Here is a 112503-nt window from a genome sequence, read left to right as displayed (position 1 = left end):
TTTCCCAACCATCGTACGGCCTGCTGTGCGATTTCAGGACGGGAGTCCTGATCATGCGCAGCAAAGAACGCACCGATATATACACGCGCGTCACCAACGAGATCGTTGCCGCCATCGAGGCAGGGGCGGGTTCGTGGACAATGCCGTGGCATCACGATGGATCAGCGACCTCGCGCCCCGTCAACGCCGGTACCGGCAAGGCTTACCGGGGATCCAATATTCTCAGCTTGTGGATCGCGGCGCAGGCTGCAGGCTACAGTTCCGGACGCTGGGCCAGCTATCGTCAGTGGCAAGCGCTGGGAGCCCAGGTTCGCAAGGGCGAGCAGGCCACCACGATTGTCTTCTGGAAGGTCAACGATCGCGGCGAGGATGCCGATGATCGCGATTCCGAGCAAGAGGGACGGGGCCGCGCTCGCATGTTTGCGCGGGGGTACAGCGTTTTCAACGAGGCGCAGGTCGAGGGCTATGCTCCACCAACCATCGATCTCCTGTCCGACGATGCGCGGATGCGGAACGCCGATATCTTTTGGGGCAACCTTGGCATTGAGTGCCGGCATGGCGGCAACGAGGCGTACTATATTCCTTCGGAAGATCGCGTGCAGATGCCACCCTTCGCACAGTTCAGGGAGCCTGCCGCTTATTATGGCACGCTTTTCCATGAAGGCCTGCATGCCACAGGAGCGGCGTCCCGCTGCGACCGTGATCTGTTCGGCAGGTTCGGATCGGACAGATATGCAGCGGAGGAGGCCATCGCAGATCTGGGAGCCGCCTTGGTCATGGCCGATCTCGGTATCGCACACCATCCGCGACCGGACCATGCGGCGTACATCGCGTCCTGGCTACGTGTGCTCAAGGCCGATGCTCGCGCGATTTTCACGCTGGCGAGCAAAGCCCAGGCGGCAGCTGACTGGATGCATATGCAGCAGCCGGAACAACTCAGCGTGGCTGCATGATGGCACCTGCGGTGGGTGCCTCAGGCATTCGCCGCAGGAGCGCCGTGAGCCGATCCTCTGCGCTTCGGGCTCGGTGCAACAGCGTCAGGTTCTCGCTGGCGAGTTCGCGCCGCTCCTCGGCGTGACGCCGGGCATCGGCCCTGAGGTGCGTCAGCTCGGTCTCGAGCGTGGCGATGCGCGCTGCCAGGTCGCGTGCGGGCGTGCCTGGTCCTGCGGCAGCTTCGATCTCGTCGAGGATGTCCCGATGGCTCGTATAGAGCGGATTGCGACTGCGTCCCGCTTCGCGCGCGACCGAAGTCGGCGTGATCTTCACCACGCGTCCCGCATGGTCGGCGTGGCGCCCTTCGCCGCGCACCAGCCTCGCCAGCGCCGCCCGGTAGCTCCTTGCCGCGGATTGCCAGCGCTGCCCCTGATCATCCTTGCCCATCGTCATCTCCGATTTGCGTGAGCACCCGCTCGCATTGTCCGATCGCCTCATTGAGCACGGCCGCCGTCATCGGATTGGCCTCCGGCAACAGCGCAGCATTGCGTCTCCGGCGATCCCGCCAGTAGGCTCCGTGCTTCGCTTCGATCACCATGTTGGCGCATGAGAGGCAGACCGCCGGCGCTCGTCCGGCCTCATTCGGTTGCAGTTCGCCGCCGCAGCGGGAGGTCTCCTGCTGGAACACGCACCAGCCATAGTCGCAGGCATGGATGCGAAGATCCGTCTCCTTGAGGATGAACGCAACATAGTCTCGGCGTACCTGTTCGCCCGCGCGGCCGCGGAACCGGGCGTTTCCGGCGACGATACGTTCGCCCATCTTGCCGCCGAGCCGTTTCGCGGCGAGCAGGCGATCGAGTGCGGCTGCGGTTTCGGCGCGGGCTTCGTGGTCGATGAGGCCATGCAGGTCGAAGTCGTTGCCGACGTAGCCCCGCGCGGTCATGGCAACGGAAGCATGCTTGAAGTGCTCGGCCAGGCCCAGAAGCTGGGTACGGTCGCGCCTGGCAATAAACCGGGCAAAGGTCTTGCGGAACTGGTGCGTGCTGAACCTCCAGGGTTTCCCATCATGATCGGGGATGCCGACATGCCGCGCAAAGTCATTGATGCGCCAGGCGATATGCATGTGCGTCACCGGCACGATTTGGCCATACTGCGTGTTCTTCACCAGGAACAGATCGTCGCGGCCCGAGGCTTCGCGCAGCGGCGCGCTCAGCTGCTCGAGCAGCTCCACCGCGCGCACGACCGGTGCCGGGGCAACCCAGCGCTCCCTACGGCCATCGAGATCGTCGACAGTCTTGAACAGCCGGGACACGACATATGCCTGATTAACGCCGGTTCCGCCGATCGGGTGATGCTCGATTGCCCCTGTTTTCATTGACAGGATTTCGCTCGACCGCATCCCGACGAAGCCCGCGATCAAGATATAGCACGCCTCGACGAGGTGGACGGCGGCGTGCCGAACTGCATAGGCGCCATCGAGCCGTTCGCCCGATGGTCCGGCCAGCGATGCGAGCCTCAGCGCCGCTCTAACATGGTCAGATGCCTGGCGCTTGCCGCGCCGCAGACCCTGCGCTCGCGCTTCGCGGCGGATCGTTTCGGCTGCGACGATCGTATCGCCATGCTCCTCGACCCACCGCAGGGCTTCGCTCAGGATTGCAACGGCCACGTCTTCGGGGATGAACGGTATGACGCCCTTGGTCGCCCTGGTGTGGCCGGCGGCCTCATAGGTCGTTTCCAGCGGCAGCGGATCGACCAGTGGCGCATCGTTCAGCTTTTCTCGCTGACGATAAAGGTCTTTGATCACGAGCAGATAGTTCGTGATTGTGGCAGTTGAGATATTGCCTTTGTCTCCGCCGGCGCGTGCAGGACGACAGCGCAACCATTTGCAGAGTTGTTCGACCGAAGCTGGATCGATCCCGGCAAAGCGCGAGTGTCCTTCGCATGCCATCCATTCCAGCAGCGCGCGCAGCAACATTGCTTTGTGATGGATCGACGCCGGAGACGACCGTTTGCGCCCTGATGGAGGATGATAGTGCATCGACCAGAGGAAGTGCTTGGCGGCGCGGACAAGCTGAACATGATCACTGTTCCCGATGCGCGTGTGCTCCGGCATGGCCAACGCCCAACTGAACCGCTTCTGATCCGCGCGGCGACCCGCAGTGCGGATATCGAGCCGCCATTCATCGTCGCCGAACCGGCTCCACGGAGAAAGCCGCGCATCCTCCCAGGATGGCGACGACTGCGTGAGTGGGTGGGGGTGCTGGTTCATTCGACTGGCGGCAGCTGCGGCAGTGACATCCTCGAAACTGCTTCGAGCATCGCCTCGCAGAACCGGGGCAGGATATCGCGCTCGAGGATTTCCAGCTTGGGTGCATAAAGCAGCCGCCAGCGTTCGGGAGCCATGGCGGCACGCGCGTCGGTGAGCGCTGCCCGCGTCGCCAGCAGGCGAACCAGCACGTCCTCGTTGAGCGGGATCACGGCATTGGGGCAGGTGAAGCATCCGAGCCAGGCCGTACACAGCTCGCCCTTGCGCTGTCCCTCGGCAACGCCGGCAAGGGGATCGCTACAGATAAATCCGGCTGCGGTCGCGTGGCGCAGATCGGGAAGCACCTCCATCCCGGGCGGGGATTCGGCATCGCCCCGGACCATTTCCACAAACCGGGCTTGCAACCTGCCGATTGCCAGCGCTTGCGCCTTTCGGACGCGGGGCCGGTCCACATAGCGCTGTGTCGTGTCTGGAGTAGCATGGTTGGCCAGCACTTGCGTCTTCAGGATGTCATGCCCGAGCCGCTCGTGCGCTAGTGTGAGCCCCGATGCGCGCAGCGCCGCCAGCGTCAGTTTGAGCGGCTTGCTATCGTCGCCCAGCAGGCCATGGCGCTCCACAAACCGCCGGGTAAGTTTCGTGGCCAGATAGCCCGGGATCACACCGACTCTGCGAGACCCGTGTATCATCCCGGTGAGGAAGAGATAATTCTGGTCGCGGCGTGGCGTATGCGGCACCAGCCTTTCGGTCATAGCCAGAACCTGATCGATCAGCACGGGCACCGAGGAGCTTTTGTCGCGCAGGAAGCTGCGGCGCTGTTCACGTCCCGCGCGCCCCTTGCGCCAACTGACCAGAACCCTGCCTTCGAGCAGCAGATGCTCGCTCAGGCAGTCGCGCTGCATCAGCCTGAGCGCCTCGGCATTTGCAAAGGTTTGCGCGCCGATGGCGACCATATAGGCAACGATCGTATCCGGCAGCGCAAACAGCCGCCCCGCGATTTCGCCCATGCCACCGTGGCGGATCATGGCGAAGTGGAGATGCCAGAGGCCCGCGCCCTTTCTCAACATGTCGCCGACTTTGGGTGGCACGCCGCCGAACCGACCGTCGATCACCGCGAGCATGACCCCGATATCGTCGAGATCGAGCTTGGCGAGGTCGGGTTCGGAGACAATGGCCTTGCGATCGACCCGAGCCAGCGCAGCGCGGCCTTCCTCGAACAGTGCCCAGGCTGTTTCGATGTCCCGATGGGCCGCCGTGAGTACGCGTTCCATTTCATCACGGCTCAGTGCCTCACGCTGGCGCGCTTCCGCATTCTTGCGGGGGAACGGATTGAACGGGATTTCGAGTTCGGGGTGAACCAGGTCGGGCCGGTTGCGCTTGAGCCAGGCCATGTGCTGCTTGATGATCGACCAGACAGTATACCGTGACCCCTTGCTCCAGGGCCTCGTGCCGAGCCAAACGATAAACGCATTGAGAATGCCGCTATCGACGTCGCGCGTGGCTAAGATGGCGGAATCGTATTCGGCAAGGAACGCAAACCAGAACTTCAAAGTACGGAACGCTGAGCCTCTGTTGGCCGGTTGTTTGGCAGCATAGTGATGCCGGAACGCGAGCGCCCACTCGGCAGCCATCGTCGGCCGATCGAAGATCGAGAAGTCGAACGCGCATTCGAGCTGGCCGTCGGCATCTACGACATTGACCAGCAATGCGCCCGGATTGCCGATCAGCGGCTTCGGCGATGGCTCGACCCGGTAGTCCTTTTTGCCGACGCGGCATTACAGCAGCGCCGCATAGAGATCGTCGACCGAAGCCTCGATTGCCGAGAGGTCGGTTTCGACAACGCGCAGGTATACCGCGGTGGTTGCCAGATCGGCGTGGCCGAGCAGCACCTGCAACGCGAGCAAGGGATTGAGTTCGGGATTGGCCCGGGCTTCGCGTTGCAGGAACCGCAGCATGGCGGCGGCGAAGGTATGTCGCAGCGCATGGAACGTCGCCATCACACCCGCTGCCTCGGCAGCAGCCGTGAACATTGCGCCAACCCTGCGCGGTTTCATGGGCTGCCCCCGACAAGTCAGGAACAGAGCGTCGGGATCGCGCTCTGCCCGTTTTGTCGTCGCACGACGGACGACGACCGCCCGCTCTTCCCGCACATAGGCACGGGTTCGATCAACCAAAGGGGCCGGAGGATATATTATTCGCGATCGCCCACCCTTGGTTTCGTCGATCTGCACCGGCACCATCGGTTCACTGCCGGCCCCTTTCAGATGACGCACGGTCAGGCCCGCCACTTCCATCCGACGGATTCCGGTGGTCACCGCCCATTCAACGATCAGCCTGTCGCGTGCCGACATTTCGGCCATGATGCGCCGAATCGCCTCCGGCGCGAGTGGGCGCGGCAACATCGGCACATGCCGCATGGTCAGTTCGTTGGCTTGGGTCCGGCCTCCGCTGGCGTCGATGTGGGCGAGGAATCCTTGTGGACGGCTGCGCGACAGCGCGATTTCCTGGCTTGCGAACGGGACCTGCTTCATCAGTCCGGTCGCCACGCTCCAGCGGTAGAAACGCCCTATGGTCCTGAGCCGCCCGTTGATTGTACTGCGTGCCAGCGGTCTGCCGCTGTCGCCACGGGGCCGGAGCATCTGATCGCGATAGGCGGCCAGTTCGCCAGGACCGACCTCGTCCCAGGCCCAGCCATTGGCCTCTAGCGTCTGCCACCAGTCGTAGAGAGCTTCAGCGTAGGTTCGCCAGGTCTGCGGGCTGCGGGTCCTGCCGCGCACCAAAGCAACGTGCATCAGCCATGCGCAGGCCGGTTCGACGAGCCGCATCCGGGCGTCGAGCAGCATCGGGACATTCTCCACCGATGATCCGTCGGGCCGGAATGCAGGCGTCGAGAACAACAGCTGCGCCATACCCACTCCCAAGATTGCAACCGGACAGGAAGGGCCCTCGGGCCCTCCCTGTCCGGCAGAGAAGAGGGGGCTCGGATCATGTGTCCTGCTTGATTGGCAGAAGAGGACAGAAAGGACACGTTATGGATGGGACCTACCACGAGCTGGGCCATTGGGCGGGAAGCAAGGAGCGGCTGGCGCGCGATCAGTCGGGGCGGTTCGGTTCGGCGCTCTATGCCCGCGAGGAGCTTTGCGCCGAGCTGACATCGGCTTTTCTGTGCGCCGCGCTCGGCATCGTCCCCACCGTGCGCCATGCCGATTATCTCGGCGCGTGGCTTGCAGTGTTGCGCGCCGACAATCGCGCCATATTCAAGGCGGCCAGCCAAGCCAGCAAAGCGGCGGATTTCCTCTTGGCCTTCGTTCGGGAGAACGAATCCAGCTTGGCGCGCGCGGCATGAGCGCCGCGCCCCGCCTCGAGGCCGAGGTCACGCCCATCGGCAACCAGACGCTGGTTCCCGGCGTTGCGCCGATCACCCCACGCGACCGGCTGGCGATGCGCGCCAACGCGCCGCTGGAGCCGAAGAAGCGGCAGCGCCCCGCCGACCACGGCCTGTTCGACACCAACGCCCGCAATCAGATCGAGATGTTTTGAAAGGACTCCCCATGCAGTTGCTCACCCAAGACCTGCGCGCGCGGCTGATCGCCAACGGCCAGAGCCGTGGCGATCATGTGCCGGTCGTCAAATTCTTCAATCCCGTAGGGTCGGGCACTTGGCTGTTTTCCGAACTGGACGAGGACGGCGACACGCTGTTCGGGCTTTGCGATCTTGGCTTTGGTTGCCCCGAAATGGGTTCGGTCAGCCTTGCCGAAATTGCGGCGGTGACGTTGCCGTTCGGCCTCACCATTGAGCGCGATCTTTGTTTTGAAGGGCGCTTCCCGCTGACCATTTATGCCGATGCCGCCCGTCTTTGCGGCGGCATTACAGAGGACGAAGTGCGGCTTGAGGCCGCAGCCATCGCCATCGCCAACGAAAATTCAGAGCTTCCGCAGCCTTGACCCCCAAGGCGGCGGCGGACCCTGCGCGGGATCGTCCCGCGCGGACAACCGGCCCCATCCTCACTGCCCCCCAAGATGCCCCGAGGATGGGGCCACCCCCAAGCGAAGGAGTAACCTACCATGCACATCGACCAAATCCCGCTCGACCATCTTTCGGTTTCCAAGGCCAATATGCGGGCGGGCAAGAAGCCGCCCGAAATTGCGGACATTTTGCCGTCGATCATCAAGCGCGGCGTGATTTCGCCACTGTTCGTTCGACCCAATTGCACCCCCGGCCATTTCGAGATCGTTGCGGGCAAGCGCCGCTACTATGCAAGCCTTGAGGCCGCGCGGCAGGGCCAGGACGGCGTGACGCTGCCCTGCATCACGCTTGGCGAGGGCGACGACGCCGAGGCGCTGGAAATCTCGATGATCGAGAATATGCTTCGGCAGAATCCCGATCAGGTGACGCAGTGGGAAAGCTACACGCGGCTGGTCAAGGAAGGCCGCAGCGTCGAGGACATTGCCGCGACCTTCGCGCTGACCGAATTGCAGGTGAAGCGCATTCTTGCGCTGGGTAATCTGTTACCACGCATCCGCGAGGCATTCCGCGCCGAGGAAATCGACGCGCCCACGGTCAAGCACCTGACCTTGGCGACCAAGGCCCAGCAAAAGGCGTGGCTGGCGCTGTTCGAGGATTCGGACGGCTATGCGCCGCGCGGGCAGCAGTTGAAGGCGTGGCTTTTCGGCGGCACGTCGATTGCGACCGGCGCGGCGCTTTTCGACCTTGCCGCTTTCGATGGCCAGATCGTCAAAGACCTGTTCGGCGATGAAGGCTATTTCGCCGATGCCGATCAGTTCTGGGCCGCGCAGTCCGCCGAGATCGAGCGGCGCAAGGCCGCCTATCTCGAAGACGGATGGAGCGCGGTCGAGATCGTTCCCGCCGGTGTCTATTTCCAGACATGGGAACATGAAAAGACCGCCAAGCGCAAAGGCGGGCGGGTCTATATCGACGTCAACGGCAAGGGCGAGGTCGCCTTCCACGAGGGCTATCTGACCCACAAGGAAGCGCGTCGGCAGGGTGAGGGCGGTAGCGATGCGGCGAAGCAGTCCGCGCCCGCCCGACCGGAAATCACTTCGGCCATGACCTCCTATATCGACTTGCACCGCCATGCGGCGGTGCGGTCGGCGCTAGCCGCGAACAGCGGCGTCGCGCTGCGCGTTATGGTCGCCCATGCGATTTGCGGTTCGCCGCTGTGGGGCGTGAGGGTGCAGGATCAGCGCAGCCGCAACGAAGCGATCACCGAGAGCGTTGAGGCCAGCGTCGCCGAAGCCCGCTTCGACGAGCGGCGGCGCGCGGTGCTCGCCGTGCTGAACTTCGACCCCGACGAGGCCAGCGTCACTTTGGGCCATGAACCAAGGAACGGCGTGAGCAGTCTGTTCCAGCGATTGCTGGAACTGCCCGACGCGGTGGTCATGGAGGTTCTCGGCATCGTCATGGCCGAGACGCTGGCAAGCGGAACCGGCCTGATCGAAACCATTGGCCTGCACCTTGGGGTCAAGATGGCCGACTATTGGGTGGCGGATGATGCGTTCTACGGCCTCATCCGTGACCGCGAGGTCTTGACCGAAGTGTTGCGCGAGGTCGGCGGCGATACCGTGGCGCAGGCCCATGCCGCCGAGAAGGGCAAGACGATCAAGGGCGTCATCAATGACTATCTGATCGGCGGCAATGATCGCGCCAAGGTCGAACGCTGGGTGCCGCGCTGGATGGCGTTCCCACCATCGGCTTACACCCAGCGCGGCGGCGTGGCGACGGTTGTCGCCGCTAATCGCGCGGCATGGCTGGCCGAACCCGATGCGCCGCTCGATCCCGACCCCGCCGCCGCAGGTGCGGCGGAGGCGGCGGAGGGCGGCGATACCGAAACCGCTGATGCGCTGGAGGAGATCGAAGAGCAGCGCATCGCGGCATGAACGAGGGGCGGGCGGCATTTCGCCGCCCGCATCTGTCAGCGCCACAAAGCCCCGCCCGGCAGCGCCGGACGGGGCTTGAGTGCTTAGGTCTTTGGGTTGTGGATGGGCACGAACCTGACCGGATGATGTCGATACCAGTCTCCGCCCGCGAACAGGCGGGCGGATCGAAGCGGGGCGGGATGCAGACCTGACGGAGCCTGTCCCCGCCTTCCTGCGGTTTGTGCCAGCAGCCCTGTCACCGGAAGCCACAGAAATCCGGCGCGACGGCGCGCTTTCATTCACGGCACTATCGGCAGAATGCCGCGTCTTGGTCAGCAAGCCCACAAGATCAGTTTCGCTGGGCAGGTGCGTCAGCCGGACGTTGAATGTGCCAACCGATCCTTGCCAAATCTCCTTGCGTCCGATTGCCAGAACCGCGCTCACCCACGGCCTCGTCAATGGCTTTGGTTGGCAGCGGACGGCTGCGCCTCTTGCCCCTTGCTGCAACGGTGCAGCCCGAACTTTCTTCCCCTGGGCTGCGCCCATTCCTCGCGGAACCAAGAAACCCCGGTCTGCACCGTCCTCCACTGCGTTGCGGCCCTGCGGGTGCAGCGGTGCAAGCCCCTGCCTCAAACCAGCCATCGAGGCCGCGAATGAGCGCGGGGTTCGACCAACCCAAGGAGAAGTATCATGGCAAATATCGGCACCTTCAAGAAGTCCGGCGACACCAACTACACCGGCGAGATCGTCACGATGAGCTTGCAGAAGAAGAACGTCACCATCGTCGCCGAGGAACCGAGCGAGAACGAAAACGCCCCCTCGCACCGGGTGTTCGTGGCGAAGGCCGAGATCGGCGCCTGCTGGCAGAAGACCTCCAAGGAAGGCCGCGACTATCTCTCGATCAAGCTCGACGATCCCAGCTTCACCGCCCCGATCTTCGCCAGCCTGTTCGCCGACGAAGATGGCAAGACCTTCAACCTGATCTGGTCACGCGCCCGCACCTCGAACGGCCACTGACCATCGCACCCAAGCCCCGACCGGCACTGCCGGGCGGGGCTTTGTGGTGCAATCTTGACGTTGCCTCATATGAAACCTATATCAGCCTCACTTGATACAGGAGCAAAAACATGGCCAGCCAGGCTGCCGCAACCGTCGAAGCACTGCTGGGCGTCAATGCCAGTGCGGGCAACACGCGCCTTGGTCTTTCCAATGCGGTCGAGAACGGATTGCCGGTGAGCGCGCTCGACCGGCTCGCGGGCGCGGTTGCACCCGACGATGCCCGGTTCAAGTTCCGGCTGATTCCCAAGGCTACGCTCGAACGCCGCAAGAAGTCGGCGACGCGGCATTTGACCAGCGAGGAAGGCGACCGGCTGGCGCGGCTGGCAAAGGTCTATGTCTTCGCGCTCGACATCTATCACGACGGTGACAAGGTGCGCGAGTTTCTCAACCGGCCCCACGCCATGCTTGATGGCAAGCCGCCGCTTGATGTGGCGCTGGCGACCGGTCCCGGTGCCGATGCGGTCATCAACCTGCTTGGGCGCGTGGCCTACAGCGGTGGGGTGTGAGCGCGCAGAAGACTGCCCAAAAGACCGACCGCGTCCTGACCTGTTTCCGGATTGGCGATCCCAAGGGCGCACATCCGATCTATGACAGTCAGGGCGCGCGGATCTATCCGGGGCGGTGGAACACGCCCGCCAGTCCGATCATCTACACGTCCGAATATTATTCGACCGCCATGCTCGAAAAGCTGGTTCACGCCAGTTCGGTGCTGCCTCCCAATCAGCACTACATTCGCATCACCATTCCGAACGGCACCAGCTACGAGATCTTCGACCCGGCCAGCCATCCGGGATGGGACGGCAAGCGCGAGACCATCTGCAAGCGCTTCGGTCTGGCCTGGGTCAACGAAGCGCGTTCATCGATCCTGATCGTGCCGTCGATCCCGGCGCGGCTGGATCGCAACATCCTGATCAACCCCGCGCACCCGGATGCTGCGGCCGTCACCCATGAACTGCCCGCGCCGGTCTGGTGGGATGAGCGGCTCTATTCCTGAGCGCGGATGACGTCTCGCCCGCCATCCCCTTGCAAACAGATTTGCGCGCTGGATGCCAGGTCCAGCGTCTGCACCAGCTGCGGTCGCACACTTGGCGAGATCGCCGAATGGGAGCGCGCGACCGCCAGCCGTCAGCATGAAATCGTCCGGCGATCTTCGGCCCGCATGGGAAGCCGGACTTCCCATCCAGCCTGAAAACTCAAACCCCCAAGCGTCCCCGAAGCCCCTCATTTGTCGAAGTAGAAACACGCTTTGGGGGCGCTTGTCTTAGGGGGTTTGTCTGATTTGTCTTTATTGCAGGATATGCCTAGCGGCGCGTGTTGTCTTACATTGCCCCTGTTTCACACGGGCATGATTGATGGCGACAAATCCACTATCGAACACCGCGACACTCACCATTCGGCTCGACGCCGATGCGCTCGCGGCGTTCGATAGGTTCGCGGTTGGCCGTGGTGGACGCAGCGCATTGTTGCGACAGGTGATCCAACAGACGGTGCAGGAGATCGCAGATCGTCCCTTCATTGACCGTCCCGATGGAGTCGCGCGCAATCGTGTTTCGCTGCGATTTACCGATGTCGAGATCGCCGTGATCGAGGTTCGGGCGGCGCAGCGTTCGACCGATCGCGCCGGTTGGATCAAGGCCTTGGTGCGCCGCCACCTCGCGCTGAAATCGCGGGTCGATGACGGGCTGCTGGCTGAACTCGCGCCGATCAGAATGCAGTTGCTGCGTATCGGCCGCAATCTCAATCAGGCGATGAAAGCTGCCAATGCGTCGATGCTCGAAACTGGCGACAAGCAGATCGAACCCGAGCTGCGGCGCATCGCTGACATGCGAATGGAGATTTCCGAGCAGGTGACAGCCGTTGGCGAGGCCATGCGCGGCGATGCGAGCTACTGGACGGTCGCGGATTGATGGGCCTGGAATCCGCCTTGTGGGAAGCAACCCGTCCGGCGTTTCGGGTTCGCTATATCCATGACCCCACCAGCACGCCGCGCGTTCCGCTCTATGCCAGTTACGGCTTTGCCACCGGCCCGACAGCGCGGGCCAAGCTTGCGCGGATTGTTCGCAAGGCACCCGAGGTCGTGGTCAAGGTCACGGGTCGCCAGCGGGGCGGAAACCATGTCAAAGCCCATCTCGATTATATCGGGCGCAAGGGCGAAGTGGATATCGAAACCCGCGACGGCGAAATCCTGACAAGCAAGGACGACATCGCCGAGCGCGCGGCGGAGTGGAGCGACACGCTTCAATGGCGGTCGCGGCCTACGGTGTCGTCGGTGTCACTGATCTTCTCAATGCCCGAAGGCACCGATCCCGACAAAGTGCTGGGAGCTGTCCGCGCGCTGGCCCATGCCGAGCTGAGCGACAATCACGATTACGTTCTGGCCCTCCATACCGATACGCCGCGCCCTCATGTTCATCTGACGGTGCAGGCCGAGGGGCTGGATCGCACAAGGTTCAATCCCCGACCGGTTCAACTCAATCGCTTCCGTGAACGCTTTGCCCGAGAGCTGCGAGCGCGGGGCGTAGCCGCCGAAGCAACGCCAAGACGGGCGCGCGGTCAGGGGATTGCCGGATCGAGCATGGCGCTAGTCAAATTGCGTGCGCGGCTGCGAACCGAAGGGAGTCGCCAGATTACCCAATCCGACCGCCGCACCAACGAGCAAGCCATCGCCGTTGCGCGAGGCCAAGAGCAACTACCACCATTCATCGCTGCCGGCACAGTGCGCTGGCAGGAGATACGCCATGCTTATCAGCAGACCGCTGATTCGCTGGACGCCACCGGGCAAGCCGACGACCGTGAGCTTGCCAAGGATATTCGCACGTTCCTCGACAAGCATCAGGGTATGAATGCCACGCCCGAGGCGTTCGCCGCGCATCATGCAAAGCGACTGGATCGCTCGGTGTCGCCAATGGGCGCCGAACCGCCCGACTACAACCCACCGGATAAAGGAAGAGGCCGGTAGTCAGTGGCGGTATATCCTTGCAAATCGAAATCAGTGGTTTTGATTTGCAAGGATGCTCGGACGTACCCGGCGATCAATTCGCGGCCTATCTGGACCGGCCGTCACGTTGCAACACTTGCTCCTGTGTGACCTCGCGCACTCTTTGAGCCTGCTGGTTCCGCACCTGAATGACGGCGATCCTGTCACCCTTGGCGATGCGGATCGCAACCTCGTGGCGTCTGGCTTCGACCTCCTTTGACGCCTTGACCGGATCGTGTGGGTATTTCGCGCGGGCAATCGACATGGTCTGGGCCACTAGACTTTGTGCGCGGCGCAGGTCCGGGTCACGGGCATTCTCGGCATGGGACTGGTGCAGGAACCGATCCGAGAGGGCTTTGAACTTGCTCAGCTCACCCTCAGTCCGGGACGGCTTCGTCCCATCCTTCTTCCCCTCGCGGCGCTGTTCGCGTTCGGTGATCCTTGTCCGAAGCCGCTCGGCTTCGGCCTGTACAATCTTGGTCGGGCTATAGTTCTCGACCGCCAGCCCTTGCGCTGCGGCGGCGAGGTAGGCCGCCTTCTTGAACTGATCGCCGCCGCCCACCTTGATCGACGTCCAACCATTTGCCTTGGCGATCCGGATGATGTCGGGAAGGGCGTCGATATTGCTGGTTTTGAGCCGGTCGCCTGCGATCCGGACGATCGGCGTCTTGTCGTCGGAGGTGCGATAGAGCTTGTTGCCGACGCGCAGAAATTTGCCGGTCAGGTCGTCGGTGACCGTGGGCGGCTCGGACTTGCGCTTTGGCTTTTCCGGGGCAGCCTTCGCCGTGACCGGCTTGGGCTTGGCCTGCTTCGACTCATTTAGCCGGCTGCGCCCCGAAGGCACGCTTCCTTCAAGTTCATCAGCCATTTTCATCGCCTTCCTCTATGATGATGCTTGCGTTGCCGTGACGATCCAAAGTCAGGAGATCGGCACAGAAGCTCGGATAGTCTTCGGTGCGAATGTCGTCCGGCGTCAGTGGATGCGCCGGGTTCCCCTCTGCCTCTTCGTCGGTCATGTCGCGGAACGGCGGGGAGCTGATCGGCAAAGGATTGGCTTTTCGAGGGCGGAACGATGGGTGGCGGAAATGCGCGGTTTTTAAAGAAGCGGCTCTTGTAGTAGAATATCTTGGTGCCGAGGATCGGTGGAATACCGCCGCGCAGCAGTAGCAGTCTGTCCGTCGGGTATTGCATCAGCTCCTGGGGCAGCAGCAGGGCGCGGCGCTGTTCGGAAATGGATTTCGAGCGGTTGGCAAGCAGGCCGTGGATCGTGAGCGATCGGGTGATACTCTCCTGCCCGACATAGCCGATGCGATCCGACAGTTCGTTCGCGACGCGCAGTTCCTTGGGAGTGAAGGCCACTTCAACCCCGCAGTTGGCGACGATTTCATCGGCCAGATGCTCGCCGTAAACCCCGCGCAATTGCGAGCGGGACTGGATGACGGGGAGCAGGCGGATGCCGTAGCCCGCCACATAGGAAAAGGCGCTGGCGATGACCGAGGCCCGGCCGAGGCGGGCAAACTCGTCGAGGATGACCAGCACAGGAACCGGCGTAGTGTCATCGGGCAATTCCCGTACATTCAGGTCGATGAGTTGCTGGAACAGCAGATTGTAGAGCGGGGCGATGCGGTCGAGTTCGTCGGGCGATACGCCGAGGTAGATCGAAATGTGACGCTTTCGTAAGTTCCGCAGGTCAAAATCGCTCGCGGACGTTGCTGTATCGACGAGAGGGTTGAGCCAAAGGCCAAGGACGTTGGTGATGGTCTTCTTGATGTCGGCAAAGCTGTTGTCGGAACCACCGGCAAAATCGGCCAATGCCGTTCGGCATCCCGTGGACAGGCTGAGTTTGGGATTGGCCAGTTCCTTTTTGAAGAAGCTGCGGGCATCGCCTTCGGTGAGATGGCGGTAGATCGCGCCCATTGTCAGCGGCTCATCGCTGGTCTCGGCAAGCCAGGCACCGACACCGGCAAATCCAGTGCGCGCCCCATTCGCCCAGAATGCTTCGCCGCGCTCGGGCGCAATGAACAGCATCGTTGCGATCTTTTGTAGCTCGATTATCACATCGTCGGAATCGCTGCGGTCGATATGGGCGAGCGGGTTGTATCGTGCGGTGCGGCCCTGCCGGTCGGTGGGGTTAAACAGGAAGACCTGTTGACCATAATGCGCGCGGAATCCCGCGCTTGCGTCGAAATTCTCGCGCTTCACATCGAGGACCACCACTGAGCCTTGCCATGTCAACAAATTGGGAATGACGATGCCGGTGCCCTTGCCCGAACGGGTTGGCGCTTCGATCAGTACATGCTCGCTACCGCCGAAGGTCAGGAAGCGCCCGCTCTTGCGTCCAAGGACGATTCCCGTGGCTGAGCGGAACCCATGCCGCTTGAGTTCACGCTCATTGGCAAATCTCGCAGCCCCGTGGAGCGGTGCGCTGCGCGACCAAAGCGCATAGACCAGCCCGGCAAGCAGCGTGACGCCGCCCACCAGACCGCCTGCCATAGCCCTCACGACGTGGGGGTCGCCGCGATAATACCAGACAAATTGCGGTATCTTGAGCGGGTCATAAGCAGCCACGGGAAGGCCCAGGATCAGCCATCCGATCATGCTTGCAATGGCGAGCGCGATTCCCAGCCCCGAGCGGGATGGCGATCAAATATCGTGCCGCCCCGCCGTCAGGCGAGGTGCCTGCTTTCTGGGTCATAATAGATCTCCGTCACCCGAAATTCGCCATCTGTTTTCTTGGTCTGGACAACGACATCGACCAGCATCTTGAGCAGCGCGCGAATGTCGCCGCGTGCCAGATCGGAGCCGCCTTCGCTTTCCTTGACCAGCAAAGTCAGTTGCTCGAACGCCAGTTCGGCGGAATCGGCATGGATGGTCGTGATCGAGCCGGGATGGCCCGAATTCACATTGCGCAGGTAGAAGAACGCCGTCCCGTCGCGCAGTTCCTGGAGCAAGATGCGGTCTGGTCGCATCCTGAGCGCGCTTTCGAGCAAATGCTTGGCGGTGACATTCGCGGTGCCCTGACCATCCTTGGCATAGAGCATATGAACGACATTCCTGTGCGGGACGATCAGTTCGCGGGTGTCCTCGATCGTCAGCAGCCGTTCCTCTGGCGGGATGAGCTGGATCAGTCCTTTGGACAGTGTGGTCTTGCCCGAGCCGGTCGCCCCCGAGATCAGGATGTTGAGCCGTGCCTTCACTGCGCCGTCGAAGAATTCGACATGACGGCCTGCATTGAGCAGCGCGAGCAGGTCGAGTTCCTGGGCCGACACCTGCTTTTCAGCGATGCGCGTTTCCTTGAACAGCCCCGCTGCCTCGAAATCCGGCAGTGTCATTGTCACGCTCGATGGTTTGCGCACGGTTATCGACACTGTTTCATCAGGAACGACAGGCGGCACGACGATTTGCACCCGTTCGCCGGTCGGAAAGATGGTCGAGACGATGGGGTTTTCGCGGGTAACGTCTTGGCTCGTGAACGCGGCGGCAGCAGTAGCCAGCGCCATCAGACTCTTGAAATCAAGGCTGGGTTCGCTTTCCCACGTCCAGCCACCACGGCGTTCAATGCCGACTTCGCCGGGAAGTTGATGACCAGTTCGGTGACGCTTGGGTCATCGAGATATTTGCGCAAAGGAGCCGTCACGCTATCGAGAACCGCCGTGTTTTTTCCCGGCGCGGCCACTATTTGAGACTGAGGCCGTAAACGGTCGAAAAGTCGAAATCCTGGGCGACGGTAATACCGACATCCTCTCCCTGATTCTTGCGCAGCACCGGTTTGATCTGCGAGTTTTGCTGTAAGATCGTTGAAGCCGCGTCGGATGGAACGCGGGTGGTATTGGAGGCGCTGTTGCCGACGGCTTCTGCACCCACGGTTGCCGCGTCTTCCACCAAGCTGAAGAGCAGGGCGGTGCCGAAACGCTGCCAGAAGAAATTGTTCACGCGGCCATCCATCCCGCCGCGACCGAGAGCATCGGTCGCTGGCGAGGCGACATCGATCGCGATCCCGCGCGGAGTGACGGCGCGGGTCCACAGCACGAACAGCCGGTATTGGCCGCGATTGAGGCCGCCCTGATATTCGCCGACGATTTTCGTGCCTTTTTCCATCAGCACGACACGGCCATTGTCGGAATAGACGTTGCGAGGGACGATGCAGCTCACATAGCCGGGCTGGCTGGAATCCATCGCTGATTGCAACACGCACGGGATGAAGCTCCCCGCCGTAATCAAAAAATTGCGGTCAGGAAGCGGGCGCGCCTGCGTCTGCCCAATTACCGAAGCGCTCCGGAGAGTGTCGAGATTGGTGGCCGGCGGCGAGCGGGCGTCCGGCATTGACTGCGCCCGCCATGTCGCTGGTAAATCGGGCTGCGCGTTCCCGTCGCGTTCCCCGCCATAGGCAATCAGCGATGACCGCCGTGCGGCTTCGCGCAGTGCCTCTGCTTGCGATGGTTGGCGGGACTTGGTGTGCGCTGGGCGGCGGCATTGGTGAGGCCGCGGGTTGCGCACCAATGGCAGGGACGATTGGCCCGCCCAAAGGTATCGGCGCATTCGGATCGGTCGCTGCCCCGGCCAGCGTTGGGGCGATGACGGTATTTGGATCATATTGCGCCGGTTCGAGTGCGGGCTTGGGCTTTACGGGCGGCAGCTCTGCATTGCCGGTCAGGCCCGTTCCAAGCGCCAGCACCGTGAACATGATGGCCCCTGCGGCAGCGGCAAAGCCGATCATCTTTTTCGGGTCCATTGCCGTTCCCGGTATCGACGGCATCTTGCTGGCGCGTTCGGTGGCCGGGGCGCGGTCGATGTCCTCGGGATCAGGCGTTTGATCGACGGTCGCGCGTTCGCCCTTGGGATTGGTCCGCCATTACTTTGTCTCCCCATTATCTTGGCTTGACGTGCGTTCCACGATGCTGGACGCCGTGCCGGTCTTGGGATCGCGTCCATAGAAATCCTTCGCTTCGTTGAAAACGCACAACACTTCCTTGCCGCGCCGCAAGCGGAGCTGGGCGAACACGCCGTGAATCACGACAAATTCGTCGCGGACATCGAAGGGTACGATGCTTTCGCTTCCGTCCGGGTTGACCGCAAAGAATGCCGGAAGTTCGCGCTGGTTCGGAAAGCGCAGCGCGGTAAACTGGCCGTTGTCAGTGATTTCGGAAGGTTGGATCGCCGATGATCCCTGCACGGTATATTGGAGGTTCCGCTTGCCTTCGAGAACGGCCAGATCGAGCGCGGAGCGGATCGCCCCCGATTGCAGCGCGATGGCCTGAGTATAAGCCGCCTGCGTTGCAGCCGCCTGTGCAGCGGCAGCTTCTTCGAGCGGATAGCGGAACACGACTTTGAAGAAGGTATCGACCGCGCGCGCGCCGATCGCACCCCGCCTCGCCGATAGCTCGAATGTATAGGTGCGATTGCCCGTGTTCGAGCGGGTGATGACAATCAGATTGGTTGCACCTGCCAGTTCACGCGGTTTGATGAACAGCGAATTTTCAGCCGGTGCGACTTCCCACGATACGGTGTCGCCAAGCGCGACATGCTCAACGCGCTTCGCCGGGCGAAAACACGATCTGGGTGGCGGAGCGGAAAACGCCGACAATGCGGAAGACCTGGGTATCGCTGTAAATGACTTCGCGGATGCGATTGTCCTGTGCAGTCGGGCGCGGTGTTTCGCTGGCGAGTGCCGGGCGCTGGTCATGAGGAACACCGATTGCCGCAATAAGGCGCTCTTGCGTTTCATTGCGTCACCTCCAGATCGGCGCGGTAGCTTTGCACTTCCAGCCCAAGCGGGTTTTTGAACCGCTGCTGTTCGGTCGTCGGGGTGTCGGTGGTGTCATAGGTTATGGTGGCAATGGCCGGTGTGTCCGTCGCAGACGTGCCCCGCTGGAGCGTCTTGGTGAAGCGCACCTGCGCGACGTTCTTTGAAACGAAAGTCACCGACTTGATCGCAACGAACACCGTGTCGAGATCGGTGAATACCGATTGCGGCGATTTAGGATTGTCCTTGCTGTAGAACGCCGTCCAACGTGCCTGTTCGTCGCGCGATGACATCGCCAGAACGCCCTCGAAAAATTCCTGGCGCGCCTGCGGTATCCAGCCCTCGCGGTTGCGGACGTAATCGGCGAGGAAATATTTGGCGACGGCCTCGTTATAGGTGATTTGCTTATCGCCCGACATCGGTGAGGTTATCTCACTCGCGCCGGTCGCCTTATCGACCGTGATGACATAGGGCGCGACGGTCTTGAGCGGGGTCAGCATCGCCACCGCTGCAACCCCTGTAATCGCAAGGCAGCTCGCGACACTCGTGACCATCCAAGCCAGCCGCTTTGAGCGATTGGCCGCAATCAGGCGGTCGTGATCCCAGCTTGCGGCTTCCGCAAAATAGGCTTTGAGATCGTCTCTGTCGGTGACGCCGCTGGCCATGACGTTCAGCAGCTCTGGTTGGAGGTTGGGTGACAGGCTGCTGATCTGCGGCACTTGGCGTTCAGGCTTGCCATTTGGTCCTTCCCGGGACTTGGTGCAGCCGGGTTTTTCTCGGGGAAGACCTCGACGCCTCTGCGTTCCCGTTCCTGACTTTGCGGCGGGGCTGCTGGCGTTGCTGTCCCGCTGAGCGGATCGACGCTTGGCAGGATCGAACCATAAGGATTGGCCGGACGACGCTGCTTGCCGTCGCATTTGGCCAGCTTTGGCGATTTTGGCGCTGCGGTGGCAGCATTGACCGGCACAATCAGTGCCAGTGTCACCGCGAAACTCAGAAGACGCTTACCCATGACTTACTCCCTTTATTGTGTCCCGCGGCTGACTGAGCCAGACGTCCGCATTCGCGCGATGCCGCGCGCAAAGCCGCGTTCGATGGCGCGGCTGGTTGCCTGCGTAGCCGGTCGCGCCGCGTCCGGCGACAAAGCCGCCTGCCGCTGCGATGGCCGATGCAAATTGATTGGCGAGTGCAGGCCCGCCCCCGCCCAGCGAGGCGGCCAGCATCGGAATTTGCAGGAAAAAGAAGAAGCCGAGCGCGTAAAAGGCCAGCGCCTTGATCGCCGCCATGCCAATCTCGTCATTTTCGGAGATGGTGGCGATGATCGCATCGCCGGTCTGCGTGAGGAACAACGTCAGCACGAGCGCAAAGACGATCAGCATCAGGTAGTTGATGCAGGCCCCCAACCAGGCGAAGAAATAGCCACGTGTGGATTCGAATAGCAGAGCCGCCACGAACAGAGGCCCGACCACCGATAACAGGGCAAGCGCAAACAGTCCGAACGCGCTGATCACAAAGCCGATAGCAGCACAAAGCAGCGTGGCAACGATCACCATCACCACGAGGAAGCCTGCGAAGACCGCATAGCCAATGTCGGGCAGCGTGCCTTGTGTTTCCTGATAGTCGGCGGCGATCTTCCGCATCGTGTTGGCGGTCTCGAAGCCCGTTCCGGCGAGCTTGTCATAGTGTCCGCCGAGGCCGCCGACGTCCGAGCCGCCAAGCGCGCTGGCGAACTGGCCGGGGAGGCCGCCCAGCGCAAACATGCCGATCTGGGTTCCATAGAGCGAGGTGACGGCAAAATAGAGAAAGGCGAGCTGACAGCCGCGATAGGCATATTCGCGGAATGGATATTGCACCGCGCCGCGCATGATCGCGTAGCCGAGCAGCGAAATATAGATCACGATCCCGATGCGCAGCGCCGGCGAGACGATGCCGATTACTGCCGCATATTTCCCGACGATCGCCGCCAGCGCATTGTTGAGCGCCTCAAACATCGTGGTAAAAACATGATCGCTGAAATCCATGCGCTTTCTTCAATCCCTGGACGTGATGGCAATTTGCGATTTGGCGAAAGCCGCTGCGCGGCAGTTGGTCGTGACCACGGCAGGTTGCGTGTCCGAAGAGGCGTTTGAACCCGCCCATTCGCGGCAAATCTTCTGCATCGGCTCGATTTCGCCCGGATTGGCGACATAATATCGCCAAGTCCGGGCCGGCATGTCGGCCTGGGGTGCGGGCTTGCCGCACCCCGCCAGCAGCAATGCCGTGCAGAAGATCGCCGACCGCAACTCATTGCCCCCGGTAGTATCGGCTCGCTTCGTCGAGCTTTTGGGCGAGGGCGGCCTGTCCGGCGGCGGCGCGCTGCCGTTCCTGCGCCTGCTGCTGCAAGGCGATCGCGGCCAGGCGCAGTTGGTCGTTCTGCATTGCGGCGGATTCAAGTTGCAGTCGCGCAGTCAGATCGGCGACTTCCTTCGCAGTGCCTGCGCTCGCCAAGCGGCTGCGCAGCTGGTCGAGACCTTCCGCCCGCGAAGTGGCAGCGGCACCCATATTCTCGGCGAGACCTGCGTTGATGCCGATATTGCGAGCGTTGAGGTCATAGGCTGCGCGGGATTGTTCCGAACCTGAAAGGCCCAATCGCCCCAGCAGATCGCGATAGACCGCATCGGCCTTGGCGCGGCCTGCGCCGACAACATCGAGATTGCCGTTGCCGAAGCCGTCGAGCGAGCCGCCCGAAATATCGAGATCGCGCAAGGCATCGGATTTGAGCTGCTGCGCCAGCGCCGGAATGTCGGTGAGCTTGTTGAGATCCTGATAGAGTTTCTGCGCTTCGGCGATTTGCTGTTTGCCCTGCGCCACAACCTGGATCGCCTGCCTGACCGCATTTATCTGCTGGATCAGATTGGCGCTGTCGTGAACTGCGATCCCCTGCGCGAATGCAGGCACCGGGGCAGCGAACAGCAATGTTGCACAGAGTGCTTTGGCAAAATTCTTCATCGACTTTCCTTTCTCTCAGTTCAGCTAGGACGCCTCCGACGGTGGAAGAGGGGGAGCCAGATGGCGGGATCGCTTCCCACCTCGGCAATTATTTCGTCGGCAACGGCAGTGGTTTCCGCCCGGCCCGAAAGGACCGCCAGTTCGTCATCGAGCCCGGCCAGATCGAGTTCGACCACCACGCTGTCATGGCCTTGCTTGACCAGAAACTTGTGGCTTTCGGGCGCAAGCTCTTCGCGCACCAGTTTGAATTCGGCTTCGGACAGCGCGAACCCTTCAACATAATCGCGCCGCGCCCCGAACGGGTTGGGCAGCATGATCTTGGTGGCGACCTGTTCAAGGATCGAATGGCTGATGTCGCTCTTGAGCGCGTCGGCAGGTGACTGCGTGGCGAACACCAGCACGGCGTTGCGCTTGCGGTAGGTTTTGAGGCCGTCCTGGGCGAAGCGGCGGAATGCCTCGTCGCCGAGCGCCTTCCAGAATTCGTCGATGCAGATCACCATCCGCTCGCCGGTCAAAAGCTGGTCGATCCGGTGGAACAGATACAGCATGACCGGCGTGCGAATGTCGGCGTTGTCGAGAAAGTCGGTCATGTCGAAGCCGATGAACCGGGCATCGAGCGTCATCGAATCTGCCGGATTGTCGAATACCCAGCCAAGCGATCCTTCAGACGTCCATTTCTCAAGCCGTGCGCCCACACCGCTTGAATCCTTCATGCCGAGCATCGAGCGGAGCGCGCTCAGCGAGCGATCGGCAACGTCGAGCTTCATCACGGCGTTGATGCCGTCTTCGATCAGCCGTTCTTCCTGAACCGAAATCGGTTTGCCATCGGCGCGGACGAGCTGGCGGATGAACAGCGACAGAAAGGTCTTGTCTTCGGCCTTGTTGGCGAGCGCCTTGAGCGGGGAGAAGCCGGTCGGGACGCCGTTATGGAGCGCGAGATAGGTGCCGCCGCTGGCCTGCACAAAGATTTGCGCGCCGCGATCCTTGTCGATGAATATCTGCCGTGCGCCGGTCTTCTCGGTCTGCGCCATCAGGAAGTTGAGCAGCACTGTCTTGCCGCCGCCCGATGGTCCGATGATGAGGGTATGGCCGAGGTCGCCCTTGTGGAAGTTGAAGAAATAGGGGCTGCGGGCATTGGTTTTCAGCAAGGCAATCGCATCGCCCCAATGATTGCCACCGGCACTTCCTGCCGGAAAAGTATGGAACGGCGAGAAGGCCGCGAAGTTGAGCGAGGTTATCGGTGCGGGCCGGGCGCGCCATGCGAAATTGCCGACGAGCTGCGACCAGTAAGCCGCTTCAAGCGCGGCCCCTTCGCGCGCCGCCACCATGCCGGTATCGGCAAGCGCGGCCCTTGCGACCGACATATAGTCGCGCAGGGATTTCATAGAATTCGCATAGACCGCCAGCGTGAAGTGGTGATCGCCCAGCACGAAGCGATTCGACATCAGATCGTCGCCCGCGTCGATCAGCGCATCGGCCTGGCTCACGGCCCTGTCGCCCGCATTTTCCATCTGCGTCATCCGCAGCCGGAATTTCTCGGTCGCCGCCGCCCGCCCGAGGAAGGTGAAACTCTGCGTCAGCACGAACCCGAAATCGACCGACAGCAACGCCTCGAACTGGCGCGGCGTGGTTTGGGCGGGATATTCGCGGATGCCGAAGATCCCGCCGAACGCCGATGCATCGGCATCGCGTACTTCGATGGTTTCTGCGCCAAAGATGGTGCGCGAGCGGTAGAGCGCACCGCCGAGATGCCCGCGCACAACGGGGACGCGGCGGTGGCGACCGGTCATCACCATGTCCGCCACTTCCATCGTTTCCGAAAACATCAAGCCGCGATGCTCGTAGATCGTGCAGCGGCGCGGTTCGCAACGCGCCATCAATTTCTCGAAATCGCGGGCCTTGTCGTCGAGCAGTTCGACGAGTGCCTCGTCGATCATCGGTCCTTGCCGCACCTCTTTGGAAACGCGGCGTTTGAACAACTGGATGATCTTGTCGCTACCGGTGGCGCTAGGGCGGATGACCAATGTCACGAAGAAGCGGTTGATGAACATCCGCTCCCGGTTGATCCGCCCGAAATAGGCGCGGTCGAGATTGGCCGCGAACCCCGATTTGAAGGTGCCTCCGGGATATTGACCGACCCGCATTCTGATCAGATGCGTCCAGATCGACAGCCGTTCATCGTGCAGGTTGCGCAGCAGGCCGTTGAGCTTGGTGTGCCAGTCGTTGAGGTCGCGGACATCGGCGGTCTCGAATGCACGGCCCTGCAACTCGAAAGTCAGCATGATGTCGCCGGAATCGAGCGCAACCATATCCTCATTCAAATGCCGTGCGTAAGGCAGGAATTTGGCCGGGTCGGCCTCGCGCTGCGCGACCTTGAGCGGAACCGCATTTGCCGGGGAGAGAAGCCTAGCCATGACGGCCAAAGCCTTTGCGGCGTAGCCCCGACAGCGGGAGCGGCGAATAGCTGCTGCCACCCCAGAACGCCCGGTTGCGGTTGCCGAGCTTCGTCCGGCCCCACAGAAACAGCAAACGGAAGGCGTTGACATCGTGGCGGACGATCAGCCGCGAGATCGAGTAGCCGAAGGCGACGACGAGCGCGGCATAAACCGGGCTGTTGCTCCATATCAGCACCGACGCGCTGGAGATCAGCAGCAACACCGCAGCCTCAATCGGAATCCCCGCCCATAGCGCCGGGCGTGTCACCGCGAGGAACAAGGTGTTCTTGGTCGGGATTTCGGTGTCGTCGATCATGGCGCTATCCGGCGATCGCGCCGACAATCGCGTCAGCCGAAAAGACGATGGCGATCCCGATGATGACCGTGACCAGCACCGCAGTCGAAGCGCGGCCGGTAAACCAGAGCAGGCCTGTCACGATGACCGCGATTACGGCGAGTGTACGCAGGAGCGTCGAAGAGAGAAGACCGCGCACTTTGCTGGCGAAACTCTCCAGATTCTGCGCGTAGGCAGGATCGGGGTTCGCGACCGAAATGATCGTCGCCGCAGCCAATGCCGCGCCCCACAACATCGCGCTCTGCCGCGATTTCGGCATGGTATTGAAACTGGCGGTCAGCTTTGCCCGCCAGTTTCCGATACCGCGTCCGATACGCACGATGACATTCATATGCTGCTCCTCTCGATTTCGGCGAGCATTTGGGTCTCGCGGTCGTAAGCGGCCCGTTCAAAGACGTTCCACTTGGGCGGCGGTGCCGGGCGGGGCTGTACCGCCGGTGTTTGGATTGCTGTGTTTTCGGAGGTTAGAAGCTCGCGCAGCTCACTGGTCGCTGGTGGAGCGACGGCAACAGGCGGCGGGGTTTCAGGGTATGAGACGCCCGTGTCAGCGACGCCTGCGTTGCCAATGACCTTGGCAACATAGCCATTCCGAAAGCCGCGCGTCTGGCTTCCCGTATTATACATCGAGAGTGCGACCCGAAGCGCGGTTTGCGGATCGCGTCCGACTTTTACAGAGTTATAATTCGTAGTGAGGACGCGGGCCAAGGCGGCAACATTGGTGCAGGGGTCGAATACGGTGTCCCATGTCAGACCAAGCCAGTGCATGTTACGCGAGTTGATTTGACCAAGCCCCAGATCGACGGAGTATCCCGCTGCTACATAACGCCGCGCTGTGGCGACGGCATCGGCGGCACTGGTTTGGCGGGCAGGTTGCCGCCCGCCGTTGACGTTGAGAGCGAATTGCTCGCCGCTGCTCTCGGTTTGGATGATGGCCAGCACCGTTTGGGGTGCTACGCCGGGTGCGCACTGCGAAGCCAAGGCAAGTAGGGCAGCCGCAGAATAGGCCATCAGAGGCTATTCCTGACCAGTCTGGCATCTGTTCTTGGCCCGGCCTTGCCCTTCATCGTTCATCTCTCCTGAATTGTCGTTTTCAGGAGCGAATACCCCGTTCGACTATCAAGCTATTGATAGCTAATGGACAAATGCTTCAGCTATGGATTCAGAAAGGCGTTAGGGGCGTTTCGACCTGCCAATCGAAACCGCTAACGGCCTTTGACCTTCAATCTTGATCCTGCGGACTGTGTTCGTCGCATTGCTAGGTGGGTTCGCGATCAACAGATTCTTGCACCAAGTTCACAAAAATAAGGCAGAATCGGACATTTGCCTTCGCAATCACAAGGCCCCGCTGGCGTCATCCAGCTAGGGGCAAAATATGAACCGAAGCCGTTATGTCATCCGGCAACTCGACAAGACTGATCGAGCGATAATCGTGGCGTTGACCGAAGATGGCCGCATGACCATCCGCGAACTTGCCATCCTGATTGACATGTCCAGTCCCAGTGTAAGCGAGCGCATTCTCAAGTTGAAAGATGCGGGCGCGATCCTGGGCTATGCGGTATTGATCGATCCCAAGGTTTTCGGACTCGGCACTTCGGCTTATGTGCGATTGAACGCGATGCCCGGCCAAGTGAAGAAACTGGAGACGCTACTCGCCGATTCACCCGAAGTCGTCGAGGCAGATCGAGTCACAGGTCAAGATTGCTTCATTGCAAAAGTCGTGGTCAATGATGAGCACGAATTACAAAGTGTGGTTGATCGCTTCGTCCCATTCGCATCGACCGACACTGCCATCATCCAATCCTCACCAGTCGCCCGACGCCTGCCGAAATTGTAGGTGCCTCGCCTTGAAATGTCGCGTTGAAACCATCCGCGCCGCGCCGATAGCGCGAAGCCAGATTGCGCGGTCGTTCCGCAGAGGCGGAAAAATGCACGGCGCGGATTTGGTGGAAATTGCGGGCCTTCGCAAAGCTGTTGGGCGCTTATGGTTCCAACCCAATGGCAGTCACTGTGCCCGCCTTGCCGTCCCAGTCGATCTCGAACGTCACCCTGTCGCCGACCTTCACGTCCTTCAGCACGTCCGGCTTGGCCGCAAATCCCATCTTCATGGCAGGCCATTGCAGCTCCGGGATTTCGCCGTGATCGAGCGTGACCGTGCCCTTGGCCGAATCGATGGCCGTCACCGTTCCGGTGCCTTTGCCATGTTTGACCTCGGCGGGCATCACCATGCCTTCCATTGTATTGGCAGATGCTTCCGCTTTGGGGGTTTCAGCCTGCTTGTCGCAGCCTGCCAGAACCATCGGCAAAGCAACCGCCGCAACCATCAGAACCATCTTCTTCATTTCACGTCTCCTTGGTGTTGAGCTTGGGGGTGTTGAACCTGGGTGCGCCGCCGCATCAGCAGATAGGCGGCGGGGATGATAAGCATCGAGAGCAGGGGCGCGGTCAGCATCCCGCCGATCATGGGCGCGGCGATCCGGCTCATCACTTCGGAACCGGTGCCGCTGCCGATCAGGATCGGGAACAGACCGGCGAGGATTACCGCCACGGTCATTGCCTTGGGCCGCACGCGCAGCAGCGCGCCTTCGCGGACGGCTGCTTCGACGTCATCCGGGCTGTGTTCGGCCAGCGCCGATTTGAGGTAGATCAGCATCACAACGCCGAACTCAGCGGCAACCCCGGCCAGCGCAATGAATCCGACGCCGGTTGCCACCGACTGATTGTAGCTCAGCAGATAAAGCAGCCAGATACCGCCGATCAGCGCGAACGGCAGCGTCGCCATGATCAGCGCGGCTTCGTCCCAGCGGCGGAAGGTCGCATAGAGCAGCGCGAAAATGATCAGCAGCGTTGCCGGAACCACGATTTTCAGGCGCTGCGTCGCGCGTTCGAGAAACTCGAACTGGCCGGTATAGGCCACGCTAATTCCGGGCGGCAGCTTGACCTTTTCAGCGATGGCGCGTTGCAGATCGCCGACGATTTCAGTGAGCGCACGGCCTCGCCCGTCAACATAGACCCAGGTGGCCGGGCGGCCATTCTCGCTGCGCAGCATCGGCGGACCATTTGTGATGCGGACATCTGCGACTGTTCCCAGCGTGATTTGCGCGCGGGAGGGCGTCAACACAGGCAGGTTGATCAGTTCGTCGAGGCTGTCGCGCACTTCACGGGGATAGCGCACATTGATCGGATAGCGGGCCAGTCCTTCGACGGTCTGGCCGACGACCTCACCGCCAATCGCGCCCGACACCACGGCCTGCACATCGGCGACGTTCATGCCGTAGCGCGCGGCAGCAGCACGGTTGATCTCGACGTCGATGTAGCGTCCGCCGGTCAGCCGCTCGGCCAGGGCGGAGCTGATGCCTGGCACCTCTTTGGCCACACTTTCGATTTCACGCGCAACGCGGTCGATTTCATCGAGGTTTGCGCCTGAAACCTTCACCCCGATCGGGCTCTTGATCCCCGTGGCGAGCATGTCGATCCGGTTGCGGATCGGTGGAATCCAGAAATTGGCGAGGCCGGGGACTTTGACGGTGCGGTCGAGTTCATCGACGAGCTTTTCTTGCGTCATGCCCGCGCGCCACTCGCTCTTTGGCTTGAAGCGGATGGTGGTCTCGAACATTTCGAGCGGTGCCGGGTCGGTCGCGGTATCGGCGCGGCCCGCCTTGCCGAATACGCTGTCCACTTCCGGCACTGTCTTGATGAGCCGGTCGGTTTGCTGGAGCAGCATCGACGCCTTCGCCGTCGAAATCCCCGGCAGCGCTGAAGGCATATAGAGCAAGTCGCCTTCATTCATCTGAGGCATGAACTCTCCGCCCGTCTGGCTGATCGGCCAGAGGCTCGATGCGAAAACAAGGCCGGCGATGACCAACGCTTGCTTGGGCTTGGCCAGCACCCAATCGAGTGCGGGACGGTAGATGCGCGTGAGGAAGCGATTGATCGGGTTGCTGTCTTCGGCGGGAATCCTCCCGCGGATCAGCCACCCCATCAGCACTGGCACCAAGGTGATCGAGAGCAGGGCTGCTGCTGCCATTGCGTAGGTCTTGGTGAAGGCGAGCGGCGCGAACAGACGCCCTTCCTGTCCTTGCAGCGAGAAGATCGGGATGAACGAGAAGGTGATGATGAGCAGGCTGAGGAACAACGCCGGGCCGACCTCGGCGGCGGCATCGGTGATGACGCGCCAGCGTTCGGCACCTTGCAGCTCCTTGTCGGGGTTATCATGCGTCCAGCGTTCGAGATGCTTATGGGCATTCTCGATCATAACGACAGCCGCATCGACCATCGCACCGATGGCGATGGCGATGCCGCCGAGCGAGAGAATATTGGCGTTGAGCCCTTGCACCCGCATGACGATGAACGCGATCAGGATACCGAGCGGCAGCGTCAGAATTGCGACCAGGGCCGACCGCGCGTGCCATAGGAACAGCCCGCAAACGAGGGCAACAATCGCAAATTCTTCGAGCAGCTTGGAGGTGAGGTTCTCGACTGCGCGGTCGATCAGGCCGGAGCGGTCGTAGGTCGTCACAATCTCGACGCCTTTGGGCAGACCCGCTTTCAGTTCGGCTAGCTTGGTGCGGACGCCTTCGATCACTTCGCGGGCATTCTTGCCTTGGCGCATGACGATGACGCCGCCCGCGACTTCGCCTTCGCCGTTGAGTTCGGCAATCCCGCGCCGCATGTCGGGGCCAATCTGGACGGTCGCAACATCGCCGATGGTGACGGGGATGCCACCTGCCGCGCTACGCACCGGAACGGCACGGAAGTCATCGAGTGTTTTCAGATAGCCGGTGGCGCGCACGACATATTCGGCTTCGGCCATCTCGACGACCGCACCGCCGGTTTCCTGATTGGCGCGCTTGAGCGCGTCGCTGACATCGGTTGCGGTCACGCCATAAGAGGCAAGCCTCTGCGGATCGACCACGACCTGATATTGTTTGACCATGCCGCCGATGCTGGCGACTTCGGCCACGCCGGGGACGGATTTGAGTTCGTAACGCAGGAACCAGTCCTGGATGCTGCGGAGCTGCGCCAGATCGTGCTGCCCGGTCTTGTCGACCAGCGCATATTCGTAAATCCAGCCCACGCCGGTTGCGTCTGGGCCAAGCGATGCGGTTGCGCCCGCTGGCAGGCGGCCTTGCACCTGGCTGAGATATTCCAGCACCCGGCTGCGTGCCCAATAGAGGTCGGTGCCATCCTCAAACAACACATAGACGAAGCTGTCGCCCACGAACGAATAGCCGCGCACCACCCGCGCGCCGGGGACCGACAGCATCGTCGTGGTGAGCGGGTAGGTGACCTGGTTCTCGACAATCTGTGGCGCTTGCCCCGGATAGGTCGTGCGGATGATGACCTGCACATCGGACAGGTCGGGCAGCGCATCGACCGGAGTCGTGCGGATTGCGCCGATGCCGATGACGGACAGCACGAGCGCCGCGACGACGATCAGGCCGCGTGCCTTGACCGACCAGCGGATAATGGCTTCGATCATTTGGCACCGCCGAGCGGGCGCACTTCTATGCCCGTCAGGCTGGCTTCCGAATCGAGCAGGAATTGCCCCGAAGCGACTACTTTCTCGCCGACGGCTAGGCCTTGGACTATCTCCGTTTGTCCGCCTGCCTCGCGGCCCGCGCGAACTTCGGCGGGATGATAACGGCCATCGCCCGTTGCCAGCATGACGATTGTTCGCGTGCCAGTGCGGATGACTGCTTCGCTCGGCACAAGGAGCGTGGGCGCTGCACTGTCGCCAAGCGCGACCTGCGCAAACATGCCGGGGCGCAGTCGGCCGCTGCGATTGGCAAGCTCGATACGGACGGTGAGCGTGCGGCTGTCGGCCTGCGCGGTGGGGAGGATCGCGATGATCCGTCCGCCAAACGTCTCGCCCGGAAAGGCAGTGAGTGTCGCGGTGGCATTTTGTCCGATCCGCACCGATCCTGACTGGGCTTCGGGAACGGCGGCATTTAGCCAGACCGTGCCGATGCCGCTAATCTGGGCGAGCGTCTGGCCTGCGCCAAGGGTGACGCCTTGTCGCGCATCGAGCGTCTGGATGACGCCCGAGATCGGCGAGGTGATGGTTACCGTGCCGTTCGTTCGCCCGCTGCGCTCGACGCTGGAGATTAGCCCGTCGGACATGCCCATCAGTCGCAAACGCTGGCGGGCGGCGGAAGTCAGTTCGGGCCTGCCGAGCCGCTTGACGCTAAGGAACTCGGTCTGTGCGCCCCCCCATTCGGGAAGCAGCACATCGGCAATCGGCGCACCGGCGCGGATCACATCACCCGGAGCGCGGGCATAGACTCGGGCAACAAAGCCGCCCGAGCGCGCCTGCACAATTGCCACATCGCGCAGGTTGAAATCGACGGTTCCCGCGACATTGACCGTTGCGGCAAGGCTTCCTAATTTCGCTTCAACCACGCGGATGCCAAGATTCTGCATCGCCGAAGGGTCAATGCTGACCCCCTGCGCGGCACCCGAAGCAGCGCCACCTTCATCAGCATATTTGGGTTCAAGCTGCATATCCATGAAAGGCGACTTGCCGGGCTTTTCGAACTTCTGGTTCGGAAACATCGGGTCGTAATAATAGAGCACCTTGCGGCCATCGGCGCTTGTTGCGGTTGCTTTGGGAGCATCCCCCCGCTGCCCCAGCCAGTATCCGCCGCCGCCTGCGATTAGAACCGCAGCCAGTAATCCCGCGCGCCAGCGTGCCGCAGTCGTCGCGTCCATGCTCATGGCCGCACCTCCCCATAAGTGAAATTGATCCGGATAGCGTCGCGCGCGACATCGGCCTCGCGCGCCAGGGCATCGACCTCGGCCTCGGCCAAGGTCAGGCTCGAAAGCAGCGCGCTGCCGAGATCGAGCCTGCCTGCGGCGTAGCTCGCCATGTCGAGTTCGGCGCGGCGCTTGGCGAGCGGGACGAGTGTTTGCCGCGCGTTCATCAGCCGCTGGTGGTGCATGGCATGATCGGCGAGATCGCCGTCGAGCGCGGCCAGGACATCGCGTTCCCCGGCTGCACGCAAAAGCCGCGCGCGGCTGGCTTCGCTCTCGCGCGCTGCGATCAACGGATCTTGCCGCTTTCTGGAAAAGAATGGCAGGTCGATGCTGACCGTAACCGAAACCATGTCACCAAAGGCCGGGTCGCGGCGGCCGTATGAAGTGCCAACGCTCCAGTCCGGTCGCTTTTCCGCGCGCGCGAGTTCGGTGTCGGCGTCGGCAACGCGCGCCTCGGCATCGAGGGCTTGCAGGCGAGGCAGCGCCGCCAATCCTGCCCGCAAGGCGGAGCCATCGACTTCGATAACGGGCGGATCGCCGGAAACGTCGGCGTCAGGATCGCCAGTCAGGCGCGCCAGTCTCGCCTTCGCCCTGGCGACTTCGGCGGTCAGCTCGCTGCGGCGGTCGCCTACGGCCGCGCGCAGTTGCTCAGGTTCGAGCGCCTGTGAGGGCCGCGCCGAACCCGAGGCAAGTCGCGCCGAAACCGTCGCTTGCAGATCGCCGAGGCTTTCATCGAGCAATTGCAGCTGAGCAAGCCGCCGCTTGGCGTAATAGAGATCGATCCAGGCAAGCGCGGTTTCGAGCCGGATATTCTGCGCCTCGACCGCCAGACTGGCTTCGGCCACGCCGATTTCCGCCTGCGCCCGCCCGCGCTGCGCGCGGCGCTTGGCCGGATTGGGGAATGCCTGTTCGATGCCGATGCGCGCCATCGTCATGTCGTCGCGGTTGAAGGTGAAGGCGGGCGGTCCCGAGATGGGGAAATTGTCGATGCCAACCGACAAGGTTGGATCGGGGAGCTGTCCCGCAGCAATGGCGGATGAGCGCGATGCCTCGACACCTGCCGCGTTTGCCTGCACCGAAGGGGCACTGCCGGTCGCGCGCTCCAGCGCGGCGTTGAACGTCATTGGCTCAGCCCAGGCCAGCGAAGGCATGGCAGAGGCCAACAGAGCAGTGGAAATCAGGTATCGCATCGTGTCGCCCCGTTTCAACGTCGGGGATGCCGGATGACTGCCAGCCGGTCGGCAAGGTGCGATAGCGCCCCACCGACCGGCATGGTCAGATCAGGGCATCAGCCGTGAGAGGAGCTTTCGCCGTGGTTTGGCATGTCCATGCAGGCCGCAGCGGTCGCTTTGTCCTTCATCATCGCGCAGTCGCAATCAGCGACAGCGACCGTGTCCTTCACCCAAACCCGCACACGCGAAGGCAGGTTGGACTTGTTCGGCCCCGGAGTCGGGCGCGATTGCCATTCCCAATGGCCCGGCCCGCGATCATGCGCGGAGGCGGCGGAAACGGAGGTAAAAACCGCAAGAGCGGCGGCGATAGAAAGCAGAGTTTTCATGTTGAATATCCTTGGTTGAACTACGAGGTGGCGGACGGCGAACGCGAATTCGCCGGGCGCCGCTGGGGTTCAGCCAAGGCGGGCGGGTGGATGTGGTTCCGGACTGGTTTCACGCCCGACAAGTGGCGCGACTGGCATCTGTCGCGGCGTCGATAGAAGAAATTCGGTCGGGGCGGCGCTCAGCACCGAGGGAATTAGCGCAACGGGGACTGCACAACCCATCTTGGCGATACAGTCTGGCGTCATGCCCTCACATGGCTTGTCAGGCTGCGGATTCTGCTTTGCGAGACGCATCATTTCGGCACAGTCCGCGCTCATTTCGGCGGCGGTTGCAGTCTGATCGGCCATTTCTACGGGCATGGCGCGAGCAAAGGCGGCTTCCTGGCCCATGAGGCCCAGCAGTGCTCCCATAAGTAGCAAAAAGGAAAACCAACGCTTCATTGTATCTCCATTGCAGTAGCAAACTTAACAGTCAATTCGATACTCTCTTGCCGCTGGTTACAGACTTGCGTGCAACTCCGGCAGCGAGACCTGCAAGTATCGGACAATCGGGTCTTGCATCGCCGCTGCATCCCTCGACCAGTTCGAGCAGGGTGTGCCGCATCGCCTCCAGTGCCGCTGCCTTGCGGGCGAGTTCTTCGGCATGTACGAGAGCGATGGCCTTAACCTCGCTGCTCGCTCGTGTCCGGTCGTCCCACAGGCTTAGAAGCGCTGATATCTCTTCGACTGAGAATCCGAGGTCGCGGGCATTGGCAATAAACCGCAGGCGCTCGACCGAAGGCGGCGGATAATCCCGATAGCCGTTGTCCCGGCGATCGGGCAGCGGCATAAGTCCGATACCCTCGTAGTGCCGGATCATCCGCAGCGACACGCCTGTCGCCTTCGAGACCTGCCCGATGTTCATGGACGGTGCTCTTCCGTTTGGCGATGCTGCCCATGATGATGGCCGCCGTGGAAGAAGTGCAATAGCGGACAAACGAACAGGAAGGCAAAGGGAAGCAAGCCGAAGAAGTGCGGGCGATGCTCCGGGTAGAGTAGATAGGCAGTGACGAGCCCCGCTGACAGGGCGGCCAGCAGCCAGGCACGCTTGGTCGGGAAGCTCATAGCTCTATCCTTCTGAGGCGCAGGGAATTGCCGATGACGCTGACCGAGGACAGCGCCATCGCCGCCGCTGCGATGATCGGCGAAAGCATGAGGCCAAACAGCGGATAGAGCGCGCCTGCCGCCACGGGGATGCCCGCCACGTTGTAGGCAAAGGCGAAAAACAGGTTCTGCCGGATATTGGCCATCGTTGCATGGCTAAGGTGCCGGGCGCGGGCGATCCCCGTCAAATCGCCCCTGAGCAGTGTGATGCCTGCGCTTTCAATTGCAACGTCTGTGCCGGTGCCCATCGCGATGCCGACATCGGCGGCGGCGAGGGCTGGTGCATCGTTCACGCCGTCGCCTGCCATTGCCACGATCCGCCCTTCGTCCCGCAAGCGCTTGACGATGGCGCTTTTCTGATCGGGAAGGACATCGGCCTCGATATCGTCGATGCCGAGCCTTCGTGCGATGGCCTCTGCGGTGACGCGGTTGTCTCCCGTAAGCATGATGACGTGAATACCAGCTTCGCCCAGAGACTTGAGCGCCGCTGGTGTCGATTCCTTGACCGGATCGGCGATGCCAATGGCGCCGGCGATCTTTCCATCGACGCCAAGGTAGATCGCAGTTGCACCCTCCGCACGCAGGCGATTGGCCGGCTCGGCCAGATCGGCTGTCGAAATGCTTTGTTCTTCGAGAAAGCGGGCGTTGCCAGCGACGAGCCGGTGTCCATCGACTATGCCGGTGATGCCCTTGCCAACCGGCTGATCGACCTCGCCAGGCTCGCTGATGGCGACGTTCCGCTCCGTGGCGGCTTTGACAATGGCGAGGGCAAGCGGATGTTCGCTGCTGCGTTCGAGACTGGCGGCAAGGCGTAGTACCTCGTCCTGGTCGAATCCGTTGGTCGTTTCGATGGCGACAACCGCGGGCTTGCCCTCAGTGAGCGTGCCGGTCTTGTCGACGACAAGCGTATCGACCTTCTCCATGCGCTCAAGTGCTTCGGCGTTCTTGATCAGGATTCCGGCCTGCGCACCGCGTCCGACGCCGACCATGATCGACATCGGGGTGGCAAGGCCAAGCGCACAGGGGCAGGCGATGATCAGCACGGCAACCGCTGCGATCAGACCATAGCCCATCGCCGGAGGCGGGCCGACCAGTGACCAGATAATGAAGGCGGTTCCCGCGACCGCGATTACCGCAGGCACGAACCAGCCTGAAACCGTGTCGGCAAGTCGCTGGATCGGCGCACGGCTGCGCTGGGCATCGGCCACCATCTGGACAATGCGCGCGAGCATCGTGTCGCGGCCGATCTTTTCGGCGCGCATCACCAGGCCGCCGGTCTGGTTGATCGTGCCGCCGATCAGATTCGACGCTGCCTCCTTGGTGACGGGCATGGATTCGCCCGTTACCATCGATTCATCGACCGTGCCGCGTCCTTCCAGCACCACGCCATCGACCGGCACCTTCTCGCCGGGGCGGACACGCAGCGTGTCGCCAACCAGCACTTGGTCGAGGGTGATCTCCTCGTCGCTCCCGTCAGCGCGGACCCGGCGGGCGAGCTTGGGTGAGAGGTCGAGCAAGGCGCGAATTGCGCCGCTGGTGGTCTCGCGGGCGCGCAGTTCGAGCAACTGGCCCAGGAGGACCAGCACGGTGATGACTGCCGCTGCCTCGAAATAGACCGCAACCGCGCCGTCCGCCGCCCGGAACGCGGCTGGAAAAATGCCGGGCGCGAGCGTTGCCGCAACGCTGTAGAGCCAGGCGACTCCTGTCCCCATCGCGATCAGCGTGAACATGTTGAGGTGGCGGCTTGTGACCGAAGCCCAGCCACGTTCGAAGAATGGCCAGCCAGCCCAGAGAACGACCGGCGTCGCCAGAGCCATCTGGATCAGGTTTGCGATTTTGCCGTCGAGAAGGTGGCGAAGTCCGGTCAGATGCCCACCCATTTCAAGTGCGACCACGGGCAGGGCGAGGATGAGGCCGATCACGAACCGCCGTTTCATGTCGGCATATTCGCTCGACGGTCCGTCATTGAGCGTTGGCGTCATCGGCTCCAAAGCCATGCCGCAGATCGGGCAACTCCCCGGCCCGGGTTGCTGCACCGCGGGATGCATCGGGCAGGTCCAGATCGCTCCTTCGGGCGCTGTTTCCGTCCGGCGCGGCGCATCGCTCATATAGCGCGCCGGGTCGTCTTCAAACTTGGCCCGGCAGCCAGCACTACAGAAATAGTGATGGACGCCCCCATGGGTGGCGATGTGCGGCGTGGATGCGGGATCGACGCTCATTCCGCAAACAGGATCGATTGCCGTTCCTGGAGCTTTCGGCCCGGAATGGGCGCAATGCGCTTGGTGTTGATGCGACTCGGTCATGCCATGTGTTCCTTCAGTCGCCACTTCATAAACCTTGACATCATGTCAGGGTCAAGCACCAATGTCTGCAAGCGGTTCGAGCGTGCCAAACCAAGCCACCAAGGCGAGGATCGCGAACGCCGCACTCCCTTCTGCCAACAGGCTCCACCGGAGTCTGATAATCGCAGAGGCTGGATCATTGTTGCCAATGGCGACCTCCAGCGCAGGCGTCAGCCGCCAGCGATTGACCCCGGCGATCGCCAGCATCGCGCCAACCAGCAGTAGCTTGATGATGAGCAGCTTGCCGTATGCCGAGAGCGGCAGCCGCGAAAAATGGGGAAACCCCACAACAGCCAGGCAATTGATGATGCCAGTGACCACGACCAGTCCAACGGCGAGCGCGCCAATCCGCGAAAACTGGTTGAGCGCGCGGTGTGCCACGGCAATCTGCGCGCCCGAAATGGCGGTCACGGGGCGAAGCAATATCCGCCCGAAAGCGGCAATGCCGCCGAGCCAGACCGATGCCGCCAGCATGTGAACGATGTCGCTCGACCGATGGACCGTGCCGATCCAACCTTCCGTCGCACCGGCGTGACCGGTCCAGACCAGCGTGGCGATGGCAAGCGAGGTCGATGCGAGGAGTGCATACCGCGCCTTGTCGGTTCGGTTGATGGCGAAAGCAGACATGGTGGCAACCGCCAGCGCTGCCATCCGGACGATCCACGCGGTGCCGATTGCACTCTCGCCGATGATCTCACGCAGGACTTCGCCATCAACTGACCAAATGCTCGAGCCGGTCATCGAAGCGGTGAGCGCAAGCATACCCAAACCGGAGACCGCAAACCCGGCCAAGGCGAGGATAAGGCTGGGCGTCGCCAGCGGCAGGATGCCCGAATTACGCTCTCTGGCTGTCAAAGCGTAAACTGAGAATGCGACCATGCCCGCCAGCACCATCAGGTCGGCATACAATGCGAACCTGATGACGATGACGGGCAGATTGTCCACGTCGCCTATCTCACGGTGAAGCTGAAATTGCTGCCCATCCGATGTGTGTCGGCTCCTGCGGCAGACCAAGTGACGCGGTAGGTGCCGGGCACCAGCGCGCGCTTGAGCAGCAGGGTCATCGACTTGCCGTCGCGTGCCATTTGCGAGGTATGGGCAATCTTCATCGGAGCGTGATCGGCCATGCCCGGCATCCCGGTCATCGCGACCTCGGTGCGGACCGTGGCGCTGATCACGCGCTCGTTGAAACGCAGCACAATTCGGGTCGGCGCGGCTACAGTCGCGTTGGCAGCGGGTGTCGAGCCGGTCAGCGAAGCGTGCGCGAAAGCGACCCCCGGCAAAGCGATCAGGGCGGCAAGGACGAAGGGCATGAATTGGCGGCGCATTGTGAAACTCCGGTCAGTTGCGTTCGATAGTGATACGCACCCCTTCAGCGCATCCCTCAAAATTTGTGAGGGGGATCGGCCCGCGTTGCGTATAGATTTGCAGCAGACATTAAATGGATCGGGAGTAATGATGGACGACTTGCTCAAACGGCTGGGCCAAGCGCCGCCCCCGGCGGCTTTGGGTCAGATCGACGATGCGATCATGGCAGCATGGTCTGCCGAACAGCGTGACCGGGCGACCCAAGCGCGCGTTTTGTCAGCCGCCGCGCTGGTCGCGCTGGGCTTGGGCATTGCAGGCGGAAGCCTGTCAAGCGCGCCTGCACAGGCGTCGCCTGCCCTATCGCCATTCGCCTCGACTGCGCTCGCGCCATCCAACCTGCTGGACCCGCGTTGATGGGATCAACCAAGCGCCTGTTGCTGATCGCGTTTATCGCCTTCGTAGCTGCCGCTGCGGGTGTCTTCGCAGCCCGGACTTATTTCGATGCACCGCGCAAGAGCGAAAGCGAGATTCATGCCCTGCTTCACGACCAGCTGAGTCTTGATGCCACCCAGACAGCCAAGATCGAAGCGCTCGAAGCGCGACATGCAACGCGCAAGAAGGCGCTCGAACTGGAGATGCGTGCAGCCAATGCGCGACTGGCCGAGGCGATTGACGCTGAGCATGGTTATGGACCGCAAGTCACGGCAGCAGTCGATCATGTCCACCATGTCATGGGCGAGATGCAAAAGGAGGTGCTTGAGCACCTGTTCGCCATGCGCGCCGTGCTCAACCCGGAACAGGCGAGCATCTTCGACAGGACCGTGGTCAAGGCGCTGACTGCCGAAGCAAGGTGAGCCTCGATCTCTCCCAATGTAGCGACGGGGATCTCGCAGCGCTCGCGCTTGGCGGGCAGCAGTTGGCATATCGCGAATTTCTGCGCCGCTACAAGGAACCAGTTTATCGCCTGATCAGAGGAAGCATCGGAGACGCCGACGAAGCCTTGGATCTCACACAAGAGACGTTCGTCGCCGCCTTTTCTGCGCTCAAACGCTATGAGCCAGGGCGGCCTTTCCGGCATTGGGTGGCGCGTATCGCTCTCAACAAATGCCGTGACTGGTCGCGGCGCCAGGCTGTGCGCTCATTTTTCCGGAAGGCGCGGCCAATCGAAGAAGCCTTCGATCTTTCCAGCGACGCCCCATCACCCGAAGCCGAAGCGGGCGACCGGGCCGAGTTGGCGCGGGTGGCGGGTGCCATGACCAACCTGCCGCAGAAATTGCGGCAGGTTCTGGTGCTGTGCGCGGTCGAAGGGCTGACTCAAGCCGAAGCTGCCGGTGCCCTCGGAGTTACCGAAAAGGCCGTCGAAACCCGGCTATATCGCGCGCGGCAGCAGCTCGCTCATGGGCTTGGCGAAAAAATTTGAGGGACGCGCGATCGCGCTGCGTATGGATTAAAACCCCTCTGAAACGGCACCCTCCAGGTTATGTCCCTTGTTCTTAATCGACGCAATTTTGTCGCCGCCGCTGCCGCCGGGGGCGGCAGTGTCGCCTTGGCGTCGCTGTTTCCTGCATGGGCGCAGCCGGTTTCATCAGGGATCATCGCGCCCCTGCCGGTCGTTTCCGGCAACGACATAACCTTGCGCATCGCGCGACAGACGATGCGGATCGACGGCAAAGTCAGTCGTGCCATCGGCATAAATGGCACGGTTCCGGGGCCGCTTATCCGCTTGAAGCAGGGTCAGACCGCGCGGATCAACGTCGTCAACGATCTCGATGTCGATAGCTCGATCCACTGGCACGGCCTGCTGTTGCCGTTTCAGATGGACGGTGTGCCGGGGGTCAGCTTTCCGGGCATCAAGCCGCGTTCGACCTTCGTGTATGAATTCCCGGTCATTCAATCGGGGACATATTGGTATCACAGCCACTCGGGATTGCAGGAGCAGCTCGGACATTACGGTCCCATTGTCATCGACCCCGAGGGCGCGGACCCGATTGCCTACGACCGCGAGCATGTCGTGGTGCTGTCCGACCACAGCCAGCTTTCGCCCGAAGCGATCTTCCGCAAGATGAAGGTCAATCCCGGCCACTTCAACATGCAGCGGCAAACCCTCAGTGGACTGCTTGCGGGCAAAGACCAGCCGCTAAAGGACCGGCTTGAATGGGGCCGGATGCGGATGGACCCGACCGACATCGCCGACGTCAATGGTTCGACGTATCAGTTCCTCGTCAACGGTCACGGACCGAAAGACAATTGGACGGCGCTGTTCACGCCTGGCGAGCGCGTCCGGCTGCGCATCATCAATGCGTCAGCCATGTCGATCTTCAATGTCCGTATTCCGGGGCTGCGGCTGACCATCGTGCAGGCCGATGGACTCAATGTCCGTCCGGTCGAGGTCGATGAATTCCAGATCGCCGTCGCCGAAACCTATGATGTGATCGTCACCCCGACTGGGGACCAAGCCTACACGCTGGTTGCCGAAGCCAACGACCGTTCTGGCATGGGCCGAGCGACATTGGCCCCGCGCGCAGGCATGGTGGCGGAAGTGCCGCCTTTGCGCGAACGCCCGCTCACCACGATGAAGGACATGGGCATGGGCGACATGGACATGTCGGGCGGCGCGATTGCGGGCATGGATCATTCGGGCATGGCGATGGGAACGGCACCGAGCGCACCTGCCGATGCCGCTTGCCCGCCCGAACACGCCAAGATGGGCCATTGCACGCCCGCCGACGCCGCGCCCGCTGCGGTCGATCACAGCGCGATGGGGCATGGCAGCGGCGGCATGGATCACAGTATGCGCGACTTCTCGGTTGCCCCGCAGGTCGACAAAAATCCAGGGGTCCAGACGATCTCGCCGATGCCGGTCGACCGCATGGGCGAACCAGGCCAGGGATTGGAAGACGTCGAACACAAGGTGCTGACCTATTACGATCTTGTCGCGCTCGACCGCAACCCGGACGTTCGCGCGCCGGACCGCTCGCTCGACATTCACCTGACGGGGAACATGGAGCGCTTCATGTGGTCGTTCGACGGCATGAAGATGTCCGATCATCACGAACCCATCCCTTTCATCGAAGGCGAGCGGGTGCGGATCAACCTCATCAACGATTCGATGATGAGCCATCCCATTCACCTGCACGGTCATTTCTTCGAGCTGGTCACGGGCAAGGGCGACCATTCACCGCGCAAGCATACCGTGCTGGTCCAGCCCGGCGGCTCAGCCTCATTCGACTTTACCGCCGACGCGCTCGGCGACTGGGCTTTTCACTGCCACATGCTCTATCACATGCACGCCGGGATGATGCGTGTCGTCAGCGTTCGTCCGCGCGGAGAAGCGGCGTGAAGCGCACCCGCCTACTTCTTGCCGGCCTCGCTGCATCGGCGTTCGCGCCGTCTGCCTTCGCCCAGCCGATGCAGGGGATGGACCATTCCTCGATGCCAGGAATGCCTAAGCCCGAAATACCTGTGCAGCCTGCGCCGCCGCCTTCGGAATGCACGCCGGAACACGCGAAGATGGGGCACTGCACCTAGCGCCCAGCCAACCCAATGCAGGTTTCGCCGCTTCGCCCGAAGCCACCGGCGACCCCGATTGTCCTCCCGAACACGCCAAAATGGGGCATTGCACGCCGAAGTCGGGCAGTGAGCCGGTCGTCGATGCCAGCAAGTCAGGGACGGACCTGCCTCCGGGCGATGCCCCGGCTCCAGCGCCGCCCGACGACTGGTATGCGGATCGCATTTTCCCGGCATCGGAAATGGCGCGTTCACGCGATGAAATGATGAAGGAAAACGGTGGCCAGACCTTGACCTTTCTCAGCTTCAACCTGGCCGAGTATCAGGCACGACAAGGCCGCAACGGATATCGCTGGGACGGCGAAGGCTGGTACGGCGGCGACATCAACCGACTGACGGTCAAAAGCGAGGGCGAAGGCACATTCGGCGAAGGGGTCGAAGAGGCCGAGGTCCAGTTGCTCTACAGCCGCGCAGTCGGTCCCTATTTCAATCTCCAAGCCGGTGTGCGGCAAGATTTGGGGCCAAGGCCGCGGCGGACCTATGCGACCGTCGGGTTCGAAGGCTTGGCACCTTACTGGTTCGAGGTTGAGGGCGCGCTGTTCCTGTCGAACAAGGGCGATGTGCTGGGTCGGCTCGAAGGTTATTACGATCAGCGGATCACTCAGCGGTTGATTCTTCAGCCGCGTGCCGAGGTGAATTTCGCGCTTCAAGACGTGCCGGAGAACGGAATCGGCTCAGGACTGTCCGATGTCGAACTGGGACTTCGGTTGCGCTATGAAGTGCGCAAGGAGTTCGCGCCCTACATTGGGGTCGAATGGGCGAGGAAAGTTGGGGACACGGCGCGCTATGCCCGTGCTGCGGGGGAGGATGCAGACGTGATCAATTTCGTCGCCGGAATCCGCTTCTGGTTTTGATGGGACGGCGAACGCGCTACCATCTGGCCGCAAGCCGCGTCCACAAATGGCTGGCGTTGATCCTCGGCGCGCAGCTTCTGATCTGGTTCGCCAGCGGCGCGTTGATGAGCTTCCTGCCGATCGACAAGGTTCGCGGGGAACATCTGGTGGACCGCGAAGCAATTGCAACCATTCCGCCCAATACGCGGATGGTCGCCTTGGAAACGCTGCTCACACAGGCCAACGCGCCGATTGAAGCGATTGCCTTGCGGATGCTTGACGGGAGGCCGATTGCCGAAGTTGTGACTGGAAAGGGCGTCCGCCTGTTCGACGCCCGCAATGGCGCGGCTTTGCCTCCAGTTGATGCGATCCAGGCTACTCGAATTGCCCGATCCGCCTGGAAAGGTGCTGACAAGCCTGCATCGCAGCCGATCCGCGTGTCCGCAGAAAGTCCAGAATATCGTGGCGCGCTGCCCGCATGGCGCATCGCCTTCGCCGACCCCGATCACACCAGCGTTTTCGTCGCGGCGGAAACCGGTAAAATCACCGCTGTCCGCAACGGGACGTGGCGGCTCTACGATTTCTTCTGGAGCCTGCACATCATGGACTGGAAGAACCATGAGAATTTCAACAGCTGGTGGCTGCTGACCTTCGCCATCGGAGGATTGGCGTTGGGTGTTGCCGGGACAATCCTGCTGTTCATGCGCTGGCCCTTTAGGCGGGCGCGGCGCAATGCCTGAAGCGGCATTCACGCCTGCCGCCGGTCGTTTCCTGCCCACCAGTGCCTATGATCGGCTGCTGGCGCTTTTGACCCGGGAAGCAACATGGCGGGCCAACCTTCTCGAAGCGCTCGCGCCGAAGCCCGGCGAGCGCATCCTTGATGTCGGGTGCGGCACTGGCTCATTCGCGATCCTAATCAAGCAGATCGAGCCGGACGCGCGAATCGTCGGACTCGATCCCGATCCAGAGGCGCGCAGAATTGCTGTGACGAAGGCGGAAATCGCCGGAGTGGAGATCGAATGGCATTCCGGTTTTGCGCGCGATGCCACAAATTTCGGCCAATTCGACAAGGTCGTGTCCAGCCTCGTCTTCCACCAAGTCCCGGTTGAGGAGAAGCGCGCCGGTCTTGAAGCGATGTTCACGGCGACGAAGCCGGGCGGGCTAGTCCTCATTGCCGACTATGCCGAGCAGCGTAGCTGGTTGATGCGGCAAGCGTTTAAGATCGTGCAGTCTGCCGATGGCCGGACCAACACACAGCCCAATGCCGATGGATTTCTGGAGCAAGAGCTGGAGCGCATTTGTGGCGCACCGCAGACAGCCGTTTGGAGCCTGGACACGCCTACGGGCACGATTTCGATATTCAGCGCGGACCCAGCGTCTCGATGATCTTGCAGTCGGCAACCGTCCCGTGTCGGCAGGAACCAATCACGCGATCCAGTTCTCTGCGCAGCGCGGTGAGATCGCCGATCTTGCGGTCGATGTCGTTGAGGTGGACGCGGGCGATGCCGTCCACCGCTTCGCAGGATTGCGCCTTGTCGTCGGACAGAGTCAGCAATTCCCGCACAGCTTCGAGCGTGAAGCCGAGATCACGGGCGCGGCGGATGAACGAGAGGCGTGCCAGATGCTCGGTCCCATAGGCGCGGTAATTGGCCGAGGTGCGCGCGGGCGGCGGCAGCAAGCCGATCTTCTCATAGTATCGCACCGTCTCGACCTTGGTCGCGGTTGCACTCGCCAGTTCGCCAATTTTCATGGCACAATTCTGCCATCGACGGTTTTGTACGTTCCACTTAGCGTCGCAAGGATCGGGCAGCCCCGGAACGAATCTCGGTCGCAGGCTCCGATCGCATCAGTGAGGGCCGCTTCCATGCGCTTGAGGTCTTCGAGTCGTGCTTTCACGATGTCCAAGTTCGACTGCGCAATTGCCTTCGCGTCAGCGCAAGCATCCACGCCATCTTCCAACCCTGATTTGGTCAGTCTGAGCAGATCGCGAATTTCCTCAATAGCAAACCCGAGCGCACGTGCGCGCTTGATGAAGCGCAGGCGGTCGGCATCCTCGCTCGTGTAGTAGCGATAACGCCCGCGTCGCTCTGCACGCGGGATGAGGCCGATCCGTTCATAATAACGTATCGTTTCAATGTTGCATCCGCACTGCTGCGACAGTGCGCCAATTGCAAATCCTTCTCGGGTCAAAGTCCGCCTTCAAAAACGCTTGAGTCTGTAGTTGCTACAGACGGTACAAGCCGGACTGTGATTCGACAAGGATGTAGAAATGGCCAACCAACCTGACCCCCGATCCGACAAGGCGAGGCTGGGCGGTGCCGCCTTGCTCACTGTAGGCGGCATCGGTGCAGCGTTCGGCGTGGCTGCTTGCTGTGCTCTGCCAATCATGCTTGCAACGGCGGGCATCGGAACGGCTTGGCTTACTGGTATCGCTTCGGTCACTGCCCCTCATCGTGACATCTGGATTGCAATCAGCGCGCTTTCCTTGCTGATTTCGGCTTTCATGCTTTGGCGCGCTCATCAAAACGCCGTCCGTTGTGGTGGTGTTGCCGCCAGCTCGCCACGATGGTTGCGGATTGCCCTCGCCGGAGGATTGCTGATTGGGGCCGGCCTGCTTGTTGCAGGTATTCTCTATGTCTGACCCGGCAGTAATCCTTCAGTCCATGCTGACCTGCCCTGAATGCGGCACCCAGAAGGTCGAAACCATGCCGACAGACGCCTGCTGGTTCTTCTACGACTGCACCGGTTGCCAAAGACTTCTGCGGCCACTGACCGGCGATTGCTGCGTATTTTGCTCATATGGAACGGTAAAATGCCCGCCAATCCAGCAAGGGAGTGGATGCGACACTTGCGGATAGTAGGCGCTTGACCCTGTAGTTGCTACAGGGTGTAGATAGATGTCCGACTCGGGATTTGTCGAGAAGGATGTTGAATGGCGGACAGTTGCTGCGAGAGCGCCTGCGGAAGCGAGGTGGCCAAGGCCGATCCGCGCTGGCGGCGGGTGCTGTGGGCAGCGCTGATCGTCAATGCGGTGATGTTTCTGGTCGAGATGGTCGCGGGCGCGGCGGCGGATAGCCGGGCGCTTCAAGCCGACGCGCTCGATTTCCTGGGCGACGCTGCCAATTATGCCGTGAGCCTAGCGGTCGTCAGTGCGGCGCTGGCATGGCGCGCGCGCGCTGCGTTGCTCAAATCGCTGTTCATGCTCGGCTTTGCCGCATGGGTTTTTGGCAGTGCTGTTCTTGCATTTGTGAATGGAGCCACGCCTGACCCGGCAACGATGGGCGCAATCGGCGCGCTGGCGCTTGCCGCCAATGTCGGGGTCGCATTGTTGCTCTATCGCTACCGGACGGGGGACGCGAACATGCGCTCGGTTTGGATATGCTCGCGCAACGACGCCATCGGCAATGTCGCGGTGATGCTGGCGGCACTAGGAGTGTTGGGGACCGGCAGCGCATGGCCTGACCTGATTGTCGCGAGCGTCATGGCCGCACTGGCGTTGACCGGAGGCGTTCAGGTGCTGCGGCAGGCGCTGGGCGAGTTGAAGGCAATGCCGCGCGGGGTGGAGCAAGTTTGATGTTCTGGCCGCAATCCATTCCGGTCGCTGCCATGATTGCGATCATAGCCGCGACCGTCTTGCGTGGGATAGCGATCAGACGGCGCACGGGCGACCGCCCACTGGCTTTCCTGGAAGCAAGAGGCATCCAGCGCATCGCAGGCTTGTCATTCGCGGCAAGCACTGCCGCTTTGATCGTGGCAAGTGGCATGGCTGCATGGGATGGCAAGACGGTCTTGATGTTGCCCGCTGCGATTGTCGCGCTTGTCGGCGCAGCGGTCGTGATCGTCGCGCAAGTCCAGATGGGGCGGGCTTGGCGGATCGGCGTTCGCGCAAGTGACGCGCCGCTTTTCATCTCTCACGGCCTGTTCCGGTTTAGCCGCAACCCGATATTTGTTGGCATGATGCTGGTCGGGCTGGCCGCCGCGATGGCATCGGGTCTTTGGTGGGCTTGGGCGGCACTTGCGGTTTTCGTCATGTCCTGTGCCGTGCAAGTGCGGATTGAGGAAGCACATTTGGAGGCCAGTTTCGGCCAGCCTTATCGCGCGTTCCGCGCCACGGTTCCGCGCTGGCTGGGGTGGAAACGCGCGGCATGAATATTACGCCCCTCAACATCACAAAGCGAACTCAATTGCCGCGCTGTGTTCATGCTGCTACGCAGCATTCGATGCGGGGTCGATTTACTTCACTCTTGGTTTTGATTGGGCTGTTTTTCGGCATTGTTGTCATGCCCGCAATGGCGCACGCCAGCGGTCATAGCCCGGTTCACGCGAGCGAAATGCTCGATGTCCACGAGATTGGCCCCGAAATCGACGACGCCGATCATTCGCAGCCGGCGCGCGTTGACACGGACATGCCCTGCCATGCGGTCAGTCATCATCATTGCAGCGTTGCGCTGCATTTGGACGGACCACGCATCGGCCTGAGCGGACTTTCAAAGGCGCTGTTGGCGCCTCCGACTTCAACTACGCCGCTGCTTTCGCGCAGCCAGGCACCGCCGCTCGACCCACCCAACGCCTGAACCATGCCGCCGCGTGGGGGACTGCCCCTGCGCGACCGTGACATGCGTTCAGGAGCCTTTTCATGAAATTATCTTTGCGTGCCGCCTTGATGGCGGGCGCGCTTATCGCCAGCAGCGGGGCGGCTTTGGCCGAACCGGTGAGTCTGGCGGCAGCGCTCGCCCAAGGGGCGGAACAATCGCCGCGCATCGCGGTAGCGAAGGCGAAAGCCGACGCCGCCGAGGCGCGGGCACGGCAGGCGGGAGCCTCGCCCAATCCCGAACTCAGTCTTGAGGTCGAGAATTTTGCCGGAACCGGAGTATTTCAGGGATTACGCAGCACCGAAACGACGCTGGCGTTAAGCCAGCGGATCGAATTGGGCGGCAAGCGCTCTGCGCGGGTCGCGGTCGCCTCATCCGAACGCGACTTCGCCTTTTTGGCGTTCCGCGCTGCCGAGGCCGATCTCGCGCGCGACGTTCGCATTGCCCATGCCGAATTGCGCGCTGCCGAAGATCGCGCAGTGCTGGCCCGCGAGAACGTCGCGCAGTCGCGCGAACTGGCGCGCACTGCAAAGGTGCTGGTCGAAGCCGGACGCGATCCGCCGTTGCGGCAGCTCCGCTCCGAAGCGGTGCTGGCCGAAGCACAGGCCGAGGAGGCCCGCGCTTTTGGCGCATTGCTCGCTGCCCGCCGCCTGCTGGCCGACCTGATCGGCAGCGACGATACCGAGCTGTCGGCGACGGTCTCAGACGACGAGGCCGCACCCGGCGCACTGCCGCCCGCAACGCCGTCGCTCGACGAACAGCTTGCCGCCGCCGAGCGAGACACCGCGCAGGCCCGCATCCGCGTTGCCCGTGCCGATGCTGTCCCCGATGTGACGGCAAGCGGCGGTGTTCGGCGTTTTGGCGAAGGCCGCGAAACCGCGTTCGTCGCCGGCTTCTCGATACCCTTGCCATTCCGTGATCGAAACCGGGGCAATATCGACGCAGCGCAAGCCGACAGCCTCGCCAGCGAGGCCTCCCTCAGGCTGGCAGGACTCGATGCACGGCGCGCGCAGCATGATGCAAGGATGCTGCTTGGTGCCGCCGACGCGCGGGTCGAAGCACTGTCCGGGCCATCGCTGGCACAAGCCGAGGAAGCAGTCAGGCTCGCGCGCATCGGCTACGGCGCGGGCAAGTTCAGCCTGCTCGAACTGCTCGACGCGCAGGCCGCGCTCACCACCGCCAAAACCGCGCTGATCGAGGCCCGTCTCGACCGCGCCCGTGCGCTCGCCGCACTGATCCGCGCTCAAGCGCGCGCAGGGAATTGAACCATGATTGACGACACCAACAAATCGAAACTGATCGCCGGGGTTGCGATCGCCGCACTCGTCGTGGGCGGAGGCGGCGTAATGCTTGGGCGCACGCTGTTTGCACCGAGCGCCGCGACCGCAGGTGCCGAAAACCTTGGCGAAGAAGGCGAGCATGGCGAGGAAGAAAATCACGGCCCTGAGGGCTTCGTCGCGATGGATTCCGCGCGGGCGCAGGCGGCGGGGATCGTCACCGAGGCGGTCAGTCCGGGGGGGCTGGCGGCGGAGATCATCGCGCAGGGCGTTGTCGCTACTACCTCCGAAGGCGAAGCGGTTCTAACTGCTCGTGCCGACGGGGCGATTGTGCGGATTACCCAGCATCTGGGCGACAATGTGCGCGCTGGCGAAACCATTGCTCTTCTTGAAAGCCGCGAGGCTGCCACATTGGTTGCCGACCGCAGCAGTGCGCAAGCTCGCGTCAATGCGGCGCGTTCAGCCTATACCCGCGAAAAGCGGCTGTTCGATGCGCGTGTGACCGCCCGGCAGGATCTCGAAGCGGCGCAGGCGACGCTTGCCGAGGCCGAAGCCGAATTGCGGCGTTCGCAGTCCGCAGCGGGCGCGTCCAAACTATCGGGCGATGGCCGGACGCTGGCAATCACCAGCCCGATCACCGGACGGCTGACCCGCGCCGATGCGCGGCTTGGCGCATATGTGCTGGCAGGCACCGACCTGTTTCACATCTCCGATCCCAACCGCTTGCAGGTCAACGCCTCCGTGCTGCCCGCCGATGCGCGCCGGGTTCGTGTGGGCGATACAGCGGTCATCGAACTGGCCGATGGCGAAACACGAATTGCCACCGTCCATTCGATCACCCCGGCACTCGATGCGCAAAGCAAGACCGCAACGCTCATCCTGACCCCGCAAGGCGCGGCGCAACTGACCGCTGGCCAAGGTGTCCGCGTCCGCGTGCGTCCCGGCGGCCAACCGAGCGATGGGCGCATGACGCTCCCGGAGGAAGCCGTCCAGACCGTCGAAGGCAAGAACATGGTCTTTGTGCGCGGTCCAAAAGGCTTTCAGGCAACCGAAGTTGTGATCGGCGAGCGCAGCGGTGGGCGGATCGAGATCGTCAGCGGTATTCCCGCTGGCGCCGTCGTCGCGACCAAGGGCGCGTTCCTACTCAAGGCCGAACTCGGCAAGGGCGAGGCGGGGCACTGAGATGATCGAAAAACTTCTGGATAGCGCGATCCGCTTCCGCTGGGGCGTGGTTGTCGTCACGCTCATCATTGCTGCTTTCGGTGCCGCGCAGCTTTTGAAGCTGCCAATCGACGCGGTTCCCGACATCACCAACAAGCAGGTGCAGGTGAATACAGTCGCGCCAGCGCTTGGCCCGCTCGACATGGAGCGGCTTGTTACCTTCCCGGTTGAAACCGCGATGGCGGGCATACCGGGGCTGGAAAGCTCGCGCTCAATCTCGCGCAACGGGTTTTCGCAGGTGACGGTCGTTTTCGACGAGGGCGTCGATCTCTATTTCGCGCGCCAGCAAGTCGCCGAGCGGCTGACCCAGGCAAAGGAAAGCCTGCCCGAAGGCGTGGAGCCGCAAATGGGGCCAGTGACGACCGGGCTCGGCGAAGTGCTGATGTATGTCGTGGAATATGAACCGGCAGGCACCGCGAAAAATCCCAAGGTTGCCGGCAAACCCGGCTTTCAGCCCGATGGCTCCTATCTTACGACAGATGGCAATTCACTGACCGATGAGGTCTCGAAGCTCGCCTATCTGCGCACCGTGCAGGATTGGGTGATCCGGCCCCAGTTGAAAACGGTGCAAGGCGTTGCCGGGATCGACAGCATCGGCGGCTATGAAAAGCAATTTGTGGTCGAACCCGATCCGGCCAAACTCGCCACCTATCATGTCTCCTTTTCCGAACTCGCGGAGGCGCTTGAAAAGGCCAATATCTCGGTCGGCGCGAACTTCGTCGAACGCGGCGGCGAGGCATTTCTGGTGAAAGCCGATGGCCGTATCCGCACGCTCGACGAAATCGGCCGTGCGACCGTGACAACACGCGGCGGAATCGCGGTTGCGGTGCGCGATGTTGCCACCGTTCGCATCGGCGGCGATTTGCGCACCGGCGCGGCGTCTGAAAATGGCAATGAGGTTGTCGTCGGCACCGCGTTGATGATCGCGGGCGGCAACAGCCGGATCGTCGCCAACGCCGTTGCCGAACGGCTTGGCGAGGTCGCCAAGTCGATGCCGCCGGGGATCAAGGTCAAGACCGTGCTGGACCGTTCCAAACTGGTCAATGCGACGATCTGGACGGTCGAGAAAAACCTGCTGGAAGGCGCGTTGCTGGTCGTCGCGGTTCTGTTCTGGCTGCTTGGAAATATCCGCGCGGCACTCATCGCCACGCTGGTCATCCCGATATCGTTCCTGATGATGGCAATGGGGATGAACGCCACCGGCACATCGGGCAATCTGATGAGCCTGGGCGCGCTCGATTTTGGGCTGATCGTCGATGGCTCGATCATCATCATTGAAAACTGCCTCAGACGGTTGGCGGAGCGACAGCATCACGAAGGGCGCTTGCTGACCCTGACCGAGCGATTGCACGAGGTGTTCGAGGCCTCGCGTGAAATGGTGCGCCCCACCATTTACGGGCAGGCGATCATCTTCCTTGTCTTCGCGCCCCTGCTCACGTTCACGGGCGTCGAGGGCAAGATGTTCTCGCCAATGGCGATCACCGTGATGCTCGCTTTGGGCGGCGCATTCATCCTCTCGCTCACCTTCGTGCCGGCAATGGTTGCCTTGCTCATTCGCGGCGAGGTGTCTGAAAAGGAGGTGAAGGCGGTGGCACTTGCCAAGGAGCGCTACATTCCCCTGCTCGACAAGGCGGTGGCGCGGCCCTGGCCGTGGATCGGCGCTGGCGTGGGCGCGTTCGTGCTGGCGGGACTGGTGTTCCTTATGCTGGGCCGCGAGTTCATCCCGCAGCTCGACGAAGGCGATATCGCGCTGCAAGGCATCCGCATCCCTTCGACTTCGCTGAGTCAGTCGCTGACTCTGCAACGTCAGATCGAGAAGGCGGCAATCTCGTTGCCCGAGGTCGCCTATATGTTCTCCAAGACCGGGACGGCTGAGGTCGGCACCGATCCGATGCCGCCTAATATCTCGGACTCGTTCGTCATCCTCAAACCCAAGGAAGAATGGCCTGCTGGCGTGACCAGCAAAGACGAGGTGATCGAACGCCTCGAAGCCAAGCTCAAACCTTTGGTCGGCAGCGCATTCGAGATCAGCCAACCCATCGAACTGCGCTTCAACGAGCTGATTGCTGGGGTGCGCGGCGATATTGCGATCAAGCTCTATGGCGACGATCTCGACGCAATGAGCGCGGCTGGTGCGAAAGTGGCGGCGGTGCTTAATACCGTTCCGGGTGCCGCCGACGTAAAGGTCGAACAGACCGAGGGTTTCCCGCAGCTTGATGTGAAGTTCGACCGCGATGCCATCGCGCGCTACGGCCTGACCTTGCAGGACGTGACCGACACCGTGGCCGCCGCCCTTGGCGGGCGCGAGGCGGGGATCGTCTTCGAGGGCGACCGGCGGTTCGATATTGTCGTGCGCCTGCCCAATGCGGGCCGTGACGATCTTGATGCAGTGGGCGCTCTGCCGGTCATGCTGCCGCAGGAAGGCGCGTCGATCCCGCTGAGCGCGGTCGCGAGCTTTGGTTTCTCCGAGGGTCTCAATCAGGTCAGCCGCGACAACGGCCAACGCCGGGTCGTCGTCCAAGCGAATGTGCGCGGGAACGATCTCGGGCAGTTTCATCGCCGAGGCGCAAAGCAAGGTCGCAGCGCAAGTCCAATTGCCGCCGGGCAGCGCCATCGAATGGGGCGGACAGTTCGAGAACCTGCAAGCCGCCTCGCGGCGCTTGTCGCTGGTCATCCCCATCGTTTTCGCGGCGATCTTCGGCATCCTGTTTGTCGCCTTGCGCGGATTTCGGCCGGCGATAGCGGTCTATTCGGCAATCCCATTGGGGTTGGCGGGCGGTGTGTTCGCATTGGCGCTCGCCGGTTTGCCCTTCTCGGTATCGGCAGCAGTAGGCTTCATCGTGCTGGCGGGTGTCGGCGTCTTGAACGGCCTTGTCGTGATGACTGCGATCAACCAGCGGCTTGAGGAAGGTCTGGCAGTGGCTCAGGCCATTGTCGAAGGCTCGCTCGAACGCTTCCGCGCGGTGCTGATGACCGGGATCGTTCCCGCTATCGGCTTTGTGCCGATGGCGCTGGCGACCGGGCAGGGCGCGGAGGTGCAAAAGCCGCTCGCCATCGTCGTGATCGGCGGGCTGATTACCTCGACGATCCTGACGCTGTTCGTTTTGCCCGCGATCAGTCAGTTGCTGCTCAGGGGCAAACACAAGCATCACGAAACAGGCGAGTATTCCGATGTCGATACGCTCGGCAGCGAGCTTCCGGCGTAGGGGGAAAGAAATGGGACATGATCACGACGCAGCCGGAGGTGGACATGCCGGGCATAGCCACGGCACGGGAGCAAGCACCAAGCGGCTCGCCATCGCGCTTGGGCTGACCACAGCTTTCCTCATTGCCGAGCTGGTCGGCGCGTTCGTGTTCGACAGCCTCGCGCTGCTATCCGACGCCGCGCATATGTTCACCGACAGCGCGGCCCTGGCCATCGCGCTTGCGGCTGTGAAGATCGGCCAGCGCCCGCCCGACGACCAGCGCACTTTCGGCTATCGACGTTTTGAAATCCTTGCTGCCGCTTTCAACGCGATCCTACTGTTTGCGGTTGCGGGCTATGTGCTGATCGAGGGCGTCGGGCGTTTCTTTGATCCCAAGCCCGTTGAGTCGGTCGGAATGCTGATCGTTGCAACAATCGGCCTGATCGTGAACCTGATTTCTATGCGCATCCTCGCAGGCGGAAAGGACGACAGCCTCAACGTAAAGGGTGCCTATCTCGAAGTTTGGGCAGACATGCTTGGGTCGATTGGCGTCATCGGTGCGGCCATCGCGATCTATTTCACCAAGCTCAACTGGATCGACCCTATCGTCGCCATCGGCATTGGCCTGTGGGTGCTGCCGCGCACCTGGACCCTCTTGAGCGATACCACCCACATACTGCTGCAAGGTGTCCCGCGCGGGTTCGACTTGAAAGCGATCCGAGCGGCGATAGGCGAGGTTTCGGGCGTAACAGGTGTTCACGATCTGCATCTTTGGTCTGTGGCAGGTGACGACGCCAGCCTCACCGCGCATGTTGCCGTCACCGAGGAGACCAAAGCAGAAGGCGTCCGCCGCTCGCTTGCTGAAATGCTTGAAGCGCGGTTCGCTATTCACCACGCGACGATCCAGACCGAAACCGAGCCGTGCGGCGATGAAGAGAGCCTGCACAAGTGATGTGCGGCATAGGGTCAAAGCAGCGAACCAGCACCCCTTCATGCGGGGTTCGGGCGAGAGGCAATCATTGATAGATCATGTGGACTGGAAGCGAGGTCTGCAAGCAGCTATTAAGCAACCAAAGGCGCGTCCGACTTTTTGTGGGAAAGCCTTACACAAGTCTTACACACTTACACAAAGCCTTGCACAAAAATCGATTGACCGAGAAATTTTAATTTGATATCAATTACTTAACATAGTCTTGGCCCACTCAAAATGCGGTTCCGCAAGGAGTGCTGGTTCGAGTCCGGCCAGGGGCACCATAGGCATTTTCGACATTTTGTAGGGCCGCGACCTGTGTGCGACGCGTCGTACTGGCGATTGGCGCGTGCGATGGAGTGCCGTCGCTGGGCTGGTGCTGCCATTCTGGCGCTTAATGTCGCCGCGCTGGCACCGTTAAAACATGCAAATTACGAAATTTATTCATGGTTAGCGATCAAGTTTGGCCGGGTGTTCGGTGGCGTTCACCGAATCCTTATAAACGACGACCTGCACGAGCATTGAAAACAATGAAAAACACCATATCAGGACTGGGGTGGAATTGCGAATTTTGCAGTTTTTATCGCGACTTTCCGGTTCGCTCTGACCCTGCTCCGATAAGGTGGACGTCATGAATCAACCTTGCCCCAGCGAAGAGCAGGAATTTGCCGCCGCGGCCAGTGATCGCCGCGGCGCCGATCGCTATCGCACCGTGTGGCGTATCGCGAAAATCATACGCAACGGTGATGCCGGGCTGTGGCGGGTCCGCAATATATCCGACCGCGGCATGATGCTCGCCGCGGACGTACCGATCAGCGTTGGTGAACAGCTCGAAATCGCGCTGTCCGATACAGTGCAGCTGCGCGGCACGGTGGTTTGGTCCGATGAAGGCCGCTGCGGTGTTGCCTTCGACAAAGAGGTCGATGTCGCCGATGTGCTCAAAAAACTGGCCGCCGAGCAGCGCGCTACCGGTTATCGCCAGCCGCGCCTGCCGGTGCATAGCCGGGCCCAGGCGGTAACGGATGAGGGAACGGGCAGCATCGAACTGGTCGATCTGTCGCAGCATGGCGCTGGATTTCTCCACGACGGCCATTTCGAGGTCGGCAAGGAACTCGATCTGATCCTGGCGGGTGGGGTCAAGCGCCGCGCGATCGTGCGTTGGTCGCGCGCCGGTCGCGGTGGTCTGTGGCTGACCCAACCGCTCGATCGCGCTGACCTGGAAAGCATCCGCCGCTTCGAGAGCTGAGCCTGCTTCGCCGATTCAAATGTCTTCAACCAGCCGCCCATAAAGCTGCGGTCGCCGGTCGCGAAAAAATCCCATTCCCGCACGGTGCTTCGCCGCGCGGTCGAGATCGATAGTTTCGATCAGCACACCGGTTTCCGACGCGCCAAATTCCTGCGTCAGATCGCCCCATTCGTCGCTGATAAAGCTGTGGCCATAGAAATTGGCGTCGCCTTCGGCCCCGATGCGGTTCGCGGCGATCACTGGCATGCAGTTCGACACCGCATGCCCCTGCATCGCACGGCGCCACATCCGGCTGGTGTCGAGGTCGGCGTCGTAGGGCTCGCTGCCGATCGCGGTGGGGTAGAACAGCAGCTCGGCGCCCATCAGCGCCATCGCGCGCGCGCATTCGGGATACCATTGGTCCCAGCAGACGCCGACGCCGATCCGCGTGCCGAAGACGTCCCACACTTTGAACCCCGTGTTGCCAGGGCGGAAATAATATTTTTCCTCATAGCCCGGACCGTCGGGGATATGGCTTTTGCGATACGTCCCCATGATCGCGCCGTCGGGGCCGATCATCGCGAGCGTGTTGTAATAATGCGGCCCGTCCTTCTCGAAATAGCTCGTCGGAATCGCAACCTTCAGCTTCGCGGCGAGCGCCTGCATAGCGACGACGCTCGGATGCTCGGCGGTCGGACGCGCCGAGGCGAACAATTCCTCAGCTTCGACCTGACAGAAATAGGGACCTTCGAAAAGTTCGGGCGGCAGGATGACCTGCGCGCCTTGCGCGGCGGCGTCCTCGACGAGCGCGGTCACGGCCTCGATATTGGGCTGAGCGGGGCCGGGCAGGGGAAGTTGCAGCGCGGCAACGGTGATCGTGCGGGTCATGATCGAAAGCTTACAATCTGATGCCGAACTTCGCGGCAAGGGGAATGACGAGAAGATAGAGCACTATAGTGAGCGCGCAACCCGCGCCCAGTGAAATCCAGAAATTCATGCCGCTGCGGAGCATGATGGGCGTGACCAGAAACATCGGCAGGCTGGGCAGGACATACCAGAAGGTCGCCTCCATATGACCGGCGAGCCGCTCGCGATCTCCCGTATCGTGCCAAAGCCACAAGATCCCGAGCAGCGATACCAGCGGCAGCGATGCCACCAGCGCGGCTGCGGCGGCGTTTCGCCGACCGATCCACGCGATTGCTGCTATAATCAACCCCGACAATAGAGCCCGCGCGATGAAGCCTGCCGTCAGCACGGCAACTGCTGGCTCGAGCAATGGAAGCTGCCGCCACCGGCGATGATGCCGAGGGCGGGGATGCCGACGGCGCGCCGGTCGGGGAACAGCGCCGCCAGCGTTTCGACCGCGGCATTATCGTTTGAGACGTCATAGGTCGGCACGACAACGGTGCTGTTGCCGATGTAGAAGTTCATATAGCTCGCCGCCGCGATCTCGCCGTCGATCTCGATCCGTCCGGGCGAGGGGAGGTCGATGATTTCGACTCCGCCGAACGCCGTCGTCCGCGCGCGCGCTTCGGCGTAGATATGGGCGTTCGGGTCGTTCGACCCCGCCGCGACGGCCAGCGCCAGTCGCCCTTCGCCGACAAAGCGTGCCAGATTGTCGACATGACCGTCGGTATGATCGCCGACCAGCCCGTTGCCGAGCCACAGCAGCCGGTCGATACCGAGCGACTGGTGCAGCCGCACCGATATGTCGTCGCGCGTCAGCGTGGGATTGCGGTTGAGGTTGAGCAGGCATTCCTCGGTGGTGACGCACAGCCCCGTGCCGTCGACGTCGATGCCGCCGCCTTCGAGCACCCAGTCCTGATGATCGACGGGCAGCCCGCTCGAGGCTGCAAGCGCCGCGCCGACTTCCTGATCGCCGGGCATCACGAATTTCTCGCCCCACCAGTTGAATTCGAAATTGCGCGCGCGCCGCGCCGGGCCGGTCCCCGCGATGATCGGCCCGGTGTCGCGTAGCCAGATGTCGCCGAGCGGCTGGATCAGGATATGCACGCCCTCATCGACCAGCGCCGCTGCGATCTGCGCTTGCCGCTCGTCGTTGACGACCAGTCGCACCTGCTCGCCGCGGCCGCCGTCGTGGACGGCGTTGGCAAAGGCGGCGACGTCGCGCCGCGCGGCGTCGATCTGCCCCGACCATTCGTCGGCAAGGTGCGGAAAGCCGATCCACACGGCTTCGTGCGGCGCCCATTCGGCGGGCATTTTTAGGGTCATGCCGGTCAAATCCTCTTTCGTCATTGCGAGCGACGCGAAGCAATCCAGCGCGGTTTACGCCACTCTGGATTGCCGCGTCACTTCGTTCCTCACAATGACGAAGATGCGGTTACTACTTCTTCGCTGCGCTGCGCGACTTGTCGCGGGCGGCGCGAAATTCGTCGCCTTCGACCCAGTTCGGCCATGCCTCGGTCATCGCCAGCATGCGGCCCGCGGCGTAATAGAGGCGCAGGTCCGACATCATGCCGCCCCAGTTGGTGATCGCCTCATATTCGTCGCCCGGCGCGTGATAGCGGTTGGTTTCATAATCTTCCGACGCTTTCTTGCCCGCGTCGACGCCGCCCTCAACCAGTTCGTCGCCGCTGCCGAAATTGAACATCGGCACGCCCAGCTTGGCAAAGCTGAAATGGTCGGAGCGATAGTAAAAACCCTTTTCGGGGGTCGGTTCGGCCTTGATCGTGCGGCCCTCCAGCTTGGCGAGCTTTTCGACATAAGCGTCGAGTTCGGACTTGCCGCCGCCGACGACCACGATGTCCTTCGCCGGACCGACCGCGTTGAGCGCGTCCATGTTCACCCCCCCAACGGTCTGAGAAAGCGGAAACACGGGGTTTTCGGCATAATATTTCGACCCGAGCAGCCCCGATTCCTCGGCGGTCACCGCCAGGAATACGATGCTGCGATCGGGTGCACCCGCTTTTTGGAACGCTTGCGCCAGCGTCACGAGGCCCGCGATGCCGGTCGCATTGTCGACCGCGCCGTTGCATATGTCGTCGCCAGCGACCGGCGTGCAGCGGCCGAGGTGATCCCAATGGCCGGTATAAAGCACATATTCTTGCGGACGCTTGACCCCCGGCAACACGCCGATGACGTTGCGCGACATCTTCTTGGCGATTTCGTTGTCGAAGCTGAAATTGGCCTTTACGCCGGTCAGCGCGACGGGCTTGAAGCCCTTCTTTTTCGCGGCGTCACGCAGCGCATCGAAGTCCTGCCCCGCGCTGGCGAACAGCTCCTTGGCCTTGGGCAGCTGGATCCAGCCGTTGGCGACCGTCTGGCTGGCGCCGCCGTCCTTGCTTTCGGCCAGATATTGGGTGCCGGTGTTGCTGGATTCGACGACATTCCAGCCATAGGCGGCGGGTTCGGTGTCGTGGACGATCAGCACGGCGGCGGCGCCCTGCCGCGCGGCTTCCTCATATTTATACGACCAGCGGCCGTAGTAGGTCATCGCGCGGCCGTTGAATTCGCCCTTGGCTTCCTTGGTCTGCCAGTCGGGATCGTTGACGAGCACGACAACGGTCTTCCCCTTCACATCGAGGCCGGCGTAGTCGTTCCAGCCCTTTTCGGGGGCGTTGATGCCGTAACCGACAAATACGACGTCGCTGTCCCTGATTTCGGTCTTGGGCTGCACGCGATAGCTGAAGGCGACATAGTCCTTGGCGTATTGCGCGGTGACCGGGGACTTGCCGCCGGTAAAGGTGACGGGCGTCGCGTTTTTCGCGGTGATTTCGACCAGCGGCACGTCCTGCGTCCAGCTACCGTTGTTGCCGGGCTTCAGCCCCGCTTCCTGATATTTCTTGATGATATAGGCGACGGTCTTTTCCTCGCCGGGGGTGCCAGGCGCGCGGCCTTCATAGGAGTCGAGCGACAGCTCCTTCGTGACTTCCTGAAGCGTCGCGAGCGACAGTTCGGGAACCTCAACGTCGGGCAGCGTGGTCGCGGATGTCGCTCCCTTGTCGGACGCGTTGCATGCGGTGAGCGACAGAAGGGCCGCGAAAGCCGCGGCGGCTCGGGGGGAACGAAGCATGGGAATGTCCTTGGGTTTTCGATTGCGACGAGAGGGCTTGTGCCAGCCGCAACGCGCCGATGCAAGGTCGGGGGGGTGTCGCGCGGTCGTGTATGTCGGATCCAGACGTCCGCCGGAAAATGGCAGAGCCCCTGCAACCAGAATGGCAACGAAAGCGGTGCTATTTGACCTTGCTCATATCGGCATGGGCGGTCAATTATGCAACGCAACCGCGGGAGGCATAATCTTGAAAAATCGGGTTTTACTGGGTGCGATAGTCGCGCTGATTCCGGTGCAGACGATTGCACAGACCGACAACGCCGCGCTTTACGGCGCGCGCGAAAGTGTCGGGGACATAAGCATGTCGCCCGACGGAACGCAGCTAGCGTTCATCCAGCCAGCACGCGACCGTGGTTCGGTCCTGTTCGTCGCCGGCGCCGAAGGCGGCGCACCCAAGGCGGTCTTTCAGTCTGACGGTGCGCCGTGGAAGCTCGCCGGATGCAATTGGGCGTCGAATGTGCGGCTGGTCTGCACCCTATATGGTGTGGCGGATCCCGGCGTCGGCCACCCCGTGCCCTTTACGCGGCTCGTGGCGGTCGGCACCGACGGCAGCAACATCAAGCAACTTGGCCAGCACAGTCTGAAGGGCGCCTACGGCCTTCACCAGTTCGACGGCCAGATCATCGCCTGGCCGGTGGCCGACGACGGCCAGGTCGTTATGACCCGCGAATATCGTCAGCAAGAGCAGACCAATACCCGACTTTCGAGCATCGACGAGGGGCTCGGTGTGGACATGGTCGATACGGCGAGCCTGCGCGTCCGGCGCATTGAATCGCCGCGCATCGACGCCTCACGCTACCTTGCCGACGAAACCGGCGCCGTCCGCATCGTCGGCGTGCGCGCGACTGACGGGCAGGGGATGCAACGCGACCTGATGATCTACAGCTATCGCAAACCGGGCTCGCGCGATTGGAAGCCGTTGTCGCGCGTAACCAGTGATGGCGACGCGTTCACTCCCGTCGCTGTCGATGGCAAGCGCAATCTCGCTTATGGGTTCAAAGACAAAGATGGGCGCAGCGCGGTCTATGCCGTCACGCTCGGCGAAGCGGCGGCGGAAGAATTGTTGTTTGCCCACGGCCAGGTCGACGCCGGCGAAATATTGCGGATCGGCCGGACCGGGCGGGTGATCGGCGTCGCCTATTCGACCGACAAGCCCGAGTTCAAGCTGTTCGACTCTGAATATGCGTCGCTGGCGGCGAAGCTGCAAAAAGCCTTGCCTGGCCTCCCGCTCATCCGGTTCGTCGACGCGAGTCGCGATGAAAGCCGGTTGTTGCTCTTCGCAGGCAGCGATACCGATCCTGGCCGCTATTATGTTTATGACAAGGCCAGTCGAAAGCTGCACGAGGTGGCGCTGGCCCGTCCGGAACTCGAGAGCCGGACGCAGGCCGAAGTGCGGCCGGTCAGCTACGCTGCCGCCGATGGCACGATGATACCCGCCTATCTGACACTGCCTCCCGGCCGTGACGCAAAGAAGTTGCCCGCGATCGTCATGCCGCATGGCGGCCCTTCGTCCCGCGATGAGTGGGGCTTCGACTGGCTCGCGCAATATTATTCGGCACAGGGTTATGCAGTGATCCAGCCCAATTTCCGTGGATCGGCAGGTTACGGGGACGATTGGTATGTCGAAAATGGCTTCAAATCATGGAAACTCGCTGTCGGCGACGTCAACGATGCCGGGCGCTGGATGGTCAAAGAAGGCATCGCCGATTCCTCCAGACTCGCTGTCGTCGGCTGGTCCTATGGAGGCTATGCGGCACTTCAGGCGGGGGTGCTCGATCCCGATCTCTTCAAGGCGACCGTGGCGATCGCACCGGTGACCGATCTCAAGGGACTGGTCGAGAGGGCCGGTAACTTCACCAACGCCAGGATCGTCAGCGATTTCATCGGCACCGGCGCGCATCTCGTCGAAGGCTCGCCCACGCAACAGGTGGCAAAGATCAAGGCGCCCGTACTGATGTTCAGCGGAGACCAGGATCTGAATGTTGACATCTCGCAGGCCAAAGCGATGGAGGCGGCACTGAAGGCGGCCGGAAAGCCCGTCGAGTTGGTGACCTATCCAGGCCTGGACCATCAGATCTACGATTCGACCGCGCGGGCCGACATGCTGCGCCGTTCCGACGCCTTTTTGAAAAAGACGTTGCAACTGCCGTGAGCGGGGCCGGACTATCGGCTTTGACTGGTCGTCAGGCGCCATCGGCGCGATGGATTTGCAAACGGCATAAACCACCAAAGAAAAAGGGCGGCCCTGACGGACCGCCCTTCTGAAATCGTTTCGGTGAAAGCCGATCAGCGCGAATAGAATTCGACGACCAGGTTCGGTTCCATCTTCACCGGATAGGGCACTTCGTCGAGCGTCGGGACGCGGACGTAGGTGGCCTTGGTGCCGTCGATCGCCAGATATTCGGGCAGGTCGCGCTCGGGCAGGCTCTGCGCTTCGGCGACCAGCGCCATTTCCTGCGCTTTTTTGCCCAGGGTGATTTCGTCACCCGGCTTCACCAAGCGGCTGGCGACGTTGCACTTCACGCCGTTCACATAGACGTGACCGTGGCTGACCAGCTGGCGCGCCGAGAAGATCGTCGGGGTGAATTTCGAGCGGTAAACGACCGCGTCGAGGCGGCGTTCGAGCAGGCCGATCAGGTTCTGACCCGTGTCGCCCTTCATCCGCGACGCTTCGAAATAATTCTTCTTGAACTGCTTTTCGGTGATGTCGCCGTAATAGCCCTTCAGCTTCTGCTTCGCGCGCAGCTGGATGCCGAAATCCGACACCTTGCCCTTGCGGCGCTGACCGTGCTGGCCGGGGCCATATTCGCGGCGGTTGACCGGGCTCTTCGGGCGACCCCAGATGTTTTCACCCATCCGGCGGTCGAGTTTATACTTGGCGCTATGGCGCTTCGACATATGTCGTCTCCAACTTGCTGTGTACCGAGAGATTTCGGCGTGTCCCGGGTCGCACCATATGGGTATCAAGCCAGGCTCGACACCATATGCGACCGCCGCTTCACCGGGGTGCGGGGTCCATTGCGAAGGCGCGCGATTAGAGGGGGAGGGGCGCAAAGTCAAGCGCGGCGGTCGTGCAGGGACGCGCATCTCGACAGCATCGCAAAAACCGCTAAAGGCAGCGCGCATGATCGCTGTCAAATCTCCCGAAGCCTGCGAAACGATGATCGATGTCCGTGCGGGGGTCGATCGGGTCGACCGCGAACTCGTCGCGCTGCTTGTCCGCCGCTTCGACTATATGAATGCCGCCGCGCGGATCAAGACCGACCGCGGAATGGTGCGCGATGAAGCGCGCAAGGCGCAGGTGCTTGACAATGTCGCACGCGAAGCCGCGACCGCCGGGCTGGCACCCGACCGGCTGCGCGCGGTGTGGAATGAACTGGTCGAGCAATCGATCGCTCATGAGGCGATCGAATGGGATCGCATTCGCGCCGACGGCTAAACCCGCCGGCGCGCTGCAATTACTTGGCGCCCTTCAGCTTCTGGCTGGTCGAATCGGCCTGACGATCCCAATCTTCCTGGGTGCGACACTCGCGTTCGGGCAGGCGGCTGCCGGTGTCGGCAATCCGGCGGCAGATCAGCTTCGGCTTGGTCTTCTCGGGCTTGGCGGCCGTTTCAGTTGCCGGCTGGTTCGTGGGGGCTTCGGTGGACGCTGCGGAAAGGGCCAGCGACATCAACAGGGTAAGCATGGACGATTTGACTCCAGGGAGGGGAAGTGCCTGTTATCGCGCTCGCGGCTTCCTGCCAAGACTGGTTATGATGCCGTGCATCATCCTGATATCATTGTGCGACCAGCCGGTCTTGGTGAGCGTGGTGCGCAGGGTGCGCAGCGTCGCTTCGGTCCGTTCGGGCGGCACGAAATAGCCGCTGGCATCGAGGTCGCGCACCAGATGCTGGATCAGCTCCTCGAGTTCGGCATGCGGCGCGACGGGGTCGAGCGGGACCTGTGGGGGGCTCGCCAGCGCCATACCCCCCTCGGCTTCGTTCGGGGCATGCTTTGACCATTCATAGGCGAGCAGGATCACCGCCTGCGCCAGGTTCAGCGACGCAAATTTCGGATTGATCGGCACCGTCACGATATTGTGGGCGAGCGCGACATCATCGGTATCGAGACCCGAGCGTTCGGCGCCGAAGACATAGGCAGAACGGCCCGCACTGCCATGTACCGCGCGCGCCGCCGCTTCGGGGGTCAACACCGGCTTCATCACGCCGCGTTTGCGCACCGTGGTGGCATAGATGGTGGTGCAATCGGCGACGGCCTCGGCCAGACTGCCGAACACCTGGGCGTCAGCCAGCACGATGTCGGCGCCCGCCGCCGCCGGACCGGCATCCGGGTTGGGCCAACCGTCGCGCGGGGTGACAAGGCGGAGTTCGGTCAGCCCGAAATTGAGCATCGCGCGCGCCGCTTTGCCGATATTTTCGCCAAGCTGCGGACGGACAAGAACGATGACGGGGGATGGGGCGATTGCCGTCATTTGGACGGCCGCGCCGCCTCGGTGATCGACGAAGCAAACTCCTCGAAGTCCCTGGCTTCGGTGAAGTCGCGATAGACGCTCGCGAAGCGGATGTAGGCGACATTGTCGAAGCCCTTGAGTGCTTCCATCACCATCGCGCCGATCTGCGCCGCCTGGACTTCATTGTCGCCCGACGTTTCGAGCTGGCGCTGGATGCCTGACACCAGCCGTTCGATCCGCGCCCCGTCGATCGGGCGCTTGCGGCACGCGATCTGGACGCTGCGCATCAGTTTTTCGCGGTCGAAGGGTTCGCGTCCGCCGCCGGCCTTGAGCACCGATACTTCGCGGAGCTGGATGCGCTCGAACGTCGTAAAGCGCGCCCCGCAATCCTCGCACTGGCGACGACGGCGAATCGCGGCGCCGTCCTCGGTTGGGCGGCTGTCCTTCACCTGGCTGTCTTCATGGCCGCAATAGGGGCAACGCATCGGTTAGCGTTTCACCCGCGAGTAAAGCGCGATCGCGGCGCCCGCGAGCAAACCGACGGGCCAGCTGACCACCGGCAGGATCAGCCCAGCGACAGCGCCGATTGCGCCGCCGGTGAGCACTGGTTTGGTTGACGGATGCGCCAGACCTTGCTTGCCCATCGCCTTGACCTCTTCGATCGTGACTTCGGCGAGCGTCGGTTCTTCGGGATTTTGCCGTGCCATGATTCTCAGCCCTGATAGATCGGGAAGCGTTCGCACAGCGCGCGAACCCGGCCACGAACATTCGCCTCGACATCGGCGTCGCCATGTTCGCCCTTGTCGCGCAGCGCCTCGAGCACGTCGGCAACCATGTCACCGATTTCCTCGAACTCGGCGATGCCAAAGCCGCGCGTCGTGCCTGCGGGCGATCCGACGCGGATGCCGCTGGTCTTGACCGGCGGCAGCGGGTCGAACGGAATGCCGTTCTTGTTGCAGGTGATCGCGCTGCGCTCGAGCGCTTCGTCGGCGTCGCGGCCGGTGATGCCGAGCGGGCGGAGGTCGATAAGGGCAAGGTGCGTATCGGTGCCGCCGGCGACGACATCGGCGCCGCGGGCCTTCAGCTTGCCAGCGAGCGCCTGAGCATTGGCGACGGTCGCCTTGGCATAATCCTTGAAATCGGGGCGCAGTGCTTCGCCGAACGCGACCGCTTTCGCGGCGATGACGTGCATCAGCGGCCCGCCTTGCAGGCCGGGGAACACCGCCGAATTGATCCGCTTGGCGATCGATTCGTCATTGGTCAGGATCATGCCGCCGCGCGGGCCGCGCAGCGTCTTGTGCGTCGTGGTGGTGACGACATGCGCGTGCGGCAGCGGTGACGCATGAACACCGCCCGCCACGAGCCCCGCGAAATGCGCCATATCGACCATCAGTAGCGCGCCGACATCATCGGCAATCGCCCGGAAGCGCGCAAAGTCGAGTGTGCGCGGATAGGCCGAGCCGCCCGCGATGATCAGCGCCGGGCGATGCTCCTTCGCCAGCGCCTCGACCTGGTCGAAATCGACGAGATGGTCGTCGGCGCCTACACCGTACTGAATGGCGTTGAACCATTTGCCCGACATCGCGGGCGGCGCGCCGTGGGTCAGGTGACCGCCGGCGTCGAGGCTCATGCCCAGGATCGTCGCACCGGGCTTGGTCAGCGCGAGCATGACGGCGCCGTTGGCTTGCGCGCCCGAATGCGGCTGGACATTGGCATAGCCGCAGTCGAACAGCTGCTTAGCGCGGTCGATGGCGAGCGTCTCGACCTCGTCCGACGGCGCGCAGCCCTGATAATAGCGGCGGCCGGGATAGCCCTCGGCATATTTGTTGGTGAACACCGACCCCTGCGCTTCGAGTACCGCCTTCGAAACGATATTCTCGCTGGCGATCAATTCGATCTGATAGCGTTCGCGTTCGAGTTCATGCTTCATCGCCGCGGCAACCGCAGGATCGACGGTGCCGACACCATCGGTGAAATAGCCGGCCGATTTGATGGGCTTGTCGAGCGTGTTGGTCGTCATCGGCTGGTCTCCAGTTGCGGCGGGTTCGAAAGCTTATCGACACGGCGCGCATGGCGGTCGCCGGCGAAATCGGTGGTGAGGAAGGCGGTCAGGCACGCCTTGGCCATGTCGATGCCGGTCAGGCGCGCGCCCATAGCGATGACATTGGCGTCATTATGCTCGCGCGACAGTTTGGCGGACAGCGGTTCGGATACCAGCGCGCAGCGTGCTGCCGGGCTGCGGTTCACCGAAATCGAAATGCCGATCCCCGAGCCGCACAGCGCCACGCCGCGGTCAGCGCGGCCCGCGGCCATCGCTTCACCAAGCGCATAGCCAAAATCAGGATAGTCGACGCTGTCGGGGCCGTTGGTACCGAGATCTTCGACGTCATGTCCCTCGGCGTGCAGCCAGTCCGCGAGCAGCGCCTTCAGCTCGTAAGCGGCATGGTCAGAGGCAATGGCGATGCGCATCGGCGCGGCTCCCGCTGGGGTCAAGGGAATCGATGTCGGCCCTTTAGGCGACGCCGCCCGATTTGGCCATAAGCGAGGTGGCAAATTTGTGACGCGCCCGATAAAGCTGCGCCATGTCCGATACCCTCATATCCGTGCTGATGCTTACCGGGGTCGTGCTGACCGGAGGGGCGGCCTATGTCTTTCGCAAGGGCGACAAGCGCCGCGCGCTGCTGATGCTGGTCGCGGCGCTGGTGATGTTTGCCAATGTCGCGGTGTGGTTGGTGCCGGTGAAATAATCCTCCCTGTCGCGAAGCGATGGGGAGAGGGAGTGCAGGGTTGGATTGCCCCCGGCAATCCAAGTCCAGTCCGGGGGACTGAACGACCCAGCACTTCGCCGCAGGCGATGGTGGAGGGGCGACGACGGCGCGCCAGAGCCCCTCCGTCAGCCCTGCGGGCTGCCGCCTCCCCATCGCTACGCGACAGGGAGGATATCTGAATCACCGAATCGGCGAATCGGGCGCCAGCCGCATATCCAGATAATTATCGAGCGACTTCATCAACTGGTCGAGCTCATGCTCGAAGAAATGGTTGGCGCGCGGGATCTCGTCGTGATGGATCGTGATGCCCTTTTGCGTGCGCAGCTTGTCGACGAGCTTTTGCACCGCAGACGGCGGGACGATCTCGTCCTGTCCGCCCGCAACGATGATGCCCGACGAGGGGCAGGGGGCGAGGAAGCTGAAATCGTACATGTTCGCCGGCGGCGCGACCGACAGGAAGCCGGTGATTTCCGGGCGGCGCATCAGCAGCTGCATGCCGATCCACGCGCCGAAGCTGAAGCCCGCGATCCACGTCGTCTGTGCCTCGGGATGGATCGACTGCACCCAGTCGAGCGCCGACGCGGCATCGCTCAGTTCGCCGATGCCATTGTCGAACGTGCCCTGGCTGCGGCCGACGCCGCGAAAGTTGAAGCGCAGCGTGGCGAAGCCGCGGTTGACGAAGGTCTTGTACATCGCCTGGGTGATGCGATCGTTCATCGTGCCGCCCGCCTGGGGGTGCGGGTGAAGGATCATGGCGACCGGAGCGCGCGGACGCGGCGGCGGCGAGAATCGCCCTTCGATACGGCCCTCGGGGCCGGGAAAAATCACGTCAGGCATGGGAGCACCTCTTATCTTTTGCGGCTGACCGCCGACTCGCCGGAGTGGCAGGGTGGCGGAGCGAAGAGGTGCGCCTATATAGAAAGAGCGTTGCAAGTTGCAACTTTTGCGAATGGCTCGCAATAAGGGGGTATAAATTGCCCTCTCTGAACCGTTCGCATCGAGCGAAGTCGAGATGCCCATCGTTGGAGCGTGCCCTCCAGGTGTCTCGACTGCGCTCGACACGAACGGGATTTAGGGGCAGATGCCGCGCATGATTTACCTCGATTATCAAGCCACGACGCCGCTCGCCCCCGAAGCGCGCGCGGCCATGTTGCGCTGGCTTGAGGGGCCGGGTGAAGGCGATGGCTTCGCCAACCCGTCGAGCACGCACAAGGGCGGCCGCGCCGCCTCCGCCGCGGTCGAGGTGGCGCGCGACCAAGTGGCAGCGCTGCTGCCGAAGGGCGGGCGTGTGTTTTTCACCTCGGGCGCGACCGAGGCACTGAACTGGGCACTGCTGCGCGGGGCCGAAATCATGCCGGGCGGCTTCGCGGGGCTGAGCATCGAACATGCGGCGTCGCTCCAATGTCTGGAGCGGCTGCACGCCGCAATCTTGCCGGTCGGTGGCGAAGGCGTCGCTCTGCCCCCCGAAGCCGCGCTGATCCCCGAAAATGGCATCGTCGCGGCGATGCTGGTCAACAACGAGGTCGGCACCATCCAGCCGGTCGCCGACTTCGCCGCTGCCGCGCATGCGAAGAACAGCCTGCTGCTCTGCGACGCGGTGCAGGGATTCGGACGTGTCGCCATCCCCGCAGGCGCCGACCTGATTGCCATCTCGGCGCACAAGGTCCACGGACCCAAAGGGATCGGCGCGCTGTGGATCCGCGACGGCATCGACCTGCCGCCGCTGATGTTCGGCGGCGCGCAGGAACAGGGGATGCGCTCGGGCACCGTCTCGCCCGCGCTCTGCGCGGGGTTCGGCGCTGCCGCGGCGCTCGCCGCCGAACGATTTGACAAAGATGCCGAGCATGTCGAACAGCTATGGTCGCTGGCGCGCGAAATGCTCCCCGAATGGACGATCAATGGCTCGGCGACCCAACGCTACCACGGCAACCTCAATATCCGGCGCGAGGGCGTGAACGGTCTGCGCCTGATGTCCGATGCGCGTAATGTCGCCTTTTCACTCGGCAGTGCGTGCGGCAGCGGGTCGGGTAAGGTCAGCCATGTGCTGCGCGCGATGGGGGTGAGCGAAGCCGACGCGCGCGCCTCGATCCGCCTCGGCTGGGGCCGCTACACCAGCGCGCAGGAATTGCGAGACGGGCTGACCGCGATCAAGGACGCCGCGCGTTTGCAGGGTGTGAACTGATGCGCGTCACCTTCATCCACGCCGATGGCAAGGGCCGCACCGATGCCGATGCCGAACCGGGCAGCATCCTGCTTGACGTCGCGCAAGCGCATTTGATGCCGCTGGAGGGGACATGCGAAGGCCAGATGGCGTGTTCGACCTGCCATGTGATCGTCGCACGCGAGGATTTCGACCGCCTGCCGCCCGCCACCGAGATGGAAGAGGATATGCTCGACCTCGCGGCCGGGGTGCGGCGGACGAGCCGGCTGGCGTGTCAGGTCGTGCTGACCGAGGCGATGGACGGGCTGACCGTTCACATCCCGGGCGAAAGCCGCAACATGCAGGGGCCGCGCTAACACACCGGCTTGCATTTCGCCGGCGTCGCCGCCATATGCGCCGCGGGAGTCGGGCGGACGTGGTCTTCGCCAACCCGGTCAGGTCCGGAAGGAAGCAGCCGCAACGAATTCGCCGCGGGTCGTTCCGGCTCCCACCCAATTTCCCCCTTCGACAAGATCGCGTGCCGTCCCTAAGACGGACCGATGAGCGATTCCGCCGACGACGAACCCCCGATGCTGGGAATGGACCTGCCCGAGGTGACGCCGCAGGCGTCGAGCGGCCCGTACCGCGTCCTTGCGCGCAAATATCGCCCGCAAACCTTTGCCGAGTTGATCGGACAGGACGCGATGGTGCGCACGCTCGGCAATGCGATCGCGCGCGACCGGCTCGCGCATGCGTTTCTGATGACCGGGGTGCGCGGGGTCGGCAAGACGTCGACCGCGCGCCTGATTGCGAAGGCGCTGAACTGCATCGGTCCCGACGGGCAGGGCGGGCCGACGATCGATCCGTGCGGCGTGTGCGAACCGTGCCGCGCGATCACCGAAGGCCGCCATATCGACGTCATCGAAATGGACGCCGCGTCGAACACCGGCGTCGACGATGTGCGCGAGATCATTGAGGCGGTGCGCTATGCCGCGGTGTCGGCGCGTTACAAGATCTACATCATCGACGAAGTGCACATGTTGTCGCGTAACGCGTTCAATGCGCTGCTGAAAACGCTCGAAGAGCCGCCGCCGCACGTCAAATTCCTGTTCGCGACGACCGAAGTGAACAAGGTGCCGGTGACGGTGCTGTCGCGCTGCCAGCGCTTCGATCTGCGCCGCATCACCCCCGACATGCTATTCGCGCATTTCAGTTCGATCTTGCAGAAAGAAGGCGTCGAGGCCGAAGCACCCGCAATCTGGCTGATCGCCAACGCAGCCGAGGGTTCGGTGCGCGACGGTCTGTCGATCCTCGATCAGGCGATCGCGCATGCCGACCTCGACGGTGGCGGCATGATCGGCGCGGCGCAGGTGCGCGTGATGCTCGGCCTGTCCGATCGCACATCGATTGCGCAGTTGATGGCGGCGATCCTGGACGGCGACAGCGCCGCCGCGATCGACCTGGCGCGCGCGCAATACGCGCTGGGGATCGAACCCGTCGCGATGGTGCGCGGGCTGATGGACCTGACCCACGCAGTCACGCTCGCCAAAGTGTCGCGCCACGACGACTCCGCACTCGCCGAGGCCGATCGCGAACGCATCGGCGACTGGGCGCAAAAGCTCGGCTTTGCGCCTCTCAACCGGCTGTGGCAGTTGTTGCTCAAGGGCCACGAGGAGGTGCTGCGCGCCAACAATCCGCTTGAGCATCTGGAAATGCTGTTGCTGCGCGTGATTTATGCCTCAGCGATGCCCGATCCCGGCGAACTGGCAAAACTGCTGGAATCAGGCCGGATGCCGACGATGCCGCTGACAGCATCGCCCGCAGCCACAGCGCAGGAAACCGCGGTGGCGACGCCCGTCGCAGAGGCTGCACCGGACGCGGCGCTCCCGGCGACATCTCTGACGATTGCGCAGATCCACCAATTGCTCGAAAGCAGCGGAAATCACCGGCTGGCGGTGCAAGTCCATGATCATTTGCGGGTTATCGAACTCGAACCCGGCCACTTGGTTTTTGCCGCCGCCCCGACGCTGTCCGCGACGTTCCTCCGCGATCTCGGCGACGCGCTACTGGCCGCCACTGGCAGCCGTTGGCACGTCCGAGTGGGGGAGGGTGATGCGCGGCCCAGCCTGGGGGAGATGCGCGCCGTGACTGCCGCCGACAATGACGCGCGGATTCGCGAACTGCCGGTCGTTAGGGCGGCGCTGGCCGCTTTTCCTGACGCCAGCCTTGAAGACCCCGCCGACAATCGCCATAAGTCCAATCCATGAAATCGATCGAAGAAATGATGAAGGCGGCGCAGGAAGCCGCCGCCACGGTGCAGGCGCAGATGCAGGAGGCACAGGCGAAGCTCGACAGTGTCGAGGTCGAAGGCGTTTCGGGCGGCGGACTGGTGCGAATTTTGGCGAGCGCCAAGGGTCGGATCAAGTCGATTGCCATCGACGACAGCCTGATGGTGCCCGCCGACAAGCAAATGCTCGAGGATCTGCTTGCCGCCGCTTTCAACGATGCGCGCGAAAAGGCCGACCGGGTCAGCAATGAAGAAATGGGCAAGATGACGAGCGGCCTGCCGCTCCCCCCGGGCTTCAAACTGCCGTTTTGAGCCGGCTTGCGCGCACCGTTCAGCGCGGCGACATTGAATGCGTGCCAAGTTACGCCATATTAGCGATGAACACCCTATGAGAAGGGCGGTGCGTCCAGTCGTGATGCCTGTCCAGGAGCCGTAATGACGCAATCTTTTCCCCTGCTGCCGCTGCGCGACATCGTCGTTTTTCCGCACATGATCGTGCCGCTGTTCGTCGGCCGCGACCGCTCGGTCGCCGCGCTCGAAACCGCGATGGAATCCGACAAGGAAATCTTTCTCGTCGCCCAGCTCGATCCGGGCGAGGACGACCCGCAGCGCGATGACCTTTATGACGTTGGCGTGATCGCCACCGTGCTCCAGCTGCTCAAGCTGCCCGACGGCACCGTTCGTGTGCTCGTCGAGGGCAAGGAGCGCGCTAAGCTGCTGTCGCTCACGACCAACGACAAGACCGTGATGGCAAGCGTCAAGCCGGTCGCAGACACCGTCGACGACAGCGTCGATACCGCGGCGCTGATGCGTTCGGTCGTCGATCAGTTCGAAAATTACGCCAAGCTCAACAAAAAGATGCCCGCCGAAACCGCGGTCCAGCTTTCGCAAATCGAGGATGCCTCGCGCCTCGCAGACTCGGTCGCCGGGAACCTCAACATCAAGGTTTCGGACAAGCAGACACTGCTTGTCGAGGACGCGCCGTCGAAGCGGCTCGAAATGGTCTTCGCCTTCATGGAAGGCGAGCTTGGCGTGCTGCAGGTCGAAAAGAAGATCCGCGGCCGCGTGAAGCGCCAGATGGAGAAGAGCCAGCGCGAATATTATCTCAATGAGCAATTGAAGGCGATTCAGCGCGAGCTGGGCAACGACAATGGCGAGGGCGGCGACGATCTCGCCGAGCTGCAGCTCAAGATTGACAGCCTCAAGATGTCGAAGGAGGCCAAAGCCAAGGCCAACGCAGAGCTCAAAAAGCTGCGCGCGATGGCGCCGATGTCGGCCGAAGCGACCGTCGTTCGCAACTATCTCGACACGCTTATCGGCCTGCCGTGGGGCAAGAAGTCGAAGCTGAAGAAGGATATCGCCGCGGCGCAAGCCGTGCTCGACGACGACCATTATGCGCTTGAAAAGGTCAAGGACCGCATCGTCGAATATCTGGCGGTACAGGCGCGCACCAACAAGCTGAAGGGACCCATCCTGTGCCTCGTCGGCCCGCCGGGCGTCGGCAAGACCAGCCTTGGCAAGTCGATCGCCAAGGCGACCGGACGCGAATTCATTCGCCAGTCGCTCGGCGGCGTGCGCGACGAGGCCGAAATCCGCGGTCACCGCCGCACCTATATCGGTTCGCTGCCGGGCAAGATTGTGACGAACCTCAAAAAGGCCGGCACGATGAATCCGCTGTTCCTGCTCGACGAGATTGACAAGCTCGGCCAGGATTTCCGCGGCGATCCTGCGTCGGCCTTGCTCGAGGTGCTCGACCCCGAACAGAATGGCAAATTCCAGGACCATTATCTGGAAATCGACATCGATCTCAGTGACATCATGTTTGTCACTACCGCTAACTCGCTGAATCTGCCGCAGGCGTTGCTCGACCGCATGGAGATCATCCGGCTCGAAGGCTATACCGAGGACGAGAAGGTCGAGATCGCCAAGCTGCACCTGATCGCCAAGCAGATCGAGGCGCACGGGCTGAAGGACGGCGAATTCACGCTGACCGATGAGGGGCTGCGTGACCTGATCCGTTACTATACGCGCGAAGCCGGCGTCCGGACGCTTGAGCGTGAGATCGCGCGTCTGGCGCGCAAGGCGCTGCGCCGCATTCTCGAAGGCAAGGCGGAAAGCGTCACGATCACGTCCGAAAACCTCAACGAATTTTCCGGGGTGCGCAAATATCGCCACGGCATGGGCGATCTGGAGGACCAGATCGGCGCCGTCACCGGGCTCGCGTGGACCGAGGTCGGGGGCGAATTGCTGACGATCGAGGCGGTCACTGCATCGGGCAAGGGGCAGGTTCGGACCACCGGCAAGCTGGGCGAAGTGATGACCGAGTCGGTCCAAGCGGCGCTCTCGTTCGTGAAAGCGCGTGCGCCGAGCTATGGCATCAAGCCCAGCCTGTTCGCGCGCAAGGACATCCATATCCACCTGCCTGAAGGGGCGGTGCCGAAGGATGGCCCTTCGGCGGGTGTGGGCATGGTCACCGCGATGATTTCGACGCTGACCGGGATTGCAGTGCGCCGCGATGTCGCCATGACCGGCGAAGTGACGCTGCGCGGGCGTGTGCTGGCGATCGGCGGGCTAAAGGAAAAGCTGCTCGCGGCGCTTCGTGGCGGGATCACGACCGTGTTGATCCCCGAAGAAAATGAAAAGGATCTGGTCGAAATCCCGGCGAATATCACCACGGGGCTCAAGATCATCCCGGTCAGCCATGTTGACGAGGTGCTCGCGGTAGCGCTGGTCAGCCCGGTCGTGCCCATCGAGTGGACAGAAGCAGACGAACTTGCCGCTTCGCCGCCGCTGGCGCCCGGAACAGACCCGGAGACGACGATTCGCCACTAGCCCCGATTGATTGACGTCTCGCGACCGTGCTTTTCGTCGCAAAATCCTCGTTTTGCGACGGTTTTCGAGCCTTTTTGCTTTGACAAGGCGGGGCGAAACGGCGTTAGTGACGCGCCATGGCACGGCCATGAATCATTCAACCAACCATAAGCAGGGGTTCCTTAGGCATGAACAAACAAGACCTGATCGCCGCCGTCGCTGACTCGAGCGGCCTGACCAAGGGTGATGCGAGCAAAGCTGTCGAAGCCGTTTTCGAAGCGATCACCGGTTCGCTGAAAAAGGGTGGCGAAGTTCGTCTCGTTGGTTTTGGCACCTTCGCTGTCAGCAAGCGCAAGGCATCGACCGGTCGCAACCCGCGCACCGGCGAAACGATGACCATCGCGGCGTCGAATCAGCCCAAGTTCAAGGCCGGCAAGGCCCTCAAGGACGCGGTCAACTGATTGGCCAACCCCTTCGGTGAGAATATTTCAGGCCGCAGCGCAAGCTGCGGCCTGATTTGCATCGGACCGATGGTAAGGACGAAATCGCCGTTGCAATCATCGGTGCAGCGGCTATGGACGTGCGGCTTTCTGGCATCGGCTAATCGTCCGACCCGGACGGGCGCGTAGCTCAGTGGTAGAGCACACCCTTCACACGGGTGGGGTCGCAGGTTCAATCCCTGCCGCGCCCACCATGGCCCGATCGGCCAGGCGCGCAAGCGATACGGGAGCTGACCGGACCATTCATCGCCTATTCAATGCTTTCGCATTAGAGAGACGACCATGATCCGCACCCTGACCTTCGCACTCATCTCTGCCCTGCTGCTATCCGCAGCGGCGCCCGCCATCGCGCGCGGCGATCGCGATCAGGATCATCTGCGCGAAGCGGCAGCCCAGGGGCAGGTCATTCCGCTGAACCGACTGATCGCTGACGTCCGGTCGCGCGCGCCCTATAGCGAGATGACCTATCTCGGTGGGCCGCAATTCGACGCGGGACGCATGATCTATGCGTTGAAATTCATGGACGGCAGCCAGGTTGTCGTTGTTTATGTCGATGCCCGCACCGGCCGGATTGTCGGCCGCAAACCCTGATCGTCACAAATTGCTGAAGGTCCGGGCGCAACGACATTTTGCGATGATCGTTCGGACTTGATACACAGTCGAAACATGCGGCCGGTTCCGCCGGTCAGCAAAGGAAAGGCGTCCGAATGCGGATATTGATTGTCGAAGACGAACCCACCCTCGGCCCGCAGCTGAAAGCGACGCTGGAAGGCGCAGGCTATGCCGTCGATCTGGCGACCGATGGCGAGGATGGCCACTTCCTCGGCTCGACCGAAAATTACGATGCTGCGATTCTCGACCTCGGCCTCCCGGAGATTGACGGGCTGACGGTGCTCGACCGCTGGCGCCGCGAAAAGCGCAACTTCCCCGTCCTCGTGCTCACCGCGCGCGACAGCTGGTCGGACAAGGTCGCCGGGCTCGATGCCGGCGCTGATGACTATCTTGCCAAACCGTTCCAGACCGAGGAATTGATCGCCCGCCTGCGGGCGCTGATCCGCCGTGCTGCAGGCAATGCGTCAAGCGAGTTGACCGCGGGCCAGGTGCGGCTCGACACGCGTTCGGGCCGCGTGACGCTCGCCGGCGAAGCGGTGAAGTTGACCGCGCAGGAATATAAGCTGCTGTCATATCTGATTCATCACAAGGGTAAGGTCGTTTCGCGCACCGAGTTGATCGAACATATCTATGATCAGGACTTCGATCGCGATTCGAACACGATCGAGGTGTTCGTGACGCGCATCCGCAAAAAACTCGGCGCCGACATCATCACGACGATCCGCGGCCTCGGCTACCAGCTCGACGATCCGCAATAACTTATGGCCGACGCCGACGTCACCCCGGCGGTTAAAAGAGAAGCGGACGCTGCGGCAAAACCGGTCGCGCTGACCAGCCGTATCACCGGCTCGCTGGCGCGGCGCATGATTGCGATTGCGGCGTTGTGGATTTCGGTGCTGCTGATCGGCGGCGGTTTCGCGCTCGACCGGGTGCTGACCGGCGCGATCACGCGCAATTTCGATTCGAGTCTCGAATATGTGCTGATCGCGATGATCCGTTCATCCGAAATCGGCCCCGATGGCGAGGTGCGGCTGGTCGAACCGCTCGGCGACCAGCGGTTCCTCGAACCCTATAGCGGCCTTTATTGGCAGATCAGCGGTGGCACGCAGGAACCCTATCGCTCGCGCTCGCTGTGGGAACGGTCGCTGAAAGCACCGACCGCGCATATCGACAACGAGATCCACATTTACGACAGCAACCAGTTCCCCGACGAGGAATTGCGCGTCCTCGAACGCAATGTCATTCTGCCAGGCAGCAGGGTCAGTTGGCGCTATCAGATCGCGCAGTCGCGCGAGGCGCTCGACACGCAGGTCGGCGCGGTGCGCGCGACGCTGATCCCTAGTCTCGCGCTGCTTGGCCTCGGCCTCCTCATGCTCGCCGCGCTCCAGACCTTTTACGGGCTATGGCCGCTGCGCCATATTCGCCGTGCGATCGCCGCGATGCGCGGTGGGCAGAATCGCCGCGTCGATGCGCCGTTGCCGCTGGAAGTGCAGCCGATGGTCGACGAACTCAATGCGCTGCTAGCGCATAACGAGAAGCAGGCCGAGGAAGCGCGGCTCCACGCCGGCAATCTTGCGCATGCGCTTAAAACCCCGCTGACCGTGCTGCTCAACAGCGCGACCAGCCAGACATCGCCGCTGGCCGACACTGTGCGGCGCGAGGCGGCGACAATGCAGCGGCAGGTCGAGCACCATCTCGCCCGAGCGCGCGCCGTCGGCCGACGTGGTGCAGCACAGGCGCGTGCCAATGTCCGCGAGAGCGTCGATAGCGTGACGCGCGCCGTGGCGCTGCTTTATCCCAGGGTGCGGCTTGACGCGGTGGGCGACAAGCAATTGGTTGCGCGCGTCGAACGCCAGGACCTCGACGAACTGGTTGGCAATTTGCTCGAAAACGCCGCCAAATATGGCGGCGGCAGCGTCTTTGTCACGATTCAGCGCGAGGGCGCGATGGTCGAAATCATGGTCGAAGACGATGGTCCCGGGATATCGCCCGCCGATCGGACCCGCATCTTCGACCGCGGCGTCCGGCTCGACAGCGGCAAGCCGGGTACGGGACTCGGCCTCGCGATCGTCCGCGACGTCGCCGAAATCTACGGCGGCAGCATTGCACTGGAAGAGAGCGAGGATCTGGGTGGGCTGCTCGTTCGACTGCGTTTGCCCGCAAGCGAACTGCCCTGAAAATCGCAGTTGTGAGGGCACTGTGCATCGGCTCACCGCACAATCCGCCCATATTGTCGGCGCAATCGACGGTCCTGACTTGCCGGACGTATCGACTTGCCAGAAGGGGCGACGGGAAATCGCGGGGGCGGATTACTGAAGGAGTAGGGTCATGCTTACCGTTTCCAAACGACCAAGAACATTGTTGCTGCTGGCCATGCTCGCCAGCACCGCGCCCGTCAGCCTCGCTGCACAGTCGCAGGAACCGCCGCAGGAGTCGGCCGATGGCGGCGAAGTCATGGCAACCGTTTATGGCACACTGCCGTCGCCCGATCAGATGACCAAGGGGCCAGACGTCGAAGGCATCATCGCCGCGCGCAGCGACGGTCGGATGCAGGTCCGGACGGCCGATGGCAACAACACGAGTATCGCGATCGCTGACTATACCAAGATCAAGTCCAAGGGCGGATTTTTGGGCCTCAATAGCGACAAGCTGGCGGCAGATTCGCTGCTCAACGGTCTGCCCGTCACTGTCGAGACCTTGCAGTGGGATGGCGGCTTGGTTGCGAGCCAGGTTGATCTCAAGAGCAGGGATCTGCGCACAGCGTCGATGATCCGGACCGGCACCGACCAGCGTTTTGCCGAACAGACGGCGGCAACCGAGGCGCTGCGCAGCCGGGTTGGCGATATCGACCAGTATAATGTCAAAGGCACGATCAACGTGAATTTCGACACCGGCAAGGCCGTGCTGTCGGCGCAGGCGAAAGCCGACCTCTGCACCGCGGCAACCCAGGCCGAGGCGATGGATAACGCCCTGCTGCTGGTCGTCGGCTACACCGATTCTACGGGCAGCGAGGAACTTAACCAGGAGCTGAGCGAAAAGCGCGCCGGCCGTGTCGTCAATCATCTCCAGCAGGCCTGCCGTTGGAAACCCTATCGCATGCTGACCCCCACTGGAATGGCCGAAGCTGACCCGGCGGCGGACAATACGACCCCCGAAGGCAAGGCGCAGAACCGTCGCGTCGCGGTGAATATTCTGGTCAGCAAGGGACTCGATGGCCTGTAAGTAGCGAAACTACAGGGGGTGGGTTCGCTCACCCCTTGATTGTCGGCCGAAAGCCTCGTTTCGCTCGCTAGCGCACCCTTAGGCCGCGGTGACCGTCAGGCCGCGCTGCACCGCCGGTCGCATCAGTCCCGCGTCTAGCCAGCGTTGCACCTGGGAGAATCGGTCGAAACCGACAATCTCGGCGGCCTCGTAAAAACCGATCAGATTGCGTACCCAGCCGAGCAGCGAAATGTCGGCGATGCTGTAATCGTCGCCCATGATCCACGCTCGGTCGGTCAGCCGCGCGTCGAGGACGGCGAGCAGCCGCGAAGATTCCGCCGCATAACGATCGCGCGGGCGCTTGTCCTCATATTCGCGCCCCGCAAATTTGTGGAAGAAACCGAGCTGGCCAAACATCGGGCCAACCCCGCCCATCTGCCACATCACCCATTGGATCGTTTCGTAGCGAATGGCCGCGTCGGTCGCGAGCAACTGGCCGCTCTTGTCGGCGAGGTAGATCAGGATCGCGCCCGATTCCCACAACGCGAGCGCCTTGCCGCCCGGGCCGTCGGGATCGTAGATCGCCGGAATTTTGCCATTTGGATTGAGCGCGAGAAACGCCGGATCGTGGCTTTCGTTCGACATGATGTCGATACGGTGCGCCTCATACGGCAGCGCTGTTTCCTCAAGCATGATCCCGGCCTTCACGCCATTCGGCGTCGGGGCAGAAAAGAGCTGGAGCCGACCCGGGTGCTGCGCGGGCCAGCGCGAGAAGATCGGATGGTCGGTGCTCACGCGCCCCCCTCGCGCACCTGTTGGTGATGGCGGATCACTTCCTCAATGATGAAGCGCAGGAATTTCTCGCTGAATTCTGGATCAAGGTCCGCATCGCGCGCCAGCGACCGCAGCCGCTCGATCTGGCGTTCCTCGCGGCCCGGATCGGCAGGGGGCAGGCCGTCGCGTGCTTTCAGCTCGCCGACGGCCTTCGTGACCTTGAATCGCTCGGCAAGCATATAGACGAGCGCCGCGTCAATATTGTCGATGCTCTGGCGGTAACGGCTCAGTTGGTCGTCCATAGGCGGCTCCTCTCGTACATCGATCGCTTGGCACTGTGCAGGGGGCACTGGCAAGCCGAAAGTCGTTGCAAAATCGTGGCCGCGCGGCCAAGGCTCGCCGCATTATGACTGCCGAAATCCATCAGCTCCACGGCGAACGGCCCCCCTCGCTCGACCCGATGATGGCGCTTGTCGTCGCCGACATGAACGAGGTCAATTCGGTCATTCTTGACCGCATGCAATCCGAAGTACCGCTGATCCCCGAACTCGCCGGTCACCTGATCGCCGGCGGCGGCAAACGGATGCGGCCGATGCTGACCCTCGCGTGCGGCAAGCTGCTCGACTATCCAGGGCGCCGCCACTGCAAACTGGCGGCAGCGGTCGAATTCATCCACACCGCGACCCTGCTCCACGACGATGTCGTCGACAAATCGGACCTGCGCCGCGGCCGCAAGACCGCGAACCTGATCTGGGGCAACAGCGCGTCGGTGCTGGTCGGCGATTTCCTGTTCAGCCGCGCGTTCGAGGTGATGGTCGAAGACGGATCGCTGAAGGTGCTCAAGATCCTGTCGCGTGCGTCGGCGGTGATTGCCGAGGGTGAGGTCAACCAGCTGTCGGCGCAGCGCCGCATCGAAACCAGCGAAGACCAGTATCTGGCGATCATCAATGCCAAGACCGCCGAACTGTTCGCCGCCGCGTGCAAGATCGCTGCGGTTGTCGCCGAGCGCGACGAGGCGACCGAAGCGGCGCTCGACGCCTATGGCCGCAATCTGGGCATTGCGTTCCAGCTCGTCGACGATGCGATCGACTATGTTTCGGACGCCGAAACCATGGGCAAAGGCGTCGGCGACGATTTCCGCGATGGCAAGGTCACGCTGCCCGTCATCCTCGCCTATGCCCGCGGCAGCGCCGAGGAGCGCGAATTCTGGAAGCTCGCGATCACCGGCCATCGCACCGCCGACGAAGACCTGCTTCACGCCACCAGCCTGCTCCATAGACATGGCACGATCGAAGACACGCTGGCGCGGGCGCGGCATTATGGCCAGCGCGCCGTCGACGCGATCGGCGGCTTTCGCGCTAGCCAGGCTAAAGCGGCGCTGACTGAGGCGGTCGCGTTCGCCATCGCGCGCGCTTATTGAGCCGCGCGTGATGGAAATGGGCATGGGTCCGGTTGCGGAAACACCCGACGCCTATATCGCCGCCCTATCCGGCTGGCAGCTCGAGCGTTGCTGGATGATGCGTGCGGCCGTTATGGCCGCCGCGCCCTTCGAAGAAACGATCAAATGGACCAATATTGTTTTCACGGCGAACGGCCCGTGCATCCTGATCCGCGCCGAGGAGCAGCGCGTCCTGCTCGGCTTCTGGCGCGGCAAGCGGCTGCGCGATCTTGAGCCGCGGATCAAGGCGAGCGGCAAGTACCAACTCGGCAATCTGGTGCTGACCGAAACGACCGAAATAACTGCCGAACACGTTGCGAGCCTTGCCGCCGAGGCCTGTCACCTCAACGCCGAACTGGGCAATCCCGCGGCGCGGGCATGATGCAGGCGCTCCCGATCGATCAGGTTTTGCCCGACATCATGGCGGCGCTGGTGCTCAAACCAAATGCCGTCGTCGTCGCGCCGCCGGGGGCCGGCAAGACGACACGCGTCGCGCCCGCGCTGCTGGCACAGCCGTGGTGCAGCGGTGATGTGTGGCTGCTCTCGCCCCGTCGCCTCGCAGCGCGCGCGGCAGCCGAGCGGATTGCCGACGAGCTGGGCGAGCCGGTCGGCGCAAAGGTCGGCTATGCGACGCGGCTCGACAGCAAACAGTCGGCGGCGACGCGGCTGCTGGTGATGACTCCGGGGCTGTTCCGCAACCGCATCCTGGCCGATCCCGAATTGTCGGGAGTGTCAGCGGTGCTGTTCGACGAGGTCCACGAACGCAGCCTCGACGGCGATTTCGCACTGGCATTGGCGATCGACGCGCAGCAGGGGCTGCGCGACGATCTGCGGCTGATCGCGATGTCGGCGACGCTCGACGGCGCGCGCTTTGGCGCGCTGCTCGGCAACGCGCCGGTAGTGCGCAGCGAGGGCAAGATTTTCCCGCTCGACCTGCGCCACGTCGGCCGCCGCGCCGAGGATCGGTTGGAAGCGAGCGTGCTGGTCGCGGTGCGGCAGGCGATGGCGGACGAACCTGAGGGCGATATGCTCGCCTTCCTGCCCGGCGCCGCCGACATCGAGCGCGCCGCGGCGGCGGTCGAGGGGGCGGGGTTGCCGCTCGTCGTCCACCGCCTGCACGGTCAGATCGATCCGACGTTGCAGCGCAAGGCGCTCGTCCGCGATCCCGATGGCGGGCGCAAGCTGATCCTCGCGACGAGTATTGCCGAAACCAGCCTGACCATCGACGGGGTACGGATCGTTATTGACGCGGGCCTGTCGCGCCGCCCGCGCTTCGATAAGGCGGCGGGCATCGCGCGGCTCGTCACCGAACGCGCCAGCCAGGCTTCGGCGACGCAGCGCGCCGGTCGTGCGGCGCGCCAGGGACCGGGGGTTGCCTATCGGTTATGGGAAGCGGCCGCGACCGCAGGGATGCCGCCGTTCGATCCGCCCGAAATTCACGAGAATGACCTGATGCCTGTCGTGCTCGATTGCGCCAGCTGGGGCATCATCGATCCGCGCCAGCTCGGCTGGCTAGATCCGCCATCGCCTGCCGCCATCGCCGACGCCAAGACCCGCTTGCAGGGAATCGGCGCGCTCGGCGAGGACGGCCGCATCACCGCGCATGGCAAGGCGCTGGCTGCAATCCCGCTGCCCGTCCCGCTCGCGCATATGCTGCTTGACGCAGCGCGCGCGGGGGAAGGCGACATGGCCGGACGCCTCGCGGTGCTGCTGACCGAACCGGGGCTCGGCGGGCGCGGCGTCGATGTCGAAGCGCGGCTCGGGCGCTGGCGCGGTCAGCGCGGCGACCGTAGCGAGGGCGCTGTCCGCCTGGCACGGCGATTGGCGAGCATCGGTGACAAGCTGGCGGCAGGGACTGATGAGGTGGCGCCGCGCTCGATCGGCGGCTGGATCTCGACTGCCTGGCCCGATCGCGTGGCGCGCCAGCGGGCGGGGCAGCGCGGCGAATATCTCAGCGTCGGTGGCCGCGCCTATCGCATCGACCCGGTCGAGCCGCTGGCGGGCAGTGAATGGCTCGCGATCGCGGATGCGCAGGGGCATGCCGCCGGAGTCCGCATCCTCGCCGCTGCGCCGATTGAGCAGGCCGAGGTCGAGGCGATCTTCGCCGACCGCATCGTCGCGCATGCTGCGAGCAGCTATGATGCCGCCAGCGACCGCGTCGATCATCGCCGCGAACGACGGCTCGGCGCGATCGCGTTGACCAGTGGGCAGGCGGGGCGCAGCGACAATGTCGAGCACGATATTGCGCTGCGGCTCACAGCGGTGCGCGACAAGGGGCTCGGGCTCATCGGCTGGGGGCCGGCGGCGCAGGCGCTGCGCCAGCGGGCGAGCTTTGCGGGCATCGATACGCTGTCGACCGGTGCGCTCGCCGACAGCCTCGACATCTGGCTGGCGCCGTTGCTCGCCGGCTGTCGCGGGCTGCGCGACATTGGCGATCGCACGCTGACCGACGCGCTGATGGCGCTGCTCGACTGGCCGGCGCGGCAGTTGCTCGAAAAGCACGCCCCGGCCGATTACGTTACCCCGGCGGGTAGCCGCCATCCGATCGATTATGGTGCCGACGGCGGGCCGACGGTCAGCGTGCGGGTGCAGGAACTATATGGTTTGACGCGGCACCCGGTGATCGGCGATCCACCAGTGCCGCTGGTGCTCGCGCTAACTTCACCCGCGCACCGCCCGATCCAGACGACGCGCGACCTCAGCAGTTTCTGGGGCGGCAGCTGGCACGACGTGGCGCGCGAGATGCGGGGCCGTTATCCCAAGCATAGCTGGCCCGACGATCCTGCGAATGCGCGGCCGACACTCATGACGAAGGCGGCGCAGGCGCGACGCGACGGGGCATGAGGTTGGCCCTTTTCGCGAGGCCAGCAAGCCGCTAAGGCACCGAAAGCCCAACCCACGCAGGATAGTCCCGATGAAAGCGCGTATTTTCCAGAAACCCAAAAATGCTATGCAGTCGGGGCGTGCTGGGACCCAGCGCTGGATACTCGAATTTGCCCCCGCCGAAGCGCGCAAGCCCGATCCGCTGATGGGTTGGGCGGGCAGCGGCGATACGCAGCGGCAGATCCGGCTCGGCTTTGCGAGCCAGGCCGAGGCGCTGGCCTATGCGGAGCGCAACGGGATCGATGCTGAGGTGGTTGCGCCGCCGGTGCGGACGTTGAAGATCCAGGCTTACGCGGATAATTTCCGGTAAATTTTCAAGATTCCTTCGTCATTGCGAGCGAAGCGAAGCAATCTAGCGCGGTTTACGCAGGCTCGGGATTGCTGCGTCGCTTCGCTCCTCGCAATGACGAGCGCGGCTACTCGCTGTCCGGCTGCAACAGCTTGTGCAGATGCACCACCACATATTTCATTTCGGCATCGTCGACCGTGCGCTGCGCCGCGGCGCGCCAAGCCTTCTCCGCCGATTTGTAATCGGGGAACAGCCCGACGACGTCGAGGTTGTGGAGGTCGACAAAGTCGGTGCCCTGGGGATCGCTGACGCGTCCACCGAACACGAGATGCAATTTGCTCATGGCTGCTGTCCTTGCGGGTCGGGGAGAAGGCGCGGCCCCTAACAGCGCTTCGCCGTTACGGCAAGCCGGTCAGTCGTCCTTGCGGCCCTTGGGGAGCAGCGATCCAAGCAAAGCGCCGATCGCGATCGCTCCGGCGACGAGCGCCATCGGCTGCTTCTCGGCCGCTTCTTTCAGCTTGCTGTTTGCGCGCTTGGCCTGGACCTTGCCCTTTTCATACACTTCGCCGGCGGCTTCGCGGGCGACGCCCGCCTGTTCGCTGGCTTTGTGCGCGAAATCTTCGGTCGCGGCGCGCGCGCGGCCATAGCCGTCCTGGATCCGCGCCTTCGCGGCCTCGGCAGTCAGCCGCGCATTTTCGGCGGTTTTCTCGGCAAGTTCACTTGCTTTGGCGCGCGCGTCGCTGGCGGTTTCACTGAACGGCTTCATCGTCATTCTCCACTGGTTCGATAGGTTCGCCGTCATCGGCATATGTTTCGTCAGCTGTTTCGTCGGCGGGGTGCAAGCGATCGGTGATCGCGTTCGCCATATCCTGAATCTTGCGCGTCAGCCGCGGCGCATGTTCCTTGATTGGTTCGCGCAATAGCCAGGCGGCCCCGGCCATCGCGGCCAGCGCGATCGGCACGCGATTGTTGCGAAACTCCTGCCGCACCGCATGCGCGGTGTCGTCGATCTTTGCATTGAGCCGATATTTGCCGCGATCGACCAGCGCGCCGGGCTTCAACGCCGCCTTGGCAACCTCGAGCCGCCGGTGCAGTTCGGCGCGCTGGAGCATCGAGCGGCGCGCCGCGGCAATCAGGCGGTTACGCGTCCGCGCCATCGTCGATCCCCTCATTGGTCAGGTCACGTCGCAGCGCAGTGCGGATATCGCCATAATGGCTGTGCGCGCGCCACGCCGCGAGTGCTGCAATTACCAGCAGCGCGGAAACGACAACCACGGTCGCCAGCAACGGCCCGATCTGAGGCGAGAGCGCCAGGATCGCGCCAAATGCCAGCGCCAGCAGTGCAACCCCGGCGGCCGTCGCGGCAACGCCGCCCCAGATCGCGGCGCGACTGGCGCCATGCAGCGCCAGCTCACCGCGGGCTTCGATCAGCGCAAACTCCGCCCGCGCGGTCGCCGACAGATTGTCGACGACATCGCCGACAATCTTCTCGATCGGCACCGGCGGCGCGGCAACCGGCGGCCCGTCGGGCGCATAGCCGTGACTTATGCCGTCAAAGCTGCGCTCTTCGGACATGGGCGGGAGGGTCGGATCTGCGGATGGCAAGACCTTGTCAATCGTTCGAGCCGCCCTTGAGCATGCGGGCGAGCACAAAGCCGATCACCGTGGCGGCGCCGACCGCGATCGCCGGGTTCTTCTTGACCATGTCCTTCGTCGAAGCGGCGAGCTCGTCGAGATCCTTCTTGTCGAGCGTCGAGGCGAGGCCGGCGACGGTCGCCGCGGCGGAGCGCGCATAGTCGCCATATTGCTTGCCGAATTTGGTGTCGACGGTACCCGCGCTGTCTTCCAGCATCTTGGCGAGGTTGCCGACCGCATCGGCGGCTTTGCCCTTGCCCTTGGTCGCCGCATCGCGCGCCTTGGCTGATGCCTGGTTCGCCAGCGTGGTTGCTTCCCCCTTCAGTGAGGCGGCCTTTTTCGATGCTTCGGTCTTGATGGTGTCGCGTGTCGCGGCCAGCTGATCGCGGATCGGATGATCCTTGGCAGCCTTCACCGTCGTGGGCTTGCGCGCCGGAGCCGCCTTGATGGCGGCGGCTTTGGCGGGTGCCTTGGGACGCGGAGCAGCAACTTTCTTGGTCGCGGGAGTAGCGGGCTTGGCCATGGCGTTGTCCTCTTCTTCTTGTGTCGGGCGCCGCACTGGCGAACATCCCTTTGGTCCTGCCTGAATATATAGCAAGACGCGGCCATTGGTTCCATAGGCCAGCAAAATTCCTATGCATTATTGCGCTTACTGCGCTGCGCCGATAACAGGCGGGCGCCTTTCCCTACCGCCCTGTCGTCAGGGCATCAGCAGGACCTATTCCATGACCGCCATCATCGACATCCACGGCCGCGAAATCCTCGACAGCCGCGGTAACCCCACCGTCGAAGTCGATGTACTGCTGGAGGATGGCAGCTTCGGCCGCGCCGCGGTGCCCTCGGGTGCCTCGACCGGCGCGCACGAAGCGGTCGAACTGCGCGACGGCGACAAGAGCCGCTATCTGGGCAAGGGCGTGATCAAGGCGGTCGCTGCGGTCAACGGTGACATCGCCGACGCGCTGATCGGCCTCGATGCCGAGGATCAGCGCGAACTCGACATGACGATGATCGACCTCGACGGCACGGCGAACAAGAGCCGTCTCGGCGCCAATGCGATCCTCGGCGTCAGCCTCGCCGCCGCGAAAGCCGCCGCCGACGCGCGCGGGCTGCCGCTCTATCGCTATGTCGGCGGCGTGTCTGCGCGCACGCTGCCGGTGCCGATGATGAACATCATCAACGGCGGCGAACATGCCGACAATCCGATCGACGTGCAGGAATTCATGATCATGCCCGTCGGCGCCGGCAGCATCGCCGAAGCCGTGCGCTGGGGCAGCGAGATTTTCCACACGCTGAAGAAAGGACTGTCGGCCAAGGGTCTCGCGACCGCGGTCGGCGACGAAGGCGGCTTCGCGCCCGACCTCGCCTCGACCCGCGCCGCGCTCGACTTCATCGCCGCGTCGGTTGATCAGGCGGGCTTCAAGCTCGGCACCGACGTCGTGCTCGCGCTCGATTGCGCGGCAACCGAATTTTTCAAGAACGGCAAATATGAAATTAGCGGCGAGGGGCTTTCATTGAGCCCCGAGCAGATGGCCGAATATCTCGCCGCGCTCGTCAACGACTATCCGATCAAGTCAATCGAAGACGGCATGAGCGAAGATGATTTTGTGGGCTGGAAGGCGCTCACCGACCTCGTCGGCGACAAGTGCCAACTCGTCGGCGACGATCTGTTCGTCACCAACCCGCTGCGGCTGGAGCAGGGGATCAAGGACGGCCTCGCCAACTCGCTGCTCGTCAAGGTCAACCAGATCGGCACGCTGTCCGAAACCCTCGACGCCGTCGATATGGCGCACCGCGCGCGTTACACCGCGGTGATGTCGCACCGCTCGGGCGAGACCGAGGATTCGACGATCGCCGACCTCGCGGTCGCGACCAACTGCGGCCAGATCAAAACCGGCAGCCTCGCGCGCTCGGACCGGCTCGCGAAATACAACCAGCTGATCCGCATCGAGGAAGAACTGGGCGACATGGCGCGTTACCCGGGGGCGACGATTTTCGGTTGAGCGCAAAGCAGCGGAAAACTGTGACCTGATGCCTTGACGCCATGAATCAACTCTGATTCAAGAGGCGGCGATGCAGCAGCGCCACAAACTTCGCAAATCGATGAATCGGGCCGTAGGCCCCGCGGTCGCGGTGATCGCGGTGCTGGCGATGATCGGTTACATCATTTTCGGACCGACCGGGCTCTACGCTTGGGGCGATTATGGTCAGTCGGTCGAAAAGAAGCGCGTGATCTTGAGTGAACTGGCCAAGAAGGAAAGCGAGCTTCAAAACCGCGTCAACCTCCTCGACCGGCGGCGTGTCGATCCCGATCTGGCGGAGGAATATGTGCGCGAGAAGTTGGGCGCTTATCACCCCGATGAGGTGATCATTCCGATGGACCCCGACGCGAAACGCTGAAAGCAGCCTGCTTTCCATTCGCGTTCCCGTCATTGGGAGCGAAGCGAAGCAATCTCCTGCTGTCGATATTGCGCGATGCCGATGGCTGGAGAATGCCGCGTCTACGTCGGCTACTCGCAATGACGCCAGTTAGCTTTGCTGGACCGTTGCTGCATACGTAGCTTGGCTTTCGCCGCTGCCAACCGGGCGTTGCCAAACCCGCTTTGCCGCCCCTATAGGGGGCCTTGCCGTAACGGCTAAATGCAAAGGAAACCTCCCTTGGCCAAAGCTCCTGCGCGTGCATCCGCCGCGCCGAAAAAGACTGCATCCACTCCGACCCCCGCGAACAATCGCGAGCAACCGCGCGACCCCGTCCCCTATGACGCGACGCCTGCGGAACTGGAGAAATTCTATCGCGAGATGCTGCTCATCCGCCGCTTCGAAGAGAAAGCAGGGCAGCTTTACGGGCTCGGCCTGATCGGTGGTTTCTGCCACCTTTATATCGGTCAGGAAGCCGTCGCGGTCGGCCTGCAGTCGGCGCTCGACGGGGACAAGGACAGCGTCATCACCGGTTATCGCGATCATGGTCATATGCTCGCGTACGGCATCGATCCTAAGGTGATCATGGCTGAACTGACCGGCCGAGCTGCGGGTATCTCGCGCGGCAAGGGCGGCTCGATGCACATGTTCAGCGTCGAGCATAAATTCTATGGCGGCCATGGCATCGTCGGGGCGCAGGTGTCGCTCGGCACCGGGCTGGCCTTTGCGCACAAATACCGCGGCGACGGCGGGGTCGCGATGTCCTATTTCGGCGACGGCGCGTCGAACCAGGGGCAGGTGTACGAAAGCTTCAACATGGCCGAGCTGTGGAAGCTGCCGATCATCTTCGTGATCGAGAACAACCAGTATGCGATGGGCACGTCGGTCAATCGCTCGTCGGCTGAGGACCAGCTCTATCGCCGCGGCGAAAGCTTCCGCATCCCCGGGATGCAGGTCGATGGCATGGACGTGCTCGCGGTGCGCGGTGCCGCCGAAGCGGCACTCGAATGGGTGCGCGCGGGCAAGGGGCCGGTATTGATGGAATTGAAGACCTATCGCTATCGCGGTCATTCGATGTCCGACCCTGCGAAATATCGCAGCCGCGAGGAAGTGCAGGCGGTGCGCGACAAGTCGGACGCCATCGAACATCTGAAGAAGCTGATGACCGACGCCGGCATCGGTGAGGACAAGTTCAAGGATATCGACAAGGAAATCCGTGCGATCGTGGCGGAATCGGCCGACTTTGCGGAAAGCGCGCCCGAACCCGAACTTCATGAACTTTATACCGACGTGCTGGTGGAGCAATATTGAGATGGCCATCGAATTGAAAATGCCGGCGCTGTCGCCGACGATGGAAGAAGGCACGCTCGCCAAGTGGCTCGTCAAGGAAGGCGACACGGTCAAATCGGGCGACATCCTCGCCGAGATCGAAACCGACAAGGCGACGATGGAATTCGAAGCGATCGACGAAGGCACGATCGGTCAGATCCTGATCGCCGAGGGCACCGACAATGTGAAGGTCGGTACCGTAATCGCGACGATTACGGGCGAGGGCGAAGACGCTGCCCCGACTCCCGCGCCTGCGCCGACCGCGGAAGCGCCGAAAGCCGACGCACCCAAAGACGAAGCGCCAAGGAAAGCCGAAAGCGGAACCGAGCAACTCATCGTCAAGGCGAAGGCCGCGGTCGCCGACCCCGCCATCCCAGAAGGCACCGCGATGGTCCGCTTGACCGTCCGCGAAGCATTGCGCGACGCGATGGCCGAGGAAATGCGCGCCGACGACCGCGTGTTCGTGATGGGCGAAGAAGTCGCCGAATATCAGGGCGCGTACAAGGTCACGCAGGGGCTGCTCGATGAATTCGGTGCGCGCCGCGTCATCGACACCCCGATTACCGAATATGGCTTCGCGGGCCTGGGTACGGGCGCCGCGATGGGCGGCCTGCGCCCGGTCATCGAATTCATGACGTTCAACTTCGCGATGCAGGCGATCGACCACATCGTCAATTCGGCGGCCAAGACCAACTACATGTCGGGCGGACAGATGCGTTGTCCGATCGTGTTCCGCGGCCCCAATGGCGCGGCCTCGCGCGTCGGCGCGCAGCACAGCCAGAATTATGCGCCATGGTACGCCAGCGTCCCCGGCCTGATCGTGATCGCGCCCTATGATGCCGCCGATGCCAAGGGACTGCTCAAGGCCGCGATCCGCACCGAAGACCCCGTCGTCTTCCTCGAAAACGAGCTGCTTTATGGCCGCAGCTTCGACGTTCCCGACTTGCCCGATCATGTCCTGCCGATCGGTCAGGCGCGCATCATGCGACCGGGCAAAGACGTCACCGTCGTCAGCTATTCGATCGGCGTCGGGCTCGCGCTCGAAGCCGCCGAGCAGCTGGCGGGCGAGGGCATCGACGCCGAGGTCATCGACCTGCGCACCTTGCGCCCGCTGGATACTGCGACGGTGCTGGCGAGCCTCAAGAAGACCAACCATCTCGTCGTCGTCGAGGAAGGCTGGCCGACCTGTTCGATCGCCAGCGAACTCGCGATGGTTGCGATGGAGCACGGCTTCGACGATCTCGACGCCCCCGTGACGCGCGTGTGCAACGAGGACGTGCCGCTGCCTTATGCCGCCAACCTGGAGAAAGCGGCGTTGGTCGATGTGCAGCGCGTCGTTGCAGCGGTGAAGGCGGTTCGCAATCGCGGGTGATCTATTCCACCTCGTCATTGCGAGGAGCAAAGCGACGCGGCAATCCAGGGGCGGTTTAAGGCCGCTCTGGATTGCTTCGCTTCGCTCGCAATGACGATGATGGGCTGCTAGCGCTTCCTGCGCATGGCCACCGACAAAGCCCCCGAAACCAGTCTTTACCCCGATATCCGCGATCCGCGCGTCTTGGTGGCCGTGCCGCGCGAACGGCGCGCGGCGTTGTCGACGCTATGGGCATTCGCCGAACGGCTGACCTTGCTCCTGATCGATACGCGCGAACCCTTGATCGGGCAGATCAAGCTCGCCTGGTGGCGCGACATGGCCGCGATGCTGGCGCGCGATCCCGATGGCTTGCCCAAGGGCGAACCCTTGCTCGCCCAACTGACCGCGACATGGGCCGGGCAGGGCGGGCTAGATGCGCTCGTCGATGCATCCGAGGCGATGCTGCTGGCCGAGGATGTAGCCGGCCGCCGCGCCGCCGCTGTCGCGTTCGGCGGGGCGCTGTTCGGGCTGTCGGGCGGACCGGCAAGCGGCGGCACGCGCTGGGGACTGTTGTGGGGGGCAGTGCTTCAGGAAAGCGCGGTCGATGCGCAGCATTTGTTCGCCGCAGCGCGTAATCTGCAGCTGCCGGCGCGCGTATCGTTCAATGGAAACAAGGCGCTACTAATGCTCGACCACTGGGCGGCAGCTATCGCCCAGAACGACGGCGAACGGCGCTGGCGGAGCGAGGGCTTGCTGCTGCTGCGGCTCGGTCTGATCGGCCGCTGACGATAAAAGCACGCCGGGGGTGGAAATGCGCTGCCCGAACATCTATCTTGTCCGGTACAAAATAGGGTCGCAGGGGACAGTATATGTTCAACGGGCTGGTTGCCTATCTCGATTCGATCAAGGCGCGCGACCCCGCGCCGCGGTCGCGTTGGGAAATTCTCCTCTACCCGGGACTTGTCGCGGTTGGCATGCACCGCATCGCGCATTGGCTGTTCGAGGCGCGATTGTTCTTCCTAGCGCGCTTCGTCAATCATCTGTCTCGCTGGATGACCGCGATCGACATTCATCCCGGTGCCAAAATCGGGCGCCACCTGTTCATCGATCATGGCTTTACCGTAATCGGCGAGACCGCGGAGATCGGGGATAATGTCACCATCTATCAGTGCGTGACGCTGGGCGGCACCGATCCCGCCAATGGCGTTGCGGGAAAGCGGCACCCGACGCTGGCCGACGATGTCATCGTCGGCTCGGGCGCGCAGATCCTTGGCCCGATCACCGTGAATCCGCGCGCGCGCATCGGCGCCAATGCGGTGGTTACCAAGGATGTGCCCGAGGGGGCGGTAATGGTCGGCATCCCGGCGCGTTCGACTCTTGTCGATGCCGCCGAATATGCGCGTGAATTCGTGCCTTATGGCACGTGCAACGAGACATTCGATCCCGCGACGCAAAAGGTCGAATTGCTCCAGTGCCAGCTCGAGCAGATGCAGAAACAGCTCGCGGCGCTGATCGCTGAACGCGACGCCGCGAGTGAAGAGGAAGCGCCGCGGCGCAAGGGGAGTCGGAAAAGCGCCTGATGGGTACGGTGACGCCCTTGCCGTTCGCGAATAGGGCCATTTCGCAGCAGACCGGTTTCGACCGCCCCGAACTGATGCGCATCCTCGACCTCTATGGCCGCATGGTGGCGGCGGGACATTGGCGTGATTACGCGATGGATTTCCACCGCGACGCCGCAATCTTCTCGGCCTTTCGCCGCGCCGCCGAGCGCCCCGAATATCGCATCGAAAAACGCCCCGCCTTGCGGAGCAGGCAAGGCATGTGGGCCTTGGTCTCCGAAGCCGGGGCGATCTTGAAGCGTGGGGACGAGCTCGCGAACGTGCTCGCCCCCGTCGAACGCAAACTTATGAAGCTGGTTGGAGACTGACCGACCGCGTCGTGGCGGGCAGTTGGTTCGCAAGATTGTCGGGCAGCAACCCGACGACTACCGCGCGGGCATTCTGCCAGAAGGCCGAGAGCAGCAGCAGCGCCGAACCGATCACGAATGCGGTGAGTGCGACGTTGAGCTCGACCGCACCAAATTCGCGAAACAGCTGGGTTAGCGCAAACAACACATAAGCAAGGGCGGACACCAGCAACGCGCGGCGGTCGATTGCCAGCGCGATCAGCCCGAACACCACATAGATGCCGACGACCATCACCGCCGCGCCGCTACCGATGTCGCTGCCGTCGGTGACGCCGAGCAGGTGGAAGATCGGATGTGCGATCATCGGCGCGGCGAGCAGGTGGAGCCAAAAGGCGACGTCGCTGCGCCGAGTCTGGCGCACCCGGTCGCTGCGGTCCCACCACATCGCGAGCGCGAAGACGCCGACGCCGGCGGTCAGCACCAGCGACATGACCAGCGCGTCGGGGTGGTCGGGCATGCCGGTTATCGACAGCACCAGCGCCACCGCGGTCGCGGCGAGCGCGGCGGTGCCGGCAGCGACGGTGATTGGCACCTTGAAGCGGCGCCAGTGAGCCCAGGTTGCTGCGGCGGTGATCAGCGCCATCGATCCGATGATGATCGCGCCGACGGTCTCGCCAGGATTGTTGCCGAAAATCGCTTCGCCATGCTCCACCCCGAAGCCGACCATGGTCGCGAACACCCCGCCCGAAAAGGCAAGCACCAGCACGATGCTGGGCAGCGCCATGCGGCGTTTGCGGGTGAAATATTCGGCGAGGAACCATGCCGACAAAGCGACGAATGCGCCGCCGAGCGCGGTGTGGATCGACTGGCCGATCCACGCCACCGCGACGAGCAGGATGACCGCCGCGATGCTGACGAAAATATCGTTGAAACCGGTGATCAGGCGGAAGGACTCCTCGTCCGCACCGGGGGTAGAACGGACCGACGCGATGTGCGACCGGAACGCCGTGGCGGCCTCCGGTGTCAAAACCTTCGCATCGACCGCAGTTTGCAGGTCGCTTTCACTATACATCGGGGTCGTCCTTATCAGATCGATCCCCTTGCCCCAGCACGGCTATGGCATAGGAGTGTTGCTGTGTCAATACAGTACGGCGCCCGCTCTATCTTCCCTGTCGCGCAGCGATGTGAGGGGGCCCGCCGCAAAGCGGTGGTGGAGGGGCGGCGACGTCGCGCCCTTACCCCTCGGTCAGCGGCTTCGCCGCTGCCACCTTCCCATGGCTGCGCCACAGGGATGATCGAGACGCCTCAACCCAGCGCCATCAACGCCTTCATGACATTCATCGACTGTTCGCTGCCCGACTGCGGCACGATTTCGCCCTGACGATCGATGATCTTCTCCCACGCCGCAGCAACGCCCTCGGGCGTCCGCTCGCCTTCGGGTAGCGCAACACCCGGGGTCATGGTGACATAAGCGGCGTGATACGCGCCCGCGCCCGCGCCAATGATCATATTAGTCGGCGCATCTTCGCTGACCAGATAGAGCGCCGCAGGGACGACATTATCGGGCGTGAATTTCTCGAACAGTTCGGCGGGGAAAATATCTTCGGTCATCCGCGTGCCCGCGACCGGCGCGATCGTGTTGCAGCGGATGTTATACTTGGCGCCTTCGAGATGAAGCGTTTTGGTCAGCCCCGCGAGGCCGAGCTTCGCCGCGCCATAATTGGCCTGGCCGAAATTGCCGTACAGGCCGGTCGACGACGCGGTCATCAGGATGCGGCCATAGGCCTGCTCGCGCATCAGGTCCCAACACGCCTTGGTGACGTTCGCGCTGCCGCTGACATGCACCTTCAGCACCAGGTCGAAATCGGCGGGCTCCATCTTGGCGAAGCTCTTGTCGCGCAGGATGCCGGCGTTGTTGATCAGGACATGGACGCCGCCCCATTCTTCCTTCGCCTTGGCCACCATTTCGACCATCTGCTCATATTCGGTGACGCTGCCGCCGTTCGAGATCGCGGTGCCGCCCGCGGCGCGGATTTCCTCGACGACCTGCAATGCGGCGTCCGAATGGCCGGTGCCGTCGCGCGATCCGCCCAGATCGTTGACCACGACCTTGGCGCCGCGCCGTGCGAGTTCGAGCGCATAGGCGCGGCCGAGGCCGCCGCCGGCGCCGGTAACAATAGCAACGCGCCCGTCAAATTTGATCGTCATGATGGTCTCCTGATGGGGGCTGCCCGGTAAAAGGTTGCCCGAAAAAACTGGAACGTCCTTAGCCGTTCGCACCCCGCTGGCAAGAGGAAGGGAAAAACGACAGGTGAAACAAAAATGTCATGCAAATGACGTGCATCTGTCACTTAAGCGTCATAGCAGCGCCGTCAGATTGTAACCTTTCGCAACGGAGCAAATCCCTCATGCGCCACGCCCTGACCGCAGCCCTGCTGGCGACGTCGATGTTCAGCCTGCCGACCGCGGCGGGCGCTCAAGCGATGACCTCCGAGGAAGCGGCGCAGCTGCGCGCCGAACTCGCCGCGCTGAAAGCGCAGGTGCAGACGCTCGAAACGCGGCTCGATGCCGCGACGGCGCAGCCGGCATCTGCTCCCGCCCCCACGCCGCCGCCCTCTGTGACCGCCAAGCCCGCGACCGAGATCAGCTGGAAGGGGGCGCCCGAGATCAAGACCGCCGACGGCTGGAGCTTCAAGCCGCGCGGTCGCATCCAGCTCGATCTGGCGGGCATCGACGCGCCGGCGGGTGTCACCGGCCTCCGCGGCGGCACCGCAACCGAGTTCCGCCGCGTCTACCTCGGCGTCGACGGCAAGATCCCCGGCGGCTTTTCCTATCGTGTCGAGGCCGACATCGCGAACAGCAGCGTCGAACTGACCGACGTCTATATGACCTATGGCACCGGTCCGCTGTCGGTGACGGCCGGTCAGATCAAACCCTTCACCGGTCTCGACGACATGACGAGCGACCTTTTTACCAGCACGATGGAGCGCGCGGCGTTTGTGTCGGCGTTCGGTTTCGAGCGCCGCGTCGGACTTTCGGCGCAATATAAGGGGAAGGCGCTGGTACTGCAGGGAGGGGTGTTCGGCGACAATGCCGCCGACCTCACCGACAGCAACCACAGCATGAGCGTCGATGGCCGCGTCGTCTTCATGCCGAAGTTCGGCAATACGCAGCTGCACCTCGGCGCATCGGCGCATTACCGCGATCCGGGCGACCCCGCCGCGACGAACCGCTATCGCGCGCGCCCTTTTGTTCACACAACCGACGTCCGCCTCGTCGACACCGGATTGCTCGACTATTCCAGCGAGCGCGGCCTGGGCCTCGAAGGCGCCGTCCTCGCCGGTCCGTTCCACGCGGCGGGCGAGGCCTATTGGCAAACCGTCAAGCGCTCCGCCGCCGCCGACCCGACCTTCTTCGGCGGCTATGCCGAGATTGGCATGGTGCTGACCGGCGGCGATGCGCGCGGGTATAAGGACGGTGCGTTCGACCGGCTGAAACCGTCGAAACCGATCACCGCCGGCGGCATCGGCGCGATCGAAGTCAACGCGCGCTACGACCATCTCGACCTCAGCGACGGCGCGATCGTCGGCGGGCGGCAACAGGCGGCGCTGATCGGGCTGGTGTGGGCGCCGATCGATTATATCCGCATCACCGCCAATTACGGCAAGCTATGGATCGACAACGCCCGCATCGCAACGGCGTCCGGGGACCGGGATTATACGGCGGATACGTTTGGGCTGCGGACACAGATCGATTTTTGATCGGACGGCTCCTTCGGGTGAATTGCTGTCATCCAATTTCGTCATGCTGAACCTGTTTCAGCATCCCTGGCCTGAGCGTTAATCCCGTGCAGCGCCGAAGGAAACGGCAGGCCATGGACCCTGAAGCAAGTTCAGGGTGACGAGTTAAGACACGTCCACTTCTGACCGTTGCCTGCCTCCGCCCCGCTCCCTGGGGCAAAATCACAATATTTCATAGCGGGCTTCGTCTTTCGCTGCCCTCGCTAACCTTCTTTTAACGGGCGAGCGCCAACAATCGCCTATGCCTGTTTTTGGACATTTTCTTCCATCGTCGTCCAGCACTGACCAACGTCAGGACGCGCGCCGAAAACTCAGTCTGCTTGCCAAGGGCTTGCAGCATGATGGCACCGGCGTCGAGGTACAGATCCACAATATCTCGGGGACAGGCCTGCTGTTCGAAAGTGACATCAAGCTGGCGGCCTGTGACAGGATCGAAATCGAGCTTCCGCATGCGGGCGACATAACGGCGGTCGTCATTTGGGCCAGCGGACGGCTTTTTGGTTGCCAGTTCGAAGGCCCTGTTTCGCCGGCAACGCTGAGTGCCGTGGAACTCAAGAGCGCCGTTGCCCCGGCGCCCGAACTACCGCAAGCCATCGCCCCGGCACCCGGCATCGACGAAGCTCGCGCTGCACCGGTGATCGACGAAGGCTTTGGCGGCCGCTTGCAGCGGTTCCGCACCAAGGCCGGGCTCAACCAGGGCGAAGTCGCCAAACGCATGGGCGTCAGCGCGCCGTCGGTCTCAAGCTGGGAAAAGGGGCGGGCGCGCCCCACGCGTGGCCGCATGGCCAAACTTGCTGCCATCCTCGGTGTCCCGACCGCTGACCTGCTCGACGATACTGCGCCCGAGGGATTCCAGGAACTGGTCGATCGCAGCCGCGAACAGATCGCGCGCGCTGCCGGCGTCAGCGCCGACAGGGTGCGGATCATAGTCGAATATTAACCTGGAATTCGGGCCGCACGCGAGCAATCAACTCTAGCCGGCACCGAACCGATACAGAAATTCCCTTCCTTCAATGCGCTGAAAGATTATGGAGCCTCCACCAAATCGCGGCGCGGCGCGGTGATTGGGTCGCAAGTGTCCGATTGTCCTTACGGAGCATAAGATTGATCAGAGGGCTTTTGTTCGGCGCCTTGGCCAGCCTGCTGCTGGCGAGCTGTTCCGATGCTGCCAGCAGGCAGTCAGCGGCTTCCAACAAATCCTTCGCTTCCGTCCAGCGCGGCGAGGGACTGCCTTACGAAGTCGCCGGCACCGAGGTCTGGAATGTCGCCGATCCTGTTTCCGGTCGTGTGTATCAGGTGTTCGTCGCGCTGCCGCCATCCTATGGCGAGCATCCCCAGCGCCGATACCCGGTCCTCTATGTCACCGATGCCGATTATGCCTTTCCGCTGATCAAGCAGATCGCCCGGCGGCTTAACGTCGAGCGGCCGACCGTCGAAGAGTTTATATTGATTGGCCTCTCTTACGCGAAGGGAGAGGGCGGAATGCAAAGCCGGCGGCGCGATTATACGCCGACACCGAACGGACCCAGCACCGCGCCCGCCGGCGCGGTACACGGACAGGCAGCCGCTTACGCCGCTTATATCCGCGACCAGGTTTTGCCCTTTGTGGCCGATCGTTACCGGACCGATGAACGCCGGCGGCTTTTCCTTGGCCACTCCTATGGGGCACTTCTGGGCAGCGAGATTTTATTCAGCGATCCGCGGCTTTTCGACGGCTATATCCTCGGCAGCTCGTCCTTCTGGTACGATCGCCATCATATGGCGGCCCGGGAAAAGGCTTATGCCGCAAAGCACGACGACCTGCCGGCGCGCATTTATATGTATATCGGCGAATATGAGGAAATGCGACCGGGCGACCCGCGCTATGCCAAAGACGTCAATATGGTGACGGATACCAGGAACATGGATCGCGCCTTGCGGTCGCGCAATTATCCGTCGCTGCGCATGGAAGTGGAGGTGTTGAACGATGAAGACCATTTCACCGTCGCGCCGCGCGGCATTACGCGCGGCCTCAAATATCTGCTCCCCGCTCCAGCAAAATGACGCCCGATCGGGTCAGCCGCTCTTCCCCGAATCCAGCGCATAGCCCGCCGACCGCACCGTGCGGATAATATCCGTCGTCCCCGGCAGGTTGATCGCCTTGCGCAGACGTCGGATATGCACATCGACCGTCCTGAGTTCGATGTCGCTGTCCTGGCCCCACACGCTGTCGAGCAACTGGCCGCGCGAAAAGACGCGGCCCGGATGTTCCATGAAATGGCGCAACAGGCGGAATTCGGTTGGCCCCATCGCGACCGTCTGGCCGTTGCGGATGACCTTGTGCGCCACCGAGTCCAGCTCGATGTCGGCATAGGTTAGCAATTCACCCGCCAGCGCGGGGCGTAGGCGGCGGAGCACTGCCGACACGCGCGCGACCAGTTCGCGCGGGCTGAACGGTTTGGTGACATAATCGTCGGCGCCGGTTTCCAGCCCGCGGATGCGGTCTTCTTCCTCGCCGCGCGCCGTCAGCATGATGATCGGGACATTCGCCGATTTGGGATTGCGGCGCAGGCGGCGGCACACCTCGATGCCAGGCAGGCTTTCAATCATCCAGTCGAGCAGGACGATGTCGGGGACGCGCTCCTCGACCAGCACCAGCGCCTGTTCGCCGTCGGGCGTTTGCCGGACCGAAAAGCCCTCGCGTGCGAAATGCCAGACGATGAGTTCGGCGATTGCCTCGTCATCCTCGATCAGCAGCAGGTCGGGTTGCGGCATCAGCCTTGCTCCTGCTCCGCGGCGCCATCTTCGGGTTGCTCGCCGCGCTCGCGTTCCTCCATATGTTCGCCGGTGACGACATAATAGACCATCTCGGCGATGTTGGTCGCATGGTCGCCCATGCGCTCGAGGTTCTTGGCGACGAAGAGCAGGTGCGCGCTTTCCGAAATATATTTCGGATTCTCCATCATGAAGGTGACGAGCGTGCGAAAGATGCTGTTGTAGAAATCATCGACATTCTTGTCGCGGACGGTCACCCGCACCGCGAGTTCGGCGTCGCGCGCGGCAAAGCTGTCGAGCGCGTCGTGGATCAGCTCGGCGACGATCGACGACATCGACATCAGCAGCGGGATCGCCTCAATCGATCGCGTCTGATCCATCAGCGCGACGCGCTTGGCGATATTCTTCGCATAATCGCCGATGCGTTCGACGACCGAGACGATTTTCAGCGCCGCGATCATTTCGCGCAAATCGTCGGCCATCGGCGCCCGGAGGGCAATCGTCTGCACCGCCAGCTGCTCGACTTCGCTTTCCAGCGCGTCGATCTTCTTGTCGTCGCGCACGACCTGCGCCGCGAGGTCGAGGTCGCCCTTGTGGAGCGCGGTCATCGCCTGGAGCAGCGCCTGTTCGGCGCGGCCGCCCATTTCGCTGATCAGCCCGCGCAGGCGGTTGAGGTCTTCGTCGAAAGCCTTGACGGTGTGATCGTTGACTACTGCCATCTACTTCGTCCTTGTTCGGTCGCTGGGCTCAGCCGTAGCGGCCGGTGATATAGTCTTTGGTGCGGTCCTGCTTCGGGTTGGTGAAGATGTCGGTGGTCTTGCCATATTCGACCAGCGTCCCGAGGTGGAAAAAGGCGGTGCGCTGCGACACGCGGGCCGCCTGCTGCATGTTGTGCGTGACGATCACGATCGCGAATTTGCCGCGCAGTTCGTGGATCAGCTCTTCGATCTTCGCCGTCGCGATCGGGTCGAGCGCCGAGCAGGGCTCGTCCATCAGGATCACTTCGGGATCGACCGCAATCGCGCGCGCGATGCATAGGCGCTGCTGCTGCCCGCCCGACAGCGCGGTGCCGCTTTCGAGCAGGCGGTCCTTGACCTCGTCCCAAAGCCCGGCACGCACCAGCGCGCGCTCGACGATGACATCCAGGTCAGGCTTTGACGGCGCGAGTCCGTGGATACGCGGGCCGTAGCCGACGTTGTCATAGATCGACTTGGGGAAGGGGTTCGGTTTCTGGAACACCATGCCGACGCGCGCGCGCAGCTGCACGACGTCCATCGACGGCGCGTAAATGTCCTCGCCATCGAGTTCGATCCGGCCGGTCACCTTGGCGCTCGCGACGGTGTCGTTCATCCGGTTCAGCGAGCGCAGGAAGGTCGACTTGCCGCAGCCCGACGGGCCGATGAACGCGGTGACCAGGTCGGTGCCGACGTCGATCGACACATTGTTGATCGCCTGTTTGTCGCCGTAAAAGACGTCGACTCCCTGCGCGCGCATCTTGGGATCGGTGATGGTTAGATCGTCTTGGGTCATGGTCACCAGCGTTGTTCGAATTTGTTGCGAAGATAGATCGCAAAGGCGTTCATCGACAGCAGCACGACAAGCAGCACGATGATCGCGGCGGAGGTTTTCTCGACAAAGCCCCGGTCGACTTCGTCCGACCAGAGAAAGATCTGCATCGGCAGCACGGTGGAAGGCGAACAGATACCGCCCGGGACGTCGCCGATAAAGGCGCGCATGCCGATCAGCAGCAGCGGCGCGGTCTCGCCCAGCGCGCGCGCCATTCCGATGATCGTGCCGGTCAGGATGCCGGGCAGGGCGAGCGGCAAGACATGGTGGAACACCACCTGCACCGGGCTCGCGCCGACGCCCAGCGCCGCATCGCGGATCGACGGCGGCACCGATTTGATCGCATTGCGGCTGGCGATCACGATCACCGGCATCGTCATCAGCGCCAGCGTCAGCCCGCCGACGAGCGGGCTCGCCTGGCAGATCCCGAACCAGTTGATGAACACCGCGAGCGCGAGCAGGCCAAAGATGATCGACGGCACCGCAGCCAGATTGTTGATCGACACCTCGATCAGGTCGGTCCAGCGGTTCTTCGCCGCATATTCTTCCAGATACAGCGCCGCGAGCACCCCGGTCGGGAACGCGATCAGGAAGGCGATGAAGATCGTCAGCACCGACCCTTTCAGCGCCCCCCAGATTCCCGCCACCGCGGGATCGGTCGCATCGGCATTCTTGAAGAACGGCCAGTGGATGCCCGTCGACAGCTTGCCGTCCTGCTCCAGCGCCGCGACCTGCGCCCCCAGCGCGCCCGCCGCGCCGTCCTTCGCCGCCATGTCGACCGCGCTCGCGGTCGGCAGTTCGAACACCGTGTTGCCGTCCAGCAATTCGGGGTCGTCCTTGATCGCGCTGCGCACTTCTTTCCACGCGTTCTCGGAAATCAGCTCGGACCCGCCGTCGCCCAGCGCCTCGTCGGCGGCAAAGGCGACGATGTCGGCCAGCCCGGCGCTCGCGATCACCTGATCGGCGTCGGCATCGCTCAGCCGCGCCTTGTCGATCGTCAGCGGCATCGCCTTGAAATCGATCGGCACCGCGACATTGGTATAGGTAAAGCCGCGCGCGCCATTGCCGACCATCACGAACAGCAGGAACGCCAGGAACGCACCCGACAACAGCACCGCGCCCAGCCCGATCAGCCGGAAGCGGCGTTCGGCGGCGTAGCGGCCCGCGATGCGTTTCTGCATCGCCGCGCCTTTCCAGTCGGTGGGATTGGTGGGCTTATTCATAAGCTTCGCGATACTTCTTCACGATCCGCAGCGCGGCGATGTTGAGCAGCAGGGTGACGACGAACAGCACCAGCCCCAGCGCAAAGGCGGCGAGCGTCTTGGCGCTGTCGAATTCCTGGTCGCCGGTCAGCAGTTTGACGATCTGCGCGGTCACCGTGGTGACGCTGGCAAAGGGGTTGGCGGTCAGGTTCGCCGACAGGCCGGCGGCCATCACCACGATCATCGTCTCGCCGATCGCGCGGCTGACCGCGAGCAATATGCCGCCCATCACGCCGGGCAAGGCGGCGGGGATCAGCACCTGGCGGATCGTCTCGTTCGGGGTCGCGCCCAGCGCCAGCGATCCGTCGCGCATCGCCTGCGGCACCGCGTTGATGCTGTCGTCGGCCATCGATGACACGAACGGGATGATCATCACCCCCATCACGATGCCCGCCGCCAGCGCGCTTTCGGTCGATGCGTTGGGAATGCCCAGCATCACCGCAAATTCGCGCAAGGCTGGGGCGACGGTCAGCGCGGCGAAATAGCCGTACACGACGGTCGGCACCCCGGCCAAAATCTCCAGGATCGGCTTGACCCAGCGGCGCACGACCGGCGCGGCATATTGGGTCAGGTACACCGCGGTCATCATGCCAATGGGAATGGCGACAATCATCGCGATGATCGCACCGATCAGCACCGTGCCCCAGAACAGCGGAATGCCGCCGAAGGTATCGTCGACCGGCGCCCCGCTCTGCGGCGCCCAGTTGGTCCCGAACAACAGCTCCATCGGCGATACCAGCTGGAAGAAGCGGATCGATTCGAACAAGAGCGACAGCACGATGCCAAAGGTGGTCAGGATTGCGACGAGCGACGCGAGCAGCAGGAACGCCATGACGATCCGCTCGACCCGCGTCCGCGCGCGGAAATCGGGTTTGATCCGCGTGAAGGCGTACAGCCCACCCGCCAGCGCCAGCGCCAGCATCGCCGCGATGCCGATCCACGCATATTGATGCGCCGCGTCGGCATAGGGCTGGACCAGCGGCGCCGCGGCGGGCAGCCGCACGCGCTCCTGCTGCCCCAGCGCGACGCTGCGCGCGTCGGACAGTATCGCGCCGCGCTCGAAACCAAAGGCGGGCAGGGATTGCGCCGCGTCGCTTGCCAGGACCTGATTGGTGATCAGGCCTGGCGACACCGACGACCACACTGCCAGAAACAGCGCGGCGGGTGCGAACAGCCACAGCGCGACGTACCAGCCATGATATTGCGGGCGCGAATGGAGCTTGGTCCCCGCGCGCCCCGCCAACAGGTTCGACCGCTGCCGACCGGCAATCCAGCCGATCAGCGCGAGGCCGGCGATCAACAGCAACAGGGCGGCGGCGTTGAAGGTCACTTGGTCCTCGGTAATGGGGCCAACTTACAATTCGTTCGCCCTGAGCTTGTCGAAGGGCCGTTCTTGCCTTGAAGAAAGGAAGGACAGTGCTTCGACAAGCTCAGCGCGAACGGATGATGGGTACGGCGAACGCGGGTAGGCGGGTAGGCGGGTAGGCGGGTAGGCGGGTCCAAAAACCGGTGACCGGCGCAGATCGGAACCCGCCCCGGTCACCAGCGGGGGGGAAACTTACTTCAGCACCGAACCGTCGAGCACCGTCATGCCGGCGCCGTTCGCCGCCGCGGTCGCGGCGATGTCCTTCGGCGACACGATCAAGCCCTTGGCGTTGAGATAGCCGCCTTCGCCCGCGCCCTTCAGGAACTCGGCGACATATTCGGCCAGCCCCGGGACGACGCCGACATGCGCCTTCTTGATATAGATGAACAGCGGACGCGAACCCGGATAGCTGCCGTCGGCGATCGCGGCATAGGTCGGCGAAACGCCCTGTACCGGGACGGCCTTGATCTTGTCCTTGTTCGCATCGAGATACGAAAAACCAAAGATGCCCAGGCTGGTCGGGTTCTTGTCGAGCTTCGAGATGATGAGATGATCATTCTCGCCCTGCTCGACATAGAAGGGCGCACCGCGCAGCGCGGTACAGGTCGCTTCGTGCTTGTCCTTGTCGCTGTCCTTCAGCGCCTTCATCTCGGGATTCGCATCGCAACCGCGGCCCAGGATCAGCTCCTTGAACGCGTCATAGGTACCGCTGGTCGACGGCGGGCCGAACACCGAAATGGCGACGGCGGGCAGCGCCGGGTTGACGTCTTTCCACGTCTTGGCGGTGTTGGGCTTGCCATAGGGGTTGGCGGCCAGCGCCTTGTACACATCTTCTTCGGTCAGCTTGAAGCCGGGGCCGCGCGTCGCTTCGCCCAGCGCGATGCCGTCGATGCCGATCTGGACTTCGACGATGTCCTTCACGCCATTCTTGGCGCAGGTGTCGAATTCCTTCTTTTTGATCCGGCGCGATGCGTTGGCGATGTCGGGGGTGTCGCCGCCGACGCCCGAACAGAAGCGTTCAAAGCCGCCACCGGTGCCGGTGCTGTCGATCTTCGGCGTCTTGTTGCCCGTCGCTTCGGCGAACTTTTCACCGACCGCGGTGGCAAAGGGATAGACGGTCGAGGAACCGACCGCGCTGATATAATCGCGCGCGCCGCCACCCGACGAAGCCTGATCCTGACAGGCGGAAAGCGCCAGCGCGCACACGGCGGCGCCAACGACGCCAAGGGTGCGGGGCGCGAATTTCTGAGCCATGGAAAATCCTGTTGATGGGGGTCGTTACCGAACCAAGCCGCCACCCCCGCGGCGACTCGCTGAGCGCCATTTGGGGGTTTTGTGTGACGTGTTTGTGACAGGGAGTGTCATGGAAGTGTCATGATTACCCAGGAGGCGTAGAGACGCGAGCCCCGCCACTCTTAATCTAGAAAGATACAGGCTAAATTTTTCATATCTTGGGATACCCGATTTCTGCAAGCTTCATTCCCCGGGCTTCAATTGCCTTGGAATCCCGTTCGCCTGCAGATTCACGAAGGACACCGGCGCGTAAGGCTGAACTTTACTGAACTGTGGCTCATCCTGCCGCAACGTGGGCTGCGCCCCGCCGATTTCATACGCGTGCCGCCGCGCCGTCATGCTATCCTGTGCGATCAGGGGCGACCGTCGGCGATAAGGCCGACTCGATGCCCGGCGACAGGTTGCCGACAAGGCCGCGTTCCGCGGTCCGGGCTGACCGGGAAGGCGCGCCGCATGGCTGCCCCACCACATCCGATCAATCTCGGCCGCACCCTTGGGTTGGCGGTCGTCCTCGCGTCCGACGCGCCGCTGCTGCTACTCGACGAGAAGCTGGCGGTCGTCGCGGCGAGCGACAGTTTCTGCGCCGCGTTCGGCATCGACCCCAACACCGTCACCGGTATGCGGTTGTACGACCTCGACCATCATCACTGGGACCTGCCGCGGCTCCATTCGCTGATCGATGCAACCTTGTCGGGCCATGCCGAGGTCGAAGCCTATGAGATGGAGATCGACACCAGCGCCGGGGCGACGCGCTGCGTCGTCGTAAAAGCGCAGCGGCTCGACTATGGCGATAGCGAGCAGGCGCGGATGCTGGTCACCGTCATCGACGTCACCGACGTGCGCGCCAGCGAAAAGCGACAGAAAAGCCTGGTCCTCGACAATGCGGCGCTGCTCCACGAAATGCAGCACCGCGTCGCCAACAGCTTGCAGATCATCGCCAGCATCCTAATGCAAAGCGCACGCAAGGTGCAGTCGAAAGAGGCGCGCGGCCATCTGAGCGACGCCCATCAACGCGTGATGTCGATCGCGACCCTGCAACGCCACCTCGCGCATTCGGACGGCGGGCAGGTTGAGCTTGAACCCTATCTGGCGCAGCTGTGCGCCAGTATTGGCGCATCGATGATCTATGACCGCGAGCAGCTGACGCTGACCACCGCGGTCGATCCGGTGTCGGTCGGCGGCGACATGTCGGTCAGCATCGGGCTGGTCGTCACCGAACTGGTGATCAATGCGCTGAAGCATGCTTTCCCCGAAGGGCGCCAGGGCCATGTCATCGTCGGCTACGCGGCAAAGGGCGATGACTGGACGCTGTCGGTAAGCGACGACGGCGTTGGCATCCCCGAAACCGGCGACGACTCGCAGGCCGGCCTCGGCACCCGCATCGTCCAGGCGCTCGCCAAACAGCTCGGCGCCGAAATCACTGTTACCGACAAGGCGCCGGGAACGCGGGTGTCGCTGGTCCACACCAAGGCGATAGCACGCGAAGTTGCGGCGAACGACCCGGCGGAGGAAACGGCGGTCTAGGGCAAACCTCGCCACCCGCTTGCGGGATGGAGCGGGGGAGGGCATGTGTCCCGACACGGGGAAGGCGAAAGACCTTCCCCAAACCCTTCGCTGCAGGGAGGGGCTTGAGCCGGGGGGCCTATGAGCGGGTTTGAATTCATCTTTTCGCTGTTCGGGCTGATCCTCGGCCTCGCGCTGGCCGAAGGGCTCGGCGGGCTGGCGCGCGCGCTCAAGGCCAGCCACCGCGTCCGCATCGGCTGGCCGACCGCGCTGCTCGGGCTGTTCGTGTCGTGCGACGTCGTCACCTTCTGGATGTACGGCTGGGCCGTGCGCGACGCGCTGCCGCTGAACTGGCCGGTACTGTTCTGCGGCTTCATCGTCACCGCCATCTATTATGTCGCCGCATCGCTCGTCTTCCCCGACGATCCGGAAGGATGGGGCGATCTCAACGCCCATTTCGACCAGCACCGGCGCAAGGTGATCGGCGGCGTGTTTCTGTCCAATGTCGCTTTGATGGCCGTCGTCATCTGGCTTGACGGATTGCCCGCCCCGACCAGCATACGCGCCTTCATCATCGCCTGGTCCTTCTTCCCCGTCGCGCTGCTGGCGATCGCGGTAAAAGACCGGCGCGCTGTGATGGGCTGCCTCGTGTGGCTGATCGCGCTCTACCCGCTGTCGGCGGTGTGGCATTGAGGAGTCCCCCGCCCGCAAGCGGGGGGGGGGGATTTATGTCATCATCGGTGCCAGATACTGTCCGGTGAAACTCCGCGGGTTCTTCGCGACCTGTTCGGGCGTTCCGCTCGCGACGATCTCGCCGCCCTTGACCCCGCCTTCGGGGCCGAGGTCGAGGATGTAATCGGCGGTCTTGATGACATCCAGATTATGCTCGATCACGATCACGCTATTGCCCTGCTCGACCAGCGCCTGCAGCACTTCGAGTAGCTTGCGGACATCTTCGAAATGCAGCCCGGTGGTCGGCTCGTCGAGGATATACAGCGTCTGCCCGGTCGAGCGCCGCGACAGTTCCTTGGCCAGCTTGACGCGCTGCGCCTCGCCGCCTGACAGTGTCGTCGCCTGCTGCCCGACCTTGATATAGCCCAGCCCGACGCGCACCAGCATCGCCATCTTCTCGCGGATCGACGGCACCGCCTTGAAGAACTCGGTCGCATCCTCGACCGTCATGTCGAGCACGTCGGCGATGCTGTGGCCCTTGAACTTCACCTCGAGCGTTTCGCGGTTGTAGCGTTTGCCGTGGCACGTCTCGCACGTCACATAGACGTCGGGCAGGAAGTGCATCTCGATCTTGATCAGCCCGTCGCCGGTGCAGGTCTCGCAGCGCCCGCCCTTGACGTTGAAGCTAAACCGCCCCGGCTTGTACCCGCGCGCCTGGCTTTCGGGCAGCCCCGCGAACCAGTCGCGGATGATCGTGAAGGCGCCAGTGTAGGTCGCGGGGTTGCTGCGCGGGGTGCGGCCGATCGGCGATTGGTCGATGTCGATCACCTTGTCGCAATGCTCCAGCCCCTTCAGGCTGTCGTGCGGCCCCGCGATCATCCGTGCGCCGTTGAGCACGCGCGCCGCGCTGGCATAGAGCGTATCGATGATCAGGCTCGACTTGCCGCTGCCCGACAGGCCGGTGACGCAGGTGAAGGTGCCGAGCGGGATCTTGGCGGTGACATTGTTGAGGTTGTTGGCACGTGCGCCCTTGAGCACGAGGTCGAAACCATTGCCCTTGCGGCGATGCTTGGGAATCTCGATGCGTTTGGTGCCATTGAGATAGGCGGCGGTCAGGCTCTTGTCGCTTTTCAGCACTTCCTCAAGCGTCCCCTCGGCGACGATCTCGCCGCCGTGCTCGCCGGCGCCGGGCCCCATGTCGACGATGTAGTCGGCGTGGCGGATGGCATCCTCGTCGTGCTCGACGACGATCACCGTGTTGCCGAGGTCGCGCAGGCGTTTGAGCGTCGCAAGCAGCCGGTCGTTGTCGCGCTGGTGGAGCCCTATGCTCGGTTCGTCGAGGACGTAGAGCACGCCCGAGAGGCCCGAACCGATTTGCGAGGCGAGGCGGATGCGCTGGCTCTCGCCGCCGCTGAGCGTCCCGCTCGTGCGGTTGAGGTTGAGGTAATCGAGCCCGACATTGTTGAGGAAGCCGAGCCGTTCGTTGATCTCTTTCAGGATCGCCTTGGCGATCTGGCGCTGGGTGTCGTTCAGCTTCTCTTCGAGCGTCCCGAACCACGCGAGAGCATCGGCGACGCTGCGCTGCGCCGACATGCTGATGTCCTCACCCGCGATCTTCACCGCCAGCGGTTCGGGGCGCAGCCGCGCCCCGTGGCACGTCTCGCACGGCTGCGGAGTCTGGTACTTGCTCAATTCCTCGCGCATCCACGCGCTTTCGGTCTGGAGCAGGCGGCGGTTAAGGTTACCGATGACGCCCTCGAACGCCTTGTGCGTCGTGTAGCTGCGGCGTCCGTCCTTGAAGGTCAGCTCCACCGGCTTGCCACCGCTGCCATAGAGGATCACCAGCTGCACTTCGCCGGGCAGGTCCTGCCACGGCGTCGTCAGCTCGAAACCATAGGCTTTGCCGAGGCTTTCGAGCACCTGCATATAATAAGGCGAGGGTGGGTTCGATTTCGCCCACGGCACGACCGCGCCTTTCTTCAGGCTCAACGCATGGTTGGGGACGACGAGGTCGGGGTCGAATTCCTGCCGCTCGCCGAGGCCATCGCACGCGGGACAGGCGCCCTGCGGGGCGTTGAAGCTGAACAGCCGCGGTTCGATCTCGGCGATCGTGAAGCCGCTGACCGGACAAGCGAATTTCTCGGAGAAGATCAGGCGGTTTGCGGGGATGCCCGCGCCCTTCATCGCGCCGCCGCTATCCTCTTCCGCGCGCCCCGGAACCGGACCATCGGCGAGATCGACATAGGCCAGCCCCTCGGCCAGCTTCAGCGCAGTCTCGAAACTGTCGGCGAGCCGCGTACCAAGCCCTTCGCGCACCGCTATGCGATCGACAACAACCTCGATGTCATGCTTGTATTTCTTGTCGAGCGCCGGCGCCTCGCCGATCTCGTAAAACTCGCCGTCGATGCGGACGCGCGTGAAGCCGTCCTTCTGCCACTGCGCGAGCTCTTTCTTATACTCGCCCTTGCGCCCGCGCACGACGGGGGCGAGCAGATAGGCGCGCGTGCCTTCGGGCAATTGCATCACCCGGTCGACCATCTGGCTGACCGTCTGCGCCGAAATCGGCTCGCCGGTGGCGGGCGAATAGGGGATGCCGACGCGCGCCCACAGCAGGCGCATATAGTCATAGATTTCGGTCACCGTCGCGACGGTCGAGCGCGGATTGCGCGACGTTGTCTTCTGCTCGATGCTGATCGCCGGTGACAAGCCGTCGATATGTTCGACATCGGGTTTCTGCATCATCTCAAGGAACTGGCGAGCATAGGCGCTGAGCGATTCCACGTACCGCCGCTGCCCCTCGGCATAGATGGTATCGAACGCGAGGCTCGATTTGCCCGAACCCGACAGACCGGTGATGACAACCAGCGCGTCACGCGGCAGGTCGACGTTGACGCCCTTAAGGTTGTGCTCGCGCGCACCGCGCACGGAAATATGGGTCAGACTCATGGGAGATGCATGTTCCAGATTTGTTCTTGAGGCGCAAGTGCGGTTTTGCGCGGTTGGGCCCTAGATAGGGTGGCCAGAGCCGCGCCGCAATGCGAGACGCGGCGGGCACCCTTTCCACCAACATACCGGGCGCTTCGACCAAGCGTCGGATGGCTCGCTTGACCGCTTGGCGTCACAGGGGGACAAGTCGAACATGCCTTCGCCCCGTTGGGGCGTTGCGGGGAACATCAGGGAGACTGGGGAATGACCAAATTTTTTGGAGCCGCTGCGAGCCTTGCGATTGCTGCGATGTTGGTTGGCGCACCAGCGCTGGCAAGTGAAACGGGGCGAGTTGCTTTGCTGACCGCGGCTGGCGACGAGGTCGCGTCGGGCGCCGAGACGGAATCGCTGAAAGCGCTGACCTTTGGCAAATGGGGCGTCGACCTGGCCGCGCGCGACACGACGGTGAAGCCCGGCGACGATTTCGACAAGCACGCCAATGGCGGCTGGTTCGCGCGCACCGAGATTCCGTCGGATCAGGCGTCGGCGGGGGTCGATTACGATGTCTATAACCTGACCCAGCGGCAGCTGCGCGCGGTTGTTGCCGGGGCGTCGGCAACGAGTCAGGTCGGTGGGCTGTATCAAAGTTTCATGGACGAAGCACGGGTCGAGGCGCTCGGCGTCAAGCCGCTGCTCGCCGACATTACTGCCGTCGCCGCGATCGAGGACAAAGCCGACATGGCGCGCTTCATGGGCAGCACGCAGGGCACGTTCGGCGCGTCGATAGTCAGCGGCGGGCCTTATGCCGACACCTCCGACCCGACGGTCAATGTGCTGTGGTTGGGACAGGCGGGACTTGGCCTGCCTGAGCGCGATTATTATCTCAGCGATAGCTTCAAACCGCAGCGCGATGCGTACCGCGCCTATATTGCGCGGACGATGAAGATGGTCGGAGATGCCCACCCCGAAAAGGCGGCCGACGCGGTGCTGGCGTTCGAGACCGAGATTGCGAAGGTCAGCTGGGCGATCGCCGACCGCCGTGATATCGGCAAAATCAACAATCCGATGTCGTCGGACGAGCTCGCTGCCTATGCACCCGGGCTCGACTGGGCCGCATGGTTCGCCGGCGCCGGAATTGCGCCGCAGAAGCGCATCATCGTCAATGAGAAAACCGCGGTACGCGATATCGCGGCGCTTTATGCCAGAACTCCGCTCGGCACGATCAAGCTGTGGCAGCAGTTCCACGTCGCCGACAATGCGGCGCCCTATCTGTCCAAGCCGTTCGTCGACAGCCGGTTCGAATATTCGAAGGCGCTGAGCGGCGTGTCCGAACTGCGCCCGCGGTGGAAGCGCGGGCTGACATTGGTCGATGGCAGCCTCGGCGAACTGGTCGGTGAGACTTACTCGAAGCAATATTTCCCGGCGAGCGCGAAGGCGAAGATGGAGGTGCTGGTCACCAACCTCAAGCTCGCGATGGGCGACCGCATTCGCGCCAACAGCTGGATGGCGCCAGCGACCAAGGACGCGGCGCTGGCGAAGCTCGCGAAAATGGATGTGATGGTCGGCTATCCCGACAAATGGCGCGACTATGCGGCGCTGAAAATCGATCCCGCCGACCTTTACGGCAATGTGAAGCGCAGCTCGGCGTTCGAATATGCCTATGCTCTGGGTGACCTGAACAAGCCGGTCGATCGCAAGAAATGGGCGATGAACCCGCAGGAAGTGAACGCCTATAATGGCGGGCTGGAGAACAAGATCGTTTTCCCGGCGGGCATTTTACAGGCGCCCTATTTCAGCGAAAGCGTCGATGATGCGGTCAATTACGGCGCGATCGGCGCGGTGATCGGCCATGAGATCACCCACGGCTTCGACGATCAGGGCCGCAAGATCGATGCCGAAGGCGCGGTGCGCGACTGGTGGACGCCCGAGGACGCAGCGCGTTTCGACGCGCAGGCCAAAGCGTTCGGCGCGCAATATGCGACCTATGAAGCCGCTCCCGGCGCGTTCATCAATCCCGACCTGACGATGGGTGAGAATATCGCCGATCTGGCGGGGTTGGAGGTCGCTTATGACGCCTATCTTCGGTCGCTGGGCGGCAAGCCTGCCCCGGTGCTCGACGGACTGACCGGCGATCAGCGCTTTTTCCTGGCGTTCGCGCAAGCATGGCGAACGAAGCAGCGCGAGGATGCGGTTAAGCAGCAGGTAGCGAGCGATCCGCACAGCCCAGCGCGCTGGCGTATCATTGGGCCGGTGCGTAACGTCGATGCGTGGTACAAGGCGTTCAGCGTGCAGGCGGGCGCGAAATATTATCTGAAGCCTGAGGATCGCACCAAAATCTGGTAAACCCTGAGGCGCCTTCTCAGGATGGGGCGGGGGCGGCTTCGTGCCGTCCCCGTACCGCCATTACGGTCAGCGACAGCGCGGCGCCGATGATCACGAACAGTGCGGGAAAGCCGCCGAGCACCGACATCATGCGGATGCCGTCGATGCCGCCGCTCGCGACCAGTACCAGCGCGACTAGCCCGACGGTGATGCCCCACACCGCCTGGACGCCAATCGGCGCTTCGGGCGCGTCGGGGGTGATGCCACGCGTCGACAGCGCGCTCATCGCCGAGACATTGGCGTCGGCGCCCGCGACATACGACAGGAAGATCGCAAACAGAACGACCGCCGCGACGCCGGGGCCGCCACCCAGTGCGCTGAACAGGCGGAACAGTACCGGATCGGGTCCCTTCGCGGTCAGGATCGCATAAAGGCTGGCGCCGCTTTGCTGGTCGAGCGCGAGCGTTGCACCCGCAATCGCGGTCATCCACACTGCGCCGAATAGGGACGGCAGGATCAGATTGTAGAGGATGAAGGCGCGGACGCTGTAGCCGACAGCGAGACGGCCAAGGAACAGCGCGGTGACGGGCGCCCACGCGAACCAGTTGGCCCAGTTGAAGATTGTCCATTGCCGGTGCCAGCCCACATCGACGTCAAGGCCAAGGTTGCGGGGGATGAAGGTTTGGAAGTAGTCGAAGGTGCCGCGTAGCGTGAGGTCGAACATGTGGGCGGTGGGGCCGGCGATGAGGACGAATGCGATAATTGCGAAGAAAAGCCAAGTGTTTAGCACCGATAGGCCCGCGATGCCCTTTTGCAGACCGGTCGCGGCGGAGATCAGGAAGCTGCCAACGATCGCCGCGGCGATCGCCCAGCGCAGCGGGGTGCCGCCGGCGAAGCCGCCGATCCCTTCGATCCCGCCCGCGAGCGCGAGGATGCCGGCGCCCATCGAGGCGGCCATGCCGGCGACGAGCGCATAGAGGCAGATGATGTCGATGCCGGTGCCGACCGGGCCGTGTGCGCGTTGGCCGAGGAGCGGGACGAACAGCGACGACAGGCTGAACGGTTCGCGGCGGTTGTAATAGACGAGCGCGAAGGCCAGTCCCGCGACGGTGTAAATGGCATAGGGCGTCAGCGTCCAGTGCAGGAACATCGTCGACATCGCGAAGGTCGCGGCGGCGTTGCTGCCGGGCTGTAGCCCCAGCATCGCGGGCGGATCGTTGAGGTGGAACAGCGGTTCGGCGGCACCCCAGAACAGGATGCCGGTCGCGATGGTCGTGCATAGCGTGACCGCGAACCAGCGCCAGCGGGTCAGGATGGGCTTTGCCTCGGCGCCGCCTATGATCCGTCGGCCGAGCGGCGAAATCGAAATGCCCGCGAGCAGCGCCAGAAAGGCGAGCCCGGCCCAGGCGAACAGCGGGGAGAAGTGGCGCAGGATCCAGTCGTTGATCGCGGTTTCGGCGGAAAGGACGGCGGCGCCCTGCCACAGGCTGAGGATCACCGCGGCGAGCAGCACGACGAGCGAGGTGAAAAAGACCGGGCGATTGAGCGGGTGTTTCGGCGATGCTGGCAAATCAA

Annotated in this window: 113 protein-coding genes, 1 tRNA gene, 1 other RNA gene and 5 pseudogenes (1 of these 120 running past the window's edge); 62 read left to right on the top strand and 58 right to left on the bottom strand. The window is 63.0% G+C overall.

Translation table 11 applies throughout. From position 1 onward, the window contains the following. Positions 1-51, top strand: the 3' end of a protein-coding gene (locus IPF76_RS18395) for an ArdC-like ssDNA-binding domain-containing protein (RefSeq protein ID WP_366499742.1). The gene continues 753 nt to the left of window position 1, outside the view; the window shows 51 of its 804 coding nt (coding positions 754-804); the start codon falls outside the window, past its left edge; the stop codon is at positions 49-51. A gap of 2 nt (positions 52-53) precedes the next feature. After that, complete coding sequence (locus IPF76_RS18390) at positions 54-953, top strand: zincin-like metallopeptidase domain-containing protein (RefSeq protein WP_293846929.1); 900 nt, start codon at positions 54-56, stop codon at positions 951-953. Here IPF76_RS18390 and IPF76_RS18385 read toward each other — a convergent pair. The 4 genes from IPF76_RS18385 to IPF76_RS18370 form a co-directional block, all read right to left on the bottom strand. After that, a complete protein-coding gene (locus tag IPF76_RS18385) occupies positions 937-1380 on the bottom strand; it encodes a hypothetical protein (protein WP_065847809.1) in 444 nt (147 codons plus the stop codon). The two genes, IPF76_RS18390 and IPF76_RS18385, sit on opposite strands and share 17 nt — an antisense overlap. Beyond that, positions 1367-3202: a hypothetical protein gene (locus IPF76_RS18380; protein ID WP_065847803.1), complete on the bottom strand. Its 1836-nt coding sequence runs from the start codon at positions 3200-3202 to the stop codon at positions 1367-1369. Before IPF76_RS18380 ends, IPF76_RS18385 begins: the two co-directional genes overlap by 14 nt. Beyond that, a complete protein-coding gene (locus tag IPF76_RS18375; protein WP_293846921.1) occupies positions 3199-4902 on the bottom strand; it encodes a site-specific integrase in 1704 nt (567 codons plus the stop codon). The genes IPF76_RS18380 and IPF76_RS18375 overlap by 4 nt, the downstream gene beginning before the upstream one ends. A gap of 69 nt (positions 4903-4971) precedes the next feature. Next, a complete protein-coding gene (locus IPF76_RS18370) occupies positions 4972-6105 on the bottom strand; it encodes a tyrosine-type recombinase/integrase (protein ID WP_293846919.1) in 1134 nt (377 codons plus the stop codon). A 134-nt stretch (positions 6106-6239) separates the two neighbouring features. Between IPF76_RS18370 and IPF76_RS18365 the strand changes: the two are divergent. From IPF76_RS18365 to IPF76_RS18325, 10 genes and pseudogenes are all read left to right on the top strand, one after another. After that, a pseudogene (locus tag IPF76_RS18365) lies at positions 6240-6542 on the top strand (zincin-like metallopeptidase domain-containing protein); the annotation flags it as partial. After that, positions 6539-6736 carry a hypothetical protein gene (locus IPF76_RS18360; protein WP_293846917.1) on the top strand — a complete coding sequence of 66 codons (198 nt, stop codon included), beginning with the start codon at positions 6539-6541 and terminating at the stop codon, positions 6734-6736. The pseudogene IPF76_RS18365 and the gene IPF76_RS18360, both read left to right, overlap by 4 nt. 11 nt (positions 6737-6747) lie before the next feature. Then, entirely contained in the window at positions 6748-7140 is a 393-nt protein-coding gene (locus IPF76_RS18355) for a DUF2958 domain-containing protein (RefSeq protein ID WP_293846915.1), read from the top strand. A gap of 120 nt (positions 7141-7260) precedes the next feature. Further along, positions 7261-9093, top strand: coding sequence for a ParB/RepB/Spo0J family partition protein (locus IPF76_RS18350; protein ID WP_293846913.1), 1833 nt, complete (start codon positions 7261-7263; stop codon positions 9091-9093). A 669-nt stretch (positions 9094-9762) separates the two neighbouring features. After that, positions 9763-10089, top strand: coding sequence for a DUF736 domain-containing protein (locus IPF76_RS18345; protein WP_293846911.1), 327 nt, complete (start codon positions 9763-9765; stop codon positions 10087-10089). A gap of 110 nt (positions 10090-10199) precedes the next feature. Next, positions 10200-10637, top strand: a complete 438-nt coding sequence (locus IPF76_RS18340) for an antitoxin Xre-like helix-turn-helix domain-containing protein (RefSeq protein ID WP_293846909.1) — start codon at positions 10200-10202, stop codon at positions 10635-10637. Continuing rightward, positions 10634-11125, top strand: coding sequence for an RES domain-containing protein (locus IPF76_RS18335; protein WP_293846907.1), 492 nt, complete (start codon positions 10634-10636; stop codon positions 11123-11125). Before IPF76_RS18340 ends, IPF76_RS18335 begins: the two co-directional genes overlap by 4 nt. A gap of 6 nt (positions 11126-11131) precedes the next feature. Further along, complete coding sequence (locus tag IPF76_RS21005) at positions 11132-11320, top strand: DUF1289 domain-containing protein (RefSeq protein WP_366499741.1); 189 nt, start codon at positions 11132-11134, stop codon at positions 11318-11320. A 163-nt stretch (positions 11321-11483) separates the two neighbouring features. Further along, the gene (locus IPF76_RS18330; RefSeq protein WP_293846905.1) at positions 11484-12038 is read left to right on the top strand and encodes a hypothetical protein; all 555 of its coding nucleotides are present in this window, start codon (positions 11484-11486) and stop codon (positions 12036-12038) included. Between the two features lie 170 nt (positions 12039-12208). Beyond that, positions 12209-13090, top strand: coding sequence for a relaxase/mobilization nuclease domain-containing protein (locus IPF76_RS18325; RefSeq protein ID WP_293846903.1), 882 nt, complete (start codon positions 12209-12211; stop codon positions 13088-13090). Positions 13091-13175: 85 nt separating this feature from the next. Here the strand turns inward: IPF76_RS18325 and IPF76_RS18320 are convergent, their stop codons facing one another. The 12 genes and pseudogenes from IPF76_RS18320 to IPF76_RS18265 all read right to left on the bottom strand — a co-directional run bounded on the left by IPF76_RS18320 (position 13176) and on the right by IPF76_RS18265 (position 25637). Next, positions 13176-13976, bottom strand: a complete 801-nt coding sequence (locus tag IPF76_RS18320) for an LPD7 domain-containing protein (protein ID WP_293846901.1) — start codon at positions 13974-13976, stop codon at positions 13176-13178. 242 nt (positions 13977-14218) lie between these two features. Then, positions 14219-15803: pseudogene (locus IPF76_RS18315) on the bottom strand (type IV secretory system conjugative DNA transfer family protein); the annotation flags it as partial. Continuing rightward, positions 15775-16745 (bottom strand): annotated as a pseudogene (gene virB11, locus IPF76_RS18310) (P-type DNA transfer ATPase VirB11). The pseudogenes IPF76_RS18315 and virB11, both read right to left, overlap by 29 nt. A 38-nt stretch (positions 16746-16783) precedes the next feature. Then, positions 16784-17431: a type IV secretion system protein VirB10 gene (virB10, locus tag IPF76_RS18305; RefSeq protein ID WP_293846899.1), complete on the bottom strand. Its 648-nt coding sequence runs from the start codon at positions 17429-17431 to the stop codon at positions 16784-16786. A gap of 529 nt (positions 17432-17960) precedes the next feature. Continuing rightward, a pseudogene (locus tag IPF76_RS18300) lies at positions 17961-18813 on the bottom strand (TrbG/VirB9 family P-type conjugative transfer protein). Positions 18814-18829: 16 nt separating this feature from the next. Continuing rightward, on the bottom strand, positions 18830-19570 hold the full coding sequence (locus tag IPF76_RS18295; RefSeq protein WP_293846897.1) for a VirB8/TrbF family protein: 741 nt from the start codon (positions 19568-19570) through the stop codon (positions 18830-18832). Between the two features lie 285 nt (positions 19571-19855). Continuing rightward, positions 19856-20872, bottom strand: coding sequence for a type IV secretion system protein (locus IPF76_RS18290; protein WP_293846895.1), 1017 nt, complete (start codon positions 20870-20872; stop codon positions 19856-19858). 262 nt (positions 20873-21134) lie between these two features. Beyond that, on the bottom strand, positions 21135-21839 hold the full coding sequence (locus IPF76_RS18285; protein ID WP_293846893.1) for a type IV secretion system protein: 705 nt from the start codon (positions 21837-21839) through the stop codon (positions 21135-21137). Between the two features lie 20 nt (positions 21840-21859). Beyond that, positions 21860-24253, bottom strand: a complete 2394-nt coding sequence (locus IPF76_RS18280) for a VirB4 family type IV secretion/conjugal transfer ATPase (protein ID WP_293846892.1) — start codon at positions 24251-24253, stop codon at positions 21860-21862. Next, positions 24246-24590: a VirB3 family type IV secretion system protein gene (locus IPF76_RS18275; RefSeq protein ID WP_293846890.1), complete on the bottom strand. Its 345-nt coding sequence runs from the start codon at positions 24588-24590 to the stop codon at positions 24246-24248. The genes IPF76_RS18280 and IPF76_RS18275 overlap by 8 nt, the downstream gene beginning before the upstream one ends. Positions 24591-24594: 4 nt before the next feature. After that, a complete protein-coding gene (locus IPF76_RS18270) occupies positions 24595-24960 on the bottom strand; it encodes a TrbC/VirB2 family protein (protein ID WP_293846888.1) in 366 nt (121 codons plus the stop codon). Further along, on the bottom strand, positions 24957-25637 hold the full coding sequence (locus IPF76_RS18265; protein ID WP_293846886.1) for a lytic transglycosylase domain-containing protein: 681 nt from the start codon (positions 25635-25637) through the stop codon (positions 24957-24959). Before IPF76_RS18265 ends, IPF76_RS18270 begins: the two co-directional genes overlap by 4 nt. A gap of 364 nt (positions 25638-26001) precedes the next feature. On the opposite strand from IPF76_RS18265, the gene IPF76_RS18260 reads away from it, so the two are divergent. Further along, positions 26002-26463 carry an Lrp/AsnC family transcriptional regulator gene (locus IPF76_RS18260; RefSeq protein ID WP_293846885.1) on the top strand — a complete coding sequence of 154 codons (462 nt, stop codon included), beginning with the start codon at positions 26002-26004 and terminating at the stop codon, positions 26461-26463. 145 nt (positions 26464-26608) lie between these two features. Here the strand turns inward: IPF76_RS18260 and IPF76_RS18255 are convergent, their stop codons facing one another. From IPF76_RS18255 to copC, 11 genes are all read right to left on the bottom strand, one after another. After that, complete coding sequence (locus IPF76_RS18255) at positions 26609-26968, bottom strand: copper-binding protein (RefSeq protein ID WP_293846883.1); 360 nt, start codon at positions 26966-26968, stop codon at positions 26609-26611. Beyond that, on the bottom strand, positions 26965-30108 hold the full coding sequence (locus tag IPF76_RS18250; protein ID WP_293846881.1) for an efflux RND transporter permease subunit: 3144 nt from the start codon (positions 30106-30108) through the stop codon (positions 26965-26967). Before IPF76_RS18250 ends, IPF76_RS18255 begins: the two co-directional genes overlap by 4 nt. Continuing rightward, positions 30105-31343 (bottom strand): efflux RND transporter periplasmic adaptor subunit, encoded by a 1239-nt coding sequence (locus tag IPF76_RS18245; RefSeq protein WP_293846879.1) that lies wholly within the window; start codon positions 31341-31343, stop codon positions 30105-30107. Before IPF76_RS18245 ends, IPF76_RS18250 begins: the two co-directional genes overlap by 4 nt. Beyond that, positions 31340-32506 carry a TolC family protein gene (locus IPF76_RS18240; RefSeq protein ID WP_293846877.1) on the bottom strand — a complete coding sequence of 389 codons (1167 nt, stop codon included), beginning with the start codon at positions 32504-32506 and terminating at the stop codon, positions 31340-31342. The genes IPF76_RS18245 and IPF76_RS18240 overlap by 4 nt, the downstream gene beginning before the upstream one ends. A 164-nt stretch (positions 32507-32670) precedes the next feature. Next, positions 32671-32940, bottom strand: a complete 270-nt coding sequence (locus IPF76_RS18235) for a hypothetical protein (RefSeq protein ID WP_293846875.1) — start codon at positions 32938-32940, stop codon at positions 32671-32673. A 69-nt stretch (positions 32941-33009) separates the two neighbouring features. Beyond that, positions 33010-33381 (bottom strand): hypothetical protein, encoded by a 372-nt coding sequence (locus tag IPF76_RS18230; RefSeq protein WP_293846873.1) that lies wholly within the window; start codon positions 33379-33381, stop codon positions 33010-33012. Between the two features lie 31 nt (positions 33382-33412). After that, complete coding sequence (cueR, locus tag IPF76_RS18225; RefSeq protein WP_293846871.1) at positions 33413-33844, bottom strand: Cu(I)-responsive transcriptional regulator; 432 nt, start codon at positions 33842-33844, stop codon at positions 33413-33415. Beyond that, a complete protein-coding gene (locus IPF76_RS18220; RefSeq protein ID WP_293846869.1) occupies positions 33841-34044 on the bottom strand; it encodes a DUF2933 domain-containing protein in 204 nt (67 codons plus the stop codon). Before IPF76_RS18220 ends, cueR begins: the two co-directional genes overlap by 4 nt. After that, a complete protein-coding gene (locus tag IPF76_RS18215) occupies positions 34041-36386 on the bottom strand; it encodes a heavy metal translocating P-type ATPase (protein WP_293846868.1) in 2346 nt (781 codons plus the stop codon). Before IPF76_RS18215 ends, IPF76_RS18220 begins: the two co-directional genes overlap by 4 nt. Before the next feature lie 51 nt (positions 36387-36437). After that, positions 36438-37370, bottom strand: coding sequence for a copper homeostasis membrane protein CopD (gene copD / locus IPF76_RS18210; RefSeq protein WP_293846867.1), 933 nt, complete (start codon positions 37368-37370; stop codon positions 36438-36440). 5 nt (positions 37371-37375) lie between these two features. Beyond that, complete coding sequence (copC, locus tag IPF76_RS18205) at positions 37376-37753, bottom strand: copper homeostasis periplasmic binding protein CopC (protein ID WP_293846865.1); 378 nt, start codon at positions 37751-37753, stop codon at positions 37376-37378. A 127-nt stretch (positions 37754-37880) separates the two neighbouring features. Between copC and IPF76_RS18200 the strand changes: the two genes are divergently transcribed. The 7 genes from IPF76_RS18200 (at position 37881) to IPF76_RS18170 (ending at position 43519) form a co-directional block, all read left to right on the top strand. Then, complete coding sequence (locus IPF76_RS18200) at positions 37881-38147, top strand: hypothetical protein (protein WP_293846863.1); 267 nt, start codon at positions 37881-37883, stop codon at positions 38145-38147. Further along, entirely contained in the window at positions 38147-38587 is a 441-nt protein-coding gene (locus IPF76_RS18195; protein WP_293846861.1) for a periplasmic heavy metal sensor, read from the top strand. The genes IPF76_RS18200 and IPF76_RS18195 overlap by 1 nt, the downstream gene beginning before the upstream one ends. Continuing rightward, a complete protein-coding gene (locus IPF76_RS18190; RefSeq protein ID WP_293846859.1) occupies positions 38584-39153 on the top strand; it encodes an RNA polymerase sigma factor in 570 nt (189 codons plus the stop codon). The genes IPF76_RS18195 and IPF76_RS18190 overlap by 4 nt, the downstream gene beginning before the upstream one ends. 60 nt (positions 39154-39213) lie before the next feature. Beyond that, positions 39214-41073 (top strand): copper resistance system multicopper oxidase, encoded by a 1860-nt coding sequence (locus tag IPF76_RS18185; protein WP_293846857.1) that lies wholly within the window; start codon positions 39214-39216, stop codon positions 41071-41073. A 148-nt stretch (positions 41074-41221) separates the two neighbouring features. Next, positions 41222-42154, top strand: coding sequence for a copper resistance protein B (locus tag IPF76_RS18180; protein WP_293846855.1), 933 nt, complete (start codon positions 41222-41224; stop codon positions 42152-42154). Further along, complete coding sequence (locus tag IPF76_RS18175) at positions 42154-42873, top strand: PepSY domain-containing protein (RefSeq protein ID WP_293846853.1); 720 nt, start codon at positions 42154-42156, stop codon at positions 42871-42873. Before IPF76_RS18180 ends, IPF76_RS18175 begins: the two co-directional genes overlap by 1 nt. Further along, the gene (locus IPF76_RS18170) at positions 42866-43519 is read left to right on the top strand and encodes a class I SAM-dependent methyltransferase (protein WP_293846851.1); all 654 of its coding nucleotides are present in this window, start codon (positions 42866-42868) and stop codon (positions 43517-43519) included. Before IPF76_RS18175 ends, IPF76_RS18170 begins: the two co-directional genes overlap by 8 nt. Here IPF76_RS18170 and IPF76_RS18165 read toward each other — a convergent pair. Next, positions 43494-43883: a helix-turn-helix domain-containing protein gene (locus IPF76_RS18165; RefSeq protein ID WP_293846849.1), complete on the bottom strand. Its 390-nt coding sequence runs from the start codon at positions 43881-43883 to the stop codon at positions 43494-43496. The two genes, IPF76_RS18170 and IPF76_RS18165, sit on opposite strands and share 26 nt — an antisense overlap. Continuing rightward, positions 43880-44323, bottom strand: coding sequence for a MerR family transcriptional regulator (locus tag IPF76_RS18160; protein WP_293846847.1), 444 nt, complete (start codon positions 44321-44323; stop codon positions 43880-43882). Before IPF76_RS18160 ends, IPF76_RS18165 begins: the two co-directional genes overlap by 4 nt. Positions 44324-44402: 79 nt before the next feature. Here IPF76_RS18160 and IPF76_RS18155 point away from each other — a divergent pair, with 79 nt between their 5' ends. The 10 genes and pseudogenes from IPF76_RS18155 (at position 44403) to IPF76_RS18110 (ending at position 54624) form a co-directional block, all read left to right on the top strand. Further along, a complete protein-coding gene (locus IPF76_RS18155) occupies positions 44403-44774 on the top strand; it encodes a mercuric reductase (protein ID WP_293846845.1) in 372 nt (123 codons plus the stop codon). Then, entirely contained in the window at positions 44767-44991 is a 225-nt protein-coding gene (locus IPF76_RS18150; protein WP_293846843.1) for a GDCCVxC domain-containing (seleno)protein, read from the top strand. The genes IPF76_RS18155 and IPF76_RS18150 overlap by 8 nt, the downstream gene beginning before the upstream one ends. Before the next feature lie 74 nt (positions 44992-45065). Further along, positions 45066-45707, top strand: a complete 642-nt coding sequence (locus IPF76_RS18145) for a cation transporter (RefSeq protein ID WP_293846842.1) — start codon at positions 45066-45068, stop codon at positions 45705-45707. A 188-nt stretch (positions 45708-45895) separates the two neighbouring features. Beyond that, positions 45896-46282 carry an isoprenylcysteine carboxylmethyltransferase family protein gene (locus tag IPF76_RS18140; RefSeq protein WP_293846840.1) on the top strand — a complete coding sequence of 129 codons (387 nt, stop codon included), beginning with the start codon at positions 45896-45898 and terminating at the stop codon, positions 46280-46282. Further along, on the top strand, positions 46279-46707 hold the full coding sequence (locus tag IPF76_RS18135) for a hypothetical protein (RefSeq protein WP_293846838.1): 429 nt from the start codon (positions 46279-46281) through the stop codon (positions 46705-46707). The genes IPF76_RS18140 and IPF76_RS18135 overlap by 4 nt, the downstream gene beginning before the upstream one ends. Before the next feature lie 62 nt (positions 46708-46769). After that, entirely contained in the window at positions 46770-47990 is a 1221-nt protein-coding gene (locus IPF76_RS18130) for a TolC family protein (RefSeq protein WP_293846836.1), read from the top strand. Positions 47991-47993: 3 nt separating this feature from the next. Beyond that, positions 47994-49184: an efflux RND transporter periplasmic adaptor subunit gene (locus IPF76_RS18125; RefSeq protein WP_293846834.1), complete on the top strand. Its 1191-nt coding sequence runs from the start codon at positions 47994-47996 to the stop codon at positions 49182-49184. A 1-nt stretch (position 49185) separates the two neighbouring features. Beyond that, positions 49186-52429 (top strand): annotated as a pseudogene (locus IPF76_RS18120) (CusA/CzcA family heavy metal efflux RND transporter). Then, the gene (locus IPF76_RS18115; protein WP_366499740.1) at positions 52395-53360 is read left to right on the top strand and encodes a cation diffusion facilitator family transporter; all 966 of its coding nucleotides are present in this window, start codon (positions 52395-52397) and stop codon (positions 53358-53360) included. Before IPF76_RS18120 ends, IPF76_RS18115 begins: the two are co-directional and overlap by 35 nt. 649 nt (positions 53361-54009) lie before the next feature. After that, positions 54010-54624 carry a PilZ domain-containing protein gene (locus IPF76_RS18110; RefSeq protein WP_293846830.1) on the top strand — a complete coding sequence of 205 codons (615 nt, stop codon included), beginning with the start codon at positions 54010-54012 and terminating at the stop codon, positions 54622-54624. 15 nt (positions 54625-54639) lie between these two features. Here the strand turns inward: IPF76_RS18110 and aguB are convergent, their stop codons facing one another. The 4 genes from aguB to IPF76_RS18090 form a co-directional block, all read right to left on the bottom strand. Further along, entirely contained in the window at positions 54640-55491 is an 852-nt protein-coding gene (aguB, locus tag IPF76_RS18105; protein WP_293846828.1) for an N-carbamoylputrescine amidase, read from the bottom strand. A 10-nt stretch (positions 55492-55501) separates the two neighbouring features. After that, a complete protein-coding gene (locus IPF76_RS18100; RefSeq protein ID WP_293847402.1) occupies positions 55502-55855 on the bottom strand; it encodes a DUF3147 family protein in 354 nt (117 codons plus the stop codon). Beyond that, entirely contained in the window at positions 55852-56835 is a 984-nt protein-coding gene (locus IPF76_RS18095; protein ID WP_293846826.1) for an agmatine deiminase family protein, read from the bottom strand. The genes IPF76_RS18100 and IPF76_RS18095 overlap by 4 nt, the downstream gene beginning before the upstream one ends. A gap of 112 nt (positions 56836-56947) precedes the next feature. Continuing rightward, the gene (locus tag IPF76_RS18090) at positions 56948-58636 is read right to left on the bottom strand and encodes a M28 family metallopeptidase (RefSeq protein WP_293846824.1); all 1689 of its coding nucleotides are present in this window, start codon (positions 58634-58636) and stop codon (positions 56948-56950) included. Positions 58637-58862: 226 nt separating this feature from the next. Between IPF76_RS18090 and IPF76_RS18085 the strand changes: the two genes are divergently transcribed. Further along, positions 58863-60827 (top strand): S9 family peptidase, encoded by a 1965-nt coding sequence (locus IPF76_RS18085; protein WP_293846822.1) that lies wholly within the window; start codon positions 58863-58865, stop codon positions 60825-60827. Between the two features lie 134 nt (positions 60828-60961). Here IPF76_RS18085 and rpsD read toward each other — a convergent pair whose 3' ends face one another. Next, the gene (rpsD, locus tag IPF76_RS18080; protein WP_088441602.1) at positions 60962-61573 is read right to left on the bottom strand and encodes a 30S ribosomal protein S4; all 612 of its coding nucleotides are present in this window, start codon (positions 61571-61573) and stop codon (positions 60962-60964) included. A 226-nt stretch (positions 61574-61799) separates the two neighbouring features. Here rpsD and IPF76_RS18075 point away from each other — a divergent pair, with 226 nt between their 5' ends. Beyond that, entirely contained in the window at positions 61800-62114 is a 315-nt protein-coding gene (locus IPF76_RS18075; protein ID WP_293846820.1) for a chorismate mutase, read from the top strand. A 19-nt stretch (positions 62115-62133) separates the two neighbouring features. Here IPF76_RS18075 and IPF76_RS18070 read toward each other — a convergent pair whose 3' ends face one another. From IPF76_RS18070 to rpiB, 6 genes are read right to left on the bottom strand one after another with little or no spacing between them, the layout of a single operon-like run. Further along, positions 62134-62361 carry a hypothetical protein gene (locus IPF76_RS18070; RefSeq protein ID WP_293846818.1) on the bottom strand — a complete coding sequence of 76 codons (228 nt, stop codon included), beginning with the start codon at positions 62359-62361 and terminating at the stop codon, positions 62134-62136. A gap of 33 nt (positions 62362-62394) precedes the next feature. Next, positions 62395-63147, bottom strand: coding sequence for a TrmH family RNA methyltransferase (locus tag IPF76_RS18065; protein ID WP_293846816.1), 753 nt, complete (start codon positions 63145-63147; stop codon positions 62395-62397). Beyond that, positions 63144-63611, bottom strand: coding sequence for a transcriptional regulator NrdR (nrdR, locus tag IPF76_RS18060; protein WP_293846814.1), 468 nt, complete (start codon positions 63609-63611; stop codon positions 63144-63146). The genes IPF76_RS18065 and nrdR overlap by 4 nt, the downstream gene beginning before the upstream one ends. 3 nt (positions 63612-63614) lie before the next feature. Continuing rightward, positions 63615-63833, bottom strand: coding sequence for a hypothetical protein (locus IPF76_RS18055; RefSeq protein ID WP_293846812.1), 219 nt, complete (start codon positions 63831-63833; stop codon positions 63615-63617). Positions 63834-63838: 5 nt separating this feature from the next. Further along, positions 63839-65146 carry a serine hydroxymethyltransferase gene (gene glyA / locus IPF76_RS18050; protein ID WP_293846810.1) on the bottom strand — a complete coding sequence of 436 codons (1308 nt, stop codon included), beginning with the start codon at positions 65144-65146 and terminating at the stop codon, positions 63839-63841. After that, complete coding sequence (gene rpiB / locus IPF76_RS18045) at positions 65143-65595, bottom strand: ribose 5-phosphate isomerase B (RefSeq protein ID WP_293846808.1); 453 nt, start codon at positions 65593-65595, stop codon at positions 65143-65145. Before rpiB ends, glyA begins: the two co-directional genes overlap by 4 nt. 113 nt (positions 65596-65708) lie before the next feature. Here rpiB and IPF76_RS18040 point away from each other — a divergent pair, with 113 nt between their 5' ends. After that, a complete protein-coding gene (locus IPF76_RS18040) occupies positions 65709-65873 on the top strand; it encodes a hypothetical protein (RefSeq protein WP_293846806.1) in 165 nt (54 codons plus the stop codon). Positions 65874-66074: 201 nt separating this feature from the next. On the opposite strand, the gene IPF76_RS18035 is transcribed toward IPF76_RS18040, so the two are convergent. After that, positions 66075-66731, bottom strand: coding sequence for an alpha/beta hydrolase (locus IPF76_RS18035; protein WP_293846804.1), 657 nt, complete (start codon positions 66729-66731; stop codon positions 66075-66077). A 253-nt stretch (positions 66732-66984) separates the two neighbouring features. Between IPF76_RS18035 and IPF76_RS18030 the strand changes: the two genes are divergently transcribed. The 12 genes from IPF76_RS18030 (at position 66985) to IPF76_RS17975 (ending at position 77466) form a co-directional block, all read left to right on the top strand. Next, positions 66985-68076 carry an aminotransferase class V-fold PLP-dependent enzyme gene (locus IPF76_RS18030; protein WP_293847401.1) on the top strand — a complete coding sequence of 364 codons (1092 nt, stop codon included), beginning with the start codon at positions 66985-66987 and terminating at the stop codon, positions 68074-68076. Further along, positions 68073-68411, top strand: a complete 339-nt coding sequence (locus IPF76_RS18025) for a 2Fe-2S iron-sulfur cluster-binding protein (protein WP_293847400.1) — start codon at positions 68073-68075, stop codon at positions 68409-68411. Before IPF76_RS18030 ends, IPF76_RS18025 begins: the two co-directional genes overlap by 4 nt. Positions 68412-68452: 41 nt before the next feature. Continuing rightward, positions 68453-68550: signal recognition particle sRNA small type (gene ffs, locus IPF76_RS18020), an RNA gene on the top strand. A 44-nt stretch (positions 68551-68594) separates the two neighbouring features. Then, positions 68595-70301 (top strand): DNA polymerase III subunit gamma/tau, encoded by a 1707-nt coding sequence (locus tag IPF76_RS18015; protein WP_293846803.1) that lies wholly within the window; start codon positions 68595-68597, stop codon positions 70299-70301. Beyond that, a complete protein-coding gene (locus IPF76_RS18010) occupies positions 70298-70633 on the top strand; it encodes a YbaB/EbfC family nucleoid-associated protein (protein WP_293846801.1) in 336 nt (111 codons plus the stop codon). Before IPF76_RS18015 ends, IPF76_RS18010 begins: the two co-directional genes overlap by 4 nt. A gap of 123 nt (positions 70634-70756) precedes the next feature. Further along, entirely contained in the window at positions 70757-73153 is a 2397-nt protein-coding gene (gene lon, locus IPF76_RS18005; protein WP_293846799.1) for an endopeptidase La, read from the top strand. A gap of 167 nt (positions 73154-73320) precedes the next feature. After that, entirely contained in the window at positions 73321-73593 is a 273-nt protein-coding gene (locus IPF76_RS18000; RefSeq protein ID WP_088441614.1) for an HU family DNA-binding protein, read from the top strand. Between the two features lie 158 nt (positions 73594-73751). After that, positions 73752-73826: transfer RNA gene (locus IPF76_RS17995), tRNA-Val, on the top strand. An 88-nt stretch (positions 73827-73914) separates the two neighbouring features. Beyond that, positions 73915-74223 carry a hypothetical protein gene (locus IPF76_RS17990; protein WP_293846798.1) on the top strand — a complete coding sequence of 103 codons (309 nt, stop codon included), beginning with the start codon at positions 73915-73917 and terminating at the stop codon, positions 74221-74223. A gap of 116 nt (positions 74224-74339) precedes the next feature. Continuing rightward, complete coding sequence (locus IPF76_RS17985) at positions 74340-75002, top strand: response regulator transcription factor (protein WP_293846796.1); 663 nt, start codon at positions 74340-74342, stop codon at positions 75000-75002. Between the two features lie 105 nt (positions 75003-75107). After that, positions 75108-76421, top strand: coding sequence for a HAMP domain-containing sensor histidine kinase (locus IPF76_RS17980; RefSeq protein WP_293847399.1), 1314 nt, complete (start codon positions 75108-75110; stop codon positions 76419-76421). Between the two features lie 151 nt (positions 76422-76572). Further along, entirely contained in the window at positions 76573-77466 is an 894-nt protein-coding gene (locus IPF76_RS17975) for an OmpA family protein (protein ID WP_293846794.1), read from the top strand. A gap of 78 nt (positions 77467-77544) precedes the next feature. Here the strand turns inward: IPF76_RS17975 and IPF76_RS17970 are convergent, their stop codons facing one another. Then, positions 77545-78240 (bottom strand): glutathione S-transferase N-terminal domain-containing protein, encoded by a 696-nt coding sequence (locus tag IPF76_RS17970; protein ID WP_293846792.1) that lies wholly within the window; start codon positions 78238-78240, stop codon positions 77545-77547. Continuing rightward, positions 78237-78521 carry a chorismate mutase gene (locus IPF76_RS17965; protein ID WP_293846790.1) on the bottom strand — a complete coding sequence of 95 codons (285 nt, stop codon included), beginning with the start codon at positions 78519-78521 and terminating at the stop codon, positions 78237-78239. Before IPF76_RS17965 ends, IPF76_RS17970 begins: the two co-directional genes overlap by 4 nt. Positions 78522-78625: 104 nt before the next feature. Here IPF76_RS17965 and IPF76_RS17960 point away from each other — a divergent pair, with 104 nt between their 5' ends. From IPF76_RS17960 to IPF76_RS17945, 4 genes are all read left to right on the top strand, one after another. Then, positions 78626-79639 carry a polyprenyl synthetase family protein gene (locus tag IPF76_RS17960; RefSeq protein WP_293846788.1) on the top strand — a complete coding sequence of 338 codons (1014 nt, stop codon included), beginning with the start codon at positions 78626-78628 and terminating at the stop codon, positions 79637-79639. A 22-nt stretch (positions 79640-79661) separates the two neighbouring features. Then, a complete protein-coding gene (locus tag IPF76_RS17955) occupies positions 79662-80039 on the top strand; it encodes a DUF1801 domain-containing protein (protein WP_293846786.1) in 378 nt (125 codons plus the stop codon). Then, positions 80039-82501, top strand: a complete 2463-nt coding sequence (gene hrpB / locus IPF76_RS17950) for an ATP-dependent helicase HrpB (protein WP_293847398.1) — start codon at positions 80039-80041, stop codon at positions 82499-82501. Before IPF76_RS17955 ends, hrpB begins: the two co-directional genes overlap by 1 nt. A 70-nt stretch (positions 82502-82571) precedes the next feature. Then, positions 82572-82850, top strand: a complete 279-nt coding sequence (locus IPF76_RS17945; protein WP_293846784.1) for an ETC complex I subunit — start codon at positions 82572-82574, stop codon at positions 82848-82850. A gap of 106 nt (positions 82851-82956) precedes the next feature. Here the strand turns inward: IPF76_RS17945 and IPF76_RS17940 are convergent, their stop codons facing one another. The 5 genes from IPF76_RS17940 to IPF76_RS17920 form a co-directional block, all read right to left on the bottom strand. Continuing rightward, entirely contained in the window at positions 82957-83172 is a 216-nt protein-coding gene (locus IPF76_RS17940; protein WP_137753697.1) for a DUF4170 domain-containing protein, read from the bottom strand. Positions 83173-83241: 69 nt separating this feature from the next. Then, positions 83242-83595, bottom strand: a complete 354-nt coding sequence (locus tag IPF76_RS17935) for a hypothetical protein (protein ID WP_293846782.1) — start codon at positions 83593-83595, stop codon at positions 83242-83244. After that, positions 83579-83986, bottom strand: coding sequence for a hypothetical protein (locus IPF76_RS17930; RefSeq protein WP_293846780.1), 408 nt, complete (start codon positions 83984-83986; stop codon positions 83579-83581). Before IPF76_RS17930 ends, IPF76_RS17935 begins: the two co-directional genes overlap by 17 nt. Beyond that, entirely contained in the window at positions 83970-84404 is a 435-nt protein-coding gene (locus tag IPF76_RS17925; protein WP_293846778.1) for a phage holin family protein, read from the bottom strand. Before IPF76_RS17925 ends, IPF76_RS17930 begins: the two co-directional genes overlap by 17 nt. A 37-nt stretch (positions 84405-84441) precedes the next feature. Beyond that, positions 84442-84987, bottom strand: a complete 546-nt coding sequence (locus IPF76_RS17920; RefSeq protein ID WP_293846776.1) for a hypothetical protein — start codon at positions 84985-84987, stop codon at positions 84442-84444. Positions 84988-85189: 202 nt separating this feature from the next. Here IPF76_RS17920 and eno point away from each other — a divergent pair, with 202 nt between their 5' ends. The 7 genes from eno (at position 85190) to IPF76_RS17885 (ending at position 91486) form a co-directional block, all read left to right on the top strand. Then, on the top strand, positions 85190-86464 hold the full coding sequence (gene eno / locus IPF76_RS17915) for a phosphopyruvate hydratase (protein ID WP_293846774.1): 1275 nt from the start codon (positions 85190-85192) through the stop codon (positions 86462-86464). Positions 86465-86534: 70 nt separating this feature from the next. Continuing rightward, on the top strand, positions 86535-86861 hold the full coding sequence (locus IPF76_RS17910; protein WP_293846772.1) for a septum formation initiator family protein: 327 nt from the start codon (positions 86535-86537) through the stop codon (positions 86859-86861). 258 nt (positions 86862-87119) lie between these two features. Continuing rightward, positions 87120-88190 (top strand): pyruvate dehydrogenase (acetyl-transferring) E1 component subunit alpha, encoded by a 1071-nt coding sequence (pdhA, locus tag IPF76_RS17905; RefSeq protein WP_293846770.1) that lies wholly within the window; start codon positions 87120-87122, stop codon positions 88188-88190. Position 88191: 1 nt separating this feature from the next. Next, positions 88192-89580 carry a pyruvate dehydrogenase complex E1 component subunit beta gene (locus IPF76_RS17900; protein WP_293846768.1) on the top strand — a complete coding sequence of 463 codons (1389 nt, stop codon included), beginning with the start codon at positions 88192-88194 and terminating at the stop codon, positions 89578-89580. Positions 89581-89703: 123 nt separating this feature from the next. After that, positions 89704-90345, top strand: coding sequence for a hypothetical protein (locus IPF76_RS17895; protein ID WP_293846766.1), 642 nt, complete (start codon positions 89704-89706; stop codon positions 90343-90345). A gap of 83 nt (positions 90346-90428) precedes the next feature. Beyond that, entirely contained in the window at positions 90429-91139 is a 711-nt protein-coding gene (gene epsC, locus IPF76_RS17890; protein WP_293846764.1) for a serine O-acetyltransferase EpsC, read from the top strand. After that, on the top strand, positions 91139-91486 hold the full coding sequence (locus IPF76_RS17885; RefSeq protein WP_293846762.1) for a DUF2794 domain-containing protein: 348 nt from the start codon (positions 91139-91141) through the stop codon (positions 91484-91486). Before epsC ends, IPF76_RS17885 begins: the two co-directional genes overlap by 1 nt. Here the strand turns inward: IPF76_RS17885 and IPF76_RS17880 are convergent. Together IPF76_RS17880 and IPF76_RS17875 are read right to left on the bottom strand one after the other, a co-directional pair. Then, positions 91464-92537, bottom strand: coding sequence for a hypothetical protein (locus IPF76_RS17880; protein WP_293846760.1), 1074 nt, complete (start codon positions 92535-92537; stop codon positions 91464-91466). The two genes, IPF76_RS17885 and IPF76_RS17880, sit on opposite strands and share 23 nt — an antisense overlap. A gap of 233 nt (positions 92538-92770) precedes the next feature. Next, positions 92771-93673, bottom strand: coding sequence for an SDR family oxidoreductase (locus IPF76_RS17875; protein WP_293846758.1), 903 nt, complete (start codon positions 93671-93673; stop codon positions 92771-92773). A gap of 200 nt (positions 93674-93873) precedes the next feature. Between IPF76_RS17875 and IPF76_RS17870 the strand changes: the two genes are divergently transcribed. The 3 genes from IPF76_RS17870 to IPF76_RS17860 all read left to right on the top strand — a co-directional run bounded on the left by IPF76_RS17870 (position 93874) and on the right by IPF76_RS17860 (position 97308). Further along, entirely contained in the window at positions 93874-95226 is a 1353-nt protein-coding gene (locus IPF76_RS17870) for a porin (protein ID WP_293846756.1), read from the top strand. A 280-nt stretch (positions 95227-95506) separates the two neighbouring features. After that, positions 95507-96205 (top strand): helix-turn-helix domain-containing protein, encoded by a 699-nt coding sequence (locus IPF76_RS17865; RefSeq protein WP_293846754.1) that lies wholly within the window; start codon positions 95507-95509, stop codon positions 96203-96205. A gap of 164 nt (positions 96206-96369) precedes the next feature. Beyond that, a complete protein-coding gene (locus IPF76_RS17860; protein WP_293846752.1) occupies positions 96370-97308 on the top strand; it encodes an alpha/beta hydrolase-fold protein in 939 nt (312 codons plus the stop codon). Positions 97309-97320: 12 nt separating this feature from the next. Here the strand turns inward: IPF76_RS17860 and phoB are convergent, their stop codons facing one another. The 6 genes from phoB to IPF76_RS17830 all read right to left on the bottom strand — a co-directional run bounded on the left by phoB (position 97321) and on the right by IPF76_RS17830 (position 103467). Beyond that, complete coding sequence (gene phoB / locus IPF76_RS17855) at positions 97321-98019, bottom strand: phosphate regulon transcriptional regulator PhoB (protein ID WP_293846750.1); 699 nt, start codon at positions 98017-98019, stop codon at positions 97321-97323. Then, positions 98019-98738 carry a phosphate signaling complex protein PhoU gene (gene phoU, locus IPF76_RS17850; RefSeq protein WP_088441636.1) on the bottom strand — a complete coding sequence of 240 codons (720 nt, stop codon included), beginning with the start codon at positions 98736-98738 and terminating at the stop codon, positions 98019-98021. The genes phoB and phoU overlap by 1 nt, the downstream gene beginning before the upstream one ends. Positions 98739-98766: 28 nt before the next feature. Next, complete coding sequence (gene pstB, locus IPF76_RS17845) at positions 98767-99549, bottom strand: phosphate ABC transporter ATP-binding protein PstB (protein ID WP_293846748.1); 783 nt, start codon at positions 99547-99549, stop codon at positions 98767-98769. Between the two features lie 2 nt (positions 99550-99551). Then, positions 99552-100808: a phosphate ABC transporter permease PstA gene (gene pstA, locus IPF76_RS17840; protein WP_293846746.1), complete on the bottom strand. Its 1257-nt coding sequence runs from the start codon at positions 100806-100808 to the stop codon at positions 99552-99554. Then, positions 100801-102177, bottom strand: a complete 1377-nt coding sequence (gene pstC / locus IPF76_RS17835; RefSeq protein ID WP_293846744.1) for a phosphate ABC transporter permease subunit PstC — start codon at positions 102175-102177, stop codon at positions 100801-100803. Before pstC ends, pstA begins: the two co-directional genes overlap by 8 nt. A 228-nt stretch (positions 102178-102405) precedes the next feature. Beyond that, positions 102406-103467 (bottom strand): substrate-binding domain-containing protein, encoded by a 1062-nt coding sequence (locus tag IPF76_RS17830; RefSeq protein WP_293846742.1) that lies wholly within the window; start codon positions 103465-103467, stop codon positions 102406-102408. 492 nt (positions 103468-103959) lie between these two features. Here IPF76_RS17830 and IPF76_RS17825 point away from each other — a divergent pair, with 492 nt between their 5' ends. Together IPF76_RS17825 and IPF76_RS17820 are read left to right on the top strand one after the other, a co-directional pair. Next, positions 103960-105030 carry a histidine kinase dimerization/phosphoacceptor domain -containing protein gene (locus IPF76_RS17825; RefSeq protein WP_293846740.1) on the top strand — a complete coding sequence of 357 codons (1071 nt, stop codon included), beginning with the start codon at positions 103960-103962 and terminating at the stop codon, positions 105028-105030. 120 nt (positions 105031-105150) lie between these two features. Beyond that, on the top strand, positions 105151-105702 hold the full coding sequence (locus IPF76_RS17820; RefSeq protein WP_293846738.1) for a hypothetical protein: 552 nt from the start codon (positions 105151-105153) through the stop codon (positions 105700-105702). A gap of 33 nt (positions 105703-105735) precedes the next feature. On the opposite strand, the gene uvrA is transcribed toward IPF76_RS17820, so the two are convergent. After that, a complete protein-coding gene (gene uvrA, locus IPF76_RS17815; protein ID WP_293846737.1) occupies positions 105736-108627 on the bottom strand; it encodes an excinuclease ABC subunit UvrA in 2892 nt (963 codons plus the stop codon). Between the two features lie 243 nt (positions 108628-108870). Here uvrA and IPF76_RS17810 point away from each other — a divergent pair, with 243 nt between their 5' ends. Then, complete coding sequence (locus IPF76_RS17810) at positions 108871-110949, top strand: M13 family metallopeptidase (protein WP_293846735.1); 2079 nt, start codon at positions 108871-108873, stop codon at positions 110947-110949. A gap of 16 nt (positions 110950-110965) precedes the next feature. Here the strand turns inward: IPF76_RS17810 and IPF76_RS17805 are convergent, their stop codons facing one another. Further along, a complete protein-coding gene (locus tag IPF76_RS17805; RefSeq protein WP_293846733.1) occupies positions 110966-112498 on the bottom strand; it encodes a BCCT family transporter in 1533 nt (510 codons plus the stop codon). Positions 112499-112503 lie beyond the last annotated feature (5 nt).

The organism is Sphingopyxis sp. (genome assembly GCF_016704835.1).
GTDB lineage: Bacteria > Pseudomonadota > Alphaproteobacteria > Sphingomonadales > Sphingomonadaceae > Sphingopyxis.
This window is presented reverse-complemented; position numbering and strand designations above follow the sequence as displayed.

Coding starts and splice junctions, on each gene's coding strand:
- IPF76_RS17960 (WP_293846788.1), top strand. CDS start 78,626: ATGACTGCCGAAATCCATCAGCTCCACGGCGAACGGCCCCCCTCGCTC.
- virB10 (WP_293846899.1), bottom strand. CDS start 17,431: ATGCCGGACGCCCGCTCGCCGCCGGCCACCAATCTCGACACTCTCCGG.
- IPF76_RS17885 (WP_293846762.1), top strand. CDS start 91,139: ATGGGTACGGTGACGCCCTTGCCGTTCGCGAATAGGGCCATTTCGCAG.
- IPF76_RS17945 (WP_293846784.1), top strand. CDS start 82,572: ATGAAAGCGCGTATTTTCCAGAAACCCAAAAATGCTATGCAGTCGGGG.
- IPF76_RS18030 (WP_293847401.1), top strand. CDS start 66,985: ATGATTTACCTCGATTATCAAGCCACGACGCCGCTCGCCCCCGAAGCG.
- IPF76_RS17965 (WP_293846790.1), bottom strand. CDS start 78,521: ATGGACGACCAACTGAGCCGTTACCGCCAGAGCATCGACAATATTGAC.
- uvrA (WP_293846737.1), bottom strand. CDS start 108,627: ATGAGTCTGACCCATATTTCCGTGCGCGGTGCGCGCGAGCACAACCTT.
- IPF76_RS18145 (WP_293846842.1), top strand. CDS start 45,066: ATGGCGGACAGTTGCTGCGAGAGCGCCTGCGGAAGCGAGGTGGCCAAG.
- IPF76_RS18180 (WP_293846855.1), top strand. CDS start 41,222: ATGCACGCCGGAACACGCGAAGATGGGGCACTGCACCTAGCGCCCAGC.
- IPF76_RS17920 (WP_293846776.1), bottom strand. CDS start 84,987: ATGGCCAAGCCCGCTACTCCCGCGACCAAGAAAGTTGCTGCTCCGCGT.
- phoU (WP_088441636.1), bottom strand. CDS start 98,738: ATGGCAGTAGTCAACGATCACACCGTCAAGGCTTTCGACGAAGACCTC.
- IPF76_RS17895 (WP_293846766.1), top strand. CDS start 89,704: ATGGCCACCGACAAAGCCCCCGAAACCAGTCTTTACCCCGATATCCGC.
- IPF76_RS18350 (WP_293846913.1), top strand. CDS start 7,261: ATGCACATCGACCAAATCCCGCTCGACCATCTTTCGGTTTCCAAGGCC.
- IPF76_RS17930 (WP_293846780.1), bottom strand. CDS start 83,986: ATGGCGCGGACGCGTAACCGCCTGATTGCCGCGGCGCGCCGCTCGATG.
- IPF76_RS18095 (WP_293846826.1), bottom strand. CDS start 56,835: ATGACCCTAAAAATGCCCGCCGAATGGGCGCCGCACGAAGCCGTGTGG.
- IPF76_RS18195 (WP_293846861.1), top strand. CDS start 38,147: ATGGGATCAACCAAGCGCCTGTTGCTGATCGCGTTTATCGCCTTCGTA.
- pstA (WP_293846746.1), bottom strand. CDS start 100,808: ATGAATAAGCCCACCAATCCCACCGACTGGAAAGGCGCGGCGATGCAG.
- IPF76_RS18355 (WP_293846915.1), top strand. CDS start 6,748: ATGCAGTTGCTCACCCAAGACCTGCGCGCGCGGCTGATCGCCAACGGC.
- IPF76_RS17935 (WP_293846782.1), bottom strand. CDS start 83,595: ATGAAGCCGTTCAGTGAAACCGCCAGCGACGCGCGCGCCAAAGCAAGT.
- glyA (WP_293846810.1), bottom strand. CDS start 65,146: ATGACGACCAACACGCTCGACAAGCCCATCAAATCGGCCGGCTATTTC.
- IPF76_RS17820 (WP_293846738.1), top strand. CDS start 105,151: ATGAGCGGGTTTGAATTCATCTTTTCGCTGTTCGGGCTGATCCTCGGC.
- phoB (WP_293846750.1), bottom strand. CDS start 98,019: ATGCCGCAACCCGACCTGCTGCTGATCGAGGATGACGAGGCAATCGCC.
- rpsD (WP_088441602.1), bottom strand. CDS start 61,573: ATGTCGAAGCGCCATAGCGCCAAGTATAAACTCGACCGCCGGATGGGT.
- IPF76_RS18015 (WP_293846803.1), top strand. CDS start 68,595: ATGAGCGATTCCGCCGACGACGAACCCCCGATGCTGGGAATGGACCTG.
- IPF76_RS17985 (WP_293846796.1), top strand. CDS start 74,340: ATGCGGATATTGATTGTCGAAGACGAACCCACCCTCGGCCCGCAGCTG.
- IPF76_RS17810 (WP_293846735.1), top strand. CDS start 108,871: ATGACCAAATTTTTTGGAGCCGCTGCGAGCCTTGCGATTGCTGCGATG.
- lon (WP_293846799.1), top strand. CDS start 70,757: ATGACGCAATCTTTTCCCCTGCTGCCGCTGCGCGACATCGTCGTTTTT.
- eno (WP_293846774.1), top strand. CDS start 85,190: ATGACCGCCATCATCGACATCCACGGCCGCGAAATCCTCGACAGCCGC.
- IPF76_RS18200 (WP_293846863.1), top strand. CDS start 37,881: ATGATGGACGACTTGCTCAAACGGCTGGGCCAAGCGCCGCCCCCGGCG.
- epsC (WP_293846764.1), top strand. CDS start 90,429: ATGTTCAACGGGCTGGTTGCCTATCTCGATTCGATCAAGGCGCGCGAC.
- IPF76_RS18255 (WP_293846883.1), bottom strand. CDS start 26,968: ATGAAGAAGATGGTTCTGATGGTTGCGGCGGTTGCTTTGCCGATGGTT.
- IPF76_RS17825 (WP_293846740.1), top strand. CDS start 103,960: ATGGCTGCCCCACCACATCCGATCAATCTCGGCCGCACCCTTGGGTTG.
- IPF76_RS18390 (WP_293846929.1), top strand. CDS start 54: ATGCGCAGCAAAGAACGCACCGATATATACACGCGCGTCACCAACGAG.
- IPF76_RS18125 (WP_293846834.1), top strand. CDS start 47,994: ATGATTGACGACACCAACAAATCGAAACTGATCGCCGGGGTTGCGATC.
- IPF76_RS18090 (WP_293846824.1), bottom strand. CDS start 58,636: ATGCTTCGTTCCCCCCGAGCCGCCGCGGCTTTCGCGGCCCTTCTGTCG.
- pstB (WP_293846748.1), bottom strand. CDS start 99,549: ATGACCCAAGACGATCTAACCATCACCGATCCCAAGATGCGCGCGCAG.
- IPF76_RS18040 (WP_293846806.1), top strand. CDS start 65,709: ATGTCCGATACCCTCATATCCGTGCTGATGCTTACCGGGGTCGTGCTG.
- IPF76_RS21005 (WP_366499741.1), top strand. CDS start 11,132: ATGACGTCTCGCCCGCCATCCCCTTGCAAACAGATTTGCGCGCTGGAT.
- cueR (WP_293846871.1), bottom strand. CDS start 33,844: ATGAACATCGGGCAGGTCTCGAAGGCGACAGGCGTGTCGCTGCGGATG.
- IPF76_RS17865 (WP_293846754.1), top strand. CDS start 95,507: ATGCCTGTTTTTGGACATTTTCTTCCATCGTCGTCCAGCACTGACCAA.
- IPF76_RS18115 (WP_366499740.1), top strand. CDS start 52,395: ATGTCGATACGCTCGGCAGCGAGCTTCCGGCGTAGGGGGAAAGAAATG.
- IPF76_RS18330 (WP_293846905.1), top strand. CDS start 11,484: ATGGCGACAAATCCACTATCGAACACCGCGACACTCACCATTCGGCTC.
- IPF76_RS17940 (WP_137753697.1), bottom strand. CDS start 83,172: ATGAGCAAATTGCATCTCGTGTTCGGTGGACGCGTCAGCGATCCCCAG.
- IPF76_RS18185 (WP_293846857.1), top strand. CDS start 39,214: ATGTCCCTTGTTCTTAATCGACGCAATTTTGTCGCCGCCGCTGCCGCC.
- IPF76_RS18240 (WP_293846877.1), bottom strand. CDS start 32,506: ATGACGTTCAACGCCGCGCTGGAGCGCGCGACCGGCAGTGCCCCTTCG.
- IPF76_RS18165 (WP_293846849.1), bottom strand. CDS start 43,883: ATGAAAATTGGCGAACTGGCGAGTGCAACCGCGACCAAGGTCGAGACG.
- IPF76_RS17870 (WP_293846756.1), top strand. CDS start 93,874: ATGCGCCACGCCCTGACCGCAGCCCTGCTGGCGACGTCGATGTTCAGC.
- IPF76_RS18070 (WP_293846818.1), bottom strand. CDS start 62,361: ATGCTTACCCTGTTGATGTCGCTGGCCCTTTCCGCAGCGTCCACCGAA.
- IPF76_RS18380 (WP_065847803.1), bottom strand. CDS start 3,202: ATGAACCAGCACCCCCACCCACTCACGCAGTCGTCGCCATCCTGGGAG.
- IPF76_RS18235 (WP_293846875.1), bottom strand. CDS start 32,940: ATGAAAACTCTGCTTTCTATCGCCGCCGCTCTTGCGGTTTTTACCTCC.
- IPF76_RS18270 (WP_293846888.1), bottom strand. CDS start 24,960: ATGAATGTCATCGTGCGTATCGGACGCGGTATCGGAAACTGGCGGGCA.
- IPF76_RS18340 (WP_293846909.1), top strand. CDS start 10,200: ATGGCCAGCCAGGCTGCCGCAACCGTCGAAGCACTGCTGGGCGTCAAT.
- IPF76_RS17925 (WP_293846778.1), bottom strand. CDS start 84,404: ATGTCCGAAGAGCGCAGCTTTGACGGCATAAGTCACGGCTATGCGCCC.
- IPF76_RS18000 (WP_088441614.1), top strand. CDS start 73,321: ATGAACAAACAAGACCTGATCGCCGCCGTCGCTGACTCGAGCGGCCTG.
- IPF76_RS17990 (WP_293846798.1), top strand. CDS start 73,915: ATGATCCGCACCCTGACCTTCGCACTCATCTCTGCCCTGCTGCTATCC.
- IPF76_RS18065 (WP_293846816.1), bottom strand. CDS start 63,147: ATGACGGCAATCGCCCCATCCCCCGTCATCGTTCTTGTCCGTCCGCAG.
- rpiB (WP_293846808.1), bottom strand. CDS start 65,595: ATGCGCATCGCCATTGCCTCTGACCATGCCGCTTACGAGCTGAAGGCG.
- IPF76_RS17830 (WP_293846742.1), bottom strand. CDS start 103,467: ATGGCTCAGAAATTCGCGCCCCGCACCCTTGGCGTCGTTGGCGCCGCC.
- IPF76_RS18170 (WP_293846851.1), top strand. CDS start 42,866: ATGCCTGAAGCGGCATTCACGCCTGCCGCCGGTCGTTTCCTGCCCACC.
- IPF76_RS18290 (WP_293846895.1), bottom strand. CDS start 20,872: ATGGATTTCAGCGATCATGTTTTTACCACGATGTTTGAGGCGCTCAAC.
- IPF76_RS17875 (WP_293846758.1), bottom strand. CDS start 93,673: ATGACGATCAAATTTGACGGGCGCGTTGCTATTGTTACCGGCGCCGGC.
- hrpB (WP_293847398.1), top strand. CDS start 80,039: ATGCAGGCGCTCCCGATCGATCAGGTTTTGCCCGACATCATGGCGGCG.
- IPF76_RS18320 (WP_293846901.1), bottom strand. CDS start 13,976: ATGGCTGATGAACTTGAAGGAAGCGTGCCTTCGGGGCGCAGCCGGCTA.
- IPF76_RS18130 (WP_293846836.1), top strand. CDS start 46,770: ATGAAATTATCTTTGCGTGCCGCCTTGATGGCGGGCGCGCTTATCGCC.
- IPF76_RS18275 (WP_293846890.1), bottom strand. CDS start 24,590: ATGATCGACGACACCGAAATCCCGACCAAGAACACCTTGTTCCTCGCG.
- IPF76_RS18010 (WP_293846801.1), top strand. CDS start 70,298: ATGAAATCGATCGAAGAAATGATGAAGGCGGCGCAGGAAGCCGCCGCC.
- IPF76_RS18175 (WP_293846853.1), top strand. CDS start 42,154: ATGGGACGGCGAACGCGCTACCATCTGGCCGCAAGCCGCGTCCACAAA.
- IPF76_RS18055 (WP_293846812.1), bottom strand. CDS start 63,833: ATGGCACGGCAAAATCCCGAAGAACCGACGCTCGCCGAAGTCACGATC.
- IPF76_RS18135 (WP_293846838.1), top strand. CDS start 46,279: ATGAATATTACGCCCCTCAACATCACAAAGCGAACTCAATTGCCGCGC.
- IPF76_RS18285 (WP_293846893.1), bottom strand. CDS start 21,839: ATGAAGAATTTTGCCAAAGCACTCTGTGCAACATTGCTGTTCGCTGCC.
- IPF76_RS17955 (WP_293846786.1), top strand. CDS start 79,662: ATGGGTCCGGTTGCGGAAACACCCGACGCCTATATCGCCGCCCTATCC.
- IPF76_RS18245 (WP_293846879.1), bottom strand. CDS start 31,343: ATGAGCATGGACGCGACGACTGCGGCACGCTGGCGCGCGGGATTACTG.
- IPF76_RS18035 (WP_293846804.1), bottom strand. CDS start 66,731: ATGCCTGACGTGATTTTTCCCGGCCCCGAGGGCCGTATCGAAGGGCGA.
- IPF76_RS18385 (WP_065847809.1), bottom strand. CDS start 1,380: ATGGGCAAGGATGATCAGGGGCAGCGCTGGCAATCCGCGGCAAGGAGC.
- copC (WP_293846865.1), bottom strand. CDS start 37,753: ATGCGCCGCCAATTCATGCCCTTCGTCCTTGCCGCCCTGATCGCTTTG.
- IPF76_RS18110 (WP_293846830.1), top strand. CDS start 54,010: ATGAATCAACCTTGCCCCAGCGAAGAGCAGGAATTTGCCGCCGCGGCC.
- IPF76_RS18215 (WP_293846868.1), bottom strand. CDS start 36,386: ATGACCGAGTCGCATCAACACCAAGCGCATTGCGCCCATTCCGGGCCG.
- IPF76_RS17880 (WP_293846760.1), bottom strand. CDS start 92,537: ATGTATAGTGAAAGCGACCTGCAAACTGCGGTCGATGCGAAGGTTTTG.
- IPF76_RS18370 (WP_293846919.1), bottom strand. CDS start 6,105: ATGGCGCAGCTGTTGTTCTCGACGCCTGCATTCCGGCCCGACGGATCA.
- IPF76_RS18360 (WP_293846917.1), top strand. CDS start 6,539: ATGAGCGCCGCGCCCCGCCTCGAGGCCGAGGTCACGCCCATCGGCAAC.
- IPF76_RS17975 (WP_293846794.1), top strand. CDS start 76,573: ATGCTTACCGTTTCCAAACGACCAAGAACATTGTTGCTGCTGGCCATG.
- aguB (WP_293846828.1), bottom strand. CDS start 55,491: ATGACCCGCACGATCACCGTTGCCGCGCTGCAACTTCCCCTGCCCGGC.
- IPF76_RS18230 (WP_293846873.1), bottom strand. CDS start 33,381: ATGAAGCGTTGGTTTTCCTTTTTGCTACTTATGGGAGCACTGCTGGGC.
- IPF76_RS18075 (WP_293846820.1), top strand. CDS start 61,800: ATGATCGCTGTCAAATCTCCCGAAGCCTGCGAAACGATGATCGATGTC.
- IPF76_RS17980 (WP_293847399.1), top strand. CDS start 75,108: ATGATTGCGATTGCGGCGTTGTGGATTTCGGTGCTGCTGATCGGCGGC.
- IPF76_RS18345 (WP_293846911.1), top strand. CDS start 9,763: ATGGCAAATATCGGCACCTTCAAGAAGTCCGGCGACACCAACTACACC.
- IPF76_RS18220 (WP_293846869.1), bottom strand. CDS start 34,044: ATGAGCTTCCCGACCAAGCGTGCCTGGCTGCTGGCCGCCCTGTCAGCG.
- IPF76_RS18280 (WP_293846892.1), bottom strand. CDS start 24,253: ATGGCTAGGCTTCTCTCCCCGGCAAATGCGGTTCCGCTCAAGGTCGCG.
- nrdR (WP_293846814.1), bottom strand. CDS start 63,611: ATGCGTTGCCCCTATTGCGGCCATGAAGACAGCCAGGTGAAGGACAGC.
- IPF76_RS17910 (WP_293846772.1), top strand. CDS start 86,535: ATGCAGCAGCGCCACAAACTTCGCAAATCGATGAATCGGGCCGTAGGC.
- IPF76_RS18140 (WP_293846840.1), top strand. CDS start 45,896: ATGGCTGCATGGGATGGCAAGACGGTCTTGATGTTGCCCGCTGCGATT.
- IPF76_RS18155 (WP_293846845.1), top strand. CDS start 44,403: ATGGCCAACCAACCTGACCCCCGATCCGACAAGGCGAGGCTGGGCGGT.
- IPF76_RS18260 (WP_293846885.1), top strand. CDS start 26,002: ATGAACCGAAGCCGTTATGTCATCCGGCAACTCGACAAGACTGATCGA.
- IPF76_RS17900 (WP_293846768.1), top strand. CDS start 88,192: ATGGCCATCGAATTGAAAATGCCGGCGCTGTCGCCGACGATGGAAGAA.
- IPF76_RS18265 (WP_293846886.1), bottom strand. CDS start 25,637: ATGGCCTATTCTGCGGCTGCCCTACTTGCCTTGGCTTCGCAGTGCGCA.
- IPF76_RS18150 (WP_293846843.1), top strand. CDS start 44,767: ATGTCTGACCCGGCAGTAATCCTTCAGTCCATGCTGACCTGCCCTGAA.
- IPF76_RS18250 (WP_293846881.1), bottom strand. CDS start 30,108: ATGATCGAAGCCATTATCCGCTGGTCGGTCAAGGCACGCGGCCTGATC.